Here is a 111119-nt window from a genome sequence, read left to right as displayed (position 1 = left end):
TGAACGACGGGCGCTTTTCGTCGGCGACCTCGGCGCTGAGCGACGCGATGGAATTGGGCGCGAAGGACGGCAACACCGTCATCGCGCTGACTCTCGCCTATATCGCGCAGGGCAAGAATGATCAGGCAAACGACCTGCTGAAGCGCAATTTCAACGTCGTTCCGGCGTCGGACATGGGGCTCGCGCTCGCGCTGACCGGCGACACCAATTCGGCGATCTACATGCTGACCGAAGCCGCGCGGGCGCCCGACGCCACCGCGCGGACGCGGCAGAATCTGGCGCTCGCGTTCGCGCTGTCGGGCCGCTGGGCACAGGCGCGCATCCTCGCCGCGCAGGATCTGTCGCTCGACAAGGTCGAGGCGCGGATGCTCGAATGGTCGAAACTCGCCGAACAGCCCGATGCCGGGATGCGTGTCGCCAGCCTGCTCGGCACCGCGGCGCGGGCCGATGCCGGGATGCCGGTGCGCCTGGCGCTGAGCAACTACAGCGGTACCGAAATGGCCGCCGCCGATGCGCCCGTCCAACTGGCAAGCGCCGACCCGGCGCCTGTCGCGGCCTTTGCGCCGCCGCCGCCCGTCGAGGCCGCACCGGTTCTGGCCTCGGCCGCGCCGGGCCCGATCCGCACCGTCGAACTGCCGATGCCGGCGCGCGACGAAAACGGCGTGGTGCCGGTCACCGAACTGCCGCAGCCGAAGCCGGCCGAGATCATCCTGGCCGACGCCAAGCCCTATCGCGCCGCGCCGCGCGTCGCGGGCGACCATGTCGAGGCGATCCGCCCGGCGCAAAGGCAAGCGCTCGAACTGGCGACGAAGATCCTGCCGCGGGCGATGGCTTTCGACGCCAAAAAGCCTTCGGGCTGGGCGGTGCAACTCGGCGCCTATGACAGCCTGGGCATCGCCAAGGAGAAATGGGGCGTGCTGAAGCAGCGGAGCGCGATGCTCGGCAATTATCCGGCGTCGAGCCACGCCGCGGTGGTGAACGGCCGCACCTTCTATCGCCTGACCGTCAACGGCCTTGCGACCCGCGCCGATGCGTCGAAGCTATGCGGCGAACTCAAGGCCAAGGGGCAGGTGTGTTTCATCCGCCAGATGGGCGGCAGCGAAAGCATCCAGTGGGCGGCGGCGGCAAAGCCGGTGCGCATGGCGGCTCGCTGACCGAATTTGGGGGCCTCGCGCAAGCGAGGACAGGGGAGGGGCGCAGCTGCGGGGCTGCGCCCTTTTTCTTTTGGCGGTTAACGACCGATTGCAGCCCCCTACTTTGTCATCCCCGCGAAAGCGGGGACCCAGAGCGTGCGCGGGCTGACCCCACACTGGGTTCCCGCTTTCGCGGGAATGACAAAGGTTGGGAATGGCTCCAATCCACCCCAACGCCGCCTTTAGCCCTGTGAGCTTCCCGGCAGCCGCGCGAGGGTTGCGACGAGTTGGGCCTGGCTGGTCGCGCCGGTCTTGCGGAAGATGCCCTTGAGCAGGAAGCGCGCGGCGTTGAGGCTGACGGCGCGGAGCGCGGCATAGTCCTGGAGCGTCTGCCCCGCCGCCAGCGCGACCGCGAGGCGCGCTTCGGCGGGGGTCAGGGCGAACCATTGCGCGACGCGGTCGATCTCGACCACCGGCGTCTCGCCCGGCGAACTGCCGAGCGTGACGACGAGCGCGGCGCCGAGTTGAACCCCGCCGATCTGCTGAGCCGACTGGCGGGTGATGCGCGCGGCAAGAACCGGACATTCGGCGCCCGCCTCGTCCACCGCCTGAAAGGCGAGGCCCGCGGGCGCCGGACCGGCGGCGAGGTCGAGCAGCTTCTTCTGGCTCGCGCCGTGCGTGAAGGCGAAGCGGTCGTTCGCGAGGCGGATGAAGCCCGCCTCGGCATAGCGCGCGGCGCGGCTGTTGGCGGCGAGGATATTGAGCTGCTCGTCGAGGCTGAAGATCGCGAAGGGTGCGGCGTCGGCGGCGGCGCGCGCGGCGCCCGCCGCGAGTTCGAGCGAGGCGATGCGGTCGCTGATCCGCATCGCGCGCTGGATATGCGGGGCGAGGATGCGCAGGCCGCGTTTCAATTTCTCGGCATCGCGGTCGCCGGGGCCGGGAAGCATCAATCCCAGCCGCTCGCCGCCGCGCCGGTCGAGCAGCACCCCGATCAGCCGGTCGATGCCATAGGGTTTCAGGAAATTGCGGAAGAATTCGGATTCGTAGAATTCCTCACGGGTCATGATGTCATAGCTGTCGACGACGCTGCCGTTCGCATAGCGCGGGAATTTGCGCGACCAGGGGTGGTTGCCGGCATAGACTGCGGTGTAGATTTCCTGGATGCCCGCGGCGAGCCCGGTTGCGGCAACGAAACGCGCGCGCGGCGGGCTGGTGCTTTCCCATATGACGAACGCGGCCTCCCAGCTCAGCGGGCAGAGCGCCCCGGTGATGCGCGCAAGCGTGTCGTTCCAGCGTTCGGGGTGGAGCACCGAATCATAGATGCGGCCGATCAGCTCGTTCAGCACCTCCCATTCGGCGGCGGTGTCGGCATCTGGCGAAGACTTCGGAACGGAATCGATCGGCACTGTCGTCCCCGGCTGAAAGAGCGGCGGCGGGATTCGTCGAGGACGGCCCTTGGGCACCAAACAATGCGGCGGAAAAAAATGCAATGCTACCCGATCGGGTAGCGAAATTGTCTTCGCGATCGGCCAATCATCCCGGGCGACCCAAGCACGGGATGATCCACCATAATCGTTCCGTTTATCTTGAAGCCCGCCGGTTCACCGACGGGCTTCTTTTTTGCCTATCGCGGCGCAGTCGCCGAACACCAGGTGAAGATGCGCTGATATTCCTTGCCGGGCTCGGCGACGAAGCTGCGCGGTCCTGTGACCTGCACGACGTCGGCCGCGTCGCCCAGCTTGTATCTGCCGCCGCCGAGAGACTTCACCGGCTTGATGGCATAATCACCGTCGATGTCCTGCCAATAAGCCGGCGTGATCACGATGCCGTCGTTCGCCGTCGCGCCCGCGCACTTCGTTCCGATGACGTAAAAGCCGAGCGGGACGGGGAGGCCCGCGACCATCTTCGGCTGGCCCCCGGGCGCCGCAGGGGCGGGGGCCGTTGCGGCCTGTTCCTCCCGGTCGCGTTGCTCCGGGCTCTTGCAGGGCTTGCCGTCGTCGAACCAGCCGCCATCGGCCGAATAATCCTTGCCCGACCAGCGCACGCGGTGGAAGCAGAAGCCGGGACCGCCGATCTCGATATCGGGCCACGGCGAGCCCTTGCGCGGGACGAACATCGGAATGCCCGAGCTGTTGATCAGTTGCTTCCAACTGCTGCCCGTCCAGCTCACGATCGCAAATCCCCGCTCCGTGTTACCATAGCAATAAAGGCCGGAGTCGCTGACGACGACTTCGGGATTGCCGTCGCCGTTGAGGTCGCGGATCGACGGTTCGCTTGCAAACTGGCTGTCGTCGATTCCGGCGCTGCAGCCTTCCTTTGCCGAATCCGCATCGGCCGCCCAGACCTTGCCGAACTTCTTGAAGCCGGCCGTCTTCATGATCGCGTCATAGTCGCTTGCGGCAAGGCTGCTGGCCCGCATCGGCAGCGTCCAACCGGCGGGACCGCTCGCCGGTTTCGCCGCGACCGTGGCCGGAGCGCCGGGGGCGCCGTCGGTTGTCGCGGCATCGGCAGAAGCCGCTCCCTGATCGCCCGGTCCCGAACAGGCCGCGAGCGCCGCCGCAAGCATGCCGCTCAGGACGAGGCCGGAGAAATGGGTCGAAAAGCGCATGAGATTTCCCCTCGAATATCCAACGGCGCCGATTTAGGCGGTCGGGGCGGGGCGTGTCTTCATGGAGTTCTCAAGAACTTCTAAAGCGTGGGATTTCGGCATACGCCTTGTTCCCCCGCGAAGGCGGGGGCCCATCTCCGGGCGTATCACGCTCAACGCACTCTGCCCGATAACGGAACGGCAGAAGATGGACCCCCGCCTTCGCGGGGGAACAAGATGGTCGAATTTCCCGGATATCATCCCAGTTCAGCGGATGCGCTGACCGCCCTTCCACAGCATCGTCGCGCGGCCCTGCACCGGCATGCCGTCGAAGGGGGTGTTGCCGGCGTAGGCCGCCATCTTCTTGGCATCGACCTGCCACGGGGTGCCCTCGTCGATCAGGATCAGGTCGGCTTCCAGCCCCGTCTCGAGGCGGCCGGCGTCGAGGCCGAGCAGTTTCGCCGGGTTGGCGGCGAGAAGGTCGAAGAGGCGGGCGGGGGTGACATGGCCGTCGCGGACGAGTTGGAGGCCCATCGCGAGCAGGGTCTCGGCCCCCGCCATGCCGGGCGCGGCCTCGGCGAAGGGGAGGCGCTTGTCCTCGGGCCCGCGCGGGTCGTGGCCCGAGGCGAGGACGTCGATCGTGCCGTCGGCGACGGCGGCGAGGCAGGCGTGGCGGTCGTCCTCGCTGCGCAGCGGCGGCGACAGGCGCGCGAAGGTGCGGAAATCGCCGATCGCGGTGTCGGAGAGGAAGAGATGCGCGGGGGTGATGCCGCAGGTGACGGCAAGGCCGCGCGCCTTGGCGTCGCGGACAAGCGCGAGCCCGCGCGCGGTGGTGACCTGGCGGAAATGAATCGCGGCGCCGGTCTCCTCGGCGAGCATCAGGTCGCGCGCGATCGCCATCGCTTCGGCGATCGCGGGCGCGGAGGCGAGGCCGAGCCGCGTCGCCATCTCGCCATCGGTCGCGACTGCGCCCGCGGTGAGCCCTTCGTCCTCGGCATGGGCGATGACGGTGAGGCCAAGCGAAGCGGCATAGGCAAGGATGCGGCGCATCACGCCCGCGTCGGCGATGCGCGCGCGGCCGGTGGCGACGGCGCGCGCACCCGCCTGTTTCATCAGCCCGATCTCGGCGAGCTCCTTGCCCGCGAGGCCCTTGGTTGCGGCGGCGAGGGGGTGGACCCAGAGATCGGGCTTGCCGCCCTTCGCGGCGCGCTCGACCAGCCCCATATTATCGAGCGGCCCGCTGTCGGGCATCAGCGCGGCGCGGGTGATGCCGCCGAAATGAAAGGCGGGCTTGTCGGTCGCGAAGACGCCGAGGTCGATGATGCCGGGGGCGAGCCACTGGCCCTTCGCATCGACCTTCTCGCAGCCTTCGGGCGTTTCGGCCGGGTTCAGCGCGGCGATGCGCCCGTCCACGACGAGCAGGCTCGCGCTCTCGCCGCCGAGCAGGCGCGCGTTCGCGATCAGGAGCGGCTTCAGTTCCATCCCGGCACTCCCCGCTTGCGGCGCGTCAGGATATCGAGGCAGGCCATGCGCACCGCGACCCCCATTTCGACCTGTTCGGTGATCGTCGAGCGGGTGGGATCGTCGGCGACGCTGCTGTCGATCTCCACCCCGCGGTTCATCGGACCGGGGTGCATGACGATCGCGTCGGGCTTCGCGCGTTCGAGGCGTTTCGGGGTCAGGCCGAAGAGCGCGTGATATTCGCGCGGGCTGGGGAGGTAGGCGCCGTCCATGCGCTCGTTCTGGAGGCGGAGCATCATCACGACGTCGGCATCCTTCAGCCCTTCGTCCATGTCGGTGAAGGGGAGGACGTGCATCCGTTCGATCGCGGGCGGGATCAGCGTCGGCGGCGCGACGACGCGGACCTCGTTGCCGAGCAAGGTGAGCGCGAGGATGTTCGAGCGCGCGACGCGGCTGTGCAGCACGTCGCCGCAGATCGCGACGGTTAGCCCCTCGACCCGTCCCTTGCGGCGGCGGATCGTCAGCGCGTCGAGCAAAGCCTGCGTCGGATGCTCGTGGCGGCCGTCGCCGGCGTTGAGCACCGGGCAGTCGACCTTGTCGGCGATGAGCTGCACCGCGCCCGAGCTCGCATGGCGGATGACGATCGCGTCGGCGCGCATCGCGTTGAGCGTCATCGCGGTGTCGATCAGCGTCTCGCCCTTCTTCACGCTCGACTGCGCGGCGTGCATGTTGACGACATCGGCGCCGAGCCGCTTGCCCGCGATCTCGAAGGAGAGAAGCGTGCGGGTCGAATTTTCGAAAAAGGCGTTGATGATCGTGAGCCCGGCAAGCCGGTCGTCGTGCTTGGCGGCGCCGCTGCGGTTCATCTCGACCCATTGTTCGGCGGCGTCGAGGACGTAGGAGATTTCCCACGGGGTGAGCTGGGCGATGCCGGTGAGGTGGCGATGGCGAAAGGCATCGCCGCCGGGCGGATAATCGCTGGCGGGGCGGGTTGTCGTGGCGCTTGTCATTAAAGCCGAGCGTCTAGGCGGCTGCGGCGATTTTCGCAAGCGCCGAGACGAGCAGCGGCTCCAATATTCCAAGTGCCCACAGGACGAGTAGGATGATGTCGACCCAGAGCCAGATCAGCATCCAGGTCGCGAACGGCTGCTTGCGCGTCTTGTGACGCGCGAAGCGGGCGGCGCAAACCGTTCCGAGCGCGCCGCCGAGAAAGGCCCAGAGGAGCAACCGGGATTCGGGCGTGCGGCGCATCCCCGCCTCGGCATAGCGTTTATCGCAAACCATCTCGACGAAGGCGATCAGGTTCACCGCGATCAGCCAGCCGAGGACATAGACGATCATGCATGTTTCCCCTTTTTAGCGCGTCATCGCGTCGATTGCGCCTTGCAGGATGAAGGCGGCGGCGGCGCTGTCGACGCGTTCGGCGCGCTTGGCGCGGCTGACGTCGGCGGCGATCATCGCGCGTTCGACGGCAGCGGTCGACCAGCGTTCGTCCCAGAGAAGGACGGGCAGGGCGAGTGGGGCGAGGTTGCGCGCGAAGGCGCGGGTGCTCTGGGTGCGCGGGCTGTCGGTGCCGTCCATGCTGAGCGGCAGGCCGACGACGAGGCCGACGACCGATTGGGCGGCGATGACGGCCCTCAACGCTTCGAGGTCGACCGAGAATTTCTTGCGGAGGATCGTCTTGTCGGGGCTCGCGAAGCTCCACCCGGCGTCGCAGAGCGCGACGCCGATGGTCTTGGTTCCGACGTCGAGCCCCGCGAGGCGGCCGCCGTTCGGCAGCGCGGCGGCGAAATCGGGGGCGAGGGTGGTGATCATCCTCGCCCCTTAGCCGTCATTGCGAGCGAAGCGAAGCAATCTCCAGCGGGCAACGAAGCGCGAGGACGATGGCTGGAGATTGCCGCGTCGCTTCGCTCCTCGCAATAACGACGTCAGGATTTGGAAGCGGCCTGCGAGGTGGGCGCCGCCGCCGCAACCGGCGCTGCCGGGGGCGGCACCGGCGAGGGTTTGCCCTCGAAGGTCGCCAGCCGCCGCAGCGCGTCGGCGCGGACGTTCGCCCAGAACAGGGTGATGTCGTAGACGTGGTAATTGTTGCCCGGCAGCACATAGCCCGCGACGACGTAATTCTTCGCCGCGTCGGCGTCGCCGATCAACAGAAAGCCGCGATCGGCGTCGCACTGGGCGCCGACCTTGCCCGCGATCAGCGTCCCCGCCTTGAAACCCGCGCTCGGCTTCAGCGTGCCGATATTGGCGTCGGGGCCGGCGGTGGTGTCGGGAATGCCGGTGAGCGGGTTGGTGCAGAGCATCCGCGTTCCCGCGCGCGGGCGGCCGTCGAAGCCGATCGTGCCGTCATAGGCGCCGATGACCATCGCCGTGTCGGCGGGCTCGGCAAAAGTCGCCCAGCTCAGGATGCAGCCCTTCTGCTCGGGCGTCTGACAGGCGGGAAGGCCGAGCGCCTCCATGTCGGTGTCGAGGCTGATCGGCCAGCCGATGACATAGGCCGCGACGATCCGCTTCGCGAGCGGGGTGCCCGCGATCCGGTTCTTGATCAGCATTTCGATATGCAGCGCGCCCTGGCTGTGGCCCGCGAGGATGATCGGCCTGTTCTTCGGGATCGAAGCGACGAAGACGTCGAATGCCTGTTCGACGTCGCGATAGGCGGCGTCGATCGCCTTGCCCGCGGTGACGCGATCCTCGGCCAGGAAAGCGCCGAGCGTCGCCTGGCGGTAGCGCGGTGCCCACACCTGCCCCGCGTCGCCGAACGCGCTCGCCATGCCCTGCATGAACAGCTTCGCGCGGTAGTTGGCGTCGGCGTCGTCGAGCGGGGCGTTCCAGCTCGCCTTGCTGTAATAGCTCGTCGGGTGGACGAAGAAGACCGCGGCGTCGCCCTTGGGAAAGGCTGCTTCGGCGGCGTCGGCGGGGGCCGCGGCCTTGGCGGGCGGGATCAGTTTGCCGGAAGCGTCCTTTGCCGACGCGGTTTCGTCGGTCGCGGGCGGGCGCCAGTCCGACGGGTCGGCGTCGAGACCGGGGCGCGCGAACCACATTTTGGGGTCGTCATAGGTATTCGGCGCGGCAACGGTCTGCTCGACGAATTTGGTGCTCGGCACGAAGGCGACGCGGCCGAACCAGCCCGGATTGAGCTGATAGGCGATGCCGACCCCGAGGATGAGGAGAATGATCGCGGCGACGAGATAGAGGAATTTGCGGGCCAAGGGGGGCTCCATGGGAGAGGATTTGAGCGCTATCTAGCTATTCGCGACCGCGCCTTCAAATGTCTCGTCATATTGACCTCGCTTCCAAGGCGATGGGGCGTTTTTTCGGAGATCGCGATACTTCGTCACCCCGGATCAAGTCCGGGGTGACGCGGGAGGCGAGATTGCACTCTATGGAGTGTGGGGATTCAGCTTTCAGCTGTCCGATTATGGAAAACCGTGTTCCCCCGCGAAGGCGGGGGTCCAGAGCAGCGCAACGCCAGCCCGCTCTGGACCCCCGCCTTCGCGGGGGAACATGATGAATCCTCATATCAGTTCATATGTGAATCCCGACAATCCCAACTCTTCAAACTGCGTCGCTGTCCCGAAACGAGTTCAGCACGGCGTGTTTTGAGGTTAGACGTTGCGCATGACCGATGCGCCCGCCAACCCGCCCGCCCCTGAGTCGCCCCGTCTTTCGGCAAGGCTCGACGACAGCGACCCGCCCTGGCCGCTGCGGCCGTGGATCATGGCGCTGGCCGGAACGATCGCGGGGCTGATCTTTCATCTGCTGATCGACCGTTCTCAGAACGCGCCGGGCCGCGACGCGCTCGCGGCGTTCGTCGCCGTCGCGACCGTGGTGTTCCTGCTCGGGGTCGAGCGGCGGCGCTGGCACTGGGCGGCGGGCTTCGCGCTGGCGTGGGGCGCCGTCATCGGCCTGATCGCCTGGCATTCGGCGGGCTATAATGTCGGCGGATCGCCGTTCGAATGGCCGTTCTGGTCGGGGATGCTCGCGGTGCTCGTCGCGACGCCCTTGTTCCAGACGCGGCGCGACGTCGCGCCCGACTGGCGCTTCTGGAAATTGTGGCAGATGCCCTATGCGCGGCTGCACAGCCACGCCTGGGCCGATGCGGTGATCGGCGCGGCGGGACTGGCGTTCGTCGGCGTGACTTTTTTGCTGATCGTGCTGATCGGGCAGATGTTCAAGCTGATCGGGATTAACCTGATCGAACGGCTGCTCAACGACGAATGGTTCGGCTGGATGCTGGCGGGGGCGGCGTTCGGTGGCGCCGTTGGCCTGCTGCGCGAGCGCGACGGGCTGGTCGCGACCTTGCAGCGGCTGGTGATGATCGTGCTCGCGGTGCTGGCGCCGGTGCTCGCCGCCGCCCTCGTGCTGTTCCTGTTGTCGTTGATCGGAACCGGGCTGACGTCGCTGTGGGAATCGGGCTTTTCGACCGCTGCGCTGATGATGGCGGCGGCGGCTTTCGCGGTGCTGCTCGCCAATGCAGCGGTGGGCAGCGGGCGCGACGAGCGCGCGGGCAATCGCCTGCTGCACGTCGCGGCAGCGGCGCTGGTCGCCGCGGTGCTGCCGCTGGCGGCGATCGCCTTTTATTCGATGTATCTGCGCGTGGGGCAATATGGCTGGACCCCCGAGCGTTTGTGGGGCGTGATCGCGGCGGCGATCGCGCTCGCCTATGGCGTCGCCGGGCTGTGGTCGGTCATGCGGGGGCAGCAGGATTTCGACGACCTCTTGCGGCCGTTGCAGCAGAAACTGGCGATCGGCCTGATGCTGCTGGCGCTGATCCTGGCGCTGCCGGTCGTGGATTTCGGTGCGATTTCGACGCGCGACCAGCTTGCCCGGTTGAAGTCGGGGACGGTCAAGGCCGAACAATTCGACTGGGCGGCGATGGCGTTCGATTTCGGACCCGCCGGGCGCCGCGCGATGGCGAAGCTGGCGAAATCGCCCGACACGACGCGCGCGAACCTTGCGGGATGGGCGCTCAAGGCGAAGAATCGCTGGGATCTGGTCGGCTATAACGAGACCGTAAATCCGCGCGACGCCGCCTTCGGGGCGAAGGCGATCGCCGAGAAGGTCCGCGTGCTGCCCGCCGGACGACCGCTGCCGCCCGAAGTCTATACGCTGCTCGACACGCGCAGCTTTTGCGGCACGGCGCCGTGCATCGCGCAGTGGATCGGGCCCGAGCGGATCGCGGTCGTCGTGCACCCGAACAACCTGGTCCGCTTCGCGCGCGATCCCAAGACGCAGAAATGGAAGCAGGCTTACGGGCTCGACGAGACGGTCGAAGCCACCCAGGCCGAGTTGACGATGGAGCAGTTGGAAAAGGGCGTGCTGGAGGTGCGGACGGTGACGCGGCGGCAGATCTTCGTCGATGGCAAGCCCGTGGGCGAGGATTTCGAGTGAGAATTTCGCGCCTGCCTTGAAGCGCGCCGGACACAATGCTAGCGGCCCAGCTTCTCCCGATAAGGCGATAATGATGGCAATCGATCAGGCAACAGTCAGGAAGATAGCGTCGCTGGCGCGCATCGCGATCAGCGATGCCGAAGCCGCGGCGATGGAAGGCGAATTGAACGGCATCCTCGGCTGGGTCGAGCAACTCGGCGAGGTCGATGTGACCGGGGTCGAGCCGATGACGGCGGTGATCCCGAACACGCTCAGGCTGCGCGACGATGTCGTCGACGCCGACCCGCTGACCGGTGGCAACCGCCGCGACGATATTCTCGCGAACGCGCCTGCGCCGCAGCACGGCTTTTTCGGCGTTCCCAAGGTGATCGAATAATGACCGAGCTTACCAACCTGACCGTCGCGCAGATTCGCGACGGGCACCGCGCGGGCGATTTCAGCGCCGTCGAGGTCGCGGAGGCGTTCAATGCCAATGTCGCGGGCGCGAAGGCGCTCAATGCGTTCATCGTCGAGACGCCCGAGCTTGCGCTGGCGGCGGCGAAGACGGCCGACGCCGACCGCGCCGCAGGGACGTTGAAACCGCTATCGGGCGTGCCGATCGGCATGAAGGACCTGTTCGCGACCAACGGCGTCCAGACCACCGCCGCGAGCCATATGCTCGAAGGTTTCGTGCCGCGCTACGAGTCCACGGTGTCGCAGAAATTGTGGGATGCGGGCGCGGGGATGCTCGGGAAGCTGAACCTCGACCAGTTCGCGATGGGATCGTCGAACGAGACGAGCTATTTCGGCAACGTCATCAGTCCGTGGCGGCGCAAGGACGGCGGCAATGCCGCGCTCGCGCCGGGCGGCTCGTCGGGCGGCAGCTCGTCGGCGATCGCGGCGCGGCTGTGCCCCGCGGCGACCGGGACCGACACTGGCGGCTCGATCCGCCAGCCTGCGGCTTTCACCGGCATTTCGGGGATCAAGCCGACCTATGGCCGCTGCTCGCGCTGGGGCATCGTCGCCTTTGCGAGCTCGCTCGACCAGGCGGGGCCGATGGCGCGCGATGTGCGCGACTGCGCGATCATGCTCGAAAATATGGCGGGCTTCGATCCCAAGGACGCGACGAGCCTCGATTTGCCAGTGCCGAATTGGGAAGCGGCTTTGTCGAGTGATCTCAAGGGCAAGGCGGTCGGTATTCCCAAGGAGTATCGGCTGGAGGGCATCGACCCCGACATCGACGCGATGTGGGATGCCGGGATCGCGATGCTGAAGGATGCGGGGGCCGACGTCGTCGAGATCAGCCTGCCGCACACCAAATATGCGCTTCCCGCCTATTATATCATCGCGCCCGCCGAGGCGTCGTCGAACCTCGCGCGCTATGACGGCGTGCGCTACGGTCTGCGCGATCTGCCCGAAAAGGCAGGGTTGCAGGACATGTACGCCGCGACGCGCGCCGACGGCTTCGGGCCCGAGGTCAAGCGCCGGATCATGATCGGCACCTATGTGCTGTCGGCGGGCTTCTACGACGCTTATTACACGCAGGCGCAGAAGGTGCGGACGCTGATCGCGCGCGATTTCGAACAGGCATTTGCAAGCTGCGACGTGATCCTCGCGCCGACCGCGCCGTCGGCGGCGTTCGGGCTCGGCGAAAAGACTGCCGATCCGCTGGCGATGTACCTCAACGACGTGTTCGCGGTGCCCGCGAGCCTCGCGGGGCTGCCCGCGATGTCGGTCCCCGCGGCGCTGAACCGCGAAGGGCTGCCCTTGGGCTTGCAGATCATCGGCAGGGCGTTCGACGAGCAGGGCGTGCTGAACGCGGGGTTGGCGATCGAGGAGCGCGCGGGCTTTACCGCGCGCGCAGAGAAGTGGTGGTGAGTTTGCACCTGTCCGTTAAGCCCATCTACGGCTGGGGTTGGACGGACGGGATTGGCACGATCGAACCGCCACGCGAGTTTACAGCCGTTGTCGAGGACGGCAGCGAACAGTTGGTTGGCGTTGTCGGATCGGGTGAATTTTCCGGTTGGAGCGTCGCAATGTCGAAAAGACATGCCGGTCCCTTTGACGGATTGGTGAATGTGACGATCCTAAACAATGGCGCGGATAAAATATTCTCCGGATCAGCGGAGATATCGAAGGACTTGATGGAATAATGAGCGACTATCGCATCAAGGGCGAAACCGGCGAGTGGGAGGTCGTGATCGGCCTCGAGGTCCATGCGCAGGTCACCTCCAACGCCAAGCTGTTTTCGGGCGCCGCGACGGCGTTCGGAGCCGAGCCGAACACGCAGGTGTCGCTGGTCGATGCCGCGATGCCGGGGATGCTGCCGGTGCCGAACCGCGAGTGCATCCGTCAGGCGGTGCGCACGGGGATGGCGATCGAGGCCGAGATCAACACATGGTCGCGCTTCGACCGCAAGAATTATTTCTATGCCGATCTGCCGCAGGGTTACCAGATTTCGCAGCTTTATCACCCGCTTGTCGGCGAAGGCTCGCTGACGATCGAGGCCGATGAAAAGGCGGGTCTGCCTGAGGCCAAGCGCATCGGGATCGAGCGTATCCATGTCGAGCAGGACGCCGGCAAGCTGATGCACGACCAGCATCCGACGATGTCCTATGTCGACCTCAACCGATCGGGCGTCGCGCTGATGGAGATCGTCTCGCGCCCCGACATGCGCTCGCCCGCGGAAGCCGGGGCCTATGTCCGCAAGCTGCGCTCGATCCTGCGCTACGTCGGCTCGTGCGACGGCAATATGGAAGAAGGCTCGATGCGCGCCGACGTCAACGTGTCGGTTCGCAAGCCCGGCGACGAATTCGGGACGCGCACCGAGACGAAGAACGTCAATTCGGTGCGTTTCGTGATGGCGGTGATCGAGGGCGAGGCGAAGCGCCAGGTCGAGTTGATCGAAAGCGGCGGCACGGTGGTGCAGGAAACGCGCCTTTACGATCCCGACCGGAACGAGACGCGGTCGATGCGGTCGAAGGAAGATGCGCATGATTATCGCTATTTCCCCGATCCCGACTTGCTGCCGCTGATCCTCGACGACGCGTTTCTGGCGGAGTGCCGCGAAAGCCTGCCCGAACTGCCCGACGCCAAGCGCGCGCGTTATCTGAGCGAAGGCATTTCGGCCTATAACGCCGACGTGCTGACCGCCGAGGTCGAGGCGGCGCGCTGGTTCGACGCGCTGCTCGAAGCGGGCGCGAAGCCGGTCGCGGCGGCGAACTGGGTGACGAGCGAGTTGTTCGGTGCGCTCAATCGGCTCGGCAAGGACATTTCGGAATCGCCGGTCAGCCCGGCGCAGGCCGCCGAACTGCTCGGCCTTGTCGCCGACGGCACCATTTCGGGGACGATCGCGAAGCAGGTGTTCGAGAAGATGCTCGAAAGCGGGAACGGCGCCGCGGCGATCGTCGATCGCGAAGGCCTCAAGCAGACGAGCGACACCGGCGCGATCGAGGCCGAGATCGCCAAGGTGCTCGCTGCCAACGCCGACAAGGTCGAGCAGTATAAGGGCGGCAAGGAAGCCTTGTTCGGCTTCTTCGTCGGGCAGACGATGAAGGCGATGCAGGGCAAGGCGAACCCGCAGGTCGTCAACGAACTGCTGAAGAAAGCGCTCGGCTGACCGGCCGGGCTTCGTCAGCCCTCTTCGTTCGCCGGGGGCAAGGTCTGCACATGGACGAGGCCCTTCGACCAGAGGAGCATTCCGCCGTCCGGATCGCGCGCGATCAGCGGGCCATAGAAGCCGGCACCGAAAGCTTTTTCGCGATCCTTGCCGGTCAGGCGCTGTAATTCGGCCTCGGTCAGGTTCAGCGCGTAGGGAATCGATCGTTGGAGGCTGCCGAAAGCCTTGTCCAGCGCGACCCTGGCCCGGCGCCCGTCATCCGCGGCCCATGCGGCGACATTGTCTTCCGGCGCATAGGATCGCCGATCCAGTTGCACGACGCTGGTGATCGTCTGCCGATAATAGGGCGCGGGCGCGGCGCCGTGTGCTTTGTCCTTTGCCTGATGGACCAGGGAAATTTCGGCCACGGCGCGGATTTGCGTGAAGTCGGGCGACAGGCCGTAGCTGTAGGCGATGAACGCGATTTGCGGCGTATCGGCGGACGCGGCGAAGGCGCGGCGGCCATCGGCGGAGGCGTCCTTGCTCAGCGCGATGTCGCGGGCGCGGAACCAGCCGATTTGCCCGAGCGCCGCGCCGGTCGTTGCGAGCGCTAGCGCATCGGCGTCGAAATCGCCCAGCACCTGGCGTAGCGGCGCGACGGTCGCTTCGGCTTTTTGGGCGGCGGCGTCGCGCATCCGTCTGCCTTTGTCGTCCATCGACTCGATGAGGATCGCGCCGATCAGGCCGCCGCCGCCCGCCGAGCTGGCCACGCGCCCGACGTCGACGCTCGTCTCGATCCATTTTTGGGCGAGGACGATCTGGACCGCGCGGCCGTCGGCGGCGCGGTCGCGTTCGGCGACGATGGCCGAGGGCTTGGCGGGCGCAGGCGCCGCCATCGCGGCGGGCGCGACGACGGCGGCAAGGCAGAGGCCGATCAGCAGGCGCAAGGCGGGCTTCCTGTGACGAACGGGATACAGGGCGCCACCGCCGGAAGCGGCGGCTACCCCGCATCTCAAATCATTTGGCGGGCGCGTAACCCTTGGCGAATTCGAGGAAATTCTTCACGAAGACCTCGCGCAGTTCCTGGTTGGCGGCGGCCTCTTCCTCACCGGTCTTGGGCGGGAAAATCGAAAGGCCGTTGCCGCCGCGCCCCTTGACCATCGCCGTCTCCTTCTTCCCGGTACGGAAATCCTTGACGATGAAACGGTTGTTGAGCGAGCGGCCGTAGATCGCCCGTTTGGTATAGAAATTCTGGGTGATGATCAGTTCGACGTAGCAGGCGGCCGCCGACGGGCTGAGCCGGGTCGTCGCCTTGGTGCTGATCTTGCGGTCGGCGATCGGCGTTTCATAGATGATCTGCGACGGCGGCAATTTGAGCGCTGCAAGGAGGTCGATCGATTGCAGCGCGTCGATCTGCATCTGCGGCCCCAGGGCTTCCTTCAGATATTCGGCTTCGCTGATATTGCGGTTCTTGTTCGACGCGGCATCGGCGACCGCGCCCACGATGCCGAAGCCGGACAGCCAGCCGGTGGTCATCGCCTGCCCCTCGATGGTCGGGAAGACATGAAGCTCGCAGTCCGGGACCGGCGCCGCTTCGACCGGTGGTGCCGCGGCATCGAGCGGCGCGACGGGGGCGGCGGCTTCCTCCGCCGCGACCGCGGTCGTTTCGGCCGGGGTATCGGATGCCGGCTGCGCGGCCGCCGCCATGATCGGAACGCAGGCTGCGGCGATCGTCGCGATAACGGCCCTGGTTCGCATAATATTCGTCATTGTCGACCCCCTGTTCCCAAACAGGGGCGACATTCGAGCGGAATCGCCGCGCTTCCTTGCAGACGCGCGATCGAATGAGCGGCATTCGACGACGCGCGGCAAGCCGCAGGTCCGGTTTGATGTAGCAACCCCCGTGACCGGACCGAATGGCCGGACGATCCCGTTGCTAATTTGCGCCGGAATCTTTGCAAGGGCTTTTCGCGCCATTCCGGAAATATGCCGCCGCCCCAAAAGCATTGACGTCCGCCGCCGGTGATCGCTAACACACTGGAATTGCAATCGGAACGAGGTAGCGAAGAGATGATGCGAAACAGGTTTTCGGCCGGCGCGCTGCTGGTTCTTGCGACCATGGGCGGAGCCGCTGCCGCAGCGGGCGGAGAGGCGCCTGCGGTGACCGACGGCTACGACTGGACGATGCGCGTCGATGACGAGGAGCGCGCGCAGAGCGCGGTTCTGGCCTATGAAGTCGCCGATACCGACGACCAGCCGCTGGCGTTCGCTTGCGAAGAGGGCGGAAACCGCATCTTTGCGAGTATCACCGGCGGCGATCCCGAACTGAGCGCGATCGAACTGACCTCGGGCGACGCCCGCCTGCAGCTCAAGGGCACCACCGACGCCGAGGAAATGCCCTATTTCTCGTCCGAGGAGATTGCGGGCGGCTCGCCCCTGATCCGCGCGTTCGCCGCCAACGGCTGGCTACGCCTGACCGCGTCGGGCGAAACGACCGACATGGCGGCGACGGCAAAGGGCAGGGACGCGATCGCGCGGTTCGTGCGCTTCTGCACCGAATAGAGCGGGCCTTTCGCGGGGGCGGTCAGTCGGCGCGTTTCCAGACCGTCTGTCCTTCCTTGACCGTCTCCAGCACCTTGATGTCGCGGATCGCGTCGACCGGCGTGGTCAGCGGATTTTTGTCGAGGATGACGAAGTCGGCGAGCAGCCCGGCCTTGATCCGGCCTTTGCGATTTTCCTCGAACGCCTGCCACGCGGGGCCGGTGGTGAGCGCTTGCAGGCCTTCGTAGGCGCCCAGCCGCTCGTCAGGGCCGCTGACCACGCCGGTCGGCGAGACGCGCGCCATCGAGGTCCAGAGCATGAAGCGCGTGTCGAGCGGCGTGACGCTATAGTCGCTGTGGTTCGACGGGATCAGACCCGCCGCGCGTGCTGACTTCAGCGGGCTGATGAAATCGACGACCTCCGTGGGGAAGTTGGTGCGGTGGACGTCGGCCCAAAACCAGGCGTGGTTCGAGAAATAGGAGGGGCCGACCCCGATGCGCTTGTAATCGGCAAGCTGGTCGCGGCGCTGGAATTGCGAGTGGATGACGATCGGGCGGCGGTCGTCGGCGGCCTTGATCCCGGCGGCGTCGAAGCCCTTGATCGCCATGTCGATCGCCGCGTCGCCGTTGGCGTGGACGAAGATCTGCCAGCCGCGATCGGTGACCTTTTTGGCGAGGTCGTCGAACGCCGCCTGATCCATCGCCGGAGCGCCGTGCCACGGGTGGCTGCCGTCGGGGGCGCCGCGGGCATAGTCGCGGGTGAAATAGCCGGTGCGTGCCTGCACCGACCCGTCGAGGATGACCTTGATCCCCTGCAATTTCACATGGCCGTTATATTGGCCGAAGCGGATGTCGGGCCGCGCGAGCAGCGCGTCGAGCCCGGTGTAGAGCGGCAGCAGCGCGAGGTCGATCTTGAGGTGCTGGCGCGCGGCGGGGCCGGTGAAGAAGGCGAGGTCGGCGGGCATCGTCGCGCCGTCCTGCGCATGGGTATAGCCTTCCGCGAAATAGCGCTGCTGCGCCGCGTCGAGCCGCGCGAGCTTTTGTTCGGGCGAGAGCTGGGGCATCGCGGCGAGCATCAGGAAGGTCGACTTTTCGAGCAGAACGCCGTTCAGATGCCCGTCGGCATCGCGCAGCATCATCCCGCCCGGCGGCGGCTGGCTGGCGTCGGTCAGCTTCGCGGCGGCGAGCGCGGCGCTGTTCGCGACGAGCGCGTGGAGCGACTGGTGGAGCACGACGATCTTGCGGTCCGCCGCCACCGCGTCGAGCTCGGCGCGGGTGATGTGGCGCTTTTCGGCGAGCTTTTCATGATCATATTGCCAGACGATCACCCAGCCGTCCTTCGGGATCGCCTTGCGCGCGATATAATCGCGGATGACGCTTTGCAGCGAAGGGATGTCGGTGACGGGCGGCAGGGTCTTGTCCCAGAGGTCGAGCCCGTCGGCCATCTGCATCGCGACCGCGAAGTGCGAATGGGCATCGACGAAACCGGGAAGCATCGTCGCGCCCTTCAGGTCGTGGATCGCCGCGTCCTTGCCCGCGGCGGTGCGCGCGGCCTTTTCGTCGCCCGCGAAGGCGATCCGGCCGTCCTTCGCGACGACCGCCTCGACCATGTGCGGCGAATCGCCGTCCATCGTGATGATCGTCCCGCCGCGATAGAGCGTCGCCTCCTCGGCGGCGGCGGGCGCGGCGATCAGCAGCAGCGCCGCGAGCGTGGCGATGGATTTCATATGTCTCTCCCTCGCCGAAACCGTGGCGGGGAAGGGGGGAGGAGGTCAAGTCTCTCTTTGCTACCTAATCTTCGTCATTCCCGCGAAAGCGGGAACCCAGCGTGGGGTCAGCCGACGCACGCTCTGGGTTCCCGCTTTCGCGGGAATGACGAAGGAAGGGACTCAAACCTGCTGCGGCGGCACTTCGCTGGGTCCGCGGCCGGGTTGATCGGTGTCGCCGCCGCCCGGACCTCCGGGGATTTCCTGCGGCTGGCCGGCGGGGTCTTCGAGCGGGGTCGGCTGGACCGGCTTTTCGGGCGGCGACTGCGGTTCGATCGTGTCGGGTTTGGGTTTCGGAAGCGGGTCGGGGGTGGCGGTCATGGCGATTCTCCTTGGCCTAACCAACGAACCGGCGCGGCGCATGTTCCGGCCCGCGGACATAGCGCAAGGTCCGCCCTTGCCCTTGGCCGCGCGTCTGCTATAGCCCCGCGCGGCCCGCACGGGCGTGCGCGGCAGCGCGCGATTTCGTGCATCCGGCCGAAAGCTCTCAGCGGGCGTGGCGGAATTGGTAGACGCGCTGGTTTTAGGTACCAGTATCGCAAGATGTGGGGGTTCGAGTCCCTTCGCCCGCACCACGCTCCGCGAGCTTTGACCGGACATAGGGGAACGCCGCCTTTCGGGCGGGGTTCATCGATACGAGATTTTGAGCAAGGATAAGACCAAGGCAATGAAGACCGTCGAAACGCTGAACGAAGGCCTGAAGCGCGAATATCGCCTGACCATCACCGCGAAGGATATCGACGCGCGCGTCGATGACGAAGTGAAGGCGATCGCGCCGACCGTGCGGATGCCCGGCTTCCGCCCCGGCAAGGTGCCGCCGAACCTGATCCGCAAGATGCACGGCGAGGCGCTGAACGCCGACGCGCTCAACAAGGCGATCGACCAGGGCGTCAAGGACCTGATGGCGAAGGAAAAGCTGCGCCCCGCGCTGCAGCCCGGCGTGACGCTCGCCGACGGCTATGAGCGCGGCAAGGATGCCGAGCTGACCGTCGCGCTCGAAGTGCTGCCCGATATCGCGACCCCGTCGATCGAGGGGCTGAAGCTCGAGCGGCTGACCGTTCCCGCCGACGACAAGGCGGTGATGGCGAAGATCGAGGAATTCGCCGCGCAGATGAAGCGTTTCGAGGAAGCGCCGAAGACGAAGAAGGCGGCCCAGGGCGACCAGGTCATCATCGACTTCGCGGGCAGCGTCGACGGCGTCGCCTTCGACGGCGGCACGGGCGAGGACATGGCGGTCGAGATCGGCTCGGGCCAGCTCATTCCCGGCTTCGAAGACCAGCTCGTCGGCGTCAAGACCGGCGACGAAAAGGTGCTGAAGGTGACCTTCCCGGACGAATATCCGGTCGAAAACCTGAAGGGCAAGCCCGCCGAATTCGCCGTGACGGTGAAGGAAGTGAAGGTTCCGGCCGCGTCGAAGATCGACGACGAGTTCGCGAAATCGCTCGGCCTCGAGAGTCTCGACAAGCTCAAGGAACTGATGAAGGATCAGGTCGAGCAGGAACTGAACGGCCTGACCCGCACCTATATGAAGCGCAAGCTGCTCGACCAGCTCGCCGCGAGCCACGACTTCGACGTGCCGCCGACGATGGTCGAGGCCGAGTTCGGCCAGATCTGGCAGCAGCTCGAGCATGAAGCGAGCCACGAGGAAGATCCCGAGGCGGCCAAGGCCGAGCTCGAAAAGGATCGCGACGAATATCATGCGATCGCGGTGCGCCGCGTCCGCCTGGGCCTGCTCCTGTCGGAAATCGGCCAGGCGCACGGCGTGCAGGTGTCGAACCAGGAAATGCAGCGGCTGATCATGCAGGCGGCGCAGCAGTATCGCCCCGAGGATCGCCAGCGCTTCGTCGAATATGTCCAGCAGGACGCGCTCGCCGCTGCGCAGCTCCGCGCCCCGCTGTATGAGGACAAGGTCGTCGACTTCCTGTTCGAGAAGGCCGAGATCAGCGACCGCGAAGTGACGCGCGAGGAGATCGAGGCGGCGATCGAGGCCGACGACGACGGTCACGTCCACGGCCCCGGCTGCGGTCACGACCATGACCACGACCACAAGCCCGCCAAGAAGGCGGCGGCGAAGAAGCCCGCCGCCAAGAAGGACGCGGTGAAGGAAGAGGCCAAGGCCGAGAAGGCCTCGGCGAAGAAGGCTGCACCGGCCAAAGCTGCGGACGAGAAGCCGGCCGCGAAGAAGGCTCCGGCCAAGAAGGCGGCGGCGAAGAAATAAGCCTCTTCGCTTTGCGAGAGATCAAAGGCCGGGTGGAGGATGCTCCGCCCGGCCTTTTTCTGTGCGGCTGGTGCGTACCCGACTTTCGTCAGCCCTTGCTTCCCTTCCTTCGTCATTCCCGCGAAAGCGGGAACCCAGTTCGGCCTATCGGTTCGAACCCCAAGTCCTCGGCCAGATCGCGCCAGTCCGGGTTGCCAGTCTCGATTAGTTCCAGCTTCCACGCGCGGTTCCATTTCTTGATGCGCTTTTCGCGCTGGATCGCGGATTCCATCGTCGCGTGTTGCTCGAACCACATGAGGAGTTTTACTTCATATTCGCGGGTGAAACCGGGGATCAGCCCCTCACGATGCTGGTGAATGCGTTGGAGCAGGTTGGAGGTCACGCCGGTGTAGAGCGTGCCGTTGCGGCGCGACGCGAGCAGGTAGACGGTCGGGCCGAAGTCCTGCGGCATTGAGGGCGCTACTGGGTTCCCGCTTTCGCGGGAATGACGAGGATGGGAAGGGGCATTCCCGTATCCCTCAGATCACGTCCATATTGTAGCAATGCCAGCTGAAGATCGCCGCCGAGCCGCGATGCGGGCGCCAGGGTTCGGCCAGTTCGCGCGCCTGTTTCTCGCTCGGCCGGGCGCCGAGGCCGAGGATGCGGCCGACTGCTTCCTGAACCGCAAGGTCGCCCGCGGGCCAGATGTCGGGACGCCCCTCGGCGAACAGCAGGTAGATTTCGGCCGACCAGCGGCCGATACCCTTGACTTGGGTGAGCAAGGCGATCGCTTCCTCGTCGTCGGCGGGGAGGGCGTCGAAATCGAGCGCGCCGTCGAGCACGAGCTGCGCGAGACTCTTGCTATAGCCCTGCTTCTGCCCTGACAGGCCGCAGGCGCGCAGCGCGTCGAACTCGGCGGCGGCCATCACCTCTGCGGGGCAACCCTCGCCGAATGCGGTTTCCAGCTTGTTCCAGATCGAATTGGCGGCGGCGACGCTCACCTGCTGGCCGACGATGGTGCGGAGCAGGGTGGTATAGCCGCGCTCGCGGATGCGCGGCGGCGGATAGCCGGCATTGCCGAGCGCGCGTGCGAAATTGGCGTCGATCGCGGCGATGGCGTCGATTCCCGCATTCAACTGCTCCTGGCCGAAGCTCATCGCGATATTCTCCTTTTGTTCGCATCGCTTCCGTAGCAGCGCTTGATTTGGCGCGCAACGCGCGACATAGGCCATCCGAATCAAACCATATGGGGACGAGCATGGCCAAGCTGATTGTGGTGACGCGCGACGGAAGCGAACATGAGATCGAAGGCGACACCAGCCTGACCGTGATGGAGAATATCCGCGACGCGGGCTTCGACGAGTTGCTCGCACTATGCGGCGGCTGCTGCTCGTGCGCGACCTGCCATGTCCATGTCGAGGACGGCAACAAGGATGCGATGCCGGCGATGAGCGAGGATGAGAACGACCTGCTCGATTCGACCACCGACCGCGACGAAAATTCGCGCCTGTCCTGCCAGATCCCGTTCAGCGACGCGCTCGACGGGCTGCGCGTGCGGATCGCGGCGGAAGATTGAGTTTGATCGTCACCCCAGCGAAAGCTGGGGTCTCCGGCGTTCCGCACGGACGATAGCGGTCAGTTAAGGGTTGGACATGCCCCGCATGTCCAAGGGTTGTCCGGGGACAACCCGACCCTTCACTCTTTCGCTGGGACGACGATCAAGCCGTCGCGACCGCGTAGAGCGCGATCGCCGCGGCGTTCGAGATATTGAGGCTCTCCATCCGCGGCGAGATCGGCAGCTTCGCCAGCACGTCGCAATGCTCCATGACATTGTGGCGCATTCCGTCGCCCTCCGACCCGAGCACCAGCGCGACCTTGCTGCCGTCGAGCGTCGAGGCGAGGGTGGTGTCGGTGTCGCCCATCAGCCCGATGCGCCAATATTGCGCTTCGGCGATCTCCTCCAGCGCGCGCGACAGGTTGACGACACGCACCCACGGCACGCTTTCGAGCGCGCCCGAGGCCGAGCGCGCGATGACGCCGCTTTCGGGCGGGCTGTGACGATCCTGGGTGATGATCGCGGCGGCGTCGAAGGCGGCCGCCGAACGCAGCACCGCGCCGATATTGTGCGGGTCGGTGACCTGATCGAGGATCAGCAGCGGCCGCGTGCTGCCCGCGTCGCTTTCCGCCTGCAGCAGATCGCCGAGATAGACCTCCTCGAGCGGATCGACTTCGATCACCAGCCCCTGATGCGGCGCGTCGCGCGCGACGAGCCGCGCAAGGTCGGCGACGTCGGCATAGCTGATCGGCAGCACCGGCGGCAGGTCGAGCTGCCCCAGCGCCTCGCGGGTGCCCCAGATGCGCTTGACGCGGCGTTCGGGGTTGGCGAGCGCGGCCAGAACGGCGTGGCGGCCCCAGAAGCGAATGGCCTGTCCGCGCTGGCTTTGGCCGGCGGGACGACGATGGCGAGAAAATTGACGCATGATGGGGCGCCTTTCCCATGACTGCCATTGACAGGCAAGTCTCGTTTCGCCATTGGACCGCTTCCCAAAGCGGGCCCCATGGACAGGTGGCCGAGTGGTTAAAGGCAGCAGACTGTAAATCTGCCCGGGTTTCCGTACGCTGGTTCGAATCCAGCCCTGTCCACCATCTCCTTTTCGCCGATCGGCACCCAATACCCTACTGGTCGATGATCATCGTCCCCGGGTGATGCTTGTCGAGGTGCTTGCGGATGATCCGCAGGTTGCGGCTGTTCGACCGGAAGAGAAAGTCGAAGGCGTCGCCCGCGATCGGGATTGCGCCCAGCGCGGTGTCGACGCCGAGGTTGCTGATCATCCGCCAGATCTTCCACTTCGACATGCCTAGGTTGCGCGCCTCCCAGATGATATAGGCGCCCATCGTCGCGGTGATGACATCGCCGACGATGGGGACGAGGCCGACGATCGCATCGAGCCCCACCGGGCGATTGATGCCGGGGATGACGAAGCTGCGTTCGAGCAGATATTCGAGCGTCTCGATCCGCTTGCGAAGCGCGGCGGGGTCGCGGCGGTTCGACACCAGCGCGTCGAAAATCGCGTCGGGATTGGGGGTGGAAGGGGCCATGCGGGTCCTTTCAGAGGGCGCCGGGGGTGCGCGCCGCTGTATTACTTAGGTAAGGCAATCAGGTGATTCAATGGGTGCGCGGCGCGGGCGTTGGCGCGCATCCCGGTCAGCCGCTGCGACGCGATCGACCAGCGCAGCGGGGTCGCGAGCGGAATGAAGGGGGCATAGCGCGCGAGCATCGCTTCGGCCTCGCCGACCTGGCGCGCGCGCTGACCCGCATCGATATTGGCCATGGTCGCGTCGATGCGCTGCTGCGCGTCGCGATTGCAGAGCGTGTCGGGCTGGCACGACAGGCGGCGCAGCGCCCACAGCGCATCGTCGTTCGGCGCGACCTCGTCGATCAGGCGGAGGTCCGACGCGGCGTTCATGCCGACGCGTTTGCTTTCGAGCCCGATCGCCGCGAAATCGGCGGCGACATAGGCGAAGAGGATGCGCCCACCCGGTGTGTCGGGAACCGCGATGCGCAGCGGGTCGATCGTGCGGCCGGCATGGCGCCAGGCATCGACGGCGCGTTTCGCCTGGATCTGGCGCGAGGCCTCGTCATAGGCGGTCCAGGCGGGCAGCAGCGGCTCCGGTCCGCCGTCGCGGCGATAGACCGAGGGCCGGAGCGCCTCCTGCGGCTGCCATTCGGTGAGCCCGAAGGCATCGACGAGCCGCTGGCGCCGGATCGCGCGCGACAGCGCATCGCGATTGACGTCGGTCGCAAGGAAGCCCTCGGCGCGAGAGAAGGCGAGGCCGAAGAGGCCGGGCGCGGGATCGACGATCAGCCGCGAGCGGCCGATATTCGTCGCGGCGAAATAGGGGAGGGTCGAAAAGCGCCCGCCGACGACGCCGTCGGCATAGCCGTTTTTGAAGCGCGCGACCGCGCCCTGCGGCGAGGTGCCGATCAGCTCGATCGACGCCGCAGGATCGTTGGCGGCGGCTTCGGCCGCCTCCGGATCTTCCGCCAGCGGGTCGGGGGCGGGCGAGAGCAGGACCGCACGGCCGACTTTGTGCACCCGCATCGGGCCCCAGCCCATGCCCTTGTAAACGATCGCCATCGACGGCTGCGCGAGCAGGTCGAGCATGTTCGGCTGCGGCACCGACAGGCGAATCTCGATGACGCTGTCGGTCATCGCCTTGATCGTGTCGATCTCCGGGAAGTCGGACTTGAGCAGGTGGCGGCTCGCCGGCGCGAGATAGGCGCGCAGCACCGCGGTGACATCGTTGGCGGTCACTTTGCGCCCGTTGGTCCATTTGGCCTCGCGGATGCGGAAGATATAGCTGCGCCCGTCGGCGGTGACGGTCCAGCGTTCGGCGAGGCCCGTGTCGATCTGTCCTTCGCCGTCGAAGCTGACCAAGCCCTGCGCCGAGGCGTCGAGCAGCGCCGCATTGGCGGCCGACAATTCGCCGTTCAGCGGGTTGGCGGCGGTATTCAGCGGCCCGATCGCGGCGATTTTGACCGGACCACCGCTGCCGAACAGTCCGCACCCGGCGAGCGCGAGGGTCGCGGACGCGGTGAGCAGGACGGCGGCGGCAGGGCGAAGGAAGCGCATCGCGTCACCCTAAGCCGACATGGCAGGAATTGGAATCGTCATTGCGAGCGAAGCAATCCAGAGTGGCGTAACCCGCCCTGGATTGCTTCGCTTCGCTCGCAAGGACGAAGATCGATACCCGCGCTCAACCTCCGGCCGGACGCGTCATTGCCGCGTCGCCATACTGATCCGCGAGCTTGCCGCCCCGCGCGAAATCGATGAGCAGGCGGAAATAGCCGGGGGTGTAGCGGGTTGACAGGCGGCTGCCGTCGGGCGCCGTCTCGAACTCGGTCATCCCGTGCTCGGCCTTGGGAAAGAGGGCGAGGGTGATCGGCTGGCCGGCGGCGATCAGCGTCTTCAGCCGCCGCGCGGTCTCGGCCGACGGAGCGTCGATGTCCATCCCGCCGAGCGCCCAGAGCTGCGGCGCCTTCACCGCGCGGAGCGTCGGCATCGGATCGTAGCGGAAGGGGGTGTGAAAGCGGAACTGCGCGCCCTTGCTCCGGATATCTTCCGCGCTCATGCCGAGGATGATGTGCGTGTAATTGCCGTAGACGTCCTTGTACCACGGCTCGCTGCGATAGCGCGCGCGCACCGCGTCGAGTTCGGCAATCCCGTCGGTCATCCCGCTCTCGAACACGCGGGTCGCGGCGTCGCCGATCTCCTGCGCCTTCGCGATGACGTCGGGGCCATAGCCCTTGAGGTCCATCTGAAAAGCAATCGCCTCGCGATCCTCGTCGACCACCGACACCGCGAGCCCGAAGCTGACGATGACGAAATCGACATCGGTGCGCGTCGCGGCGAGCGGCGCGACCCAGCCGCCCTGGCTCGGCCCCTGAAAGCCGAAGCGCGCGCCGCGTTTCCCCGCGAGGCGCCGTGCCTCGGCGAGTGCGGCGGCGGCATCGTCGGCGAGCAGCGAATAATCCTGCGTATAGGCATCGCCCGACGCGCCGGTGCCGCGCTTGTCATAGACGAAGGCGCCGATCCCGGCGGCGGGAAGCAGGCGCTGCAGGCTGTTGCCGTCGCGCGCCGAATCGAACTCGGCGCCGTGCAGCAGGACGACGATCGGCACCGGGCTCTTGCCGGGCGGCAGGACGAGGCGGCCGACGAGCCGCGTGCCGTGGCTGGTGAAGGTCGTTTCCTGCGTGACGAGGGGGATGCGCGTTGCGGGGCTGCCGTCGAACGCGATCCGGCCCGCGGCGCAGTCCGCCAGGCTCACCCGGTGTCCATCGGGCCGGCCGGTCCAGCCGAACTGGCTGACCCAGTCGCCGTCCGCCGCGACGAGCTTGCCGGATGCGCCGTCGAGGTCGCGCCAGCGCAGCGTGCCGGGGTCGGACGCCGCAAGGTCGATCACGCCGCCGCCGGGCAGGCGGTAGGTCGCGGGGGCGCAGGCGCTCGCGTCGGCGGCGGGCGCCGCCGCGAGGGCGGGCGCCCCGGCGGCGGCAAGCAGGAAGACGGCGGCGGAACGAAGGAAGCGCATCGCCGCGCATCCTAGGACGGGGGTGCGCGCAAGGCCACCCCTTCGCCCGGCAACCGGATATTCACCACTCGCAGGGTAGAAGCCGTGCATGGGCTGGTTTGCGAACAGTATCGCCATGTGGGCGGCGTTGATCCCCTTCGCTGCCTTCTTTTGCGCGCTGGCGCTGCTCGCCAAGGGGCGGGGGCGGGCGATTGCCGACGCGCGGGGCGCGGTCGGCGAATGGCGCACGAACCTGCTGATCTTCCTGTTCGATATGCTGCTGGTCCTGCCCTATGTCGCGCTGCCGGCGGCGTGGATCATCGCATGGGTCGGCCCCTCGGCGGGCCTTGCGCATGTCTGGACGGCGATTCCGGCGGCGGTGACGGGCCTGGCGGCGGTCGTCCTTGGCGACTATGTCGGCTATTGGCGCCACCGGGTCGAACATTGTCCGCTGCTGTGGCGCTTTCACGCGACCCATCATTCGGATCGCGCGATGAGCTGGTTCTCGCTGAACCGGATGCACCCGGTCAACCGGCTCACGACGACCACGATCGATTCGGCTGCCCTTGCGCTCGCGGGCTTTCCGCTCTGGGCGGTGGCGCTCAACGGGATCGTCCGCAACGCCTGGGGCTATTTCATCCACGCCGACTTGCGCTGGACGCTGGGGCCGCTGGGCGCCCTGTTGATCTCGCCTTCGGCGCACCGCTGGCATCATGTCCGCGACGAAGCGATGGCCGGCACCAATTTCGCGACGATCTTCACGCTGTGGGACCGGCTGCACGGCACGTTCCAGCCATCGCGCGAGCCGTGTCGCGAGCCGACGGGAGTCGAAGGCCATAGCGGAGGCTTTCTGTACGAAATGCTCGAGCCCTTCGGGCTCTGGCCGCGGCAAAGGGCGGCGAAGGGCTCGGCCGCCGTCCAGCAATTGATGGAAGCCTGAAAAAGCTGGTGCGGACGGCGGGACTTGAACCCGCATATCCAGAGGATGGCAGATTTTAAGTCTGCTGCGTCTACCGATTTCGCCACGTCCGCACGCGCAGCCGGTCAAGCGGATGGACCCGAAGAGGTCAAGCGCTGTTTGGTGCGTCACGTTTGGAGCTTCACCGCGGCGGGCCGCTCGGCTATTCGCGGTCGAATGACTCCAGTCCTCGAAATTTCCGGTCTCTCCAAGACATATAAGAGCGGCCATCGGGCGCTCGCCGCCGTCGATCTTTCCATCAGCAAGGGCGAGATTTTCGCGCTGCTCGGGCCGAACGGCGCGGGCAAGACGACGCTGATCAGCATCGTCTGCGGCATCGTCACGCCAAGCGGCGGGACGGTGACCGTCGGCGGGCACGATCATGCCCGCGATTACCGCGCCGCGCGGTCGATGATCGGGCTGGTGCCGCAGGAACTGCACACCGATTCGTTCGAGAAGGTGATCACGACGGTCAGCTTCTCGCGCGGACTGTTCGGCAAGCCCAAGGATCCGGCCTTCATCGAGCAGTTGCTGAAAGACCTGTCGCTGTGGGACAAGAGGAACAGCAAGATCATGGAGCTGTCGGGGGGCATGAAACGCCGCGTGATGATCGCGAAGGCGCTCAGCCACGAGCCCGAAATCCTGTTCCTCGACGAACCGACCGCCGGGGTCGACGTCGAGTTGCGCCGCGACATGTGGAACATGGTGCGCAGCTTGCGCGAGCGCGGGGTGACGATCATCCTCACCACCCATTATATCGAAGAAGCCGAGGAGATGGCCGACCGGGTGGGGGTGATCAGCAAGGGCAAGCTGATCCTGGTCGAGGAAAAACAGGCGCTGATCAAGAAGCTGGGGCGCAAGACGCTGACGCTCAACCTGGCCGAGCCGCTGGACGCCGTGCCCGCGGAGCTGGGCGACTGGACGCTCGAACTGGCGGGCGAGGGGCACGAGCTCGTCTATGAATTCGACAGCCAGGCCGAGGCGACGGGCGTGCCCTCGCTCCTGCGGCGGATGAGCGACCTCGGCATCGCGTTCAAGGACCTTCATACCCGGCAAAGCTCGCTCGAGGATATTTTCGTCGGGCTCGTCCATGAAACGAAAGCGGAGCAGGCCGCATGATCCAGAATCTCCGCGGTATCCGCTCGATCTATCTGTTCGAGATGGCGCGCTTCGGGCGTACCTTCTGGACCAGCCTGATGCTGCCCGTCATTACCACGACGCTCTATTTCGTCGTTTTCGGATCGGCGATCGGCAGCCGGATGAGCGATGTCAGTACGGTGCCCTATGGCGCGTTCATCGTGCCGGGGCTGATGATGCTGACGATGTTCACCGAAAGCATCAGCAACGCGAGCTTCGGCATCTATATGCCGAAATGGACGGGCACGATCTATGAGATGCTGTCGTCGCCGATGTCGCCCCTGGAACTGCTGATCGCCTATGTCGGCGCGGCGGCGACCAAGTCGGTGATCATCGGGGCGATCATCTTTGCCACCGCGCATCTGTTCGTCGATGTCCAGATCGCGCATCCGGTGCTGATGGTCGCCTTCATGATCCTGATGGCCGTGACCTTCTGCCTGTTCGGCTTCATCATCGGCATCTGGGCGCAGAGCTTCGAGCAGTTGCAGGTGATCCCGCTGCTCGTCGTCTACCCGCTGACCTTTCTGGGCGGCGCTTTCTATTCGCTCGACATGCTGCCCGCGGCGTGGCGCACGGTGACGCTGTTCAACCCGGTCGTCTATCTGATCAGCGGCTTCCGCTGGACCTTCTTCGGGCAGGGCGACGTCGGCATCGGGGTCAGCATGGGCGCGGTCGCGCTGTTCCTGACTTTGTGCCTGGCGGTGATCTTCTGGATGTTCCGGACGGGCTATCGGCTTAAGAATTGAGGCCGATTTCGTCATTGCGAGCGCAGCGAAGCAATCTCCAGTCCGATGGCTGGAGATTGCTTCGCTGCGCTCGCAATGACGAGGCGTGAATCCTCAGTCGTTCAGCCGCTCGCGCATTTCCTTGCCGGGCTTGAAATAGGGCACGTTCTTGGCGTTCACCGCGACCGGGGCGCCGGTGCGCGGGTTGCGGCCGGTGCGCGATTCGCGCGATCGCGTCGAGAAGGCGCCGAAACCGCGCAACTCGACCCGCCCGCCGCCTGCGAGCTGGTCCACGATGGAATCAAAAAAGGCATCGACGATGCGTTCCACCTCTTCAAGGCGCAGATCGCTGTTCTCGCTCGCGATCTTCTGCACCAGTTCCGACCGGATCATGTGCTTCCCCTAATATAGTCACGCGCGCCCCGCGGGCGCAGGTCATCCGGTCGTTGCCGGCTCCATGTGCGTGAGGACCCCTCCCAACGCGGGCGGGAGAGTATCATGAATCACTGTTCGGTCAAAATATATCACCGAAAGAAAAAGGCCCGCGGAGGGACACTCCGCGGGCCTTTTCTGTTGCCTGACGGCAAGGACGTGAAATTATCAGTCCTTCTTACCGGCCTTCAGCGCTTCGCCGAGGATGTCGCCGAGCGACGCACCCGAGTCCGACGAACCGTACTGCGCGACGGCCTGCTTCTCTTCGGCGATCTGCAGCGCCTTGACCGAGAAGCTGGGCTTCTTCGAACGGTCGAAGCCGGTGACCATCGCGTCGAACTTCTGTCCGACCTGATAGCGTTCGGCGCGCTGTTCGTCGCGGTCGCGGCCAAGATCGGCGCGCTTGATGAAGCCGGTGGCGCCATCGTCGCCGGCCTGCACTTCGAGGCCGTTGTCGCGGACTTCGAGGACGGTGACGGTGACGATCTCGTTCTTCTTCAGCGAGCCCGAAGCGGCCGCGCCGCCGCCAACGGCCGGGGCGCCCTTTTCAAGCTGCTTGATGCCGAGGCTGATGCGTTCCTTCTCGACATCGACGTCGAGAACGACGACCTGCACCTGCTCGCCCTTGCGGTGGAGATGCAGCGCTTCCTCGCCCGAAATGCCCCACGCGATGTCCGACATGTGAACCATGCCGTCGACGTCGCCGGGCAGGCCGACGAACAGGCCGAACTCGGTGGCATTCTTGACTTCGCCTTCGACGACCGAACCCACCGGGTGGGTTTCGGCGAACGCGCCCCAGGGGTTCGACTGGGCCTGCTTGAGGCCGAGCGAGATGCGGCGCTTGTCGCTGTCGACTTCGAGGACGATGACGTCGACTTCCTGGCTGGTCGAGACGATCTTGCCGGGGTGGACGTTCTTCTTGACCCACGACATTTCGCTGACGTGGACCAGGCCTTCGATGCCGGGTTCGAGCTCGACGAACGCACCGTAATCGGTGATGTTCGTGACGGTGCCCTTGAGCTTCGCACCCACCGGATACTTGGCGGCGACGCCTTCCCACGGATCGCTTTCGAGCTGCTTCATGCCCAGGCTGATGCGCTGCGTGTCACGGTTGATGCGGATGATCTGGACGCGGACGGTGTCACCGATGTTGATGACTTCGCTCGGGTGGTTGACGCGCTTGTAGCTCATGTCGGTGACATGGAGCAGGCCGTCGATGCCGCCGAGGTCGACGAACGCACCATAATCGGTGATGTTCTTGACCGCGCCTTCGATGATCTGACCCTCTTCGAGGTTCTGGATCAGGCCCGAACGCTGTTCGGCGCGCGTTTCCTCGAGGATGGCGCGGCGCGACACGACGATGTTGCCGCGGCGGCGATCCATCTTGAGGATCTGGAACGGCTGCGGCAGGTCCATGAGCGGGCCGACGTCGCGCACCGGGCGGATGTCGACCTGCGAACCGGGAAGGAACGCCACGGCGCCGCCGAGGTCGACGGTGAAGCCGCCCTTGACGCGGCCGAAGATGACGCCTTCGACGCGGGCTTCCTTGTTGAATTCTTCTTCGAGGCGGTCCCAGGCGGCTTCGCGGCGAGCGCGGTCGCGCGAGAGCATGGTTTCGCCATTGGCGTTTTCGACGCGGTCGACATAGACTTCGACTTCGTCACCGACCTTGAGGTCGGCCTTCTGGCCGGGCATCGCGAATTCGCGAAGCGGCACGCGGCCTTCGCTCTTCAGGCCGATGTCGATCACTGCCAGGTCGTTTTCGATCGCGGTCACGGTGCCCTTGACGACGCGGCCTTCAAAGCCGCCGTCGGCACCACCAAGCGATTCGTCGAGCATCGCGGCGAAATCGTCGCGCGTCGGGAAAGCCGTAGTGGCCATGGATGATATCCTTACTTCATTGTTCCGGCCAAGCGGTTGGGTCCGCTGGTCTTGTGGCCGATCCGTCCTGCCCGCCGGATGCGAGGCAAGACATCCTCGAGGCATATCGCGGACGAAACACGGACAAAGCAAAAAGGGCGCGACGAGGTCACCCCATCACGCCCGACGCTCCGGTAAGAGCGGCGGTTCATCCGTGCCTCGACCGGCAAAACGCCCGTCGGACGGCGGGCATATAGGCGCGGGTGGGGCTTTCGGCAAGGAAAAAGGCCGATCTGCGTGACCGTGTCATCGACGGCAGAGCAAATGGGATTCGCGCAGAGACCGCAGAGGGAGAGAGGAAAGGGATTCACGCGGAGACGCGGAGGCGCGGAGAGATGGCGCCCGCCGCGAAGCGGCTTTCTCCTGTAACCTGTCTGGAACCGCGACGGGGCGGAGCATGAAGGGGCCTATCGGCCCGAGCCATAATCTCCGCGCTTCCGCGTCTCCGCGTGAACTAAAATCCTCTGCGATCTCTGCGCGAAGCCTTCTTTCAGCTGCGCGTCCCGGCCTTGCCCTCGACAAAGGCGATCGCCGCCGCGATCGCTGCGTTGCGGTCGAGTGCTGTATTGTCGAGCAGCAGCGCGTCCCCGGCGCGGATCAGCGGCGCGTCGGCGCGGCCGGTGTCGCGGGCGTCGCGGGCGTGGATGTCGGCGAGCACCGTGTCATAGGTGATATCGACCCCGCGCCCCAGCATCTCGGCATGGCGGCGGCGCGCGCGCTCCTCGGGCGAGGCGGTGACGAACAGCTTGGCATCGGCGTGCGGCGCGATCACCGTACCGATGTCGCGTCCGTCGAGCACCGCGCCGCCCGGCTGGTTTGCGAAATCGACCTGGCGCTGGAACAGCGCCTTGCGAACCGCGGGATGCACCGACACGCGGCTCGCGAGGCCGCCCGTACTTTCATAGCGGAGCGCCGGATCGTCCAGCAGGCTGTCGGCAAAGCTGCATGCGGCGATCGCGTCGGCGCTATTATCGGGATCGCCGTGGTTGAGCTGCGTCTGATAGCCGACCGCGCGATAGAGCAATCCCGTGTCGAGCACCGGCAGTCCGAAATGCGCCGCGAGCGCGCGCGCGATCGTGCCCTTGCCCGACGCGGTGGGCCCGTCGACGGCGATGATCATGATTGCAGGCTCGCGAGCAGCGCCTCGAAATTGGGAAAGCTCGTCGCGACCGGCGCCATATCGTCGATCGTCACTGGCGCCTTGCTGACAAGCCCGGCGATGGCGAAGCTCATGCAGATGCGATGGTCGAGATGCCCTGCGATCGTCGCGCCGCCGGGCAGTGGATCACTGCCGGTGCCGTCGATGATCAGGCCGTCGGGGCCTTCCTCGACCCGCGCGCCGATCGCGGCGAGGCCTGCCGCCATGACGGCCAAGCGGTCGCTTTCCTTGACGCGCAGCTCGTCGAGCCCCGTCGTCACGGTACGGCCCTCCGCCAGCGCCGCAGCGACGAAGAGGATCGGATATTCGTCGATCATGCTCGGCGCGACCGCCGGATCGACCGCGATGCCCCGAAGGCTGCTGTGGCGGACGCGAAGGTCGGCGACCGGCTCGCCGCCGACTTCGCGGGCGTTCTGAAGCTCGATGCTGCCGCCCATCGCCAGCAGCACTTCGACGAGTCCGGCCCGCGTCGGGTTGAGGCCGACATTGGCGATGACGACGTCCGATCCGGGGACGATCAACGCTGCGACGATGAAGAAGGCGGCCGAGGAGGGGTCGCCGGGAACGACGATGGTCTGCGGCTTGAATTCTGCCTCGCCGCGGAGGCGGATATGGCGTGTGCCGTCGGCATCGGTTTCGACGCTGAGGTCGGCACCGAAGCCGCGCAGCATCCGTTCGCTATGGTCGCGGGTTGGCACCGGCTCGATCACCTCGGTGATGCCGGGCGTGTTGAGCCCCGCGAGCAGCACCGCGCTCTTCACCTGCGCCGACGCCATCGGCAGGCGGTAGGCGAGGGGGATCGCGGGGGCGAGGCCGCGCACCATCAGCGGCAGGCGGCCACCCGGCGAGGCGGTGATGTCGGCGCCCATCTGGCTCAGCGGATCGATCACGCGCCCCATCGGGCGTCCCGACAGGCTGGCGTCGCCGGTGAAGGTCACGGTGATCGGGTGGCTGGCGACGAGGCCCATCAAGAGGCGCGTCGAGGTGCCGCTGTTCCCCATGTCGACGGCTTCGCGTGGCTGGAGCAGCCCGCCGACCCCGACGCCGTCGATTACCCATTCGCCGTCGCCGGTGCGTTCGATGCTCGCCCCCATCGCCCGCATCGCCGCCGCCGTCGCGAGCACGTCATGCCCCTCGAGCAGGCCGGTGACGCGGCTCGTCCCGACCGCGAGTGCCGACAGCATCAGCGCGCGATGCGAAATGCTCTTGTCGCCGGGAATCGCGATCCTGCCCTGGAGCGGACCGGAGGCGGAAAAGGCGCGCGGACTAGGGCGCGGGTTGGGGTTGGGGTCTGTCATCGCGAGCGGCTTTTGACAGCGGGCAAACAATCTGGCAAGGCGCACGCCGATTTGACGGGTGGCCGTTTCGGCGCCGCCCTTTCTCCGAAATTTATCTCACACCTTCAAAGGTTTAAGAGGAACATATGATAAAGGCTGAATGGGGCGCGAAGCGTAGCTGCCCGAAATGCGCCACCCGATTCTATGATCTGACCAAGGATGATCCGGTCACCTGCATCAATTGCGGCTATGCGTGGATCCCGGAATCGGTGCTGAAATCGAAGCAGCCGATGCCGTTCGAGCAGGCCGAGAAGCCCGGCAAGACGCCCAAGGAAGAAGGCGTCGACGAGGATCTGGATCTGGACGTCGATGTCGACGACGATAATGATTCGCCCGATAACGACGTCGACCTCGGCGGCGACGACGATCTGGGCGTCGATACCGGCGACGACGGCAACGACGAAAGCTGACGTCGCATTTGATGACAAGGGGTCAAAAAAGCATCGCTCGATGCATTTGGCCCCTTGCATAACGGGCGCGCGCTGGTAAAGGCGGCGTCCCGGTCGCACCACCCAGGGCGACCCGCAAAATGGCACGGGGCCTTAGCTCAGCTGGGAGAGCGCTACAATGGCATTGTAGAGGTCAGCGGTTCGATCCCGCTAGGCTCCACCATTTTCCATATCGGCGCGGTCGAGCTCTCCTCATGGCATATTAGAATCAACGGTTGGCCCCCCAGGCGCTACAATTTTCATGAGAAGGCCTGCGGAAGCGGGCCTTTTTTATTTTGCGATTACCCTGGAGCGCAAGGTCGAGAATATCGTTGCCAGTCGACGACAGACCGGGCGGCCGATCACCGGCGTTTCGCCGGGCCGGACGTGATCGACCAACCATTGGTCGATCCCTCGCGCCTGCCGCGCGAAAGCGGCCGATGTCACGGTTCTCCATCACCCTTCGGTCCGCGGCCCGCAAGCGCCGCCTTGTCGCCGGTAAGGCGCGCCCGTTCGATCGCGACGCAAGCGATATAGGAAGCATGCGGCGGCAGCGGGGGAAGGGGGGGGGGCATCGATCCGTCCAGCCGCCGCTGAATATCCAGATTCACCGATATGAAGCCGTCGCGACCCGCGTCGTTCAAGAGGGGTTGATTTGTCATAATCAGATAGATAATTTATAGAAATTAGATGATCGATGAATCGTTCCAGGGAGTAGGTATGAATCCGAGTGACCCGCAGCGCAGCGTCGGTGACGCGCTGATCGAATGCCTGGAATCGATTGGCGCAAAGGTTTGCTTCGGCGTCCCCGGCGGCCAGACGATCCCGCTTTATGCGGCGGCCCGCCGCACCGGTTTTCGCCATGTGCTGATGCGCGACGAACGCAATGCCGCCTGCGCGGCAGATGCCTATGCCCGCGTCTCGGGGCGTATCGGAGTCTGCGACGCGACGGTCGGCCCCGGGGCAACCAATCTCGTCTCCGGCCTGGCGGAAGCCTATGCGTCGGCGATCCCGGTTCTGGCGATCGTCGCGGACGTCAAGACCGAGCGCGAGCATCTGCGCGTTCGCGGCGTGGCCTCGCAGGCGATGGAGCAGCAAGCGATGCTGCAGAGCGTCACCAAGCGGGTCAGCCGGGTCCATACGCCCACGGGGTTGCGCGCGGTCTTTTCGGAGGCCGTACGCACTGCCGTGACGGGCCGCGCCGGCCCCGTGGCGCTCGAAATACCGGAGGATATCTTCTTCGCACCGGCGGCAGCGCAGCCGCCGGTCGCAGCAGATCCTGACGGCGGGCGCTGGCCGCGATACGGCGCCGACCCCGGATCAGAAGACATTGCCAGCGCCGCGCAAATGCTCGCCGAGGCGGAGCGCCCGCTGATCCTGGCAGGCGGCGGCGCTTTGAGCAGCCGCGAGGCGGCCGAGGTCGTCGCATTGGCGGAGCGTCATTCGATTCCGGTGGTCACATCGATCAACGGCAAAGGCGTCATCGACGAACATCACCCGCTCGCACGCGGTGTCGTGGGCGTTTTCGGCGCCGTCGAAGCGAGCGTTGCGCTTCGGCAGGCCGATGTCGTGTTGGTGCTGGGGTCCAAGTTCGCGCAATTCAACTCCTTTCTGTGGCGGCTGCCGTCGGCGGCGCAGCGTCTGATCCATGTCGACAGCGATGGCGGTGAGTTGGGGCGGGCGATTCCCGCGTCCTTGGCAATCTGCGCCGATGCGGGGCGGACGGCGCGCCGCTTGCGCGAGGCGCTCGACGACCGTGCGCCGCGCCCCGCATGGCGGATCGATCCTGCCGACTGTCCCGGGCAGCCCGGCACGCCCGACACCGACCCGCGGGTTGCGCCGGAACAAGTGGTCGCCGCCCTGTCCGAACGTGCCGACGAGGGAACCATCCTCGTGTCCGATGCCAGTCTGGCATCGGGTTGGACCGCATCGCGCTATCGTGTGCGGGGGAGCGGCCGCCTCTTTCTGGCGCCGCGCGGCCTGGCAGGCATCGGCTGGGCCGGCGGCGCCGCGATCGGCGCTGCGTTTGCCCAGCGCGAACGCCCCGGTGGGCGCATCGTCGCGGTGTCGGGCGACGGCGCGACTTCCTATTGGATCGGCGAGGTCGAAACTGCGGTTCGCCACCAATTGCCGATCATCTTCGTCATCCTCAACAATGCCGGATTCGGCTGGATCATGCAGGGCGAAAAGATGCTCGATATCCACCCCCGGTCGACCTTTGGCCCGGTCGATTTCGCGGCCATGGGACGGGCGATGGGCGCACGCGGCTATCGGGCCGAAACAATCGACGAGGCGATCGAGGCCATCGACGAAGCCTGGACGGAGCAAGGGCCCGTCGTGATCGACATCCTGACGTCGGAAGACGCGTCGCCCAGCGTCGATTGGGGCAGTATCGATCCGTCGGCGGTATCGGCCTTCGGCGCCTATGGGATGGGATGACGGTCGATGGAGAATTTTCGACCCGTACATCTTCACTGGGCCCCTGGCCCACAAAACGGCGGCACCCTGATCCGGGACGAGCATCGCGCATTGTCGTCCGATGAGTTTGCCGCCGAGGTCGCCGGTCTGGCCTTCATGTTCGTGCAGCAAGGCATCGGTCGCGGCGACGTCGTGGCGACGATGCTGCCCAACCGTCTCGACATCGTCGTGGCGATGTTCGCGGCATGGCGGCTCGGCGCCGCCTTCATGCCGATCAACCCCGATCTGACGCGCAACGAAGCCCTGTATCAGATCGAGGATTCCGGCAGTCGTCTGGTCCTTGTCGACGCGAGAGCCGCCAATCATATCGCGGGGACGAAGGCTGCGCTCCTGTCGGTCGATGCCTGCCTCGTGCCCTCCGGCGCCGTCCTGCCTGACCCCGGCGTCGCCGCTCATGAAACCGCCCTGCTGATCTATACCAGCGGCACCACCGGGCGACCCAAGGGTGTCATGCTGAGCCACGGCAATATCGACGCGATGACCAGGTCGATCCACGCCGCGCTGGCCATGCGCGACGAGCTGTCTTTGCTCGTGCTGCCGCTGTTTCACGTCAACGCTCTGCTGGTCAGCATCCTTGCGCCTCTGGCAGCGGGCGGGCGGGCGCATATCCTGAAAGGATTCGACCGGCACAGTTTCTGGCAGAGCATATGCCGCAGCGGCGCCACCTATTTTTCGGGGGTGCCCGCCATGTATCTGCTGCTGTCGGGCGAGCAGGGAGAGGTGGCGCGCGCGCCCCGGCTCCGCTTCGCCATTTGCGGCGCGGCCCCGATGCCGGCCGGCGCGATCGCGGCGTTCGAGGGGCGATACGGGGTTCCGGTCATCGAAGGATATGGGCTCACCGAATCGACTGTCGGTGCGGCGCTGAACCCGCTTGAAGGCCCGCGCCGTCCGGGCAGCGTAGGGAAAGCCATGCCGGGGATCGAAATCGCCATCATGGGAACCGGAAACCGTCGCTGTCCGCCGGGCCGCGTGGGCGAAATATGGGTTCGAGGCCCCAATGTCATGACGGGCTATCTGCAACGGCCGGAGGAAACGGCCGAGGTGCTGACCGATGGTTGGCTGCGAACCGGGGATCTCGGCCGCCTCGATTTCGAAGGGTGGCTGACGATCGCCGGGCGCAAGAAGGACCTGATCATCCGCGGCGGAGAGAATATCTATCCTTCCGAACTCGAGCAGGTGATCGCAGCGACCGATCTTGTCGCCGAAGTCGCCGTGATCGGCAGAAGCGACGATGTGATGGGTGAGGTGCCCGTTGCCTTCGTCGCTGCCGCAAATGGCGCCGCGGCGGACGATGTCCGGCGCCGCCTCGAAGCGGATGTCGAGCGGCACCTCGCCCGGTTCAAACGTCCGGTCGCCTATCATTTCCTGGACAGCCTGCCCCGAAACGCGATCGGCAAGGTGGACAAGCTGGCGCTGAAACGGCGGCTGGAAGGGTCACAGACCGCCGACGCGATCACCATCATGCGACCCAACCGAGGGAGATCATCATGAAGTTCGGACTTTTTGGTGGGGCCGCCCGCGGCGCCGACCAGACCGGCGACAGCCAGTCCTATCGCAGCTTTATCGACTATGTCGTGAAGGCCGAGGAACTGGGGTTCGAATCCCTGTTCCTCGTCGAACATCATTTTACCGGCGCGGGACAATTGAGCGCCTCGATGACCCTGCTGTCCTATCTGGCCGGTCTGACGAGCCGAATGCGTCTCGGCACGGGCGTGACCGTGCTGCCTTGGCACAACCCGGTGCTGATGGCGGAGCAGGCCGCGACCGTCGATGTCGTATCGAACGGCCGGCTCGATTTCGGTATCGGCCGCGGGTATCGGCCGAACGAATTCCATGGCTTCATTGTCGATCCCGCGACGGCTCCGGCGCGCTTCGACGAGGCCATCGATCTGATCCTGAAAAGCTGGACGACACGCGATCGCTGGTCGCATCAGGGGCAATATTGGCGTTATCGCGACATCATCGTCGAGCCGCAGCCGGTGCAGCAGCCGCATCCGCCGATCTGGGTCGCGGCGCAGAGCGAAGCCTCGATTCGCCAGGCTGCGGCGCGCGGGCAGTCGCTGCTTCTCGATCAGTTCAGCGACACGCAAGCCATCGGTCAGCGCATCGCCTGGTATCGCGACGAGCAGGTGATTCGCGGCGTAGAGGCGCGGTCGCACCAGATTGCGGTGACGCGCGGACTGCTGCTGGTCGATGATGACGCAAAGCGGAACGCGGAAGTGGATCGCAGGCTGAAGGCGATCGCGATGCTGGCGGCGACCGCCCGTGTGCCGAACGAAGAAGGGGAAGCCCCCGTGGTCGGATCGCAGATGCTGGATTCGTCGCAGGGCGCAACCGAAGCATCGACGGTGATCGGCACGCCGGAGGCCTGCATCGCCCGGCTGAAAGAGCTGGAAGCCGTCGGCGTCGACTATGTGCTGTTCAACGATCCTTGGGGCGGAGTCGAGCGGCTGCGTTTTTTCGCTCGCGAGGTGTTGGGCGAGTTTTCCGGGCAGCCGGTCGAGGAAAGCGCGGTAGCCTGAATGAAAGGCCCCGGCCTAGCGGCCGGGGCGGATCACCGCGCGGAGGATTTCTCCCCGCGATAGCGCGTCGAGTCCCGCATTGACCTCGTCGAGCGAGAGGGTGCGGCTGATGAAGCCCGCAAGATCGAGCCTTCCCGTTTCGGCAAGCCGCACGAAGGCCGGGAAATCACGGCGGATTTGCGACGAGCCGAACAGGGCGCTCGAAAGCCGCTGCTCGGAAAGGAAAAAGGGCAAAGCAGCGAGTTCGAAGCGGCCGTCGGCGGGCGGCATGCCGACGACGACGATCTCTCCCGCCCTGCGCGTGATCGCCTGGGCCTGCGCTACGGTAGCGGGAGCGCCCACCGCATCGATGGTCGCATCGACCCCCAGCCCCCCGGTGGCCGCGCGGACCGTCTCCACGAGATCGCCTTCGGCCGAATCGAGAGCGTGGGTGGCGCCCCGTCGCCGCGCGTCGTCGCGGCGCGCCGGATTGGGGTCGATGGCGATGATGGTGGCGGCACCCTTCAGTCCGCCGCCCAATATCGCGGCGAGCCCCACCGTCCCGCAGCCGATGACCGCGAGCGTCCCGCCGTGCGACAATTGCGTGCGGTTGAGAACGGTCGACAGGCCGGTAGTGACACCGCATCCGATCAGGGCCAGTGATTCGGGCGGCTGCTCAGTGTCGATAGCGACCAGCGACGCCTGATCGACGGTCATCTCCTCCGCGAAAGTGCCTAGCCCGAAAAGCGCCGTCGCAACCGACCCGTCCGCGCGCCGCGCGCGCGGCACCGACCGCAGGCTGGACGACAGGATGCAGATATGCGGACGACCGGCGGCGCAGTGGTGGCAGCGCCCACATGAGGGAGCCGACGAGCTGATCACGGTATCGCCGACCCGAAGGCCCGAGACATGGCTGCCGACAGCCAGAACCGTTCCGCTTGCCTCGTGCCCCATGAGCACCGGGGATCCATAATGATGATCGCCGCGCCGAACCGCCGCGTCGGTCTGGCACAGCGCGGTCGCGTCGATGCGGACGTGCACGTCGGTGGGGCCCGGCGGCAGGCTCTCCACCTCTTCCAATCGCAGGTCTTCACCCGCTGCGACGAAGATCGCGGCCTTCATCCCCACCTCGCCGGCACGCCGGTCGGCATGCGATACATGAGGCCGGTGATTTGCGGTCGGGGCCGGCTATCGTCGAAGCGCAGTTTCGGCAGATGGTCGAGCAGCGCGTTGACAGCGGCGGTCAGCTCCATCCGGGCAACTTGCGATCCGGCGCAATAATGAACCCCGGTCGAAAAGGCGAGGGTCACGCGTGGGTTCCGATCGGGCATGAACATGTCGGGATTTTCGAAACGCTCCGGATCGCGATTGGCGGCACCGATCGCGGCCTCGACGATCGATCCCGCCGGGATATCGACCCCGTCGATCACGCAGTCGCGCGTGGCGAGGCGAGGCGGCGCGAAAAGAACCGGCCCGTTCCATCGCAGCACTTCCTCGACGATCCGGGGAATCCGTTCGCGTTCGACATAGAGGCGCTCGAGCAACTCGGGCCGTTCCAGGAGCGTCACGAGCAGAATGCCCAACGAGCGGAAGGTCGTGCCGGCTCCCGCGGGCAGAAGATTGTTGATGAGACCCAGCAGATGTCGTTCACCGATTTTCTCGCGAACGCCGTCCAGTTCGATCTCGCGCTCCAGAAGCATGCTGATGATGTCATCGCGCGGCCTCTTTCGCCTGTCCTCGATAATCCGGCGCATATAATCCTCGACGGCGAGGCGGGCGCTGCGCGCCTCGTCGGGGGGGGCAGCCGCGATCTGCAGCATCGCGGTCCATTCGTGGAAGCATTCGAGATCTTCCTTCTTCACGCCAAGCACCATCGCGATCACATAGACGGGAAACTCGGCGCAATATTCGAAATAGAGGTCGGCCGATCCTCTGGCCTTGAACCCCGCGATCAACTGATCGAGGCGCGGCCTGACGAAGCCGCTCCATATCTCGAGACCGTGCCGCGTGAAGGCGGGCTGGACGAGCGCCCGGAATTTGCGATGTTCGGGATCGTCCGACCCCATCAACGATATTTCGCCAAAGACATATTCGGTCATCTTGCGGATGCCCGCGTTGGAGAAGCCGATATTGTCCTGCAATATCTGTTCGGTGACGTCATAGCCGACCGAAATGAAACGCTGGGCTTCCGGCCAGACTTCCGCCATCGGGTCCGGCACGCCGAAGAGTTCGAACGTCGATCCGCGGTGGATCGGTCCCCGGCCGCGCAACTCGGCGAGCTTCGGATAGGGGTCGGACACCAGTCCGGCACCGGTGCGCTTCGTCGTGCGCCTTTCCCAATCTTCCCGGCCAACGCCGGCCGTCGTGTCAACGCTTGTTTCGGTCATCGGATCTTTCATTCGTGCTAGCGAGAGTCAAAAGGCAAGGCCGCCGCCGCCATCGACGACGAGGGTCTGACCGTTGATGAACGAGGCGGCCGGGCTGAGGAGGAAGAGGATCGCGCGCGCCGCATCCGCTGCTTCCCCCAGCCGTCCCAATGGCGTGCGGGCGAGGACGTCGCGGCCGTAGGCGCCATCGACAATGTCGTGAAGCCGCGGGGTTCGGGTGATGCCCGGCGCCACGGCGTTGGCCCGATAGCGGCCGGCCGCGGACACGGCATGCCAGCGCGTCAAGCCGGCAATGGCCGCCTTGCCCGCCGGGTACCAGCCATTGTCGGCGGAGCCGCCGCGCCCGGTCACGAGCGAGGGCGGCGGCCCACCGGCCACGGCGCCCGCCACCGAGGCGACATTGACCAGACTGGCGTGAACGGAGTCCGCAGGCAGGCTCGCCATCCATGCGGCGGTAACGCGCTGGACGCTGCCCGCGGTCTGCGCCAGCCCCTCTTCGATGCTCAGGGGCAGGGAGGACGGCGGTCCCGCGTTGTTCACCAGATGTGCGATCGGGCCGTGGCGGGCCGCAATCCTGCCGATATGGTCGCCAACCTCGTCGGGCTGGCCGGTGTCGAGAACATAGGGGTGGAAGGTCGGGCCGAGGCCCAGGGAATGAAGGCGATCGGCGTCGATATCGATGCCGATCACCGTCACATCGGCGGCGCAGAGCATCTGTGCCGTCGCGGCGCCGATTCCGCTGGCGGCGCCCGTGACGATCGCCGCGCTGCCGACCGGGAAGGAGAGGAAATCGAGCGACATCAGCATACTCCTCGCCCGCGGAACATGCCGGCGACCGCCGCCGCGAAAGACTCCGGCTGGTCGATCGACACGAAATGTCCGGCCCCCGGGATCACTCCGCAACCGGCATGGGGGGTGCACTGCCGCGCGGCCTCGATGCAGTCGGCTGCCGGACCTTTTTCTCCGAACAGGAAATGCGTCGGGACGGTCAGCGCGCTCAGCGTTGCCGCCGCATCATGATCGCGAATGGCTTCCATGGCGGCGATCATCGATTCCGCGCCGGCTTGCTCGCGATCGGCGTTCCACCGTCCGAGAAGAGCGTCGTCGAGCGGTGAACAAAGCCGGGCCTGAACCGCATCGAAATCCTGTCGGGGAACGCCGAACATCCGGTTCACCAACGGCCATGCTGCATCCCACCAGGCCCGATCGCGCACCTGCATTTCGACCAGGAGCAGCGCCGCGACCTGGTTCGGTCTTTGAACGGCGAGCGCGGCGGCAATGAAAGCGCCGATCGAGGTGCCGACCAGAACGGCCGGTTCCTGCGTTCGCCCGGCCAGCATGTCGCCGAGCAGCGCCGCCCGCTCGTCGATCGAAAGGTTGGAGCGCGCGGCGTTCGACGCCCCATGACCCGGCATATCCCAGCCGAGCAGCTTATATTGGTCGGCCAGCAGCGGGACGATGCGATCGAATTCATGGATCGAATGGCCGTTGCCATGCAGCAGAACCAACGGGCGGGTGCCCGCGCCGCCGCTGTAAAGGGCGACCGGGCCGGCCGACGTTTCCTCGATGGTCATGGTCATGTCCCGAAGCATCACGCGGCCTCCTGCGCCGCATGTCGCGCGGCCTGCATTCCGAACAGCATTCCCGGCGCGATCGAGGCTCCGGCTCCCGGGTAGCAGGGGCCGAAAATCCCGCTTGCGGTGTTGCCTGCGGCATAAAGGCCGGCGATCGGCCGGAGGTTCGAATCCAGCACGCGCCCATGGGCATCGGTGCGGACCCCGCCCGCTGTCCCGACGTCGCCGGGATAGAGGCGCACGGCATAGAAAGGCGGTTGCTCGACCGGCCCCAGATTGGGGTTGGGTTTGACCCGCCAATCCCCATAATAGCGGCTGATCGCCTTCGTTCCCCGGCCGTATCGATCGTCGCGGCCTGCTCTGGCACCGCGGTTGAAATGATCGAGAGTGGCGCGAAGCCGATCGGGCTCGACGTCCATTTGCCCGGCAAGTTCCTCGATCGACCCGGCGCGGATCAGAAATCCGCTTTCGATCCATCCCGCCGGTGTGATCATCGGCGGGGCCATGCCGAAAGAATATCGGTTGCGGTGCCGGCTCTCGAGGATCAGCCAGCTATGATCGGTATCGAGCTTGGCGTGGCGGGCGATCATCTGTTGGCCGACCTCCATATAGGGGCCGGCCTCATCCATGTAGCGTTCGCCCTGGGTGTCCACGACGAGCGAATGGGGAAAGCAGCGATCCCAGACATGAACCATGGGGCCCGTCGGGGTTTTCGTGCCGGGGACCCACCACGCCTCCTCCATCATCGACAGGGTTGCGCCGGCATCCCGAGCGGCGCGAATCCCGTCGCCGGTGTCCCCGCCGGGAGCCATGGTGGCGTCGATTCCGACGGGTGCCTGATAGCGCGCGCGCAACAGCGCATCCCGGGCGAATCCCCCGGTGGCAAGCAATATTCCCTTGCGCGCGACCACCCGGATCCGTGTTCCGTCGCGGTCCAGTACGGCCCCGACCGCACGCTCGTTCTCGACAAGCAGTTCGACGAGACGCGCGCCGCACCAGAGGTCCACGCCGCTTCGTCGCACCGCCCGCAGCATCCGGCCGATGAGCGCTTTTCCGCGCGTGGCGAGCCGTGCGCCGGTCGCCTTGGCCCGGACTGACCGCGCGGCGACCCGAAGGGCTATGCGCGCCGCTTCGAACGAGCGCACGCCGAGCGCCATCTTCGACACCTCGATTGAATGCGCCGCGGAGAACAGGGCGCCGGGGGCCAGCAAGGCTTCGTCCGCGCCGAGTTCGCGCAAGTCGAACGTGTCGCAATATAATGTGCGCCCGATGTCGAGGCCGCCGGGCAGTTCGGCATAATAGTCGGACCAGCCGCGGGCATGACGAAGCGCCAGTCCCTGTTCGTCGAGGAAAGCGGCGAATGCCGGCGCCTCCCGAACGAATGCCGTCACGCGATCGCGATCGATGGCATCCTGATCTGGGCCGATCAGCGCATCAAGATAGCGCAGGCCATCCTCGCGCGAATCCGCGATGCCAATTTGCGCGAGAATATGGCTGCCGGGGAGCCATATGGTCCCGCCCGACAGCGCCGTTGCGCCCCCCACCCATGCTTCCTTTTCGGCGAGCAGCACATCCAGCCCCGCAAGGCGCGCAGCGAGCGCGCCGGTCAATCCGGCAGCACCGCCGCCGAGCACCAGGAAGTCGCAGAAATGTTCGCTCTTGCGCAAAGTCTTTCCTCTTCTCTATTAATATCTAAATTATAGCACTGATTTTGAAAAGCGGAATTTTGACCTTTCCAACACGCATCCGAAAAAATGCGGCGGCGTCGCGAGGCTTGCGTGGATGTCCCATCAAGGAGAAAATTTTTGGCGACTGACAATCTGACGGAACAGGGCGCGATCGAGGCCCGTGCGGTGGCCGAAGCTTTGAAGCTGGGACTACGCCGTTTGGCGAAGGCCGTCGTGATCGTGACGGCGCATCGCGGCGACAGGCGCGCCGCAATGACGGCAACCGCCGTTTCGGAACTGTCGATGGATCCGCCGTCCTTGCTGATTTGCGCCAATCGGTCGGCATCGATGTTTTCGCTTCTCGAGGAAGGAGGCGACTTCTGCGTCAACATATTGGATGTTTCGCAGCGCGATATCGCCGAACGTTGCGCCGGGGGCGCTTCGGGCGAGGCCCGTTTTTCCGATGCTGGGTGGCAAAGGGCCGCCAATGGCGGCTGGATACTCGAAGGCGCTCAGGCAAGCTTCGCCTGCCGGTATGAGCAGGCGCTCTTTTATGGAACGCACGGCGTCTTCGTCGGGCGGGTGATCGATGTTCGCATTGCCGGGGATGTCAGTCCGTTGATCTATGTCGATGGAGCGTTCCGGTGCTGACGTGACGCGCGGTCGGCCCTGGCGACAAGAGAGGAGGCAAGGGGATATCGGCCGCGAGCCGCACAGGCGCGGCGACGGCCGATCAGGACCCAGGCAAGTTCAGCAGGCGCTTGGCAATGATGCCCAATTGGATCTCGCTTGTTCCTCCTTCGATCGAATTGCCCTTCGTTCGCAACCATTCGCGTGCCGGCAGACCGAAGGCGGTTGCGTCGCTTTCCCATTCCAGCGACTGCGATCCGCCGAGCGCCATGCGGAGTTCGTGGCGCCGCTTGTGGAGTTCGGTCGCGGCATATTTCATCACCGAGGATCCCGCGGGCAGCGCGCGGCCATCTCGCAATTCGTCGATGAATCGTTCGCTCATCGCCCGAAAGGCCAGAGCGTCGACGTCGAATTCCGCCACTGCGGCGCGCAACAGCGGATCGCCGGACAGTCGTTCGGCGAATTCCTGTCCCAGCGCCTCATCCGAGCCGAGCAAGCCCAGCCCCGAAATCATCTCGCGTTCGTGCGACAGAAGATATTTCGCAACATCCCACCCCCTGTCGACCTCGCCGACGATCTGATCCTTGGGCACGCGCACATCGTCGAAAAAAGTCTCGCAGAAAGGCGAGTAGCCGGAGATCAGGCGGATGGGCCGCGTCGTCACGCCAGGGCTGGCCATGTCAAACAGGAGGAAACTGATCCCCTGATGTTTCGGGGCGGCCGTGTTGGTGCGCACGAGGCAGAATATCCAGTCGGACTTGTCCGCGTGGCTGGTCCATATCTTCTGCCCGTTGACCCGCCAGTGATCGCCCCTGTCCTCCGCCCGCGTCCGCAGCGCCGCGAGGTCCGATCCGGCATCCGGTTCGGAATATCCCTGGCACCAGCGGATCTCTCCGCGCGCGATCTCGGGCAGGAACCGCCTCTTCTGAGCCTCCGTTCCATATTTGAGCAGCGCGGGCCCCAGCATGGAGATTCCGAAACTGAACAGCGGATTGCGCGCTTCGATGCGGTCCATCTCCTGCCGCAATATGCCGCATTGGTCGGGCGACAGGCCGCCGCCGCCATATTCGACGGGCCAATCGGGCGCGGTCCAGCCGCGGTCCGCCATCGCCTCCATCCAGTTCTTCTGGGCGGCGCTGCTGAAATCCGGGTCGCGGCCGCCCCAGCAATGATCTTCCTCGCCATGGCCGGGGCCGCGCATTTCCGGCGGACAATGGGTTTCCAGCCACGCCCGCGTTTCCCGACGAAAGTGATGCGACTGGCTTTTCAACTGGTTTTTCATTTTATCTAAATTATATTACTAATTATGAGAATCAACCAGTTTTGATGACTTGGCGCGCGCGCAAGGCTAGGGGAGGAAGGCGGCAGGTGGAAATGACAGGCCGAACAGGCGGCTTTATCGGTAAAGGACCAATTTAATGATGGATCGAATGTCGCCAGTGCGAATTCCGAAGGCGGCGGAGATCATCGCCCAGGCCATCCGACGCCGCATCGTGCTCGGTGAGCTGGTCGAAGGAAGCGCCTTGCCGATCGAAGCGGACATGATGGCGCAGTTCGACGTATCGCGCCCGACGCTACGCGAAGCGATCCGCCTGCTGGAGGCCGAGGGACTTGTCCGCGTCCTGCGCGGCGCCAAGGGGGGCGTGCGCATTTGCACGCCGCAAGAGGAATCCACGGCGCAAACCCTGGGGTTCCTGCTGCAGTTTCGAGGCGCGACGCTTGCCGAGGTGCTCGAGGCGCGCGCCTTTCTCGAACCTCGCCTGGCTGCCCGCCTGGCGGGAGCGGCCACTGCGGAGGATATTCAGGCGCTGCGCGATCATGTGGCGCATGAAGCCGCCGTCATCGAGGATTTCGACCGGTTCGGCCGGGCGACCGCCGAATTTCACCGGCTGCTTGTCCAGCGGGCGGGCAATGTCGCGCTGGCGGTCATCGTCAGCATGCTCGATGATATATTCGTGCGGCATGTCGAACGGTTTCTGAGCCGGTCCCGCCCGGATCAACTCGCGCTCAATCAGAAAGCGCTGGCCAATCATGGCTCGTTGGTCGACGCGATCGCCGCCCGCAAACCCAAACGCGCCGAAACCATATGGCAGGATCATATGGACCAGCTGCGGGAAATTATCGGCAGCGAGCTCGGCCAGACGACGGTCCTCGACTTGTATTGAGGCGCGGCGATCGGCCTAGGCCGCCTGCAAGACCTCCACCATCGCGCCGCGAACAGCGGCTTCAGCCGGGGCGGCAGCGGCGTCGCACGCCCGGGCCTGCCACCATGAAATCCGTGGCAAAATCCTGACGGGCGCCGGCGAACATTCGCGTCTTCCACATTGCCATCTCCAAAAAAAGCTATATCATTATACTAATAATAGGGAGAGACATTCATGGCCGAGAAGAGCGATTCGGAGCGGCTGTCCGGTCCGCTAACCGATGTCAAAGTATTGGAAATTGGTCACTATATAGCCGCCCCGCATTGCGCGATGATGTTGGCGGACCAAGGTGCGGATGTCATCAAGCTCGAACCGCTTGGCGGTGAGCCGGGCCGGCACTCGCCGCCGCTCGCGGATGACGGCGAGAGCCTGGCTTTTGCTTGCCACAATCGCGGGAAGCGAAGCGCGGCGCTCGACCTGCGTAGCCCGGCGAGCGGTCCGGCGCTCGATGCGCTCCTCCGCTGGGCCGATGTCGTCGTCACCAATTACGCGCTCGGCATACCGGAAAAATTGGGCTTCGGTTTCGAACGGCTGCAAACCATCAATCCACGCGCCTCAATGGTCCATATCACCGGCTATGGCGTCGACGATCCGCGGCGCGACTATCTGGCTTTCGATCCGGCCATTCAGGCGATGAGTGGCTATGCCTCGCTCAATGGTCCGGCGGGTGGGGATCCGCTGATCAGCCCCTTCTTCATGGCCGATCATTCGGTCGCCATGAATGCCGCCTATGCGGTGATGTGCGCGCTGTGGGAGCAGCGCCGTACCGGCACCGGTCGCTTCGTATCGGTTTCGATGCTCGAATCGATGACCTCGCAGCTCAGCTATCATGTCCCCGCCGCGGGCGTGAAGGGCGAGACGCCGGGGCGCGGATCCAGCCGCGGAATGCTCGAAATGTTCGCGACGCGGGATGCGCCGATGTTCATACTGCCGGGCACACCCGGCATGTGGGAAGCATTATGCGGTCTGCTGGGGCATCCCGAATGGGTTCCCGAAGCCGGCAAGAAGCTCGACCTCGCTGCCGATCCGGCCCTGGCGGTGACGGTGATCAAGGCGACACGGTCGTGGTTCGCCGAGCGCGGCTCGAAGGAGGCTTTCGCCGAATTGCAGCGCGCCGGAATCGCGTGCGGTGTCGCGCGCAGCGTCGCGCAGCTTTACGAGGAAGAGGTCGCGGACGCGACGACGGCGATCGCCTTCGTCGAACTGGCGGGCGGCGGGTCGCCCGTGCCGGTGCCTGGCGCGGCCTTCCGCATGGCCCGGGACGGCGCCTTGCCCCGCCGCGTGGCGGGGCTCGGCGCGGACACGCGGGCGATCCTTGCCGGGCTGGGGGTCGACGAGCAACAAGTCGAGGCGATGCTGCCGCCGGCGCAGGCGATGTCCGCCTGACGGCGCGGCGCTCGCCGTCCCCGTCATCAACGCACACCGGCGCCGCTGGCCTGTCCGCTGCATAGGCCGACCGCCTTCGGTCGCCTTCGGTCGGTTCGATCATGTTCCGCCACGTCATCCTTGCCGCTGGAAAAGCGGCGCTAGCGCAGGGCGGGGTGCGCGCCTTTTTGTGAGCATGCGCTCAAAGAAGACGGGCCGGCGCATGGAAGCGCCGGCCCGACAAGTGGGCCTTGGTGAGAGGACTCAGGCCGCCGTCAGATGTTTCGGATAGCGCAGGTCCGGAGCCAGCCCGTCGCCCATCATGTCGATGAAATTCTCGCGCAGGAATGCATCGACCGATGATCGGGGCAGGTTGGCCGCCGCGATCGAGGCCCGAAAATGCTTCATCGGATCGCGTCCGCCTTCCGGGTGCGGATAGTCGGAGGAATACATGCAGATTTCGGGCGCCGAATTGGCAATGATCCAACCGGTGTCGTCGGTCGGATAGGGAGTCACGCGAACCTGGCGGCGAACGATTTCGCTGGGTTTTGCGGTCAGCTTGCGCAGGCGCTCTTCGTGCCGCGCGAACGCCATGACGCTCGAGTCGAGCAGCTTCATGAAGCTCGGCAGCCATGATGCGCCCAGTTCGATGACGCCGAATTTCAGCTTGGGGAATTTGCACATCACGCCATCGAACATGAGCGCGGCGAGCGTCAGCAGGATGGGATGCGGAATCGCGATCAGGCCAAGCGAATTATGATCGCCGTCACCGCCGCTGACCGTATCATTCACATTGGCACGGCCGGTGAATTTGTAACCGCGGGGAAACTGCGTGCCGGCGATGTGAAAGACGATCGGCAGGCCCGCCTCCTGGGCGATCGCCCAAAGCGGCTCGAGATCGACATGGGCATGCGAATGGGTTTCGGGGGGATGGGCCGGGATCATCAGCGCCTTGGCGCCGAGCTCGATGGCATATTTGGCTTCAGCGGGGGTGCGTGCCATATCAGCGATCGGAATATAGGCCACGGGCAAAAGCCGGCGATCGACCGAGCAATAATCGGTCATCATCCGATTGTGCGCGCGGGCGGACGCATAGGCCAGATCCATGTTCGTGCCGGCGTCGAAGTCGAAATTGCGCAGGCAGAGCGAGGTAAAGATCAGCTGGCTGGCATAGCCCTGCAGATCGAGGACGCGGGGCCGATCATCGGCGCGAAAGGCGCCTGCGGCCTCGTACATCTTGCGGTTATGGACATTCTCGTCCGCGCCGGCGCGGAATTCGGGATCGTCATGCTTTGCCGCGAACTGCTCGAACACGCCCTTTTCGATCAGCGGGGCCATGCGGGCGCGGAATTCGCGTTCCTGATTGCGGGCCTCCCGATAGGTTTCCAGCATCCCCGGATCGAAATAGGGATCGAGGCAATCGGGCAATTCGACGATATGCGCGTCGGCGTCATGGACGATTTCATTTTGGACATAGGACATGGAATCTCTCCTATTTGGCAGCGGCCGATCGGCTTCGATCGGCCATGCACGTGGCGGATCAGAAGGATTTCGAGACGCGGATGCCAAAGAGGCGCGGCGCGCCGACATAGCCGACATAGCCGCCCGAACCGAAGGGTAGCCCATAAGCGTAGAGCAGGTAGTTTTTGTCGAGCAGATTCTTCGCGAAAACCTCGACAGAGAAGCCGTCCGCGCTGTTGACGCCGATCCGCCCGTTGAGCACGCCATAAGCCGGCATCCGCGTGAACGGGTTGAGATCCTGCGCGACATAGATATCGCTCTTCCAGGCATAGTCCAGGCGAAGATAGCCATCGAGGCCATCGGTGATCGGCGCGGTATAGCTTGCAGCCGCATTGACGTTCCATTTGGCCGAGCCGTTCAGGCGCTTGCCCGAAAGGTCGCAGGGCCCGGTCACCCCGCTGCATTGACCGTTCTTGAAGTCGGTATAGTGCGCGTCGACATAGCTGGCACCGAACGAAAGCGAAAAGCGCCGGGAAGGCGCCCAATGGCCTTCGAGTTCCACGCCTTTGGTGATGAACTCCTCGGCATTGGCGGTGATGTAGCGCGTGCCGTCGAACGCGGTCGTCTGGAAATTATTATATGTCGTATAGAATGCGGCCGCATTGACCGTAAGCGTGCGATCGAGAAAGACGCCTTTCAATCCGAGTTCGTAATTGAGGTTCCTTTCTTCCTCGAACATCAGGCCCGACAGGCTCGACACGCGCGTCATCGTCATCCCGCCCGGCTTGAAGCCGCGCGCGAGGCTGGCATAGGTCGTCAGTTCCGGCGTCCACGCATAGCGAAGATCGACTTTCCACGTGAGAGCCTTGTCGGTCCGGTCGCGGTAAATCTGCCCGAAGTTCGGATAGATATATATCTGGGATTTCTGATCGAAGCTGAATTTCTGCGGTTCCCAAGTGTAGCGGGCACCGGCTGCGAGAGTCAGCTTGTCGGTCAGCTTATATTCCATATGCCCAAAGACGGCATAGCTGCGGTCCTTGACGATCGAGTCGGTGATCGCTGCCTGTCCTTCGACCAACACCGGCGGGCGGTCGTCGGGGCCGATGTGCAGATCCTCATAGTCGCGCGAACGGCGGTCGTAGAAGAATAGACCCGCGACATAGGTGAGATTCTGCTCCGCGGGCGAGGTAAGGCGGAGCTCCTGGCTGAATTGCTTGTGGGCCTGATAGATGAGGAACCCGTTCAGGAAATTCCAATCCACCGAATCGGGATCGTTGACCGATCGGACCGTCCACCGGCGCCAGCCGGTGAGCGATGTCAGCTTGTGGTCGCCGATATCGACGTTGACCTCCATGCTGACGCCGCCGCCGCTGTTGGGATTGGTGCTGAGCCCATCCTGGATCGTGATCCGGCTGAACGGATAGCCCGGGGGAGGGGTGACGGGATAGAATCCGCTGGCGGTCGTCGGCGTGCCGGTCACTTTGGTGAATACCGCGCTGCAGCAGATCGAGGTCTCCTTGTGATAATCTCCCGAAATCAGCACATCGAATTTGTCGGCGGTGTAAAAAAGCTTGCCGCGCACGCTGAACTTGTTCTCGTCATCCACCCGGCGATCGAGAACCGAATTATAGAGTAAGCCGCCGCGCGTGCTTTTCGCCATGGAAACGCTGGCGCCGAGCTTGCCCTCGACGATCGGTCCGGACAGATAGCCGCGTGCTTCCAAGGTGTCATATTCGCCCACGACAACCTCGGCGCGGCCGGACACATCGGACACGCTGGGTTTGCGGGTGATGATATGGACCAATCCCCCGGCTGTATTCATCCCGAACAGCGTCCCTTGCGGGCCGCGCAGAACCTCGATGCGTTCGATGTCCAGAAAATCCTGAGACGATGCCATCCCCGTCCGCGCCATGAAAATGCCGTCGACGAAGACGCCCAGCGACGAGTGGCGCCCCGGATTGCCCTGGACCGAACTGACGCCGCGCATGTTCATGGTCGAGGCCCGGGCATCGCCGAGTTGCAGCGATTTGAAGCTGGGAGCGATGCGTTCGATATCGTGAAAGCTGGTGATCTGATTGTCTTCGATCCGCTTCCCGCCAATGACGGTCATCGCGATCGGGACATCCTTCACATTCTGCGCCCGCTTTTGTGCGGTGACGACGATCTCGTCATCGATATCGCTGACGCGGTCGGCCGGCGGTGTCGCAACCGGTGCGGCGGTCTGAGCGTGCGCGGCGGAAAATGGCACGGCGCAAGCGGCTGTGGCGAGCAAGGATGCCCGCAGGATATAAGCGTTGTAACGCATTCGTGCCTCTCCCCAGAGACTTTGTTGTTCGATGCTCAGGCCGCTCCTGCCTCGGTGGCAGAGGGCGGCCCGGCGTCGCCATCATAAATCGGATAAATAGTGCACTCAATACCCTAAATATAATTTTTTAGCTGTTTGTTGCTCGGGTAGCCCCCAAAATTCCGGTTTCCTGGGGTGCTTTGGCATCCAATTCATCGAGTTGACGACGAATTTCCGCATGGGCCCGGGCGTCGAGTCGATAGCCGCGGATGATCCAGGCGGTGAAAAGGCCGGTCGATGCCGGCAGGAGCGCATAGAGGAACGCGAGAACATGAAGGCTGCTCGCGCTGTTGTCCGGGCCGAGTTTGATGTCGAAGTCGACGAGGCTGAGGATGTAGAGCGCCGCCCCGGTCATGACCGCCGATCCGATCTTGCCGATCGATGAGAGGAGCGAAAGCAGAAGCGACATCCGGTCGACTCCGGTCGAGAGCCGCACTTCATCCGCGACGTCCGCCATCATCGAGCGAATGAGGATGGGGCCCGCGTTGCTGGGCAGCCCCGCGATGGCCATCACGATCAACGATAGCGCGACCTGCTTTGGCGGCACGAGGAGGATCGCGGATTGCACGACGGCATAGGTGAGCCCCGACCACATCAGTGCGCGATGTTTGCCTCTGCCCTTTGCGATGCGGATCCAGAGCGGCGCTCCGACCATCCCGCCTATGAAATAGGCGAGCAGCGCCAGACCGGCGATATCGCGATCGATCAGCTTGAGGCTGTCGAAAAAGGTAAAGAGCAGCGTTGCCGCAACGGCGGGACCAATGCCCCATACGATATCCGCGCCGAGCAGGCGGACGACGAGGCCGTGCCGAAGCAGAGCGAAGAGTTCGCGCGCCGACGGATGGGCCAGCGCCGGTCGGGCCGGCGGTTCGCCAACGGCGGCGAGCGCCAGGATCGCGGTCAGCGGCAGCGAAACGATCATCAGCCAGCCCATCGCCTGAACGCCGTGCGGCCGCGTCCAGCCGAGCGTGAGACTGAGCACCGGCGGCAGCGCCATGATGAGGAACATGCCAAGCACCGAGAAAACCATCAGCCAACCAAATACGCTGGAACGGTGATCATAGGTCCTGGCGGACGATGCGGCCCATGACGTATGCGCCAGATAGCTGATCGATTGCCCCACATTGGCGATTGCGAGCCAGAGGAACAGATAGACTCCCGTCACGCCGACGGGGGCGTTGTAGAGCATGTAGATTGCGGCCATCGCCAGCGGGACGCCGGTCACGAACCAGGAGCGGTAACGCCCGATGCGCGACCGGCTCCGGTCCATCATCAGCCCCAGAACGGGGTCGAATGCAATATCGGCGCTGCGCACCGTGAACAGGACGAAGGCAATGGTCGCGAGGCCGAGTCCGAGCTCGTGCGCATAATAATCGGGCAGATACATGAGCACCGGCAACAGCATCGCGGTGAGGGCGAAGGACGGACTTGCAAAAGCGATCGTTCGCCAACCGGTCAATTCGGCGATGCGCGCGGGCCTCTCCTCGGGGCCAAGCCCCGCCATCTGCGCTTCCAGGGTCACGTCGCCTCCCGCTCGTTGATCGGTGTTTTTTCAACCATGTGCGAAACCGTCGACCTTCGCAAGAAAAGAGTGCACCAATTATTCTTTCGACGAACCGTCCCGGGGACATGCGCTGAGAAACATCGCCAAACAGAAGGAAATTGCAGGCCTTTTGCCCGCGGCCAGACGCGAGAATCCGACCATGCTCGGCGGTCGCGGCATCATCTCAAATAATCTTACAACTGAATGGCCTATTTAGGTGGCCGATGATACAGCGCGATCTGGAACAGCTTGGGAAAGGAGCGATCGTTGGTCAGCAGAGTGAAGATGCGGGGGGCGGTTGCAGGGGGCGGGGGCGCTTCGCAATCGATCCGGGTGCCCAAGGCGGCCGAGCTCATCTCGGAAAAATTGAGGCGGCGCATCGTGTTGGGCGAACTGAAGGCCGGCGACGCCCTGCCGTCCGAGGCGGACATGATGAGCGAGTTCAACGTATCGCGTTCCTCGCTGCGCGAAGCCTTCCGGGTTCTCGAGGCCGAGTCGCTGATCGAGGTAAAACGCGGCGCGCATGGCGGTGCGCGGATCAGGCTGCCCAGCGACGAGATCGCCGCCAAGTCAATCGGATCGCTCCTGCAGATCCGCGGCGCCACGCTCAAGGAAGTGCTCGAAGCTCGGCTCATTATAGAGCCGCCCCTGATGCGCGCGCTCGCTGAATCTCGCACCGAGGATGACCTCGAAGCCTTGCGGGCGCACCTCGATCGCGAACGCGAGAATATCGAGAATTTCAACGTGTTCGCGCTTGCGACGGCCGAATTGCATCGCATTCTCATGCAGCAGGCGGGCAACACCGTGCTGACGTTGATGACCGGAATGCTAGACGAAATATTCCGGCGACACGCCACGCATTTCGTGGCGCGAGCCCGCGAAGATCAGCTCGAACTCAATCGGACGGCGCTCGCCAACCACACGATGCTCATCGAAATGATCAACGCGCGCAATGCGGAGGCTGCCGAAGCCGTATGGCGACAGCATATGCAGCGATTGAAGGATATCGTGCTGGGCGAACTGGGCGAGGCCTCGATCCTCGATCTATATGGCTCGGGTTGACACGGGAAAAATAGTAATATAATTGCACCATATTAGCCGATGCCTGTCGAAACGCGCGGCCTTTCCGTTTGCGGAGAGGTTTGGGCTGGGGGGCCTTGGCGATCGAAGCCCGTCGGCCCATGGGGCTGTGCGGTCAGCAAGCGAGTGTGGGCGATGTCGGAACATTTTGTCTATGCGACCCGTGACTGGCGTGCGGCGATGCACGGAATTCTGACGAACCTGGTCGCCGAGCATGGCGCCTCCTTTCCGGAAGCCGATTTCAGCATGTGCGAAGTGATCACGGATGTTCCCCCGGACGGCGAGACGGTCGTGCTTGCTGCCCGAATCACCGGGCAAGGCGTCGAGTTTTTCGAGGATGAGATCGCGGCCGATGTCGTCATCCGCGGCGACCATGCGGCGATGCTTCCGGCAGCTCGACTGCACCGCGGGCGGGCGACGCCCGAAGATATTGCGGCGCAGGCGGCGCATAGCGCGGCAATGGCGAAGGCTGGCCGCGTCTCGATGCATGGCGATATGCGCAAGGCGCCAAAAACTCTGCTCCATGTGCTTGGCAAAATGCACGATCATATGGCCGACATAACGCTATGACGATGGCCGCCCTTGTTGGAGAGGTCGGTCGATGAAGACGCAATCTCGTTTGTCTGCGGGACAGATTGCGGCGGATGAGGCAGGCGAACATAGGACCGGCCTCTGACATCGGCGCGACTGGCTTCGCCGGGGTTACGAGAAGGTGGGGCGGGGTTTCGGTCTGGCCCCCGATCACACGCTAAAGGGCTGACGCTTGCCGGATCGCCGCCACGCGCGAGGCGAGGCGGAGCAGCGGCACGGTCAGTGTCGTCGACACGAGCGCCAGCGTAACAAGCACCGCGAAGACCGTCGGCGTGATCAGTCCCGCCTGGACCAGGATCGTTGCCGCGACGATCTCCATCAGCCCTTTGCACTGGAGCAGCAGGCCGAGCCGCATGCGTTCGCGCGGCGGCATGCCGCCCGCGGGTGGAACCAGATGCATCGCGGCGAGCTTGGCCGTGCCGGCAAAGAGCAGGAGAAGCAGCGAGATGCCCAGCGCCGCGGGCGTGACCACTGCTCCGTCGATGCTGAGCCCGCGATGCGCGAAGAAGAGCGGCGACAGACCGAACAGCGCCACCTTGCCGAGACGTTCGGGCATCAGCCGCTCGGCGAGGCGCCGCGGCGCCATCGCGCCCGCGAAATAGGCGCCGAGCAGTTCGTGCAGGCCGAGCACCGTCGTCGCCCAGGCTCCGGCTGCCAGATAGAAGAGACCGATCGCCGCCGTCGCCGCGAGATGGTCGGGGAGGAAGCGATCGATCCGGCCGCGCAGCAGCGGCATCGACGCGAGCAGGCCGAGCGCCGCGAGGCAGGCCCGCCCGTCCAGGGCCATTGCGCGGCTCTCACCGTTGTGAAGGAAAAGCAGCAGCGCAAGCCCGCTCCACAGCACCGCATCGTCGAGCGCAGCGATCCGCAGCGCGAGATTGCCGAGCGGCCGGTCGATCATTGGCAACTCGCGCACGATGCCGACCAGAACGGGAAGTGCGCTGACCGCGAGGCATAGCGCGATGGCGCCCGCCGACAGCAGCGGCGATACGCCCGCGGGCCGCAGCAGGACGAGATCGAGCAACCCCGACAGCGCCACCACGAAACCGATAGCGAAGGGCAGGGCGAGCGCGCCGAGCGCCGAGCCGACCGCCTGTTTCCCAAGCGGGGGAAGCTGGTCCGCCGCGGTGCGTGTTTCGAGCCCGGCGCTGAAGGCGAGCGCGAGCACGCCGCACCATCCGACCGCCTCGCCGAGCGGCGAGGGACCGAGCGCGGCTTTGTCGAAACCGAAGCGATCGGCGGCGATGGCGATCGCGAGGCCGGTCAGAATCGGGAGGACCGCCATCGGCACCGCGCCGCGAACGAGGCGCCAGCAGAGGACGGGCACGACGAGGAAGCAGAGGAGGTCGACCGCAAAGCCCATATCGAATGGCTATCGCGTCGCCACCGATGCGGCAAGCCATTTTTGAGAACGTTCTCTTTTCGATGAAACGGCGTTATTCGGCTGCTTCGTCCTTCTCGAACAAAGGCTCCAGCACGATCGGGTCGGCCAGCGTGATGCGGTCGAGGATCGAGGCGGTGTCGTCGCGCACCTTCAGCATCAGGCTGCGCAGCCGGCAATCGGATTCGGGCAGGCAATTCTTGCAATGCTCGTGCGCGTTGCGCGCGGCGCAGGGGACGAGCGCAAGCGATCCGCGCGTCAGGCGGACGAGGTCGCCATAGCTGATGTCGATCGGGGGCAATGCCAGTTGATAGCCGCCGTCGCGGCCGCGCTGCGAAATGAGCAGCCCCTCGCGCGCCATCTCGGACAGGATCACGGTCAGGAATTTGGGGGGGATATTCTGTGCATCGGCAATGTCCGCAAGCTGCACCTGCCCCTTGCCCCAATGGTCGGCAAGATGCTGGAAGGCACGGATCGTATAGCGGGTCTTTTGCGACAGCATGGCAGGGTTAGTGTGACATATTCAGCCTTAATTCAACCTGTCTGGATGAGATTATCTTGCGCTGTTGATGAAAATCACAGCGGGTGGCATGAACCGATGCCAATGGGATCGCATGATGGCCCGTAAACGGGTGCGATGAGGGTTGATCGATGATGCGTAAAATCTGGGGTATTCCAGCGGTTCTGGCGGCTTGCATGCTGGCGGCGGCGCCCGCCGAGGCGCAGTTCGGCAGCCTGCTCCGCAAGGTGACGGCGCCGAGCCCGAGCAGCGACGACAATGGCGGCTGTCCGAAAGGCAAGAAGGGCAGCAGCGTCGGGCGCGGCATATTGGGCGGGGTGATCCGCGACGCGGTCGGCGACGCGGCGAGCAAGGCCGGCGTCTATTCCTATGTGCCGATCGCCGAGGTGAGCGGAACGCTGACCGACGCGATCGCGTGCAAGCTGGACCCGGCCGAGCAGGTCCAGGCGGCCAAGGCGACCGAAGAGATCACCCGCGGCGAAGAGGTCGGCGCGACCGCGAACTGGACCAGCGAAACGCGCGAGAATGTCAGCGGATCGTCGACGATCGCGTCGATCAATCAGGAGGGCGGCGGGCGCAAGTGCATGACCGTCAACGACTTCATCATCGTCGACGGTGAAGAGACGCAGGTGAGCAAGCGCATGTGCAAGGGGCCGGGCGATGCACGCTATACGCTCGCGGCCTAAGCTTGCGCGCCTGTTGGCGGGCGTCCTCGCGCTCGCTACCCTCGGCGCGGCGACCGATATGGACCCGATCAATCCGACCTGTCCGCTCAATCCGAACTGGTCGACCAATCCGACGATGAAGCTGACGGTCGAAAAGCGCGGCGGCATGAAGGTGATGCTAGGAGAGGGGCGGGTCGACGCCGGGCTTCCCGATCGTCTGGCGGCCGCGCTGAAAGCCAACCCCGACGTCAGCGAGATATGGCTTCGCTCGCCGGGAGGCGATGCGCGCGCGGGCAATGCGGCGGGCCGTGTGATCCGGTCCTTTCCTGGCCTCGGAACCCGTATTCCGGCGGGCTGGGCCTGTTTCAGCGCCTGCAATTTCGTCTTCATGGGCGGTCAGCCGCGGGTGATCGAACCGGGCGGCCAATTCATCGTTCATATGTTCACCAGTACCGGCGACCGCGCCGCCATCGACGAAAGTGTCGCCCTCGGGACCGATGCGACCACCGAATTGATCGGCGACGTCGAACAGGACAGCGCGCTGCTCGCGAGCGAGGACAACGCCTTTCTGATCAAGATGGGCGTGTCGCGCAAACTGCTGACCGATGTCATGTATCGGCAAAAGGCGGTAAAAGGCAGCGGTCCCGACAAGTCGACGCGCCGTTGCCTGACGCTCGACGAGGCGCTGAAATATGGCGTGACCTATGCGGTCGAATAGGCGTTTCCCGCTATAAAGTTGCAAATCGGAACCGATGGCATAAGCTGCTCCCGATAAGGGAGAGGCTGCCATGAACGACAGGACGCACGAACATGCGACCTTCCGGTCGATGATCGACGGGACGCAGGAAGACTGGGACATCATCGCGCGCGAGCAGAAAGAATTCGCGCCGAACAACGGCGCGCGCATCCTCGACCATCTGAAACTGCTCGGCGGCGATTATGGCGGCTTTCCGGTCGACCGGCTCGAACATTGCCTGCAGACCGCGACGCGCGCGCACCGCGACGGACGCGACGAGGAATATGTCGTGATGGCGCTCCTCCACGACATCGGCGACACGCTCGGCGCCTTCAACCACCCCGATGTCGCGGCAGCGATCCTGAAGCCCTTCCTGTCGGAAGAAAATCTCTGGATCGTGCAGCATCACGGCATTTTCCAGGGCCATTATTTCTTCCACTACCTCGGCCTCGATCGCGACATGCGCGACCAGTTCGCGGATCATCCCTATGCGGCCGCCTGCGCCGAGTTCTGCGAGAAATATGACGCGCCGGCCTTCGACCCCGACTATGAGTCGCTGCCGCTCGAATTTTTCGAGCCGATGGTGAAGCGCCTCTGCGCCTATCCGCGCAACAGCATCTACAAGAAGGCGATGGTCGAGGAAGCTGCCGAATAACGAAGCGAATATTGAGAACAAGAGATGTGGCGCCGCTTCAAAGTGATGAAGAGCTTCAACAAGTTCTTTCTGTTCGTGATTCTCTGTGTCTTGGGCATTGTGATTTTGGAAATCGTGTCGAAAATTCGCGACGGCGTTGAAATTAGCGGCGAGGATTATTGGAACTATGTGCTCTTCCTGTCGGCATTCCTCGCTGGAGCAATTTTTGTAAACGGCATTGATTTCTTCGTGACCGGAATGAGGGGGGATCGCTCCCGCCGGTGAGGTTCTGAAGGAAAAAGCGACCCCGACTTCCATCGGGGCCGTAATGTAGTGGGCTCTTACTTGCCCTTGAACGCGGTTTTGCGCTTCTGCTGGAACGCAAGAATACCCTCCATCGCATCGGCACTGTTGCCGGCGATGAACTGGCCTTTCGCTTCGGCATCGAGCGTGTCGGCATAGCTTTGTGACAGGCCTTCGCGCAAAATCCTGCGCATCGTGCCGAGTGCGACCGTCGGTCCGTTCGCGAGCCGCGCCGCCAGCGCCTTGGCCTCGGTCAGCAACTCGGCGTCCTCGACGCATTTATAGATGAGACCCCAGTCGGCGGCCTGTTCCGCGCCGATCTTTTCGCCGAGCATCATCATCTGCGTCGCGCGCGACAGACCGACGAGGCGCGGCAGGATCCACGACGAGCCACCGTCGGGGACGAGGCCGATGTTGACGAAGGCCTGGAGGAAATAGGCGCTCTTGCCCGCGATGGTGAAATCGCCCGACAGGCCAAAGCTGCACCCGACGCCCGCCGCGGGGCCGTTGACCGCGACGACGACCGGAATGTCGAGATTGGCAAGCGCGAGCAGCATCGGGTTATAATGGTTGCGCAGCGCCTTGCGGCTGTTCGCGCCGCCGCCGACCGCCGAGCCGCTGCGGTCGCCCGCAAGGTCCGCGCCCGAGCAGAAACCGCGCCCTTCGCCGGTGATCAACAATGCCCGCGCGCCGAGCACCGGCAGATAATCGAGCGCGGTACGGATATCGTCGGCCATCGCCGGCGGCATCGAGTTGAGCCGCTCGGGCCGGTTGAGCGTGATCGTCGCGACATGGTCGGCGACGTCGAACTTGATCGTGTCGAAAGTCGGGGTGTCGGTCATGGGGAAATATCCTCTCGCGGGGGCTTTACCTTTACGTTCACGTAAAGTTTTGGCGCATTTGGAGAGGGAGCGCAAGGGGGGAGGGCGAGTGAAGGTGCGTGGCCGATTTCGACCGAGAGCGGACCTATCTTGCATCGTCATCCCGGACTTGATCCGGGATCCATTTTCTCAGCGCCGGATGAATGGATCCCGGATCAAGTCCGGGATGACGAGAATCTGAAAGTCGCGCTCAGCATCTCTTATCTTCGTCATTCCCGCGAAAGCGGGAACCCAGTGTGGGGTCAGCCGACGCACGCTCTGGGTTCCCGCTTTCGCGGGAATGACGAAAGTTGGGAAGAGGCCGCTCCCCACCCCAAAGCGGCCTTGGCCCCGAATATTAATCCTTCCCCAGTCGCACGAACCGCATCTTTCCCTCTGCGCGGTGCAGCGTCAGGCCGCGTTCGGTCCTTTCGGCGCAGGCGCCTTCGAAATCGGCCACGCCGATATCGTTCGGCTCGATGATCACATGCAGCTTGCCGCCATCGGCGTCGGTCAGCACGAAGCGCGGCGCGGTGATGTCGTAGACCGGTTCGCGCACCTCGACCCAGCGCGGGATACGCGTGTCGTCGTCGGGCATGGTCCAGCCGTCATATTGGGTATAGCCGTCGATCGGATCGCCGCTGTCGAAGCCAATGGTGAAATCGACCCCCGCGATGGTCCGCCCGTTCGGCCAGGTGACGAGGATGGTCGGCACCGCGCCGTCGATCTCGCCGGGCGTGCCCTTCGACATCGCCGGCGGCACCGGCTTCGGCTCGGTGGTCAGGCAGATCGTGTCGCCGCGGGCCTCCCAGCGCCCCTCGGCACGTTCGTCGAGCGCTCCCGCGGCAAACACATATTGAAAGCGGCCGTCGTTGCGGATGAGCAGGCCGCCGCCGACATCGGGGCCTTCGGCAAGGTCATATTCGCCGACGAAGGGTGAATCCTGCGCGGCGGCGGGGGAGGCGAGCAGCGCAAAGGCGATGAGCAAGGTTCGCATCGTCCGACCATGCGTCCGGCGCGGCGCCGATGCCAGCCCCTTTCCACAATTGCCGCCACCTGCTAGGCGCCCGCGCCATGTCTCAGAACCACCCCGACCGCCGCACCTTTGCCATCATCTCGCACCCCGACGCGGGCAAGACGACGCTGACTGAAAAGCTGCTCGTCGCGGGTGGCGCGATCCATATGGCGGGCGAGGTGAAGGCGCGCGGCGCCGCGCGGCGCGCGCGCTCCGACTGGATGAAGATCGAGCAGCAGCGCGGAATTTCGGTCACCTCGTCGGTGATGACCTTCGAGCATCAGGGGCTCGTCTTCAACCTGCTCGACACGCCGGGGCACGAGGATTTCAGCGAGGACACCTATCGCACGCTGACCGCGGTCGACAGCGCGGTGATGGTGATCGACGCCGCCAAGGGCATCGAGCCGCAGACCTTGAAACTGTTCGAGGTCTGCCGCCTGCGCTCGGTGCCGATCATCACCTTCGTCAACAAGGTCGACCGCGAAGGCCTGCCGCCCTTCGAACTGCTCGACGAGGTCGCCGACCGCCTTGCGCTCGACGTCTGCCCGATGAACTGGCCCGCGGGGATGGGTGGGCAGTTCGAGGGTATCTACGACCTCGTCGATCCCGCGATCATGAAGCCCGGCGGCGATGCCTCACGCATGTACGAGGGGAAGCGCGTCGCGGTGTCGGGGCTGGACGATGCGGCGCTGGCGGCCGAACTCAGCGCCGACGCGCTTGCGCACCTCAAGGAGGAAACCGAGCTTGCGTCGGCCTGCTACGCCCCCTTCGACGTCGCGGCCTACCGGGACGGTGATCTGACGCCGGTCTATTTCGGCTCCGCGCTCAAGGAATTCGGGGTCGTCGATCTGCTGAACGCGCTGGCGGCGCATGCGCCCGGCCCGCAGCCACAGCCCGCCGAGCCCGCGCCGGTGCAGCCGGGCGACGAGGCCGTCACCGGCTTCGTCTTCAAGGTGCAGGCGAACATGAACCCCGCACACCGCGACCGCATCGCCTTCATGCGGCTCTGCTCGGGCAAGTTCGAGCGCGGCATGCGGCTGATGCAGGGCGGGACGGGCAAGGCGATCGCGATCAGCCGCCCGATGCTGTTCCTCGCGCAGGACCGCGAGATGGCCGAAGAAGCCTTTCCCGGCGACATCATCGGCATCCCGAACCACGGCACCCTGCGCGTCGGCGATACTTTGTCGGAACGCACCGACATCACGATCACCGGGCTGCCGAACTTCGCCCCCGAACTGCTGCGCCGCGTCGCGCTCGTCGATCCCACCAAGACCAAACAGCTCCGCAAGGCGCTCGACGACATGGCGGAGGAGGGGATCATCCAGGTCTTCTATCCCGAGATCGGCGCGAACATGATCGTCGGCGTGGTCGGCCAGCTCCAGCTCGAGGTGCTGATCAGCCGCCTCGACGCCGAATATAAGGTCGAGGCGAAGCTCGAGGCGTCGCCGTGGGACACTGCCCGCTGGATCGCGAGCGACGATCCCGCGGCGCTGAAGGCCTTCCAGGCCGACCATCGCGGCGCCAGCGCCACCGACCGCGACGGCGCGCCGGTGTTCATGGCGAAGGATGCGTGGGAGGTCGGCTATGTGACGCAGCGCCATCCGGCGATCCGCTTCACCGCGACCAAGGAACGGCGGTTCGCCGACGCGGGCTGATAGGGACTCGCACGAAGCCACGAAGCCACAAAGAGCTTCCCCCTCTTCCGTTTGTGCTGAGCTTGTCGAAGCACCGTCCTTCCTTCGACGCCCGAAGAAAAGAACGGCCCTTCGACAGGCTCAGGGCGAATGGATCGGAGAGTATCTTTGTGGCTTCGTGGCTTCGTGCGAGTCAAATCAAACTCAGCAGGTCTGCCGGCCCCGCCGCGTCTTCCTCATCTTCCTCGCCCTCGAACTTGCTCAGCGTCACGCCCAGCAACCGTATCCCCTGCTCGACCGGCAGCAGCGGCGCGAGGATCGTTTCGCCGACCGCGAGCAGGCCCGCGCCATCGGCGATCGCGAACGGCACCGATTTCGCCCGCGTGATCGTCTTGAAGTCCGCGTAGCGCAGCTTCAGCGTCACCGTCCGCCCGCGCGCGCCGCGCTTCGCTGCGCGATCCCAGACGACGGTGCAGACATGCGCGAGCGCTTCGCGGACTTCGGTGTCGGCGATCAGGTCGTTGAAGAAGGTGCGCTCGCCGCCCAGCGATTTGAGCGGCCGGTTCGACCGCACGCGCCGATGGTCGATCCCGCGCGCCAGATTGTGCAGCCATTCGGCACTGTTGCCGAAATGCGCGGCGAGCCATTCCATCTCCTTCGCGGCGAGGTCGGCGCCCGAAAAGACGCCGAGCCCTTCCATCTTCGCCGCCGTAACGGGGCCGATGCCGTGAAAACGCCGGATCGACAGCGTCTGGACGAACGCCGCGCCCTTGCCCGGCGGGACGATCGTGATGCCATCTGGCTTGTTCTGGTCCGACGCTAGCTTGGCGATGAACTTGTTGTAGGAAACGCCTGCCGAAGCGGTGAGGCCGGTTTCGCGGCGGATGCGCTCGCGGATCAACTTTGCGGCGGCGGTCGCGCTGCCGAGCCCGGCCTTGTCGTGGCTGACGTCGAGATAGGCTTCGTCGAGCGACAGTGGCTCGACCTCGTCGGCATAGTCGCGGAAGATCGCGCGGATCTGGTGCGAGATGTCGCGATAGGCGTCGAAGCGTGGCGGCACGAAGATCAGGTCGGGACACTGGCGCTTCGCGGTGACGCTCGGCATCGCCGAACGCACGCCGAACTTGCGCGCCTCGTAGGAGGCGGCGGCGACCACCCCGCGCCGCGACGAACCCCCGACCGCGACGGGCTTGCCGCGCAGGGCCGGATTGTCGCGCTGTTCGACCGACGCGTAAAAGGCGTCCATGTCGACATGGATGATCTTGCGGACCGGCGGGTCCGTGCCGTCTCCCGGCGCAGGGTCTGCGGCGTCTTCCACGCGCGCGAATTAGCATGTTTCCTTAATGTTCTCAACGCCTCGTGCGATGACTGCGCGCGCCGCGAGCGGGCCCCGGCTTCATCTCCGGTCGACAGAAATGAGATAACATCACGAAATTGAACGATATTTTTGGCCGCGTGCTTCGTGCTTTCGCTTTGCAAGGCGAATCAACAATGCTACGAGCGGGCTCGATGAGACGGGTGCTTCTGCTCTTGCTGTCCCTTCTCCTCGCATCGGGCACGGTTGCGGGTTCGATCGCTCACGCCGCGGAAGACTGCGCGCAGCCGACCCCGGTCTCCGCGACCCCCGTCACGGCGAATGAGATGCGCGATTGGGACGGGTGCGTTCAGATCGTCGTCAAGGCATCGCAGGATTCGCCGTCGGAGGATCAGCAATCGCCGGTCACGGTACATGGCTGTCATGGTCATTATTCGGGCGTGCCCGCCGCTATCGCCGTGCTGCCGATCGCGGTGGTTCATGCCGTGACGCATGGCCGCGCTCCGTCGGCGGTCGTTCCGCCCGCCGCCTTCACCGGGACGTTCCGCCCCCCCATCGCCTGACAATCCAGGTTTGCGCGCGCCCTTGGGGCCGCGCTTTTCCCTGTCATTGTCAGGAGTCTTTCCTTCATGAACCCTATAGTTGCCGCCGCGACGGTCGCGGCGCTAATGGCTGCGGGAAGCAGCGCGAGTGCGGCCGCCCAAGCGCCGGGCCCCGCGCTTGCCGGCCCGCTCCCTCCCGCCGGGCCGACTGTCCGCGCCGGTCCGCTCCCTGCCCGACTGGCGCTGGCGCAGGCCATGGAAGAAGCCGACGCGCGCTCGCCGCGCGTTCTCGCCGCTGCTGCCGAGGTGGAGGCCGCGCGCGGCCGCCAGCGCCAGGCCAGCTATCGCTTCAACCCCACCCTCAACATCGATATCGAAAATTTCGCCGGCACCGGACCCTATTCGGGGTTCGCCGGCCTCGAAACGACGGTGTCGATCAACCAGCGGCTCGACCTCGGCGGCCGACGGCGCGCGCGCATGACGCTTGCCGATGCCGAGTTCGTGGCGGCGCAATACCGGCTCGAAATCGCGCGCGCCGATCTCGCCTTCGAGGTTCGCGGCCGGTTCGCGGCCGCCGTCGCCGCCCGCGATGATCTGGCGCTTGCGCGCGAGAATGAGGCGAGGGCCCGCGAACTCGTCCGTGTCGCGCAGGCGATGGTCGACACCGGCAACGAGCCGCCGCTCCGCGCTTTTCGCGCCAACGCCGCGCTGGTTCAGGCGAGTGCCGAGCTTCGCTCGGCCGAAGGGGGGGAGGCGACCGCGCGCCGGTCGCTCGCGGCGCTGCTCGGTGTGGCGACGCCGCCCGCCGAATTGATCGACGGCGAAATCGCGACGCAATCGACCGAGGTGGATGCGCTTGCGACGCTCGATGTCAGGCTGGCCGAGACCGAACAATTGATCGCCGAGGCGCGGCTCCGCGGGCAGCGGGTCGAAGCGCGCGTCGATCCGAGCGTTGGTGTCGGCGTTCGCCAGCTTCGCGAAACCGGCGACCGGGCGCTCATCGCCAACCTGTCGATGCCGCTTCCGATCTTCGACCGCAACCAGGGCAATGTCGCGGCGGCGCGCTCGGACGTCGCGGCGGCCGCCGCCCGGCGCGAGAATGCGGTGGTGACGGCCGCGGCCGCAATCGCCAATGCCCGCGCCGATCTCGATTCGGCCGAAGCGCGTCTTGCCGCGCTCGAAGGCGCCGGGATCGAGCAGGCGCGCGAAGGGGTGCGGCTTGCCGAGCTATCCTATCGCGCCGGCAAATCGTCGCTCGTCGAATATATCGACGCGCAGCAGGCCTATGCCGCGATGCGGACCGAACTCATCGCGGCGCGCCGGGCGCGTGCCGAGGCACAGGCGACCCTCGCGCGGCAGGCCGCCGAGGGCGACGCGGATCATCAGCCATGATCGCGCCGCCTGTACCGGACGGTCGCGTTTCGCACCGCGGCCCCCGCCATCCATTCCCCTGCGCGCAAGCGGCTCCGCCCTGCGCCCTCCCTTTTCGCGGAGACATTCGATGATCACCAAGGACAAGCGCCTTTTGGGCACCCTTGCGGGCGCCATGGCTCTCGCCGCCGCTACAGGTTTCGGCGTCGCCCGCTGTACCGCCGGCCCCGTCGCGGCTCCCGTTGCGGACGGTGAGGGCGAAACCGAAAACGAGACCGCACCCGACCGCCTCGCCATCACGCCCGCCGCGATCGAGGCAGCCGAGATCGGCGTCGAGACGATCAGCGCCGGTGGTCTCGGCTCCGAAATCATCGCGCAGGCGACGGTCACGGCGGCGCCGAGCGGCGAGGCGGTCGTCACCGCGCGGGCGGGCGGCGCGGTCACCCGCGTCTTCAAACAGCTCGGCGATCCGGTGAGGGCGGGCGAACCGCTGGCGATCGTGCAAAGCCGCGACGCAGCGCAGATCGCCGCCGAACGCACGGCGGCGGAGGCGCGGGCGGCGCTTGCGCAGAAGACTCTCCACCGCGAAAGAACCCTCTTCGAACAGAAGGTTTCGGCGCGTGTCGATTATGAGCAGGCGCAGGCTGAAGCCGCGGTGGCGGCGGCCGAGGCTCAGCGCGCCCGCGCTGCGGCTCGCGCCGCACAAGTGACGCGCGATGGGGGCAGCGTCGTGGTCGCGAGTCCGATCACGGGCCGCGTCACCGCGGAGAACGTCAGCCTCGGCGCGTTCGTTCAGCCTGAAGTCGAATTGTTCCGGGTCGCCGACCCTTCCAAGGTTCAGATCGAAGCCGCCGTTGGCCCGACCGATGCGCAGCGGCTCAGCTCCGGCGATCGCGCGATCGTCGAATTGCCCGATGGGCGCGCGCTCGACGCGCGCGTGCGCGCGGTCACCCCGAGCCTGGCGGGCGACACGCGGTCGGCGACCGCGGTGCTCGACGTATCCGGTGCCCTCCAGCCTGGGCTCGCCGTGCGCGTGCGCTTGCTTCCGAGCCGCGGCGCCGATGCCGGCGCCAGCCGGATCGTCGTCGCCGAGGAGGCGCTTCAGACTCTCGAGGGCCGCGATGTCGTGTTCGTGCGAACGAAGGACGGATTCGCGGCCCGCAGGGTTACGGTCGGCCAGCGCAGCGCCGGCCGGGTCGAAATTCTCGCGGGGCTGAGGGCCGGCGAGACGATCGCAACGAAGAACGCTTTCCTGCTCAAGGCCGAGTTCGGCAAGGGCGCGGGCGAGGAGCATTAAGCCATGATCGCGAAACTGATGGCGCTTTCCGTCCGCGCGCGCTGGGCGGTGCTTTTCCTCTTTCTCATCGTCGCCGGACTCGGCGTGTGGCAGCTCACCAGGCTGCCGATCGACGCGGTTCCCGACATCACCAACAACCAGGTCCAGATCAACACGGTCGACCCGCGTCTGTCGCCGGTCGAGATCGAGAAGCTCGTCACCTATCCGATCGAAATCTCGCTCGCCGGGATTCCGGGGCTGGAGACGACGCGCTCGATCTCGCGCAACGGGTTCAGCCAGGTCACCGCCATCTTTTCGGATTCGACCGATCTTTATTTCGCGCGACAACAGGTGGGCGAGCGGCTCCGCCAAGCCGCGGAAAATCTGCCCGACGGGACGCAGCCGCAAGTCGGGCCGGTCACGACGGGGCTCGGCGAAGTCGTCATGTATACCGTCGGTTATGCCAAACCCGACGGCAAGGGGGCGAAGACGGTCGCGGGCCAGCCCGGCTGGCAGCCTGACGGCGCCTATCTGACGCCCGAGGGCGAGAGGCTCACCGACGATGTCGCGAAGGCCGGCTATCTGCGCACGGTGCAGGACTGGATCGTCAGCCCGCAGCTCAAGGCGGTGCCGGGCGTCGCCGGGGTCGATTCGATCGGCGGCTATGCCAAGACTTTCGTCGTCGAACCCGATCCCACCAGACTCACCAGCTTCGGCATCTCCTACAGCGAACTCGGCGAAGCACTCGAACGCGCCAATCTCGCGGTCGGCGCCAATTACTACAACCGCGGCGGCGAAGCCTATCTGGTGCGCGTCGATGCCCGCGTGCGTTCGGTCGACGAGATACGGGGGACCGTCGTCGCGACGCGCGGCCGCGTGCCGGTCACCGTCGCCCAACTCGCCGAGGTGAAGATCGGCGGCGACCTGCGCACCGGCGCCGGCAGCATGAACGGCAAGGAGGCGGTGATCGGCACAGTGCTCATGCTGATCGGTGAAAACAGCCGTACCGTCGCCGAGGATGTGTCGGCGAAGATCGATCAGATCGCGAAGACATTGCCTCCCGGCATCGAGGTCAAGATCGTCCTCGACCGTGCCAGGTTGGTTAACGCCACCGTCGGAACGGTCGAGAAGAACCTGACCGAGGGCGCGCTGCTCGTCGCTGCCGCGCTCTTCCTGCTGCTCGGCAACGGGCGTGCGGCGATCATCGCGGTGCTCGTCATTCCCTTTTCCTTCCTGATGATGGCGATGGGAATGAACGCCTTTCGCGTGCCCGGCAATCTGATGAGCCTCGGCGCGCTCGATTTCGGCCTGATCGTCGACGGCGCCGTCATCATCATCGAGAATTGCCTTGCACGCCTGGCGCACCGGCAGGAGCATGAGGGCCGGTTGCTGTTGCTCCGCGAACGCCTCGAAGAAACGATGCGCGCGTCGCAGGAGATGATCAAACCGACCGTTTTCGGCCAGGCCATCATCCTGCTCGCCTTTGCGCCGTTGCTGATGTTCACCGGCGTCGAGGGCAAGACCTTCTCGCCGATGGCGATCACTATAATGCTGGCGCTGGTCGCGGCCTTCATTCTGGCGATCACTCTCGTCCCGGCGCTCGTCGCGCTGATGATCAGCGGCAAGGTCGCCGAGAAGGAAGTCTGGGTCATCCGCAAGACCAAGGAGCGCTACCTGCCCCTGCTCGACAAGGCGATCGCGAAACCCTGGGGCTTCATCGCGGGCGGCCTTGCCTTCTTCCTCCTCGCGATTCCCGTTTTCGGCCTGCTGGGATCGGAATTCATCCCCAAGCTCGACGAGAAGAATATGGCGCTTGCCTCGACGCGCGTTCCTTCGGTCAGTCTCGAGCAGTCGCTCGCGATGCAGCGCAAGGTTGAAGCCGCGATCACCAGCCTTCCCGAAGTCGAACTGATGTTCTCGAAGACCGGCACCGCCGAGGTGGCGACCGATCCGATGCCGCCCAACGTCTCCGACGGTTTCGTCATTCTGAAGCCCAAGGCGGAATGGCCCGCGGGCGTGACGGCAAAGGATCAGGTGATCGCGCGCGTCGAAAAGGCGGCGAGCGGCGTTCTCGGCCAACTCTATGAGGTGTCGCAGCCGATCGAATTGCGCTTCAACGAACTGATCGCGGGCGTCCGCGGCGATGTCGCCATCAAGCTCTATGGCGATGATCTCGACAAGATGTCGCTCGCCGCGAACGAGATGGTGCGCGTGCTGCAGGCGATCCCGGGCGCGGGCAGCGTCAAGGCCGATCAGGTCGGCGGTGCGCCGACCCTCGACGTCAGGCTCGATCGCAATGGCATAGCGCGATACGGCCTCACGGTGCAGGAGGTCGCCGACACCATCGCGGCGGCGCTCGGCGGGCGTGAATCGGGCCTCCTCTATGAAGGCGACCGGCGCTTCGATATCATGGTCCGCGTTCCCGACGCGACCCGCGTCAATCTCGATGACATCCGTGCGCTGCCGATCCTGCTTCCGCAGGCGGGCGCGGCGCGAGGGCAGATCCCGCTCTCGCAAGTCGCCCAGATCCGGCTCACCGAAGGGCTCAACCAGATCAGCCGCGAGAATGGCAAGCGGCGCGTCGTCGTCCAGGTGAACCTCGAAGGGCGCGACGCCGGCTCCTTCGTCGCCGAAGCGCAGGAAAAGATCGCAAAGGTGAAGTTGCCCGCGGGATATTATCTCGAATGGGGCGGCCAGTTCGAAAGCCTTCAGGCCGCGTCGGACCGCCTTTCGATCGTGGTCCCGCTCTGTTTCGCGGCGATCTTCGCGCTGCTCTATCTGGCGCTCGGCGGGTTCGGCCGGGCCGCGGCGGTGTTCCTTGCGGTGCCCTTGGGCCTCGCGGGCGGGGTGTTCACGCTGGCGCTGACCGGGATCAATTTCTCGGTGTCGGCGGCGGTGGGCTTCATCTGCCTGGCAGGGGTTGCGGTGCTCAACGGCCTCGTCGTCATGACCGCGATCCGCGACCGGCTCGAGAAGGGCATTGCGCTCGCGGACGCGATCCGCGACGGCATGAGCGAAAAGATGCGCGCGGTGATCATGACCGGTTTCGTGCCCGCAATCGGCTTTGTGCCGATGGCGATCGCAACCGGAACCGGCGCCGAGGTGCAGAAGCCGCTTGCGACGACGGTGATCGGCGGCCTGATCGCGGCAACGATCCTGACGCTGCTCGTGCTGCCCGCCATCGCAAAGGTCGTGCTCGGCTCCGAAGGACGTCCGCGCTTCGGCAGATGGCGCTGGGCTTCACCCGATCAGCCGGCCAGGGAATAAGGAGAGATTCGATGGGACATCAGCATGACCATGGCGAAGGTGGCGGGGGTCATGCGCACGACCATGCGGCCGGTGCGAACGCCCGCAGCCTTTCGATCGCGCTTGCCCTTACCGGCAGCTTCCTGATCGCCGAACTGGCGGGGGCGTGGCTGTTCAACAGCCTCGCTCTCCTGTCCGATGCGGCGCATATGTTCACTGATGCCGCGGCGCTGGCGATTGCGCTGGCGGCAATCCGGATCGGGCAGCGGCCGGCCGACAAGAAGCGCACCTATGGCTATCGACGGTTCGAGATTCTCGCCGCGTCGTTCAATGCGCTGCTACTCTTCGCCATCGCGGGCTATGTTCTCTATGAAGGCGTCCAGCGCTTCCTCGATCCGCAGCCGGTCGGCTCGGTCGGTATGCTGGTCGTCGCCTTCTTCGGGCTCGTGGTCAATCTGATCGCGATGCGCGTGCTCGCCGGCGGGCGCGACCGGAGCCTGAATGTGAAGGGCGCCTATCTGGAAGTCTGGGCGGACATGCTCGGTTCGGTCGGCGTTCTGCTGGCCGCGGCGCTCATCTGGCTGACCGGCTGGACCTGGGTCGATCCGGCCGTCGCCATCGCCATTGGCCTGTGGGTGCTGCCGCGCACCTGGATATTGCTGCGCGATACGACGAACATCCTGCTTCAGGGTGTTCCGCGCGGCATCGATCTCGACGCGGTGCGCGCGGCCATCGCCGATGTCGCGGGCGTCGCGAGCGTCCACGACCTGCACCTCTGGTCGGTCGCCGGCGACGACCGGAGCTTGACCGCCCATGTGGTCGTCGACGCGTCGGAAGACGAGCAGCAGGTTCGGCGGCGCGTGGCCGACCAATTGCACGACCGGTTCGAGATCGAACATGCGACGCTTCAGATCGAACGCGGCGATGCCGCGTGCGAGAAGGGCGATCATGCGTAGGCGGATATGGGGGAATGGAGGGTAGCGGGAGCCACACCATCCACCTAATGGCATGTTAATATTGAATATTCTCTCCGATCGGACAGGACATACCCTCACTCATACCCTCACGCGACCACAAAGAAAAAATGGGAATCGAAAAGAGGGATGAAACGCGAAAAAAGGGAATCGAACACGCCGGTGGTGGGGCTTACTTGTCCTTCATCCTGCATTTGGCGAAAACGCGAAATTGCAGGATAAATTGCCTATGGACAGGCGCGAGCGATCTTGCCTGTCGTTCCTGCGGCTCGCTCATGGCACCTAACTTTTCTCGAACAGGCGCTTGAGACTGGCGTATCGGACGAAGGTTGATCGACCGACCTTTACCGTTTCAAGCTCGCCGGCCTTGATGAGTTCGTAGAGCGTCGATCGACCTATGCCGGTGAGTTTCACCGCGGCGGCTATGCGGACGCATACCCGAGCGCGTCGGGGCGAAGGCCATGACATGCTCCGGCCCGTCGTGGCGAAGATAGCGCCACCGCTTGCGGCCGAGAAAGACGCTGCTGTCGCTGAGCAGGCCGGCGCGGTCGATCTCGCCGTTTGTAGCCCAGCGCGCGGAGCCGTATGTGGTGACATGCCGCGACTGGCGCGCGCGCCATAGCGACCCGGCGATGGCGGACGCGCAGCCGAGAAAGCCGCTCGCTCCGGCGATCATCCCGGCCTTGTCGAAAACCTCGGGCGCGTAGGCTTCGTAGTGATACCACCACGGAAATATCGCCCACGGCCGATAGACCGGCGTGTCGAACAGGACAAACCATGCCGGTCCAAGCTGCGGCTGATAACCTAGCTGTGCCGCACACCATTGCGTGGCGATCCAGACGCCTGCGATTACCATCGCGAAAACGACGAAAATCTGTCCGACAAGGAGTTTGGTAGGCGTTAAGACATTTTCCCGGCGACGCAGGGATCGCGTCGGCGTCCCAAAAATCAGCCGGGTCGGTGAAATCTCATATGACGGTTATGGCGCGTGATGACGCGCCGCGACGCAGTGCGAAGGGCTATCAGATTTCGCTATAGGTATCGGCGTGACTGCATCGCGCCTGATGTCGGCCGTTCCACCTCTGATGAGCCCGAGCCGAAATGCGGGCACCGCCGTCCTTTTCGCTCTCCGCCAGCGGCCGGTCGAGCACGATGCCGCACGCCGTACGGTATTACTCGACATGCTTGGGCATTTGGCCGAGCACAGTTAGTGCTAGGAGACCGCGCCGCGGAGCGCGGAATAGGAAATTGATCGACGAGGCCGCGACTTTCGAAGGTTCCTCAACACTTTCAGCGTTTTGGGCGAATAGCGTTCCGACAGAGCGGCTGGCCGCCGGAGCATCCTACCTTTTGCGGATACCGTGATCGACCGAAGGGCGCTTATAGCCATCCCGTATCCGGTATTTGAAAGCCGATAGATTCGGGTTAGGTTTCGTGGACAAAGCTTGACTGGGTGGCTCGGGATTGATTCAAGGCTGCTTTTTGGGAGGCAGACTTGGGCGAGCGGATCGGTGTTTCGGATGAGGAATGGGCACTGATCGGACCGCTTTTGCCATCAGAGCGAGGACGCGGCTGCCGACCTGCGGGCGATAATCGACCCTATTTTGAAGGGATGATGTGGATCGCGCGGACCGGATCGCAATGGCGTCACCTGCCCGATGAATATGGGAAGTGGAACAGCGTCTTCCGGCGCTACCGGCGCTGGGTGGAGACCGGGGTGTTCGACGCGATGCTGGAGACCTTGGCCGAGATGGCCGGTCGGGATCGCACCGCCGACATGATCGACAGCACAGTCGTCCGGGCGCACCATTGTGCGGTCGGCATAAAAAGGGGACTCAGCAAACCGAGGCGCTTGGCCGATCGCGCGGCGGCTTCACCACCAAGCTCCATGCCCGATGCGATGCGAAAGGCCGTCCGCTCGGCTTCGTTCTGACACCGGGGCAGGCGCATGATGTGCAGGGCTTCGGCCCGCTGTTCCGCATGATCGCTGACCGGGTCCATGCCCTGCTCGCTGATCGCGGTTACGACGCCGACGCCATCCGCGCCGAGATCGCCATCGCGGGCACTCAGGCCGTGATCCCGGCGAAGAAGGGCGGGCGCGCACCAGCCCTCCATGATCGCCGGAAATATCGCCTGCGCAATCAGATCGAGCGTCTGTTCAACAAGCTCAAGAACTGGCGCCGCGTCGCTACCCGGTACGACAAGAGCAAAAGCTCCTACCTCGGCTTCGTCAGCCTCGCCTCAGCATTGCTGTGGCTCCCCTTTGTCCACGAAACCTAGTCCCTCCCAGCTACAAGTAGCTCCCTCTGACCTTCATTTACGCTACCGACATAATTCAGGATTCCGGCGACTTGTTCGTCCGAACCGCCTTGAATATTTTCGAGAAATTCGACCATCCGATCAGCAGCAATTTCCATACGCCTGCTACCGATATGGATGTTGAAAGCGGTGATCTCTGCTGCGGGCCCATCGGACTTGGCATCATTTATAACGAAGCCGGATGCATCGGCGGCAGCGCGTATTTCGCTCAAAGCATGATCAACCGTCGCAACATCGTGCGAGGACACGATGATGTCGTCTACATATATCGACACTGGCCAGACTGCGTTGTTGACGCAAGCGATCGCCGCGCCGAGAGCCGAATGGTCAAGCACGACAGACGCTAACAATGGCGATTGAATTAAACCGAACCGCAGGCTGAAGTTCCGTTGCCCCCTTAACCGTCGCTATTATCGCAGATGGCCGCCGTGGTTTCGCAAGCCTCTTGGAACGGCGCTTATTGCAGAAGACATAGGAAGCTATGCATTGTGCGGCTCTGGAAGGTGGTTATTCCGCCCGGCACGGACATAGATACATCCAGCCAATCCCGCCGCGTTGGCGACGTCCCAATCAATAGCTCATGCAGAGCACACGACGCTTATATCGGCACCAGAGCTGACATCGACGCGCATCGCGCAGATCCGCCAGCAGGTCGAGAAGGCGACGAGAGGCCGCGACCGTAAGAAGCTGCGATTGAATAATTCCAGTCCTCAAAGAGAAAAACAGGAAACACCGCCCTCGCCATTTAATGAAAATCCAGGCAGAAACTTGACTTTTCGAAAAGGATGGCCCATATCACAGTTGCTAACGTCGCCTGCGACGGAATTTTGATACCCCGCTCCGGGGCGATTCTTCCCTTCTCACGCTTCCAGCTCTGTCGGTGCTTTTGCCGGCGGATATCCTGTTTTCGTGAAAGGAAACACTCATGCCGATCGGCAAAGTCAAATTCTTCAACAGCGACAAGGGCTATGGCTTCATCTCGAATGAAGACGGCTCGGGCGACAGCTTCGTCCATGTGACTGCCGTCGAGCGCGCCGGAATGGCGTCGCTGGGCAAGGACCAGCGCGTCTCGTACGAACTGGAAACCGGCCGCGACGGCAAGATCTCCGCGGTCAATCTCGAAGCGGCCTGACCCGGCCCTTCGGCAATGGCCAAGGAAGATGTCCTCAGCTTCGAGGGCTCGATCGAGGAAATCCTGCCCGACGGGCGGTTCCGCGTCATCCTTGAAAATGGCCATCGGCTGATCGCCTATACCGCCGGACGGATGCGACGCTTTCGTATCCGTTCGGTGGTCGGCGACGCCGTCCGCGTCGAAATGACGCCCTATGACCTGACCAAGGGCCGCATCGTCTACCGCGATCGCGGCCCCGGCGGTCCAGCCGGCGGCGCGCGCAAGCGCCGCTGACACCTGAGAATCAAGAAGACCAATATGTTTCAGACCAACACCATTCTACCCGCGCTCGCCGGCCTCCCGCTGGCAGGCAATCCGATCGTGATAGGCCGCACGCCGCGCCGTTCGCCAACGCTCTCGCGCCGCGAACTGAAGCGGCTGATCGCCGACATGATCGATTGAACGAAAGGAAAGCGCCGTGGCAGCAACCAGCGACAATTATCGCGAACAGGCCGAGCGATGCGAGGCCGCCGCCGCCGCGGCGGACCTGACACTGGTTCGCGAGCGCAATCTCCGTTCGGCCGCCGCGTGGCACGCGCTGGCCAACCGCCAGTTCAAATCCGAACAGGCCCGCGCTGACAGGGATCGGCTCGCCGAAGCGGTCCGTGCCCAATGTCTCGCCTGAATCCGCGAGCGCGAACCTGAATCACCGGCACGGCGGCCGTCAGCATGACGAAAGGCCCCACCAGGACACCATCATGGATATGAACCAGCTCTTCTATCATCATCAAATGGCCGTGATCGCTGCCGACCGGGCACACCGCGCCGGCGAAGCACCCGCCGGTTTCGATCTCCCGAACCATTATGCCCGGCGGATCAACCGGTTTCGCGAAAAACGCGGTCTCGAACCTGATTTTGTCGGATATAGCAGCGCGCATGCGCGGCGGCCCGTCGCGGTGATAAAGACCGGCTCGGGCGCGATCGCGCTCGACATCGCCTAGCATCGGCCTATTGTCGTATGACAAAGGCTTTCCTCGCGACCCGGGAAGGCCAATGGGGCTTCCTTTGGTCACGAGCGCAGAGGATGAAAGGGCTTCGCATGCAGATGCGAGGCCCTTTTGCGATGGAGATTTGCCCGATCGTCCGAAGTCTCTTCGCGATGGCCCGCACGATTTCCGGTGCAGCAGAAAGTCCAAATCCCGCGCGCTATCAAACGCGCGGGAGCGACAGCAAAGCAGCCGGCGGGAAACCGCCACCGTCGACGGTGAGATAAAAACGCCGCGACGAGCCGTGCTGTAGCGCCACGATATCGATCCTCTCTTCCTGGAACCATATCCAGAAGCGATGAACCTCGTCCTTCGTCCAGTCGATGATCTGATCGACGAGGAACAGGCTTTCGCCGACTTTTACCGCCTCGATATGATGCGTCCGTCCGTCCATCCCGCCTTGCCGGATGCCGGTGATTTCATAATCGGCCATGCCGGATGCTCCATCCCTGTGTCATGGCCACTAGTAGCGAACGGGCACGATGCGAATGCGATCGATCGCGCCGGGCGACGCCCGCGACCGGGCGATCGCTTCCGTACGCAGCATGTCGAGAGTAAGCGCGTCATAGTCCTGCTCGTCGGGCTGCATGGCCAGATCGGTTTCGACGACAAGAATGACTTTGCGTGCCAGCCCGTCGATTTCCCACTCGAACCATGTGCGCGTGATATGCCGCGCGGCTTCCCGATCACCTGACATGGCGCTCACCGGTCTCGGCCGCGCGCGAGCGGATTTCCCGCTCGACGAGAGCGTAGCCCGTATCGCTCAGGGTGGCGATTGCGATCGGGCGGCCGCGCAATTCGGCGCTTTCGCCATTCAGGAAGGTCAGCGCGGGATCGCGCCCGCCGAGCAACTGGAAAGCGAGCGCGCTGATCGCGCCCTGACGCTTCGCTTCTTGCGGCGGAAGCGGTGCGAAGGGCCGGCGCCGCCTGAACGGATTGGTCCGCGCGCGCGCCGCCGGCATCTCCTTGCGGTCAGGCATCATTGGCTTGCCTCCCGGAATTCGCAGCGCTCTCGCGCTGACGACGCAGCGCGGCGCGGGCATCCTCGATATTGGTATAGCGAAAGCTTCCCACGCTGAACTGGTCAACATAGCTATGGACGATGCCCTCGTCCGACTGCGGGCGGAAAGGCCGCAGATGCACGGCCTGCCGTTCGTGGGGGGGGGCGGAGGCAGGTCGGCAGCCAGCTTCGCGAGTTTTTCCTCGTCGAGATCGAGGGCCTGGTAGATATCGTGTCCGATGACCCACAGCTCTTCGTGGAGATCGGTCAAGCGCTCGGCTATGCCGCCCAGCGCGCATGCCGCGCGCTCGGCCTCGGTCATGGCCAGCGCCTTGTTGACGAGAAGTTCGGCAACCAGCGTGTCGCCAAGAAAAACCGGATAGTCGTCGCCCTGTGCCGAGGTCGGAGGATCCGCGCGCGGGCCGCCGTCTCGATCGGCCATGAGGGCCGGACCGACGCCGAGGCCGCGCCGCGCGCGATACTCGCCGATCCGCTTCGCATAATAGCGCGGAAGATCGAAATTGGCGTGGGGCCGCCCATCGCGGTGGGCGCGGTTCGCTGCGATCAGCGCCATCTGGTGATGATAAAGGAGTTGATTGAGATCCACGTCCACCTCCCGTTCAGCGGGAGCGCGATGGTCTCTCAGTCCCCGGCAAGCGAAAGGACGCCGACGATCTCATGGAGATGGGGTAGCGGCTTCTCATTTACAAGAGAGGGGGTTCGGCCCCGTGCTTGCCGGCTCGCAATGCTGCGGATCGACAGCGGCTTGCAGCCGACAACCGAGCGGCGCCGAAATTCAGCCTGGGTGCTTTGATAGCCGATATTGAACCCGTCGAAGAGAAAGGGTCGAGCTAATCACTCTGAAACTGATCGACTGAGTTCAATTGCACGCGTTCCGCGGGTGTATCCGGCGAGGCCGAATTGCATGGCGTGTGTGCACTTTGGCGCTGGCCGCGCGGCCCGTCCATATTGACGGCGCAAGCGCCCGGCAGGCGGATCGCATGCAGATCGGTCAGGCATCCGGCGACCTGCGACCAGAATTCCGCGTCCTCGATTTCACCAGCATCGCGCAGCCGGTCGATACGCCGTGCGAGAACCTCGGGCCCACGATCGCCAAACTGATTTTCGATGGCGAGGGCTTGGCCCCACAGGTCGCGAGTGGCCTTCGTTCCCATAGGTGCGACTCCAATTATCTCCCGAATATATCGCCGGCCTTGCGGGAATCCAAAATCCGGCGCGCTTCGAACGGCTGACCAAATGTTTGGCCGGTGGCACCCCGTCGCTTCACAGCCAAGACCACAGCCGACGAGCCAGACGATTTTCGGCGATTTTCCGGGAGAGGGTCCTATGATTCAGATCTTGGGGGGCTTGGGTGGAACCGATTCATCCGGTACCGCTCCGGGCTGCGCTGATCCTGATTCCGTTCCACACGACCGAGTCGCGGATCGCACGCAGTGACATCTGGAATGCCGTCGCGCCGCGGTTGTTCGGCTTTGGCTAAGCTCGGCCGTCTCGGCAGGCATAAGTTGAACCGCCGTCGCGGCAGCCTTCTCGATCATGTGCGGCATTTGCGTCGCGCCGGGACGGCGCGAAGCCTTTCATCGACCTAAAGCTTGCGGGTACCGAGCCACCTCACCTTCGCCGGGTCGCGGTGATCGAAGAAGCTGCTGGCCTTCCGATCGAGGGTCGCGATCCTGGCGAGATCCTCGTCGTCGAGCTGGAAGTCGAGGATCGCGAAATTCTCGACCATGCGTTCCTGGCGCACAGACTTGGGGATCGCAACGATACCGCGGTGGTTCGCTGCGAAACGGGTCAGCGCGACCATCTGGCCTTGTAAAGAGCGGTTGTTCGCACCACCTACGGGGGTATCGTCAGCCTCATTTTTGCATGTTGGCGACCGAGAGACTTTCGCGCTCCCGCACGCGGGAGACGGAATATGGATTTCGATCAACTTCTCTATCATCATCAGATGGCCTTGATTGCCGTAAGCCGGGCGCGGCGCGACGGACATCCTCCGTCCAGCTTCGATCTGTCCGACTCTTATGCCAGGCGGATCGCCGAATATCGCGACCGGCGCGGTCTCGACGACGGGCCTGCCGACAAAAGGCGGCCCGGTTCCGCCCGCCTCAAAGCCGACCCGACAACCTCGGAGCAGGCTGCCGGATATGCGGATTTCCTCGGCGACACATTCATTGCCGAGCTTCTCATTCATAAGGCGCTCAGCATGACGCCCCAAGAACGCAGCGCCTCCGCACTCGAAGATATAGTCGATCGACTGGCCGAGATAGAAGAAGCGCGCTGGGTCATCGGCCGCGATATCTATCGGTCGCTCGGATACGATGAAATGGCGCTCGCAGCGCTTGCCGACAATATATCGATGGACGACGGTGGGAGCAGCAGCGCCGTCAATCCCGGCTCTGCATGGCCATCGACGGACAAGGACATCGCGCGCGGCCATACCGGGCAATTGCCCTTGGAGACTTGGCGAAACGTCAACATCCATGATGAACGCGCCGAACTCCTCCGCCAGCGGATTCGGGAGCGCAGCTTGAGCGAACAAGCCGATGCGCCTGATCGCGAACAGGTCATTTCAAGGGCGATGCTCGACGCGGAATATCGCTACGGCAATGCTTCGGAACAATTTGCCGTCGACGAGGAAGCCGGGGCGGTTCGCCTTGGCGATCGCGGGGCCGCCCATATCTGGCAAATCGTCGGCGAGCGCCTTCATACGCTCCATGACATAGGCAGGCCGCCCAGGCAGGACTAATGAATTGATCGCGCGCGGCGCAACGCTGCGGAAACGACAAGCCAATAGCGAACGGGCTCGATACGAATGCGGTCGATTGCCCCCGGCGAGGCGTGCGGCCGTCTGCGTTCGCAACCCCGCGCAAATCCTCCAAAATCAACAGATCATAGCCATTGCCGTCAGGTTGGTGTCGCTCTGCCCGGGAAGTGTTGGCCGCAATGATAAACATATAGGCATTCGAATTGCCCCGAATTCGTGGGGTGGTTTGCGCGATCCGTGGTATAAGGCCCTCATCACCTGAATTTTGAACAAGCTCCATGTGACAGAGGGACAAAAATTGTGCTCTCGCTTGATGCAGGAGCACGCACCATGTGCCTCAATCAGCTACTCGAAGACGAACAGATCGCGCTGATGCGCTATTCCGCCGCGACCAAACCCTCGGAGGTCATGCGATATCGGCGCAAGATCGAAAGCCTCGGTCAGTGCTTCAAATCCTTCCCCTACCGTCACCGTCCCTATCTTTCTCCGAATGTCCGGAGCGGAGCGATCGCTTCGGCCCGCCCGCGGCGTTCGGACGAATTCTCGTATCGGATGATCGAACGGAAGGACGTCTGACATGGCAAAATCGCAAAAGCGCAGCAATCGCGAGATCCGCAAGCCCAAGGCAGCAAAACCCAAAGCACTCACTGCCCTTGCCGCCCAAGAGGCGTCTGCGGTGAAAATGACCGCCAAACCGAAAGGCAAGCACTGAGATGGCCTGCACACGCCGGCGCTGCGGATCGCGTTCGTCGGCAATGCCCTCCCGCGCCGCTGCGGCATAGCCACCTTCACGACCGACCTCGAACTCGCGGTCGGCGCGCTCGGCGAGGTTGCGGATACGGCCATTGTCGCGATGATCGAGCCGGGCGGCGACCACGAATTTCCGCCAGCCGTCCGCAAGACAATCCGGCAGGGCCAGGTGGCCGACTATCGCGCCGCCGCCGATTTCATCAATCGCGAGGCGTTCGATCTCGTCTGCCTCCAGCATGAGTTCGGCATCTTCGGCGGCGAGGCAGGCGCGCTGATTCTCGGCCTCGTAGCGAGGCTCGATGCGCCGCTCGTCACCACCTTGCACACGGTTCTCGATCGGCCGACCACGGCGCAGCGCCGCGTCATGAAGGATATCGTTACCGCATCGGCGCGGGTGGTCGTCATGGCCGACAAGGCCCGCGACATGCTGATCAATGTCTATGGCGCCGATCCGGGGAAGATTGACGTTATCGCCCACGGCATTCCCGATGTTCCGCTCGCCTCGACGCGCGCGGCCAAGGAGCGGCTGGGGTTTACCGACCGCAAGATCATCCTGACGTTCGGGCTGATGAGCCCGAACAAGGGCATCGAGACGATGATAGAGGCCATGCCCGAAATCGTCCGGCGCACCCCCGACGTCCTCTATATCGTGATGGGCGCCACCCACCCCGCCTTGCAGGCCCGTGAGGGCGAGCGTTATCGCGACACGCTGACGGCGCGGGTACGCGAGCTTGGCCTCGATGACCATGTCGCGTTCATCAACCGTTTCGTCGACCGCCCCGAACTGCTCGACCATATCGCGATGTGCGATGTCTATGCGACGCCCTATCTGGCGGCGGCGCAAATGACGTCGGGAACGCTCGCCTATTCGCATGGTCTGGGGCGTCCGGTCGTTTCCACGCCCTATTGGCACGCCGCCGAGTTGCTCGCCGACGGGTCGGGCGTCCTGATCCCGTTCGACAATCCGGCAGGCTTCGGCCCGGCGATTTCCGATCTGCTGGGCAACGACACCGAACGTCTGGCGATGGGGCGCAAGGCCTATGCGGCGAGCCGCCCCATGATCTGGGCCAATTCGGCGCGGCGCTATGCCGCGAGCTTTCGCAAGGCTTGCCGTGAGCGCAGGCTCGCGTCCGGCCGCCAGGCGGGGATGCCCGAACCCGGGCCAGTCCGCCTGCGGACGAACGTCCAACCCGACCTCCCACCGATCTCGCTCGACCATCTCGCCGCGATGTCCGACGACACGGGGATATTCCAGCATGCCGTTCACGCAATCGCCGACCGCAGTCATGGATATTGCATCGACGACAATGCACGGGCGCTGCTCCTGTGCTGCGGTCTCGCCGGCGGCCCCGATGCGCCGCTGGCGCGCCGGCTGTCATCCACATTCGCGGCCTTCATCCAGCACGGCTGGAATCCGGGCAATCGGCGTTTTCGCAATTTCATGGGCTTCGACCGGCGATGGCTGGAAGATGCGGGCTCGGAGGACAGTCACGGGCGGACGCTCTGGGCGCTGGGCGCCTATAGTGCGCGTGCCTGCTCCCTTGGCCATGCGCGCTGGGCAAAAGAGCTGTTCAGCGAGGCGCTGGCCGACGTCGAGGCCTTCACCTCGCCGCGGTCCTGGGCGTTCACCTTGCTCGGCCTCGCATCCTATTGCGCGGTTTATGCCGAAGATCATGCCGCCGCGCGCCTGCGTGCCGAACTCGCCGGCCGCCTCGAAAGGTTGCTGGGCGAACAGGAAGGTCCCGAATGGACATGGTTCGAAAATGGCCTCAGCTATGACAACGCCCGGCTGCCGCAAGCGCTGATCGTCACGGGCGCCGCAGCGCTCTCGGCGACCATGGTCGAAGCGGGATTGCGAAGTCTGCGCTGGTTGGTGGCGATGCAGACGGCGCCCGAAGGTCATTTCCGGCCCGTCGGCTCGCATGGCTTCCTGATGACCTCGCGCAATAGTCCCGAACCGTTCGATCAACAGCCGCTGGAGGCTTGCGCGACGATCGCGGCCTGTATCGCGGCGAAAGGCGTCGATCCAGACTCTTCGTGGCGTGCGGAAGCCGAGCGCGCCTTCGCATGGTTTCTTGGCGCGAACGATCTCGGCATCAAGCTGGCTGACCTCGCGACGGGCAGTTGCCGCGACGGCCTCCACCCGGACCGCGCGAACGAGAACCGGGGGGCGGAATCGGTGCTATCCTTCCTGCTCGCGCTGGCCGATATGCAGCGCCTGAGAGCGGCGGACCGGCGGGCGCCGTCACAGCCGAGCCCATCCACACACGAAGCCATCAATGCCTGACGGGGCTCCGCCATCCGCGCCCTTCTTCAACCGGCAGGCGCTTCACTTGCGGCCCGACCCGTCGCGCGTCGTCGTCCGGCCGTTCCGGCCGGCGGTCGAACCCCGAGACCTGCATCCCGTCGACAAGACCCGCGCCAATCACATCGTCGACCGCGTCCTCGCAATGACCGCGGACGAGACCGACGCGCTGCTTGCCGAAACGCTGCGAAACTTCGACGACCGGCACCGCAACCTCCCCGCAATATTCGAACGGCGCGCCGCGGAAATGGAGGATGCCTTCACAGCTCACAAGAGCTTCTCGCAGGCGCAGCGTCAGCTCGTCGGCGCCTACTTTCTTCATGAGTACAGCTTCGAAGCAGCCGCGCTGTTCAATCCCAGCATCGTGCCGCACCCCGACCAGTCGGGAGTCGCCGCAGGATGCCGCCGCTTCATCCTTAGCCTGCGCGCGGTCGGCGAAGGCCACATCTCTTCCCTGACGTTCCGGTCGGGAATATTGGCCGCCGACGGAACCGTTACCATCGACCCGCCCGCGCGGCTCGCCGCGACGCCCGTCGTGACCGCCCGTGTCGGCGATCGTCTGGAACTCGGCTTCGATCCCGCCAGCGACATCGCGGAGCGGGTGATCTTCCCCGTCACCGAGAGGCAGGCGAACGGGATCGAGGATGCCCGCTTCGTCGCCTTCCACGACGAAGGCCAGACCATCTATTATGCGACCTTCACCGCCTACAGCGGAAGCGGCATAAGGTCGGAGCTGATCGAAACCCGGGACTTCGTGACATTCCATCTGGCACCGCTCAAGGGCGCTGCGGCGCACAACAAGGGGATGGCGCTTTTTCCGCGAAAGATCGGCGGGCGCTATGCGATGATCGCGCGCCACGACAATGAGAGCCTGCACCTCATCCTGTCGGACGACCTCCACGAATGGAGCCTCGGCGAGGTGATCGTGAAGCCCAAATATCCTTGGGAGTTCGTCCAAATCGGCAATTGCGGCTCGCCCATCGAACTCGACGAAGGCTGGCTGCTCTTCACCCATGGCGTCGGCCCCGTACGCCATTATTCGATCGGCGCGGTTCTGCTCGATAAGGACGATCCCTCGCGCGTGCTCGGGCGCTCGCGCGTACCGCTCGTCCAGCCCGCGACCGCGGAGCGCCATGGCTATGTCCCGAACGTCGTCTATTCGTGCGGCGCCATCAAGGTCGGAGAGCGCATCCTGCTTCCCTATGCCATATCGGACGCCTTTTCGACCGTCGCCACGATCAGGATCACGACACTTCTCGACCAGCTCAAGGATTGAAAGGCTTCGACATGGACAAGACCCCGTCCGGCAACGACCGGTCATGCAAATGCGGCGGTATCGACGCCGCCGAGCGTGAAACACTCGATCGATACGGCATTACCCGCGTGCCCGCCGCGACCTATCTCCTAGACGGCTATCGCTATGCCAGCCTTGCCGACGCGGTTGCACAGGCATGCCGTTCCCGCATGTGAAGGGAAATCGGATACTGTCGGCGAGCGGGAATGACTTGAAGCGCGGCAGGACACTTCCAAAACGAAACCGGGCCACGTATCGACACGCAGCCCGGCCTGGGGACGATCGGTTAGCTCGGACTAGCTGCTCTGCTTGCCCGGCTTTTCCGCTTCTCCACCCTGCTGAGGCCGCTTGTCGCGGTCCGGCTGGCCGGGCTGACGGCGGCCGCCGTCCTCCTGCTGGGGCTGGCGCTCGCCTTCCGACTTGCGGCCCGGCTGGCTGCCGGTCTGGTTCTGGTCGGGGTTGACCATGACCATTCTCCTCTCTTCAATTGCCCGGTAGTGGGCATGGAGAAGACGCGCGGGATAGGGCATTGTTCCTGTTTATCATGCCGGGTCGCTAATAGAGCGATTCCGTCCGGTCGAGCGGCAGAGCCGATCGTCTCAGCCCCGCCGTCCGCTCGCCTGCCATACCAAGCCGGGTAGTTTGACCATCTCGCAACCGCAAACGGTGCAATGGCTGACGAAGCGCCCCCGATCCCAGTGGCTCGCCTTGAAATCGACGAGGTGACGGCCGAAGAGATTGTGCAGTATCATGATCGCGTTCCTTTCGCTGGTTGTGCTCCGCCCTCATTGTCCCATTGCTCAAGGGCATGCTGGACAGAAGACGACGACACGACTTGAGGATGGGCTGTTTGCGGCACCCCCGAGCAGGCGTCGTTTTCGCGCTCCCAGCTTTCGATTGCGCGCTCGAGGTCGTGTCGCCGGCGCCGCGACTGGTGAAACGCGTTTCCCATCGTTTGCGGAACATGTTCCAGCCCGTGATGGAGAAGCCGGTTCCACAACCGAATGATCCGGCCGAAAGATCGCGAGGGTTCGTGGATGGAAATCATCGAATTGACTCCCGCTGGGCAAGCGGGAGCTCGAGGTCTCTCAGTCACGGGAAGCTTGCGATCGAAATCGGGTGATGACACATCCTATCACAGACGGACATGATGCGGGCATCAATTCGCCACGCAGAATGGGCCTGCGCACCGGATCAGCCTGCATCCTCGTCATCCCCCCGGCGCTGGCGCAGTTCTGGCGCTTCGCGAGGCGGTATGTCGGGCCGGCGCTCGAACGCGCCGCCTTCCCCGGATATGCGCTCCTTCTGAACGATGGCCGCTACGCGCTTCTTCGAAATGCCGAGGCTGCGCAGCGCATAGCCGGCGAGGCCGAACGACAGCTCGCGCGCGCCCATGATCGCGAGGCCGACGCCCTGACCTTCGAGATGGGCGACCTCGGCTTCGCTGTGGGTCCGGATCGCGGTGTCGATTTCGGGATTGAGCTCGCGCGCGATCTCGATGATGCGCCGTGTCTGAAAGCCATCCGGCGTCGCGATCACGAGCAGCCGCGCCTGGGCGATATCCGCCGCCTCGAGAATACCCGGGGTCGATGCTTCGCCATAGATGGCCGTAATGCCGCGCTCGCGCAGCGCCTCGACGCGGCGTCGATCCTTGTCGACGAGGATAACGGGAAGACCTTCGCTCTTGAGCATCCTACCGACCACGCGCCCGACCCGGCCGTAGCCGACAACGACCGCGTGATGGCGAAAGCTGCTGTGCTTCGCGTCGGGCAGACGGGAAAGGCTCTCATCGCTTCCCCGCTCCAGCAATGCCAACAGCCGCGGTCGTCGTCGCAGCCATCTCTCGAAGCCGTCGAAAGCGATGAAGACGAGCGGATTGAGCGTAATCGACAGCAGCGCGCCGGCGAGGACCAAGTCCCTCGCTTCCGCCTCGACCAGCCCCAAGGTGACGCCCAGGCCGATCAGGATGAACGAGAACTCGCCGATCTGCGCCAGGCTCGCCGAGACGGTCAGCGCCGTCCGCGCCGGATAGCCGAAGGCCAGCACGATCCCAAACGCCGCAACCGACTTGCCGGCCAGAATGATCGCCAGCACTGCCAGAACGGCGGACGGTTCACGGACCAGGATGCCCGGATCGAACAGCATCCCGACCGAGACGAAGAACAGGACGGCAAAAGCATCCTGCAACGGCAGCGAGTCCGCGGCCGCCCGATGACTGAAATCGCTTTCGCTGAGGATCACGCCAGCAAAGAAGGCGCCGAGTGCGAAGGACACGCCGAACAGGGCGGCCGAGCCGAAAGCGATACCGAGCGCGGTCGCGAGAACCGACAGAGTGAACAATTCGCGCGAGCCCGTTCGGGCGACACGTTCCAATATCCAGGGCGCGGCGCGCGTTCCGACGATCAGGACAAGCGCAAGGAACAGCGCAACCTTTCCGAGCGTGACAAGCAAGACGAGCGCGATATCGCCCGCGCCGCCCGAAGCTCCTTCCTCTCCCAGCGCGCGCCCTAACGCCGGCAGCAACACAAGGGCCAGCACCATGACGAGATCCTCGACGATCAGCCAACCCACGGCGATCCGGCCGTTGATCGAATCGAGCGTATTGCGCTGCTCGAGCGCGCGCAGCAGCACGACGGTCGACGCGACCGACAGGGCAAGACCGAAAACCAGGCCCGCCCCGGTGGTCCAGCCCCAGAGATGCGCCAGGCCCGCCCCGAGCAGGGCCGCAACCACGATCTGGACGAGCGCGCCGGGGATGGCGATCCTGCGGACAGCGACCAAATCCTTGATCGAGAAATGCAGCCCGACACCGAACATCAGCAGGATCACGCCGATCTCCGCGAGCTGGTTCGCCAGCGCAGCATCGCCGACGAAGCCGGGAGTGAAGGGGCCGACCGCCACGCCTGCGAGCAGATAGCCGACGAGCGGCGGCAGCTTCAGCCTGCTGGCAATGAATCCGCCGATGAAAGCGAGGACCAGTCCCATAACGAGCATGGCGAGAAGGCTGGTGTCATGGGGCAATAGCGATCCTTTCGGAAAGAGCCGCCATGCCGGCGGCACTCGGTATGATGGAGCGCCGATGGGTAAAGCGGCCGCGCTATCGGTGGCGGTGAAGGATCGACCCTACACCAGCGACGGCGCCAAGACCATGCTGCTCATCGGAAGCAGGAAAAGACACTGACAGGTGCGATGGCGCGACTGCGTTGCGCGGACCCGCCTAGAATTTTCGATGGAAGCTGACGAGGTCCGCGTCGGGATCGCCATAGCCGCAGATCAGCCCGCGCAGCATCTGCGCAGCCATCATCGAGAAGGTGATGCCATTCCCGCCATAACCCATGGCTGCATAGCAGTTGGGCATGCGCGGGATGCGGCCGATCGTCGGGGTGCCGACAGGGCTGTCGCCGAAGCTGCCGGCCCAGCCATGGACCGGAGTCGCGTCGATTCCCGGCAGCAGGGCAGCGAGCTTGCGCGACAGGGTTCTGATCTTGCCGGGAAGCTTCGCGTCGCGTTCGCCCGCGTCCGCGATTTCCTCATCCTCGCCGCCGCATATGACCTCGCCGCGCGGGGTGGTGCGGATGTAGAGATAGGGGTCGGCGGCTTCCCAGATCATCGCGGCCGTCGGCCAGATGGCGCGGGGCTGAGGGCGGGTCGCGATCGACCAGCTCGATATGATCCTGTTTCCCTTGCGCGGGATGCCCTTCATCATCTCGTAGCCCGTCGCCATGACCACATGGCGCGCACGGATCTCGGGACCGCGCGCGCTGTGAAGCGTCACGCCGTCTTCGCGCGCGTCGATGTCGCAGATATCGACCGGCGAATAGAGCCGGGCGCCGCGCGCGATGGCGGCGTTCAGATAGCCAAGGGTCATCCGGCGCGGGTCGGCGGAATAATTGCCGAAACCGATCAGCGCATGGCGTCCCTTGATCCCGTAGCGCTCCAACACCGCGGCGGGTTTGAGAAGCTCGACCTCGAAACCCGCGCGCCGGCGGGCGTCGGCTTCGCGCGCCAGGCCGTCGGCGTCGAGGACATTGCCGTCGAGATAGATGGAACCGCGCGTCGCGCCGACGACGGCGAGGCCCAGTCGCTCGGTTCGCTCGCGCAGCACATCGACCGCCTGGCGCGAGCGGCGCCAGATGCGCTCGGCCTTCTCGCGCCCGATCCGCTCCGCCATCAGCGAGAGCGGCGTGTCGAGTTCATATTGCAGCATCGCCGTCGATGCCGCAGTCGACCCTTCGGCGGGGCCGCGACGATCGACGATGACGGTCGTGAGCCCTGCTTCTGACAGCGCCTCCGCGATCAACGCGCCCGATACGCCGGCACCGACGACGATTGCATCGCACGCGATATCGCGCGTCAAAGGCCTTGACGAGATCGCCGGACGACGCCGCGCCGACCAGATCGACCGGCCGGTGCGGAGATCGCGGTGATGGGTCGCGGACGCGGCCGCCATCAACGTAGGCGATCAGGCAAGATCGCGCACCTTGGCTTCACGCGCCCAATGACGCCGCGTGCCGACATCGGCGAAGGCGTCGATCGCAACGACGCCGCCGTCCTTTTCGACGCCCGCCTTGTCGAGCAATATCTGGGTCGCGTCGTCATGCGCGATGGTCTTGCAATGGCCATAGGCGTCCATGAACCACTGCACCGCCGCACCCTGCACCGAAAGCGCCTTGGCCTGTTCTTCTGTCAGGATCGAGGCGACCGCGTCGAACAGCACCGAAGGCGATCCGGCGAGTTGGCCATCGGCCTTGAGCGTGCCGCCCTTGACCTTGATCCCGCCGACCTTGGGCGCGACCAAGAACGGGGTACCGCCGGTGCCTTCGATATCGGCTTTCAGCTTGTCAATCGCCATCTTGTCCGACCCTTCGGCAAAGAGGATCGCGACCTTGCGGCCCTCCATTGTGTCATCGGCATTCTTCTGAATCGACAGCGCATCGGAGGTTTTGAGATCGACCGGCGCTCGCGCAGCCCTTTCCTTGGGCGGCAGGTCGATCGCGAGGCCCGCGGCAACGCGCTTCGCCAGATCCTCGTCGATGTTGCGAAGCTGGCCGACGACACGCGCGCGGACGTGATCGAGCGTGACCTTTGACAGTTCGAAGACCAGCGCCGAGGCGATATGCGCCTGCTCATTCGCGGTCTGCGACAGGTAGAAGAGCCGCGCCTGGCTGAAATGATCCGCGAATAGCTCGGCACGGATACGGAGCTTTTGCGCGGGATCGTTGCGCTCGTCGTTGGCGCTGAAGGTCGTGAAGCCCGCCTCCGCACTCTCCCGCGGACCGCCATTCTCACCCGCTTCGGCGAGGCTGTTGGGTTCGTAATTGGCGCGCCCGGTCGGCACGAGCGTCTGCATCATCCCGTCGCGCTGGAAATTGTGGAAGGGGCATTTGGGCGCATTGATAGGAATCTGGTGGAAATTGGTCGTTCCTAGCCGCGACTTCTGCGTGTCGAGATAGGAGAAGAGCCGGCCCTGCAGCAGCGGGTCGTTGCTGAAATCGATGCCGGGGATGATGTTCGACGGCAGGAAGGCGGCTTGCTCGGTTTCGGCGAAGAAATTGTCGACGTTGCGGTTGAGCGTCATGCGGCCGACGATCTCGACGGGGATATCCTCCTCGGGGATCAGCTTGGTGGCGTCGAGCACGTCATAGGGCTGCTTTGCCGCGAACGCCTCGTCGAAGACCTGCACGCCGAGATTCCACGCCGGGAAGTCGCCGGCATCGATCGCCTCGAACAGGTCGCGGCGCAGGAAATCGGGATCGGCACCGGCGATCTTGACCGCCTCGTCCCATGTCGTCGACTGGATGCCGAGCACGGGCTTCCAGTGGAATTTGACGAATTTGCCCGCACCCTCATCGTTGACGAAGCGGAAGGTATGAACGCCGAAGCCTTCGATCATGCGGAAGCTGCGGGGGATCGCGCGGTCGGACATCGCCCACATGATCATATGCATCGATTCGGGTATCAGGCCGATGAAGTCCCAGAAGGTGTCGTGTGCGCTCGCCGCCTGCGGATAACCGCGGTCGGCCTCCATCTTCACGCTGTGGACGAGATCTGGGAACTTCATCGCGTCCTGGATGAAGAAGACCGGGATATTGTTGCCGACCAGATCCCAATTACCGGTTTCGGTGTAGAGCTTGACCGCAAAGCCGCGCACGTCACGCGGCGTGTCGACCGATCCGGCGCCGCCGGCGACGGTCGAGAAGCGAACGAAGACCGGACAACTCGCCCCTTCCTTCTGGAAGATCGACGCCTTGGTCAGTTCGGGAATCGCCCTGGTGCATTCGAACACGCCGTGCGCGCCCGACCCGCGCGCATGGACGATGCGTTCGGGAATGCGCTCATGGTCGAAATGGAAGATTTTCTCGCGGAGGGCGAAATCCTCGAGCAAGGTCGGCCCGCGTGCGCCGGCGCGAAGCGAATTCTGATTGTCGGAGATACGGTGACCGAAATTATCGGTGAGATAAGCCGCCGCATCGGCGACTCCATCTCCGACTTGCTGATGCAGTTCATCGCCATCGCCTCTGCTGTCAATCGGCGCCGGCTGGCCCTCTCCCGGTTGGTGGTCACGAAGTGCATGGTCTGCGGCGGGTGACGGCACGGGCTTCTTCGCCATGATCGGATCCTTCGGTCAGCGGGGATAAGGTCTCAACCCGCGGCTTCCCCCTAAGTTTCGTCGCGCCCGCTTTCTTCTGATCGAGCTAGGCCGCCTCCGGCGCCATTGCATGCCATCAACCGGTCGGGGATGGCCTATAGAAGCGGAATCGATCGACCGCGCCTTCGATCAGGTGGCCAGCGAGTCTGAGGCGGATTTCGTCGGCGCCGCTACTGGTCGTGCAGACCAAGCGCGTGCCGCCTGACGGCAACCGCTCGATCGCACTGATAGCCACTCCCGACGCACGGCAGATTTCCCTGACATCGGCCTCAGGCAACGCGAGGTTGATCGCGCGGCTCACGTCGATTCCGGCACGGAAGCACCAGAGCGGATGATCTCCGCGACCTGCACATAGCCCTCCGGGCTGGCGGTTGCGATGGCGAGCGGCCTTCCGCCAAGCACGACATTTTCTCCATTGAGAAAGGCGATGGCAGGGTCGCGTCCGCCCATCACCAGATAGGCAAGCTGGCTGATGTCACCCTGACGCCGGGCATGATCGAGGGAGAGCGGGCTTCGATATTTGTGGAAATGGCGCACGGGGCGAGACGATGCGACGGTTCTTTCGGCGGTGTCGGGGCGATTCATGGCGTGGCTCCTCTGCGTAAGCGGGAGCACAGGCTCTCAGCCGCGGCGGCTTACAAAAAGGAGGGCCGCGATAGATGCTATATGGGTTTGTACACACGGATTGTAAGGACGAAAATCCAAGGGCCGCGGTCCGCGACATTTCGCCCCTAGCCGTGCCTGTCCTTCGTCGAAGCAGGGAGCCGCATCACCTTCCTAAGATGATGTTTATAATGAATATTATTTCCAATCGGCCGAGACATACCCTCGCTGACACCCTCACGCGACTATAACGAAAAATGGGAATCGAATAGAGGGTCGAACTTCGCGAAAATGGGAATCGAAAAAGTTCGGTGGCGGGCCTGCCGGTCCATTACCCTGCATCTGACGAAAAACGGAGAATTGCAGGGTAAATTGCCTATAGACAGGCGCAAGGGATTTTGCCGGCCATCCCCTGCGGCTCGCTCGCGGCGCCCTAGATTTTCTCGAACAGGCGCTTGAGGCTGGCGTATCGAATGAAGGTCGATCGACCGACTTTTACAGTTTCTAGCTCTCCGGCCTTGATGAGTTCGTAGAGCGTCGACCGTCCAATGCCAGTGAGTTTAACCGCGGCGGATATGCGGACGCTGATCGGTTCGATATGGTGGCGGTCCTCGGACGCAACTTGCGGCCCTTGCCTGCTCTGCATCTTGCTCATGGCTTCCGCCTCCCTCGGTGAAAGCGGCGATCGGTTTCGATGAAAGCCGTAAGCATTGCAGGAATAAGGTCCGGCACGGATTCACGCCTGCCGTATGCCGCTTCGTAAGCGTCGGCATAAGCGTTCAATGCCTCGAACAAACCCGGCATGGCGTTGAACGTGATTCTCTTCGGCGTTCGCTCCGGCAGCTTCGGCAATTTCAGGTCAGCCATTTCCGCCTCCCCACGGCCGCCCGACGACAATATCCTTGTGGACGATGACACGCAGCGGCCAGCCGGGCCGGACGCGCATAGTCGGCTGGATATTGAGATTGCGGGTGACGAGCTGGTCGCCGGCTCGCGCGCCGCCCTGCTGCGCGGCTTCACGGATCGCTCGAACAAGGTCGCTCTCGCTGCTGCCAAAACTCAATTCCGAGCCGACACCAAGCAGCGTCGAGAGCGCGACGCCCTTCAATAGCTGCCATGTGTGCCGGTCGATCTTGTCGGCGAGGCCCGCATAGCCCTGCGTGTCGGTCGCGGGAACATTGTCGATGCGGATTGACGAACCATCGGGAAGGATGATGCGCTGCCAGACCACCAGCGCGCGGCTTTGGCCGAACGCGACGTGACCGGCCCCCACCGAGTGGTCCGCTGGGATTGTTAGTGCATTGACGCGTCCATCGCCAGTGTTGGCCGCAGGTGGAGCGAAGCGGAACCGGCGGGCGACACTGGCGATGGAACGGCCTCCGGCGCCGGTGGTCGATATCCCAGCGAGCTGTGCGGCCGGACGGTGTTGTAATGCCGCCGCCAAGCCTCGATCAGGATCCGGGCCTCCGCGAGCGAGTAGAAGATCTCGCCGTTGAGCAGCTCATCGCGCAGGGATCCGTTGAAGCTTTCACAATAGCCATTCTCCCATGGCGATCCGGGCGTGATATACAGCGTCTTCACGCCGATCTGGGCGAGCCATTGCTGCACCGCCGTCGCGATAAACTCCGGGCCGTTGTCCGACCGGATATGCGCCGGCGGCCCACGCGTGACGAACAGCTCGGCCAGTGCCGCGAGCACGTCGTCGCTCTTGAGCTTACGCGCCACCGGCAACGCCAGGCACTCCCGGCTCGCCTCGTCGATGATCGACAGGATCCGGTATTTGCGACCATCGTGCGTCCGGCCCTCGACGAAGTCGTAGGACCAGACATGGCCGGGATATTCTGGCCGCAGCCGGATGCACGATCCGTCGTTCAGCCACAGACGCCCGCGCTTCGGCTGCCTTTGTGGCACCTTCAGCCCTTCGCGGCGCCAGATACGCTCAACCCGCTTGCGGTTCACATGCCACCCCGCATCGCGTAGCAACGCCGTCACCCGGCGATAGCCATAACGACCATATTGCCGGGCCAGTGCGATGATATCCTCAGTGAGGGCCGCTTCGTCATCCGCCCCGCGTGGCGCCTTGCGCTGCGTCGATCGGTGCTGCCCGAGCACGCGGCACAGCCGCCGCTCGGACACCGGCATCATCATTCTGATGTGGTCGATACAGCGCCTGCGGCGTGCGGGGCTCAGAAGTTTCCCCGGGCAGCCTCCTGCAGGATCAGCTTGTCCAGCGTCAGGTCCGAGATCGCACGACGAAGCCGCGCATTCTCCTTCTCCAGATCCTTCATCCGACGCGCCTGATCGGTCTTCAGGCCGCCATATTCCTTGCGCCACCGATAATAGGTCTGCTCGCTGATCGCGATCCGACGACACGCCTCGGCGGTCGTAGCGCCCTGCGCAAGCACAACCTCCGCCTCACGTAGCTTGCCGATAATCTCTTCCGGGCGATGCTTCTTGCTCGGCATTCTATATCTCCTTCGTCGTCCAAAATATCATCAATTTTGGACCACTCAGAAGGGGGCAGATCACGCATCAACAGGGACGGTTATAGCAGAAAAGTGGGAGAAATCAGCCGTTTTTTGGACGTTGCCGGACGTTCTCGGAAGGGGGTCTGGAGCGGGTAGCGGGAATCGAACCCGCCTAGCTAGCTTGGAAGGCTAGAGCATTACCACTATGCTATACCCGCGTGTCCAAGGCTGGCGCGATTGCCATTTTGGCTGCCTGTCGTCAAGCGCTACGCCACACCGTCCGTCGCCGGGCCTTCAGTTGCGCGGTCCATCGCTTCGCGGTGTGCCTCGGGCGGGTCGCACGGGGCAGGGGGCTCGCCTTCGGCCAAGGTAAAGCGCGACCCCTGTTCGAGCGTGCGGTGGACGGGGCAGCGCTCCGCGATTTCCATCATTCGGGTGCGTTGATCGGCGTCGAGCGCGCCTTCGATCGCGATCCGGCAGTTGAAGAGATCAGGACGTGCTTCGCCCGGCTGCCTTTCGTGGCCGACCGCGGTGCGGATCCGCGTCACCGGCCAGCCCTTGCCGTCGGCATAGAGGCGCAGCGTCATCGTCGTGCAGGCGGCGAGCGCGGCGGAGAGCAGATCGAACGGGCTCGGCCCTGACCCCAGCCCGCCGACGCCGACCGGCTCGTCGGCGAGGAAAACGTGATCGCCGGCGCTGATCACGACCTGGAATTTTCCCTCGCGCGTCTCCTCGGCTTCGGCGTCGACCTGCGCTGCGGGCGGATCGGCCGGCGGTGTGAGATAGGGCGCGGTCCACGCCGCGATCATGAAGGCGACGCGCTCTGCGTCCTGCGGCCGGCTGAGCAGATGGTCGGCGTCGTCGAGCGAGACGAAGCTCTTGGGATGGCGCGCGGCGACATAGATTTTGGTCGCATTCTCGATCCCGACGGTGTCGTCGCGCGGTGCATGCATCACGAGGAACGGGCGGCGCAATGCTGCGATGCGCGCACCCTGATCCTGCGCCCGCAGATCGTCGATGAGCCCGCGTCCGACGCGAAAGCGCCGCCCGGCGAGCAGCACGTCGGCGGCGCCCTGCGCGTCGATCGCGGCGAGCGCGGCGGGATCGAACTGGTGGAGCGTATGTGCGACGTCGAAGGGCGCGTTGATCGTCGCGACGGCGCGGATCGCGGGAAGGTTGACCGCTGCCGCGATCGCCGCCGCGCCGCCCAGGCTGTGTCCGATCAGCAGCGACGGCGGCTTGCCCTCGGCCACCAGCGCCTTCGCCGCGGCCTGAAGGTCGCGCACGTCCCACGAAAAGCGGCTGTCGGCGAAATCGCCCTCGCTGTCGCCGAGCCCCGCGAAGTCGAAGCGGAGGACGCCGATCCCTTGCCGCGCAAGCAGCCTCGCGATGCGCGTCGCGGCACGATTGTCCTTTCCGCAGGTGAAGCAATGCGCGAAGATTGCCCAGCCGCGCACGCGCCCGCCGGGCATTTCCAGCCGCCCCGAAAGCTGCTTTCCGGTCGATCCCGAAAAGCGAAACGGGCGCGTGACCATGGCGTTTTCTCCCAATCGGGCGCCGACTCCGGCGCTGCCATGCGATGGTCAGGCCTGATACGTCGATTGTCCAACAGGAACTTTCGGCCGCGGTCACCGTTTAACCAGCGCACTCGATAGATAGAAAACAAGGCGCGACAGCGGGTCGTCCTCCCAAACGGCATATGCCGGTTCGGGATGCTGCCCCGTGCGTCCGCCGGACAAGGAGAATTCGGATGTTCAAATGGGCTCTGATCTTTGCCGTGATCGCGTTGCTTGCGGCGGTGCTCGGTTTTGGCGGCATCGCGGGGGCCGCGGCCGGTATCGCGAAAATCCTGTTCTTCGTCGGCCTGGCGCTGGTCGTCCTGTTCCTCGTTCTCGGCGCGGCGGCGGCGAAGAAGATCACCTGAGCCGCCGGGCGTCCTTCCCGGCCCTATTTTCACCGCGCGGGGAACCATCGGGCAGGGCAGGCGTTTCATTGATCTACTTGATCGAAAGAATGAGTAGGATTTGGCTCGCATCTTCGGATGGAGCCTAGGGAAGCCCCGCCGCAGAGATGCGACGGGGCTTACTCGTTTCCGGCGGTTGTCCGCTTGCGGCTCCATGAACGGCGCGACGATTTTGCGACAATTTGCGACAATTTTTCGTCCATCCGGCAAGGGCGTGGGACAAACCGCGCCTAGAACCGTCTCATCGGGACGCATCGCCGTCCCCTCTGATGAGGAGTTCGTTACGTGAAGAAGAAGCTCAGTTTCCTGACCCTGGGCGCGGCGCTGATCGCCGTTCCCGTGCTCGCGGCGCCGGGCGGCGCCAAGGGCGATGCCAACGCCACGCTGACCCGCGCCGAGGCGCAGGCGCATGCCGCCGAGCGGTTCGCGAAGATGGATGCCAACAAGGACGGCAAGCTCGACGCGAGCGACCGCGCCGCGCGCCGCGCCGCGATGCAGACCAAGATGTTCGAGCGGCTCGACGCGAACAAGGACGGCAGCATCAGCAAGGCCGAGTGGGACCAGCACAGCGCCGATCGCGCCGCCAAGCGCGGCGAGAAGCGCGCCGAGGCCGGTGCGACCGAAGGCAAGCGCGGCATGCGCGGCCATCACGGGATGCGCGGCGGACGCCATGGCATGCGTGGCGGCATGATGATGGGCAAGGCCGATACGAACGGCGACAAGGCGATCAGCCAAGCCGAGTTCGAGACCGCTGCGCTCGCCCGCTTCGATGCGGCCGACGCGAACAAGGATGGTCAGGTGACCGCCGAGGAACGCGCCGCGCAGCGTGAGGCATGGAAAGCGAAGGCGGCCGAGTGGCGCGCCAAGCGCGCCTCCGCCCCGGCCGCTCCCGCCAGCGAATAAGCCATTTGGCAGGGGCGGCGGCAGGACAGCCATCCCCCTCCCGGCATTGCCTTTGCGTGCCGTCCCTGCCAGCTATCGCCCACCGGCCTCCCGCGGGCCGGTGGGCGAACTATATTTGATGGACGACGCATGACCGATATGCCGCGCATCCTGTTGATCGACGACGAACCCTCGATCCGCGAACCCCTGTCCGAATATCTGGAGGCGCAGGGTTTTGCCGTGTCCGACGCGGCGAGCGCCGCCGAGGCGCGGTCGGTGTTGCGTGCGCAGAGCGTCGATCTGGTGGTCAGCGACATCATGATGCCGGGCGAGGACGGGCTGTCGCTCACCCGCCACCTGCGCGAGACGAGCAGCATCCCCGTCATCCTGCTCACCGCGCGCGCCGAGGACACCGAACGCATCATCGGGCTGGAGATCGGCGCCGACGATTATGTCGTCAAACCCTTCAACCCGCGCGAACTGGTCGCGCGAATCCGCACCGTGCTGCGCCGGACGCAGGCGAACGGCCGCGCGCTCGACCCCGGCGGGACGAGCTATGCCTTCGGCCCCTGGGTGCTGCGCGAGGTCGAGCGCGTGCTCGTCGACGAGGCGGGTGCGGAGGTCGCGCTGTCGTCGGGCGAATATCATCTGCTCCATGCGCTCGTCCGCCATCCGCGCCAGGTGATGAGCCGCGACCGGCTGCTCGACCTCGTGCGCGGGCGCGAGGCTGACATCTTCGACCGTGCGATCGACAATCTGGTCAGCCGCCTGCGCAAGAAGATCGAGGTCGATCCCGCGCACCCGCAACTCGTCAAGACCGTGTGGGGCGGGGGCTATACGCTCGCCTGCGAGGTCCGGCGGATGGGCCCGGCGGCGTGACCCTGCGCCTGTGGCCCCGCAGCCTTGTCGGCCAGCTTGTCTTCGCGGTCGCGGTGATGCTGTTCATCGCGCAGGCGGTCAATTTCGTGCTGCTGTCGCGTGGGCAGCGGCAGCAGAGCTTCGCGCACGGCGGCGGCATGGCGGTGGCGCGGATCATCGATGCGATCGAGCGCGACCGGCGCGGTGACACGCGGCGTCCTCAGGACACACGCGCCCAGGATTCGCGTGAGGCGCGCGAGCGCAACCAGCGGCTCGTCATCTCGGACCTGCCGCCCCCCGTGCCGCCGGGCGCGGCGCATCTCCCCGACCTCGCCGCCTATGTCGCGGGTCTGCTCGACGAGGCGGAAATCCCCGCTCAGGAGGTCGATGCCTGGGTGCTCCCGCAGCGCCAACGCACGGCGCGCGCCGACATGCCGCGGCCGGTCTTCGTCAGCGCTAAAGTCGGCGACCGCTATTTCGCCGTGCGCACGCGTATCGGCCCAGGCAGCAACCGGATTCAGGGCTTTCTGATCTGGCAGACGCTGTCGCTCTATCTATTATTGCTGATTCCGATCATGGTCATCGCCTGGCGTGCCGCAGCGCCGCTGCGCGGGCTGACCCGCGCAGCGCGGACCAATCCGGCGCTGCGCGACGCGATCCCGCTGGCCGAGAAGGGGCCATCGGACGTTCGCGACCTGATCGCCGCCTTCAACGGCTATCGCGCGCGGATCGCGACGATGCTGTCGGACAAGGACCGGATGCTCGGCGCGGTCGGGCACGACCTGCGCACCCCGCTCGCCAGCCTGCGCGTGCGCGTCGAGCAGGTCGAGGATGCGACATTGCGCGACAAGATGATCGCTTCGATCGAGGAAATGACCGCGATGCTCGCCGACATTTTGGCGCTCGCCCGCTCAGGCGCGGGGACCGAAGCGCAGGAGCGCATCGACCTCGGCGCGCTGGTCGACGAGATGGCGGGCGATTATCACGAACAGGGCAAGGATGTGAGCCTGGGCGACGTCGCTCCGGCGATGGTGCGGGCGCGCCCGATGCTGCTCCGTCGTGCGCTGCGCAACCTGATCGACAATGCGCTGGCCTATGGTATCCGCGCCCGGCTGTCGGTGGCGGTTGACGGCGGGATGGCGCGGATCGTCGTGTCCGACGATGGGCCCGGCCTGACCCCCGAACAGATCGCTACGCTGATCGAACCCTTCGCGCGCGGCGAGCAGTCGCGCAACCGCGCGACCGGCGGCGCGGGACTGGGCCTGTCGATCGCGCGCGACATTGCCGAGGGGGAGGGCAGTTCGCTGACCCTCGCGGCGCGGGCGGAAGGCGGACTCGACGCGATCATCGAACTGCCGGTCCAAGCGTAAGGCGGCGTTGGGTTGAGAGCTGCCCCTTCCTAACTTTCGTCATTCCCGCTTTCCCGGAGACACCAGTATTATAATTCGCTGGAAGTGGCTATTTGAACGTTGGGGCGATTTGCCCGAGTCTACCGGAGGCGAGCGGCTCCGCTTTGGCGCACGCCTCGGCAAGTATTGCCTACAGGCTAAGAAGAAGGCCGATTGATCGGTGGTAGAATGCGCCCAAAGCGCTCCGTGAGGTTGTCCGCTATCACCCTGTTGGACCAATCTGCTTGCTTGATGCTGCGCCGGCCTCAATTTCGCGATTCCACTGTTTCATGAATCGGTTACGGGTCAGCTTGTCCTGCGCGATGAGCAGTTCAGGACCTACGCGTATTGCTCGCATCGGTGCCGTGGTGCCGCGCAGTTCCATCGGCCGCTCCACGTCGCTGCGCACCGAGGGCATCGCATGGCGGGTAAGCAGCACCTGGCCCTTGGCGGACAACAGAAAGTCCAGAAACAACCGCGCGGCGTTGGGATGGCCGGACGTGGTCGGGATCATGGCGATCCGCGACATGACCAGCGTGTAGTCGGCGGGGAACACGACCCCCAGCTCGGGATTGCGAGCCGCCTCGTCCAAGGCATAGGATCCGAGGACATTATAGCCGATCACCGACCGTCCGCTCGAAACATCCTTGATCACCTCTTCGCTAGTCGAAAAAAAACGGGCCCGGTTGGCGCCAAGGCCATGAGCCATCTGCCAGACGTGACCGCTGGTGGCATTGTCCTGCGACAGACAGAGATAGCCGACCGACGATGAAGCGGGATCATAGGTCGCGATACGTCCCTGCAATTCCGTGTCGCGCTGTTCGAGCAACCGGACGAAGTCCATATGGTTGCGCGGGACACGCTCGGGCGACAGCAGCGCCTTGTTGTAGACCATGACAACCGGTTCGGCGGTAACGCCCCAGGCTTGATTCTTCCAGTTCGCCCAATCGGGCAGATTTCCCTTTTCGGGCGAGTCATAGGACTGGGCATAGCCGTCGTTCACGAGCTTGATCTGCATGTCCATCGACGACGAAAGGAGGAGGTCGGGATTTCCGCGCCCGGCCTTTTCTTCGTCCAGAAACCGGTCGCGGACATCGCGGGCGGACAGATCGTGATAGTCGGTCGTTATCCCGGGATAGGCGCGTTCGAATGCAGACAGGAGATCGCGCATGACCTTCCGGTCGGTCGTCGACCAGATGACAAGCCGGCCTTCCTTCGTGCCGTCCTCGACAAGGTTCGCGTAAGAAACGTCGTAGCCCGCGGGAACCCGCGCGGCATAGTCGGTGTCCGGGGAACAGCCACCCGAAAGCCCAAAAATTCCGACCCAGAGCCCGAGGCAACGGACGATGCCGCGTGATTTCATCGGGGCTTTCCCCTTCGCACGTCACTCTCCCTTTAAATCTCCTGTGGACCAATATGCCGAGTTTCGCCAGATTGAAGCGATGGCGAGGATATTGCTTGTCGAAGATGATCCGCCCCTCGCGCGCGGTGTTTCCGCACTGCTGAGGAGCGCGGGGCATTCGGTCGATGTTGCCGAGGACGGCGAAACCGCGATGATGGTCGTCCGCGAGGAACCCTATGCGCTGGTGGTGCTCGACATCGGACTGCCGGACATTTCCGGCCTCGACGTCCTGAATGCGATCCGGCGCGGCGAATCCAAGGTTCCCGTACTGGTCCTGACCGCGCGCGATGCGATCGAGGACCGCATCGCGGGGCTGGACCATGGCGCCGACGATTATTTGCTGAAGCCCTTCGATGCGGGCGAACTCGAGGCTCGCGTTCGCGCGCTGCTGCGCCGCGCGGCGGGCGAGGCGTCGCCGCTGACGACGATCGGCCGGCTGACCATCGATCCTGCTCGTCGTATCGCGGCGGTCGACGGACGGACGCTCGATTTGCGGCGCCGCGAATGGGCCGTCCTCGAACGCCTCTCGGCGCAGACGGGCAAGGTCGTGCCAAAGGAAAGGTTGAGCGCGGAGGTGTTCGGTTACGATGAACCCGTGTCACCGAACGCGATCGAGGTTTATGTCGCGCGCCTTCGCCGCAAGCTCGAGCCCGATGGTCCTGCAATCCGGACAATCCGTGGCCTCGGCTATGTGATCGAACCGCGTTGAAGTCAGCCCGGCCGCGGGAAGGGTCGTTGACGGGCCGGATGCTCGGATGGCTGGTCCTGCCGGTTGCGATGCTGGCGCTGGTCCTCGGGGTCGCCGGTTCTTTTGCGATTACCCGCACGGTCGGCGCCGTTAACGACCGGATATTGAGCGCGGCATCACGCGGCATAGCCGACTCGCTGGGCAGCGACGATGGCGAAATCACCCTCGATCTTTCACCTGCCGTATTCGGAATGCTGGAGAATAACGCGCGCGACAATGTCTATTACAGCGTCCGGCGGGGGCGCGAAATCCTGACCGGCTATACGGACCTGCCCCAGATCCGGATCGACCCGGCGCGGCAGGAGGAGTTTACTTTCGCCGAAAGTCGATACCTGGGACATGAAGTCCGTATCGTGGCGGTTACCCGGATCGTGCCGCAGGTCAGCGAGCCGATCGTCGTTCAGGTCGCCGAAACGCTCGATGCGCGCAAGCGTATGGCGCGTGGACTGCTGGTCGGGCTCGCGGTGCTGGAGCTCGCGCTCATTGCTACCGCAGCCATGCTGATGCCGATCGCCGTGCGTCGCGGCCTTGCTCCGCTGAAGCGTTTGCAGGCCGAAATGGATCGACGCGGTGCGGAGGACCTGACCCCGCTTTCGGCTGCCGGCGTTCCGGGCGAACTCGGCGATCTGGTCAGTGCATTCAACACCATGCTCGCCCGGCTCGACAGCGGATTTGCGGGCATTCGCCGGTTTACCGCCGATGCATCGCACCAGATGCGTACACCGCTGTCGGTCCTGCGCACCCATGTCGCGGTCCTCAAGCGGGCGAAGCCGGGAAGCGCCGAAGCGAAAGGGTCGATCGAAGATATCGACGATGCAGGAGCCCGGCTCAGCCATTTGCTGAACCAGCTGCTGTCACTGGCGCGCGTTGATAGCGGACATCCCGAACGGGTGATCCTTGAGCCGGCCGATCTTCGCCGGTTAGCGGCCGATGTCGTGAGCGGGCAGGAGGCCGTCGCGAGCGCAAGGCAGATTCGACTGCATCTCGGCGCGCCGCAGCGCGCGGTCGAGGTCCGGACCAACACGGCGCTGGCGACGGAAATGCTCGTCAACATCGTCGACAATGCCATTCGCTATAACCGGCCGGGCGGGCAGGTCAGCGTGATTGTCGATGAGCGACCCGCCGCGATCCGGGTTGAGGACGACGGGCCCGGCATTCCGCCCGAAGATCGCGAAAAGGTCTTTGAACGCTTCATTCGGCTGAACCCGCACGCCGGGAACGATGGCAGCGGATTGGGATTGTCGATCGCCCACTCGATCGCCGAGACTCTCGGCCTTGACCTCGGGCTCGACGGCGGTCCGGGTGATCGCGGTTTGCGGCTTACGATTATTTTCCCGCCAGACGCTGACAGCTTGGTGAAAGGTCCCTGAGCTAGTTGGTGTGCAAGGTTCCGGAACAGGAACAGCAATGAGGGAGGATTTGTGGCTATCCATCAAGGCGCGGACATGCCGGCATCTTTGCCGGCCCGCCGAAGCGCGGGGGGCCTTGTCCGGCCTCCGGCTGCGGCACCACTCGGCTGATCAGGACCATGTTGTCTCTCTACGCCTTCGCGATGGTCAGCGTCTTCATGACGCTGATCATGACCAAGCGTCTTTCCGCCATTGTCGCGCTGATTGTCGTGCCGGTTTCTTTCGCGCTGGTCGGATTTCTGTTGTTCGGGGCCTATCAGACCGACCTCGGCACGATGATGATGAACGGCGTGAAGCAACTCGCCCCGACCGGTGTCATGCTGGTCTTTGCGATCCTTTATTTCGGGCTGATGATCGATGTCGGCGTCTTCGACCCGTTAATCCGTGCGATCGTCCGCATCGTACACGGCGACCCCGTCCGCATCATGATCGGTTCCGCGCTGCTTGCGCTGGGCAAGGCGCCGCCGAGGTCGGCGACACGCAGGGCACCATCGGCTTTGGCGGCGGCCAGTCCTACAGCGACCTGCGCGGGCTCGGCCCGAACCGCTCGCTCGTTTTGCTCGATGGTCGCCGGCTCATGCCGTCGAGCCCCGATGGCGCCATCGATCTCAACACCATTCCATCGTCGCTGATCGGGTCGGTCGAGGTGATCACCGGCGGCGCGTCGGCGACCTATGGATCGGATGCGGTCGCCGGGGTTACCAATTTCAAGCTGCGCACAAATCTGGACGGCCTCGAACTGTCCGCGAAAAAGGGGATTATTGTCAGCGCATTTCGCGCGATCCTCTGACCGGGCAGATTGCGTTGGGCCAGCAGGGGCTCTTCAACTTCGCCACCTACACGGTCGCAGGCATCGATACCCAGTTCACTTGGGGTTTCGGGCTCGAAGCGCTCGGGATGTCGCCGTCGGCGGGCGCGCTCGAATTCAGCACGACCGCATCCTACCTGCGCCAGTACAAGGTGGCGGGCCTTCTGGGATCACCCACGCTCAACTATGCCGGAAGCGCCGGGTTCGGCGGTGTCGGCGGCGGGATTTCGCATCCCGAGTGGAAGATCAACACCCGCATCACCTATTCAAACGATGATTTCAGCCTGTCACTTCTGTGGCGGCATATCTCGGCGATGGTCCATTCGGACGTAGTTGCCAATCCGGCCTCGGCGACCCCCGGGGTTCCGGCTTACAATTATCTCGATCTCAACGCGGACTTCGATATCGACAAGCGCTTCTCCTTCGGATTGGGTGTGACGAATCTGACCGACAAGGCGCCGCCGTTCATCAGCGCTTCGCCGCTGACGACCGATGCTGCGACTTACGACGTGATCGGGCGCTCCTTCTACGCATCGATCAAGGCGAAATTCTAGCTATGGGGCCGATCATGATGTCGGCGCTCTCGCAGACCTGTTCATCCTGACTCGAGCTGGCTTCGCCGAAGCCAGCTCTTTTTTGGGGTGCTTCCGGCCGGATAGCGGACGCGTATAGGGCTACTTGGCCCTAAATGGTGACACGCCTCGAAGAGGAGACCCGGATCAGCAAGGGCGGGACCCTGGCGGCACAGCTATCGCGGCTCGACCTGGTGGTGCTCGATGAGCTTGGATATCTGCCCTTTGCGCGCTCGGGAGGACAGTTGCTGTTCCACCTCATCAGCAAGCTTTATGAGCGTACCAGCGTCATCATCACTACGAACCTCGCCTTCGGCGAATGGCCTACCGTGTTCGGCCACCCCAAAATGACCACGGCCCTGCTCGACCGCGTCACCCACCATTGCGATATCGTCGAGACCGGCAACGACAGCTGGCGCTTCAAAAACCGCAAATTGCCGCCCGGTTCGGCCGCTTTAAAATCTATCTTGCGCTGCGCGCGTCTCCGGTCGGGCTACGCCCGCCCTCCGCCGCACGCAGCGCTAGGCTCACCTCAACAAACCAACATCATATCCGAAAAGGGGCTCCCTCTTCGACGCCGATCGGGGGTCCCGTTTGAACGCCGTTTGACACACTTGGGTTTTCCGTAGGGGTCACCAGTCAAGCGGTTTATCGCGTTGATTTTACGTGAAAACTTCAAAATTGCCCAAACCTGACACCACAGGCGTTCCCACATTTCCCGTGGGCCGAAATGATATGATTCGGAACGCAACGGGACGGAAACAGCGCTGCTTCAAATCTTATTTTAGGCCACTGGCCGTTCGGATAGCGAATGATGCTCAACTATTTGGCTCACGTCTCACCGGAAATGGTAAAATCTGGACTGTCGAATTATCGCCAATCGCAGACCAAGGCAGCCAAATTGCCGAATTTAGCTAAGCGACTTTTGCAACGCCGGGCGGGCGAATAATCTGTCAACATACTCAAGCGTTTTGGGATGCGCATCGGTGAGCAGTTGAAGCCACTTCGCGGACCCCAGTGTAAAGCCCATCATGATGTCAGCAGCCGAAAAATCGTTTCCGGTAATATATGGCTGGGTAGCGAGGGCTGCTTCAATCTTGTTAAACACCGTGTTTGCGCTGTCACGCACCGCGCTGATGATTTCCTGATGTCGATCCGCATCATCCCGGTAGACTGTCAACCAAACGGTCGTATTGATGGCATTGGCGGCTGTGCCTTCTGCAAAATGCAGCCAGTAGAGATAGGCGGCACGATCCTTTGATCCGATAGGCGGCTCGAGCTGCCCATTTCCATACCGCTCCAAGAGATATTGGACGATCGCCCCCGACTCTGAAAGAGCGACATCGCCGTCTTCAATGTATGGGTATTGGCCTGACGGGGTATTCTGGGCGAATCCCCTGCTACCGTCTCGATTATACTCTGAACGTAATAACTCGTATTCGAGCCCCAACTCTTCCAAGAACCATCTGATTCTGACGGAGCGAGTAAGGGGAGCAAAGTGCAGTTTTAGCATCCACCGATGCTGTCACGAACAGCAGCTTTTGCGCAACGAGATTTTGTTGTCGGAAAGCCGTTATCGGTCGTTTGCTGACAGCAGGCTTCGTCGGGCTGCCCCGCGCGATATGCTCAAAGTTGCCGGTTCCTCACTCTAATCGTGCACCGCACCGGCTGCCTGACCTTGGTGGCCCGCTGCAAGCAAGCGTCGATCACCTCGCGGTTGTCACGGCGCATGTCGGCGGCCTCGGCGATGGCCTGCCACGCCGCCGGACTATCAGCGTGCATGATCCGAGTCCCCGCTTCCCATAGGGTCGGCTCACGAACGGTGCGCGCGGCGATGCGTTCCGGCAGGTGCCAGCTTGTCGGAAGGGTGCGCGCGACAAATCCGGGAAGCACCGACCACAGGAGGCACCCGGCGAGCAAGCCGCCGCCGACATACCACCAACGAAGTCTTTTTTGCTCGTAGATGGAGTTGGCCGTGCCGATGATCGCCCGCAGATCGCGGATTGCCTCGCCACGCTCCCGCTTCGCAGCCACAATCAAGACCTCGTCGTCGCGTCGCGCTCGTGCCGCCGCCGCCGTCATCCGCGCCTCGAAGTCTTCCGGAGTCATCTGCATGGCGGGCTGGCGCTCGATGGAGACAAGCCGGTTCCTTGCGGCACAGCTCGGCGATGCTGTCTTCGCCGCGCAGCCCCTCCAGCACGATCCTGATTTTGTCCTCTGCAGAGAAGTGCCGGCGCGTCGCACGCCGTATGTCCTTCACCACCCGCTCAGCTGGGGCCTTCGGCGCCGATTTTTTCAAGGAGGATTTGGGCTTCATCTTCGTTCCTTCGTCACTACGACGAAGCCCAAATCCTCCTTAAATCACAACCTCAAATATGCGCCATTGGTGCTGACGGCGGACAGACGAGTATCACTACTTCAGCAGAAACGAGTCCATGACGCTGCAGGGAATTTTCCGCAGTCGTGCCGGGCAATCGGGGAAATGGCCGCTCCTGATGGCCTACGATCTAAAGCAAAGTACATCGGACGCTTCGCTCGGGGGAGGCGTTGAGCGTTCGCGAGAATGACGAAGATAAGAGATGCTGCGCGCGACTTTCAGTCTCTCGTCATCCCGGACTTGATCCGGGATCCATTCTCTCGGCGCCGGATGAATGGATCCCGGATCAAGTCCGGGATGACGATGCAAGATGGGCCGGCTTCCGGTCGTTATCAGGCGTAGATCGCGATTCCCTGGCTGCCGCTCAGCACCGGCTCGCCGGCACGGTTCCAGATCATCATGTCCTGCACCGAAAAGCCGCCGCGGGCATAAGCGGTCTTCGCCGACAGCAGCCACCAGCCGTCGTCGGTCGCGGGCGTGCCGTTCAGCATGTTGACCGTCCAGTTCATCGAACTGATCGGGCCGAATTCGCTGAACAGCGCCATCGCCGCGGGCGGCAGCGCGTCGCCGAGGGCGAGCAGCGCGACCGCCGGGTGGCACGCGGGCTGTTCGGTGAAGCGCACCCAGGTCAGATATTCGCCGCTCTCCTGCTTCCAGCCGAAGCGCGGGCCGGTGGTCGGCCGCATGTCGAAATGCCTGGCGAAGGCCGGGCGCACCTTGTGCTCGGGCACGGGTTGCAGGCTCTCCGGGGCGGGCGCGTTGGGCATGGTCAGACGGTTGTGGTCGAGATGGCTCGCGCGGTCGCCCGAAAAGGCAAAGACCGCGGCGGTGCCGAATCCTTGCTCGCTCGACACGCCGGCGTCGACGAACAGGCTCGATTTCGACTGGCGCAGCACGCGCGTCTCGACCCTGCAATCACCGCCGACCGGGCCGACGAAACTGATCTGGGCATAGCGCAGCGGGGTTTCGGTCGGATGCAGCAGCATCGTTCCGGCGAGCGCGACCGCCGAACTGATCCCGCCATAGGCGGTGCGGCCCTGCATCCAGCCTTCGCCGATATGCGCGGTCGCGGCATCGCCGTCGACGCGCAAGGTGGAGAGCAGCGCATCGAGTGCGCTGGGAGAGGTCGTCATCGCTTTCCTATTCTTCGATCTGGAAGGTCAGCCCCGCATTCGCGGTCAGCCGGTCGATCAGCGCCTGCCCGAGCAGCGCGCCGGGTGTCCAGACGCCGCCGTCACCCTTGTTTTCGAGAAGCGCCATGCCGGTCTCCGCGAGCATCTTCGACGTCGAGCCATAGCCCGGGTCGCGGTCGCCCTGAACGCTGGCGCGGATCGTCGTGCCGTCCGGATATTCGCCGACGAACAGGATGTCGTAGAAGCCGTTCTCGCGCTCTTCCTTGCTCGGCCCCTCGCCGGGTTGCAGCTTGGCGTCGCCGAAGGGGTTCGCCTTCGCCATCGCTTCGGCCATCGCCTTGCCTGCGTCGCCGATCGTCGTCATCACCATCTCATCATAGACGAGATCCGCGCCCCACCGATGTCCGAGTAGATAATTGGTGCGGTGGATATTCTTGGTGTTGATCGGCGCCATCACGAAGGGCGCGGTCCAGGTGCCGGTCGCGCCGTCATATTCGGGGATCAGACCCGTCGGCTGCGACGGCCCCTCGAAGCCCGGCGTCAGCGCGAAGCTCGATTTGAGCAGCAGCGCAAGCGACGGCTTCTTCGCCACCGCTTTCAGCGTTTCGGTCAGGCTGGCGATCGTGCCGCCCGAGGCGCCGCCGGCCATCTTGCGGACGCGGCCCTTGACGCGCGGCGCGGGCTTGCCATGGCGCTTCACCGCCTCGGCCTGCAGGAACAGCACGCCGAGATCGAACGGGATCGAATCGAAGCCGCAGGAAAAGGTGATCCGCGCGCCCGAGGCCTTCGCCGCGTCCTGATGCGCGTCGATCATCTCGCGCATCCAGCCGGGCTCGCCGCAGAGGTCGGCATAGGCGGTGCCGGCCCGGACGCAGGCGGCGACGAGCGCGTCGCCGTAAAGCTGATACGGGCCAACGGTGGTGAGCACGACCTTCGTGCGGGCGGCCATCGCGTCGAGGCTCGCGGGATCGCTCGCGTCGGCGACGATCAGCGGGGTTTCTTCGTCGGCGCCGATCAGGTCGCGCACCTCGGCGAGCTTGGCGAGGCTGCGCCCCGCCATCGCCCATTTTGGGGCGTCCTTGCGGCTCTTGTAGTGGTGCGCGAGATATTCGGCGACGAGGCGGCCGGTAAAGCCCGTCGCGCCATAGACGATGATGTCGAGATCGCGGGATGCCATGGAAAACCCTCCCTTTACGTAAACGTTAAGTGAAGGCTAGCGCAGGCGGGCTGCGATGCCAAGCGCGAAGCGTCAGAAGCGCCACCAGGGGCGCTTGACGACGACCGGCGCGCCCGCGGCTTCGGCCTGACCTTCGGCGCGCGCGGCGCGGAGTTCGGCATTGTGTGCCTCGATCTCGTCGCGGCGCCTGCGGCGGAGCGCGTCATAGCTCCAACGCGTGTGCCCATAGCCGAAGAGGCAGAGCAGACCACCCGCGATCGCCAGATTCTTCATCGCGGCCATCGCCTGCATGGGATCGGTGAAGTCGCGGTGGAAGAAGAGGATCGTCAGCAGCACGAAGCCCGCGAGCAGCAGCGAGAAAGCCCGCGCATAGATGCCGAGCGCGATGCAGACGCCCGCGACCAGCTCGAATAATCCGGTAGGAACGGCCAGCCAGCCGGGCAGGCCGGCGGCGGAGATCATCGCATTGGTATCGGTGACGTGGATCAGCTTGTTGATCCCCGACACGATAAAGATCAGCGCGATGAACAGGCGGCCGATGAAGACGGCGATCATGGACATAGGGCATCCTCCAACATGCGCCCCGTCCGCTTGTGCGGAAAGGACGCGCGAGAGGGCGCGGCGGTTCCGCGGATTTACAGCTTGGGCAGCGTGACGCCCTTCTGCCCCATATATTTGCCCGCGCGGTCGGCGTAGCTCGTCTCGCATGGCTCGTTGCCCTGCAGGAACAGGAACTGGCACGCGCCTTCATTGGCATAGATTTTCGCGGGCAGGGGGGTGGTGTTCGAAAACTCGAGCGTCACATGGCCTTCCCAGCCCGGTTCGAGGGGGGTGACGTTGACGATGATGCCGCAGCGCGCATAGGTCGACTTGCCGAGGCAGATGACGAGCACGTCGCGCGGAATGCGGAAATATTCGACCGTGCGCGCGAGCGCGAAGCTGTTCGGCGGGATGATGC

The 111119-nt window shown here is 64.7% G+C and carries 113 protein-coding genes, 5 tRNA genes and 4 pseudogenes (2 of these 122 running past the window's edge); 55 read left to right on the top strand and 67 right to left on the bottom strand.

The genetic code is table 11. The annotated features are described in order from the left end of the window. Positions 1-1154 carry the 3' portion of an SPOR domain-containing protein gene (locus NP825_RS10630; RefSeq protein ID WP_257543173.1) on the top strand. Its footprint begins 259 nt before the window's first position, so only the last 1154 of its 1413 coding nucleotides appear in the window; the start codon falls outside the window, past its left edge; its stop codon occupies positions 1152-1154. Positions 1155-1375: 221 nt separating this feature from the next. Here the strand turns inward: NP825_RS10630 and NP825_RS10625 are convergent, their stop codons facing one another. The 7 genes from NP825_RS10625 to NP825_RS10595 all read right to left on the bottom strand — a co-directional run bounded on the left by NP825_RS10625 (position 1376) and on the right by NP825_RS10595 (position 8390). Then, the gene (locus NP825_RS10625) at positions 1376-2539 is read right to left on the bottom strand and encodes a helix-turn-helix transcriptional regulator (RefSeq protein ID WP_257543171.1); all 1164 of its coding nucleotides are present in this window, start codon (positions 2537-2539) and stop codon (positions 1376-1378) included. A gap of 218 nt (positions 2540-2757) precedes the next feature. Then, positions 2758-3741 carry a hypothetical protein gene (locus tag NP825_RS10620; protein ID WP_257543169.1) on the bottom strand — a complete coding sequence of 328 codons (984 nt, stop codon included), beginning with the start codon at positions 3739-3741 and terminating at the stop codon, positions 2758-2760. 246 nt (positions 3742-3987) lie between these two features. After that, the gene (locus NP825_RS10615; RefSeq protein WP_257543167.1) at positions 3988-5202 is read right to left on the bottom strand and encodes a dihydroorotase family protein; all 1215 of its coding nucleotides are present in this window, start codon (positions 5200-5202) and stop codon (positions 3988-3990) included. Next, complete coding sequence (locus NP825_RS10610; protein ID WP_257543165.1) at positions 5193-6191, bottom strand: aspartate carbamoyltransferase catalytic subunit; 999 nt, start codon at positions 6189-6191, stop codon at positions 5193-5195. The genes NP825_RS10615 and NP825_RS10610 overlap by 10 nt, the downstream gene beginning before the upstream one ends. Positions 6192-6204: 13 nt before the next feature. Then, complete coding sequence (locus NP825_RS10605) at positions 6205-6522, bottom strand: DUF1294 domain-containing protein (protein ID WP_257543162.1); 318 nt, start codon at positions 6520-6522, stop codon at positions 6205-6207. A gap of 15 nt (positions 6523-6537) precedes the next feature. Further along, positions 6538-6996: a Holliday junction resolvase RuvX gene (gene ruvX / locus NP825_RS10600; RefSeq protein ID WP_257543160.1), complete on the bottom strand. Its 459-nt coding sequence runs from the start codon at positions 6994-6996 to the stop codon at positions 6538-6540. A 113-nt stretch (positions 6997-7109) separates the two neighbouring features. Further along, positions 7110-8390, bottom strand: a complete 1281-nt coding sequence (locus NP825_RS10595) for a DUF3089 domain-containing protein (protein ID WP_257543158.1) — start codon at positions 8388-8390, stop codon at positions 7110-7112. A gap of 409 nt (positions 8391-8799) precedes the next feature. On the opposite strand from NP825_RS10595, the gene NP825_RS10590 reads away from it, so the two are divergent. The 5 genes from NP825_RS10590 (at position 8800) to gatB (ending at position 14170) form a co-directional block, all read left to right on the top strand. Further along, positions 8800-10572, top strand: a complete 1773-nt coding sequence (locus NP825_RS10590) for a DUF4153 domain-containing protein (protein WP_257543155.1) — start codon at positions 8800-8802, stop codon at positions 10570-10572. A gap of 73 nt (positions 10573-10645) precedes the next feature. After that, a complete protein-coding gene (gatC, locus tag NP825_RS10585; protein ID WP_166939344.1) occupies positions 10646-10948 on the top strand; it encodes an Asp-tRNA(Asn)/Glu-tRNA(Gln) amidotransferase subunit GatC in 303 nt (100 codons plus the stop codon). After that, positions 10948-12429 (top strand): Asp-tRNA(Asn)/Glu-tRNA(Gln) amidotransferase subunit GatA, encoded by a 1482-nt coding sequence (gene gatA, locus NP825_RS10580; protein ID WP_257543149.1) that lies wholly within the window; start codon positions 10948-10950, stop codon positions 12427-12429. The genes gatC and gatA overlap by 1 nt, the downstream gene beginning before the upstream one ends. Next, positions 12426-12704 carry a hypothetical protein gene (locus tag NP825_RS10575; RefSeq protein WP_257543147.1) on the top strand — a complete coding sequence of 93 codons (279 nt, stop codon included), beginning with the start codon at positions 12426-12428 and terminating at the stop codon, positions 12702-12704. Before gatA ends, NP825_RS10575 begins: the two co-directional genes overlap by 4 nt. Continuing rightward, entirely contained in the window at positions 12704-14170 is a 1467-nt protein-coding gene (gene gatB, locus NP825_RS10570) for an Asp-tRNA(Asn)/Glu-tRNA(Gln) amidotransferase subunit GatB (RefSeq protein WP_257543145.1), read from the top strand. Before NP825_RS10575 ends, gatB begins: the two co-directional genes overlap by 1 nt. A gap of 14 nt (positions 14171-14184) precedes the next feature. Here the strand turns inward: gatB and NP825_RS10565 are convergent, their stop codons facing one another. After that, positions 14185-15096: a hypothetical protein gene (locus NP825_RS10565; protein ID WP_257543143.1), complete on the bottom strand. Its 912-nt coding sequence runs from the start codon at positions 15094-15096 to the stop codon at positions 14185-14187. A gap of 70 nt (positions 15097-15166) precedes the next feature. After that, complete coding sequence (locus NP825_RS10560) at positions 15167-15919, bottom strand: hypothetical protein (protein ID WP_257543141.1); 753 nt, start codon at positions 15917-15919, stop codon at positions 15167-15169. Positions 15920-16222: 303 nt separating this feature from the next. On the opposite strand from NP825_RS10560, the gene NP825_RS10555 reads away from it, so the two are divergent. After that, the gene (locus tag NP825_RS10555) at positions 16223-16711 is read left to right on the top strand and encodes a hypothetical protein (protein WP_257543139.1); all 489 of its coding nucleotides are present in this window, start codon (positions 16223-16225) and stop codon (positions 16709-16711) included. Positions 16712-16733: 22 nt separating this feature from the next. On the opposite strand, the gene NP825_RS10550 is transcribed toward NP825_RS10555, so the two are convergent. Beyond that, the gene (locus NP825_RS10550; RefSeq protein WP_257543137.1) at positions 16734-18416 is read right to left on the bottom strand and encodes an amidohydrolase; all 1683 of its coding nucleotides are present in this window, start codon (positions 18414-18416) and stop codon (positions 16734-16736) included. 162 nt (positions 18417-18578) lie between these two features. Beyond that, complete coding sequence (locus NP825_RS10545) at positions 18579-18776, bottom strand: hypothetical protein (RefSeq protein ID WP_257543135.1); 198 nt, start codon at positions 18774-18776, stop codon at positions 18579-18581. A gap of 169 nt (positions 18777-18945) precedes the next feature. Here NP825_RS10545 and NP825_RS10540 point away from each other — a divergent pair. After that, a tRNA-Leu gene (locus NP825_RS10540) sits at positions 18946-19030 on the top strand. A gap of 92 nt (positions 19031-19122) precedes the next feature. Continuing rightward, a complete protein-coding gene (gene tig / locus NP825_RS10535; RefSeq protein ID WP_257543133.1) occupies positions 19123-20673 on the top strand; it encodes a trigger factor in 1551 nt (516 codons plus the stop codon). Between the two features lie 112 nt (positions 20674-20785). Here tig and NP825_RS10530 read toward each other — a convergent pair whose 3' ends face one another. Next, positions 20786-21124 (bottom strand): GIY-YIG nuclease family protein, encoded by a 339-nt coding sequence (locus NP825_RS10530; protein ID WP_257543131.1) that lies wholly within the window; start codon positions 21122-21124, stop codon positions 20786-20788. 67 nt (positions 21125-21191) lie between these two features. Next, the gene (locus NP825_RS10525) at positions 21192-21809 is read right to left on the bottom strand and encodes a DNA-3-methyladenine glycosylase (RefSeq protein WP_257543129.1); all 618 of its coding nucleotides are present in this window, start codon (positions 21807-21809) and stop codon (positions 21192-21194) included. 101 nt (positions 21810-21910) lie between these two features. On the opposite strand from NP825_RS10525, the gene NP825_RS10520 reads away from it, so the two are divergent. After that, on the top strand, positions 21911-22228 hold the full coding sequence (locus tag NP825_RS10520; protein WP_257543127.1) for a 2Fe-2S iron-sulfur cluster-binding protein: 318 nt from the start codon (positions 21911-21913) through the stop codon (positions 22226-22228). Between the two features lie 142 nt (positions 22229-22370). On the opposite strand, the gene rlmB is transcribed toward NP825_RS10520, so the two are convergent. Further along, positions 22371-23132, bottom strand: coding sequence for a 23S rRNA (guanosine(2251)-2'-O)-methyltransferase RlmB (gene rlmB, locus NP825_RS10515; RefSeq protein WP_257543125.1), 762 nt, complete (start codon positions 23130-23132; stop codon positions 22371-22373). Positions 23133-23212: 80 nt separating this feature from the next. On the opposite strand from rlmB, the gene NP825_RS10510 reads away from it, so the two are divergent. Beyond that, positions 23213-23298: transfer RNA gene (locus NP825_RS10510), tRNA-Tyr, on the top strand. Between the two features lie 30 nt (positions 23299-23328). Here NP825_RS10510 and NP825_RS10505 read toward each other — a convergent pair. From NP825_RS10505 to NP825_RS10495, 3 genes are all read right to left on the bottom strand, one after another. Beyond that, the gene (locus NP825_RS10505; RefSeq protein ID WP_257543123.1) at positions 23329-23751 is read right to left on the bottom strand and encodes a DUF4112 domain-containing protein; all 423 of its coding nucleotides are present in this window, start codon (positions 23749-23751) and stop codon (positions 23329-23331) included. Positions 23752-23792: 41 nt separating this feature from the next. Then, positions 23793-25286, bottom strand: a complete 1494-nt coding sequence (locus tag NP825_RS10500) for an ABC transporter substrate-binding protein (protein ID WP_257543121.1) — start codon at positions 25284-25286, stop codon at positions 23793-23795. A gap of 124 nt (positions 25287-25410) precedes the next feature. Further along, entirely contained in the window at positions 25411-26742 is a 1332-nt protein-coding gene (locus tag NP825_RS10495; RefSeq protein WP_257543119.1) for a S9 family peptidase, read from the bottom strand. An 88-nt stretch (positions 26743-26830) separates the two neighbouring features. Between NP825_RS10495 and NP825_RS10490 the strand changes: the two genes are divergently transcribed. Further along, positions 26831-27661 carry a sterol desaturase family protein gene (locus tag NP825_RS10490; RefSeq protein WP_257543117.1) on the top strand — a complete coding sequence of 277 codons (831 nt, stop codon included), beginning with the start codon at positions 26831-26833 and terminating at the stop codon, positions 27659-27661. A gap of 6 nt (positions 27662-27667) precedes the next feature. Here the strand turns inward: NP825_RS10490 and NP825_RS10485 are convergent. Further along, positions 27668-27753, bottom strand: a tRNA-Leu gene (locus NP825_RS10485). 103 nt (positions 27754-27856) lie between these two features. Here NP825_RS10485 and NP825_RS10480 point away from each other — a divergent pair. Together NP825_RS10480 and NP825_RS10475 are read left to right on the top strand one after the other, a co-directional pair. Continuing rightward, a complete protein-coding gene (locus NP825_RS10480) occupies positions 27857-28798 on the top strand; it encodes an ABC transporter ATP-binding protein (protein WP_257543115.1) in 942 nt (313 codons plus the stop codon). Continuing rightward, entirely contained in the window at positions 28795-29562 is a 768-nt protein-coding gene (locus NP825_RS10475; RefSeq protein ID WP_257543113.1) for an ABC transporter permease, read from the top strand. Before NP825_RS10480 ends, NP825_RS10475 begins: the two co-directional genes overlap by 4 nt. A 93-nt stretch (positions 29563-29655) precedes the next feature. Here NP825_RS10475 and NP825_RS10470 read toward each other — a convergent pair whose 3' ends face one another. The 4 genes from NP825_RS10470 to aroA form a co-directional block, all read right to left on the bottom strand. Continuing rightward, positions 29656-29934, bottom strand: a complete 279-nt coding sequence (locus NP825_RS10470) for an integration host factor subunit beta (protein WP_257543111.1) — start codon at positions 29932-29934, stop codon at positions 29656-29658. A gap of 207 nt (positions 29935-30141) precedes the next feature. Continuing rightward, a complete protein-coding gene (gene rpsA, locus NP825_RS10465) occupies positions 30142-31854 on the bottom strand; it encodes a 30S ribosomal protein S1 (RefSeq protein ID WP_257543109.1) in 1713 nt (570 codons plus the stop codon). Between the two features lie 529 nt (positions 31855-32383). Next, positions 32384-33013: a (d)CMP kinase gene (cmk, locus tag NP825_RS10460; RefSeq protein ID WP_257543107.1), complete on the bottom strand. Its 630-nt coding sequence runs from the start codon at positions 33011-33013 to the stop codon at positions 32384-32386. Then, the gene (gene aroA / locus NP825_RS10455) at positions 33010-34350 is read right to left on the bottom strand and encodes a 3-phosphoshikimate 1-carboxyvinyltransferase (RefSeq protein WP_257543105.1); all 1341 of its coding nucleotides are present in this window, start codon (positions 34348-34350) and stop codon (positions 33010-33012) included. Before aroA ends, cmk begins: the two co-directional genes overlap by 4 nt. A gap of 125 nt (positions 34351-34475) precedes the next feature. On the opposite strand from aroA, the gene NP825_RS10450 reads away from it, so the two are divergent. The 5 genes from NP825_RS10450 to NP825_RS10430 all read left to right on the top strand — a co-directional run bounded on the left by NP825_RS10450 (position 34476) and on the right by NP825_RS10430 (position 39817). Further along, on the top strand, positions 34476-34799 hold the full coding sequence (locus NP825_RS10450) for a TIGR02300 family protein (RefSeq protein WP_257543103.1): 324 nt from the start codon (positions 34476-34478) through the stop codon (positions 34797-34799). A 126-nt stretch (positions 34800-34925) separates the two neighbouring features. Further along, a tRNA-Ala gene (locus tag NP825_RS10445) sits at positions 34926-35001 on the top strand. Between the two features lie 536 nt (positions 35002-35537). After that, positions 35538-37256 carry a thiamine pyrophosphate-binding protein gene (locus NP825_RS10440; RefSeq protein WP_257543101.1) on the top strand — a complete coding sequence of 573 codons (1719 nt, stop codon included), beginning with the start codon at positions 35538-35540 and terminating at the stop codon, positions 37254-37256. Between the two features lie 6 nt (positions 37257-37262). Then, the gene (locus tag NP825_RS10435) at positions 37263-38786 is read left to right on the top strand and encodes a class I adenylate-forming enzyme family protein (RefSeq protein ID WP_257543099.1); all 1524 of its coding nucleotides are present in this window, start codon (positions 37263-37265) and stop codon (positions 38784-38786) included. Then, positions 38783-39817 (top strand): LLM class flavin-dependent oxidoreductase, encoded by a 1035-nt coding sequence (locus tag NP825_RS10430; protein ID WP_257543097.1) that lies wholly within the window; start codon positions 38783-38785, stop codon positions 39815-39817. Before NP825_RS10435 ends, NP825_RS10430 begins: the two co-directional genes overlap by 4 nt. A 15-nt stretch (positions 39818-39832) precedes the next feature. Here NP825_RS10430 and NP825_RS10425 read toward each other — a convergent pair whose 3' ends face one another. Genes NP825_RS10425 through NP825_RS10405 form a run of 5 tightly spaced genes read right to left on the bottom strand, consistent with a single transcriptional unit; the run spans position 39833 to position 45424 of the window. Continuing rightward, positions 39833-40918 carry a zinc-binding dehydrogenase gene (locus NP825_RS10425; RefSeq protein WP_257543095.1) on the bottom strand — a complete coding sequence of 362 codons (1086 nt, stop codon included), beginning with the start codon at positions 40916-40918 and terminating at the stop codon, positions 39833-39835. Continuing rightward, on the bottom strand, positions 40915-42183 hold the full coding sequence (locus NP825_RS10420) for a cytochrome P450 (RefSeq protein ID WP_257543093.1): 1269 nt from the start codon (positions 42181-42183) through the stop codon (positions 40915-40917). The genes NP825_RS10425 and NP825_RS10420 overlap by 4 nt, the downstream gene beginning before the upstream one ends. 27 nt (positions 42184-42210) lie before the next feature. Then, positions 42211-42984: an SDR family NAD(P)-dependent oxidoreductase gene (locus NP825_RS10415; RefSeq protein WP_257543091.1), complete on the bottom strand. Its 774-nt coding sequence runs from the start codon at positions 42982-42984 to the stop codon at positions 42211-42213. Next, positions 42984-43775 carry an alpha/beta fold hydrolase gene (locus tag NP825_RS10410; RefSeq protein ID WP_257543089.1) on the bottom strand — a complete coding sequence of 264 codons (792 nt, stop codon included), beginning with the start codon at positions 43773-43775 and terminating at the stop codon, positions 42984-42986. The genes NP825_RS10415 and NP825_RS10410 overlap by 1 nt, the downstream gene beginning before the upstream one ends. Continuing rightward, positions 43775-45424 (bottom strand): FAD-binding protein, encoded by a 1650-nt coding sequence (locus NP825_RS10405; RefSeq protein ID WP_257543087.1) that lies wholly within the window; start codon positions 45422-45424, stop codon positions 43775-43777. The genes NP825_RS10410 and NP825_RS10405 overlap by 1 nt, the downstream gene beginning before the upstream one ends. A 138-nt stretch (positions 45425-45562) precedes the next feature. Between NP825_RS10405 and NP825_RS10400 the strand changes: the two genes are divergently transcribed. Continuing rightward, positions 45563-46075 carry a flavin reductase family protein gene (locus NP825_RS10400; protein WP_257543085.1) on the top strand — a complete coding sequence of 171 codons (513 nt, stop codon included), beginning with the start codon at positions 45563-45565 and terminating at the stop codon, positions 46073-46075. Between the two features lie 82 nt (positions 46076-46157). Here the strand turns inward: NP825_RS10400 and NP825_RS10395 are convergent, their stop codons facing one another. Beyond that, on the bottom strand, positions 46158-47336 hold the full coding sequence (locus tag NP825_RS10395; RefSeq protein ID WP_257551226.1) for an acyl-CoA dehydrogenase family protein: 1179 nt from the start codon (positions 47334-47336) through the stop codon (positions 46158-46160). Positions 47337-47484: 148 nt separating this feature from the next. Between NP825_RS10395 and NP825_RS10390 the strand changes: the two genes are divergently transcribed. Further along, on the top strand, positions 47485-48219 hold the full coding sequence (locus tag NP825_RS10390) for a FadR/GntR family transcriptional regulator (RefSeq protein WP_257551216.1): 735 nt from the start codon (positions 47485-47487) through the stop codon (positions 48217-48219). Between the two features lie 213 nt (positions 48220-48432). Continuing rightward, positions 48433-49644, top strand: coding sequence for a CaiB/BaiF CoA-transferase family protein (locus NP825_RS10385; RefSeq protein ID WP_257551214.1), 1212 nt, complete (start codon positions 48433-48435; stop codon positions 49642-49644). A 243-nt stretch (positions 49645-49887) separates the two neighbouring features. Here NP825_RS10385 and NP825_RS10380 read toward each other — a convergent pair whose 3' ends face one another. The 4 genes from NP825_RS10380 to NP825_RS10365 form a co-directional block, all read right to left on the bottom strand. Continuing rightward, on the bottom strand, positions 49888-51105 hold the full coding sequence (locus NP825_RS10380) for an amidohydrolase family protein (RefSeq protein ID WP_257551212.1): 1218 nt from the start codon (positions 51103-51105) through the stop codon (positions 49888-49890). Positions 51106-51163: 58 nt separating this feature from the next. After that, on the bottom strand, positions 51164-53389 hold the full coding sequence (locus NP825_RS10375) for a TonB-dependent receptor (RefSeq protein ID WP_257551210.1): 2226 nt from the start codon (positions 53387-53389) through the stop codon (positions 51164-51166). Positions 53390-53516: 127 nt separating this feature from the next. Beyond that, the gene (locus NP825_RS10370) at positions 53517-54950 is read right to left on the bottom strand and encodes an MFS transporter (RefSeq protein ID WP_257551208.1); all 1434 of its coding nucleotides are present in this window, start codon (positions 54948-54950) and stop codon (positions 53517-53519) included. A 230-nt stretch (positions 54951-55180) separates the two neighbouring features. Then, positions 55181-55351, bottom strand: a complete 171-nt coding sequence (locus tag NP825_RS10365; RefSeq protein ID WP_257551206.1) for a hypothetical protein — start codon at positions 55349-55351, stop codon at positions 55181-55183. Position 55352: 1 nt separating this feature from the next. On the opposite strand from NP825_RS10365, the gene NP825_RS10360 reads away from it, so the two are divergent. Together NP825_RS10360 and NP825_RS10355 are read left to right on the top strand one after the other, a co-directional pair. Beyond that, positions 55353-56033 carry a FadR/GntR family transcriptional regulator gene (locus NP825_RS10360; RefSeq protein WP_257551204.1) on the top strand — a complete coding sequence of 227 codons (681 nt, stop codon included), beginning with the start codon at positions 55353-55355 and terminating at the stop codon, positions 56031-56033. A gap of 153 nt (positions 56034-56186) precedes the next feature. Then, a complete protein-coding gene (locus tag NP825_RS10355; protein WP_257551202.1) occupies positions 56187-56621 on the top strand; it encodes a hypothetical protein in 435 nt (144 codons plus the stop codon). Positions 56622-56799: 178 nt separating this feature from the next. On the opposite strand, the gene NP825_RS10350 is transcribed toward NP825_RS10355, so the two are convergent. Beyond that, positions 56800-58005 carry a cation:proton antiporter gene (locus NP825_RS10350; protein ID WP_257551200.1) on the bottom strand — a complete coding sequence of 402 codons (1206 nt, stop codon included), beginning with the start codon at positions 58003-58005 and terminating at the stop codon, positions 56800-56802. Positions 58006-58078: 73 nt separating this feature from the next. Then, complete coding sequence (locus NP825_RS10345; protein WP_257551198.1) at positions 58079-58525, bottom strand: Rrf2 family transcriptional regulator; 447 nt, start codon at positions 58523-58525, stop codon at positions 58079-58081. Between the two features lie 152 nt (positions 58526-58677). Between NP825_RS10345 and NP825_RS10340 the strand changes: the two genes are divergently transcribed. The 4 genes from NP825_RS10340 (at position 58678) to NP825_RS10325 (ending at position 60863) form a co-directional block, all read left to right on the top strand. Continuing rightward, a complete protein-coding gene (locus NP825_RS10340) occupies positions 58678-59229 on the top strand; it encodes a hypothetical protein (protein WP_257551196.1) in 552 nt (183 codons plus the stop codon). Beyond that, positions 59204-59926, top strand: a complete 723-nt coding sequence (locus NP825_RS10335) for a hypothetical protein (protein ID WP_257551193.1) — start codon at positions 59204-59206, stop codon at positions 59924-59926. Before NP825_RS10340 ends, NP825_RS10335 begins: the two co-directional genes overlap by 26 nt. A 70-nt stretch (positions 59927-59996) precedes the next feature. Further along, positions 59997-60599 carry an HD domain-containing protein gene (locus NP825_RS10330; protein ID WP_257551191.1) on the top strand — a complete coding sequence of 201 codons (603 nt, stop codon included), beginning with the start codon at positions 59997-59999 and terminating at the stop codon, positions 60597-60599. Positions 60600-60623: 24 nt separating this feature from the next. Next, positions 60624-60863 carry a hypothetical protein gene (locus tag NP825_RS10325; RefSeq protein WP_257551189.1) on the top strand — a complete coding sequence of 80 codons (240 nt, stop codon included), beginning with the start codon at positions 60624-60626 and terminating at the stop codon, positions 60861-60863. A 56-nt stretch (positions 60864-60919) separates the two neighbouring features. Here the strand turns inward: NP825_RS10325 and NP825_RS10320 are convergent, their stop codons facing one another. Together NP825_RS10320 and NP825_RS10315 are read right to left on the bottom strand one after the other, a co-directional pair. Beyond that, positions 60920-61723, bottom strand: coding sequence for an enoyl-CoA hydratase-related protein (locus NP825_RS10320; RefSeq protein ID WP_257551187.1), 804 nt, complete (start codon positions 61721-61723; stop codon positions 60920-60922). Positions 61724-62099: 376 nt separating this feature from the next. Then, the gene (locus NP825_RS10315) at positions 62100-62738 is read right to left on the bottom strand and encodes a hypothetical protein (protein ID WP_257551185.1); all 639 of its coding nucleotides are present in this window, start codon (positions 62736-62738) and stop codon (positions 62100-62102) included. Between the two features lie 77 nt (positions 62739-62815). Here NP825_RS10315 and NP825_RS10310 point away from each other — a divergent pair, with 77 nt between their 5' ends. Then, a complete protein-coding gene (locus tag NP825_RS10310) occupies positions 62816-64411 on the top strand; it encodes a peptide chain release factor 3 (protein WP_257551183.1) in 1596 nt (531 codons plus the stop codon). Positions 64412-64583: 172 nt separating this feature from the next. Here the strand turns inward: NP825_RS10310 and dinB are convergent, their stop codons facing one another. Next, positions 64584-65708, bottom strand: coding sequence for a DNA polymerase IV (dinB, locus tag NP825_RS10305; protein ID WP_257551181.1), 1125 nt, complete (start codon positions 65706-65708; stop codon positions 64584-64586). A gap of 191 nt (positions 65709-65899) precedes the next feature. On the opposite strand from dinB, the gene NP825_RS10300 reads away from it, so the two are divergent. The 5 genes from NP825_RS10300 (at position 65900) to NP825_RS10280 (ending at position 73096) form a co-directional block, all read left to right on the top strand. Then, positions 65900-66268 carry a hypothetical protein gene (locus NP825_RS10300; protein WP_257551170.1) on the top strand — a complete coding sequence of 123 codons (369 nt, stop codon included), beginning with the start codon at positions 65900-65902 and terminating at the stop codon, positions 66266-66268. 66 nt (positions 66269-66334) lie between these two features. Next, complete coding sequence (locus NP825_RS10295) at positions 66335-67639, top strand: TolC family protein (protein WP_257551168.1); 1305 nt, start codon at positions 66335-66337, stop codon at positions 67637-67639. A gap of 109 nt (positions 67640-67748) precedes the next feature. Beyond that, a complete protein-coding gene (locus tag NP825_RS10290) occupies positions 67749-68915 on the top strand; it encodes an efflux RND transporter periplasmic adaptor subunit (protein ID WP_257551165.1) in 1167 nt (388 codons plus the stop codon). Between the two features lie 3 nt (positions 68916-68918). After that, complete coding sequence (locus NP825_RS10285; protein WP_257551163.1) at positions 68919-72161, top strand: efflux RND transporter permease subunit; 3243 nt, start codon at positions 68919-68921, stop codon at positions 72159-72161. Positions 72162-72172: 11 nt separating this feature from the next. Beyond that, the gene (locus NP825_RS10280) at positions 72173-73096 is read left to right on the top strand and encodes a cation diffusion facilitator family transporter (RefSeq protein WP_257551160.1); all 924 of its coding nucleotides are present in this window, start codon (positions 72173-72175) and stop codon (positions 73094-73096) included. A 300-nt stretch (positions 73097-73396) separates the two neighbouring features. Here the strand turns inward: NP825_RS10280 and NP825_RS10275 are convergent, their stop codons facing one another. Together NP825_RS10275 and NP825_RS10270 are read right to left on the bottom strand one after the other, a co-directional pair. After that, a complete protein-coding gene (locus tag NP825_RS10275) occupies positions 73397-73582 on the bottom strand; it encodes a helix-turn-helix domain-containing protein (protein ID WP_082737236.1) in 186 nt (61 codons plus the stop codon). After that, positions 73551-73970, bottom strand: a pseudogene (locus tag NP825_RS10270) (conjugal transfer protein TraG); the annotation flags it as partial. The pseudogene NP825_RS10270 and the gene NP825_RS10275, both read right to left, overlap by 32 nt. Positions 73971-74609: 639 nt before the next feature. Here NP825_RS10270 and NP825_RS23645 point away from each other — a divergent pair. After that, positions 74610-75394, top strand: a pseudogene (locus NP825_RS23645) (IS5 family transposase). On the opposite strand, the gene NP825_RS10255 reads toward NP825_RS23645, so the two are convergent. Then, the gene (locus NP825_RS10255) at positions 75391-75768 is read right to left on the bottom strand and encodes a hypothetical protein (RefSeq protein ID WP_169799620.1); all 378 of its coding nucleotides are present in this window, start codon (positions 75766-75768) and stop codon (positions 75391-75393) included. The pseudogene NP825_RS23645 and the gene NP825_RS10255 overlap by 4 nt on opposite strands. Before the next feature lie 590 nt (positions 75769-76358). Here NP825_RS10255 and NP825_RS10250 point away from each other — a divergent pair. The 5 genes from NP825_RS10250 to NP825_RS10230 all read left to right on the top strand — a co-directional run bounded on the left by NP825_RS10250 (position 76359) and on the right by NP825_RS10230 (position 77545). Beyond that, positions 76359-76565, top strand: a complete 207-nt coding sequence (locus tag NP825_RS10250; RefSeq protein WP_067105477.1) for a cold-shock protein — start codon at positions 76359-76361, stop codon at positions 76563-76565. A gap of 15 nt (positions 76566-76580) precedes the next feature. After that, the gene (gene infA, locus NP825_RS10245; RefSeq protein WP_067105478.1) at positions 76581-76838 is read left to right on the top strand and encodes a translation initiation factor IF-1; all 258 of its coding nucleotides are present in this window, start codon (positions 76581-76583) and stop codon (positions 76836-76838) included. Positions 76839-76862: 24 nt separating this feature from the next. Beyond that, positions 76863-77006 (top strand): hypothetical protein, encoded by a 144-nt coding sequence (locus NP825_RS10240; protein WP_212597296.1) that lies wholly within the window; start codon positions 76863-76865, stop codon positions 77004-77006. A 16-nt stretch (positions 77007-77022) separates the two neighbouring features. Continuing rightward, positions 77023-77229 carry a hypothetical protein gene (locus NP825_RS10235; RefSeq protein WP_212597297.1) on the top strand — a complete coding sequence of 69 codons (207 nt, stop codon included), beginning with the start codon at positions 77023-77025 and terminating at the stop codon, positions 77227-77229. Between the two features lie 79 nt (positions 77230-77308). Next, positions 77309-77545: a hypothetical protein gene (locus NP825_RS10230; protein WP_257551146.1), complete on the top strand. Its 237-nt coding sequence runs from the start codon at positions 77309-77311 to the stop codon at positions 77543-77545. A gap of 208 nt (positions 77546-77753) precedes the next feature. Here NP825_RS10230 and NP825_RS10225 read toward each other — a convergent pair whose 3' ends face one another. From NP825_RS10225 to NP825_RS10200, 6 genes are all read right to left on the bottom strand, one after another. Then, positions 77754-78023 (bottom strand): hypothetical protein, encoded by a 270-nt coding sequence (locus NP825_RS10225; protein ID WP_067105481.1) that lies wholly within the window; start codon positions 78021-78023, stop codon positions 77754-77756. 30 nt (positions 78024-78053) lie between these two features. Continuing rightward, positions 78054-78287: a hypothetical protein gene (locus NP825_RS10220; protein ID WP_067105482.1), complete on the bottom strand. Its 234-nt coding sequence runs from the start codon at positions 78285-78287 to the stop codon at positions 78054-78056. Further along, on the bottom strand, positions 78277-79032 hold the full coding sequence (locus tag NP825_RS10215) for a hypothetical protein (protein WP_257551143.1): 756 nt from the start codon (positions 79030-79032) through the stop codon (positions 78277-78279). The genes NP825_RS10220 and NP825_RS10215 overlap by 11 nt, the downstream gene beginning before the upstream one ends. A gap of 409 nt (positions 79033-79441) precedes the next feature. Continuing rightward, entirely contained in the window at positions 79442-79765 is a 324-nt protein-coding gene (locus NP825_RS10210) for a hypothetical protein (RefSeq protein ID WP_067105485.1), read from the bottom strand. A 431-nt stretch (positions 79766-80196) separates the two neighbouring features. Beyond that, the gene (locus tag NP825_RS10205; protein WP_257551138.1) at positions 80197-81150 is read right to left on the bottom strand and encodes a hypothetical protein; all 954 of its coding nucleotides are present in this window, start codon (positions 81148-81150) and stop codon (positions 80197-80199) included. A 30-nt stretch (positions 81151-81180) separates the two neighbouring features. Further along, positions 81181-81327, bottom strand: coding sequence for a hypothetical protein (locus NP825_RS10200; protein WP_257551136.1), 147 nt, complete (start codon positions 81325-81327; stop codon positions 81181-81183). A gap of 378 nt (positions 81328-81705) precedes the next feature. Here NP825_RS10200 and NP825_RS10195 point away from each other — a divergent pair, with 378 nt between their 5' ends. The 5 genes from NP825_RS10195 to NP825_RS10175 all read left to right on the top strand — a co-directional run bounded on the left by NP825_RS10195 (position 81706) and on the right by NP825_RS10175 (position 85900). Then, positions 81706-81951 carry a hypothetical protein gene (locus NP825_RS10195; RefSeq protein WP_067105488.1) on the top strand — a complete coding sequence of 82 codons (246 nt, stop codon included), beginning with the start codon at positions 81706-81708 and terminating at the stop codon, positions 81949-81951. A 1-nt stretch (position 81952) separates the two neighbouring features. Then, a complete protein-coding gene (locus tag NP825_RS10190) occupies positions 81953-82087 on the top strand; it encodes a hypothetical protein (protein ID WP_255211373.1) in 135 nt (44 codons plus the stop codon). Positions 82088-82228: 141 nt separating this feature from the next. Continuing rightward, positions 82229-84412: a glycosyltransferase family 4 protein gene (locus NP825_RS10185; protein ID WP_257551128.1), complete on the top strand. Its 2184-nt coding sequence runs from the start codon at positions 82229-82231 to the stop codon at positions 84410-84412. Beyond that, positions 84405-85706, top strand: a complete 1302-nt coding sequence (locus tag NP825_RS10180) for a glycoside hydrolase family 130 protein (RefSeq protein ID WP_067184126.1) — start codon at positions 84405-84407, stop codon at positions 85704-85706. Before NP825_RS10185 ends, NP825_RS10180 begins: the two co-directional genes overlap by 8 nt. An 11-nt stretch (positions 85707-85717) precedes the next feature. Continuing rightward, positions 85718-85900, top strand: coding sequence for a hypothetical protein (locus NP825_RS10175; protein WP_067184129.1), 183 nt, complete (start codon positions 85718-85720; stop codon positions 85898-85900). Between the two features lie 120 nt (positions 85901-86020). Here NP825_RS10175 and NP825_RS10170 read toward each other — a convergent pair whose 3' ends face one another. The 13 genes from NP825_RS10170 to NP825_RS10110 all read right to left on the bottom strand — a co-directional run bounded on the left by NP825_RS10170 (position 86021) and on the right by NP825_RS10110 (position 96979). Continuing rightward, a complete protein-coding gene (locus NP825_RS10170) occupies positions 86021-86191 on the bottom strand; it encodes a hypothetical protein (RefSeq protein ID WP_184097106.1) in 171 nt (56 codons plus the stop codon). Between the two features lie 132 nt (positions 86192-86323). Further along, a complete protein-coding gene (locus tag NP825_RS10165; protein WP_156482940.1) occupies positions 86324-86476 on the bottom strand; it encodes a hypothetical protein in 153 nt (50 codons plus the stop codon). Between the two features lie 442 nt (positions 86477-86918). Then, complete coding sequence (ybaL, locus tag NP825_RS10160; RefSeq protein WP_374046556.1) at positions 86919-88784, bottom strand: YbaL family putative K(+) efflux transporter; 1866 nt, start codon at positions 88782-88784, stop codon at positions 86919-86921. Positions 88785-88941: 157 nt separating this feature from the next. Beyond that, a complete protein-coding gene (locus tag NP825_RS10155; protein WP_257551117.1) occupies positions 88942-90174 on the bottom strand; it encodes an FAD-binding oxidoreductase in 1233 nt (410 codons plus the stop codon). 12 nt (positions 90175-90186) lie between these two features. Beyond that, complete coding sequence (locus NP825_RS10150; protein WP_257551115.1) at positions 90187-92334, bottom strand: catalase; 2148 nt, start codon at positions 92332-92334, stop codon at positions 90187-90189. A 115-nt stretch (positions 92335-92449) separates the two neighbouring features. Continuing rightward, complete coding sequence (locus NP825_RS10145) at positions 92450-92674, bottom strand: hypothetical protein (RefSeq protein ID WP_067105493.1); 225 nt, start codon at positions 92672-92674, stop codon at positions 92450-92452. Continuing rightward, a complete protein-coding gene (locus NP825_RS10140; RefSeq protein WP_067184137.1) occupies positions 92671-92958 on the bottom strand; it encodes a hypothetical protein in 288 nt (95 codons plus the stop codon). Before NP825_RS10140 ends, NP825_RS10145 begins: the two co-directional genes overlap by 4 nt. Positions 92959-93409: 451 nt before the next feature. Beyond that, on the bottom strand, positions 93410-93631 hold the full coding sequence (locus tag NP825_RS10135) for a helix-turn-helix domain-containing protein (RefSeq protein WP_257551108.1): 222 nt from the start codon (positions 93629-93631) through the stop codon (positions 93410-93412). Next, positions 93628-93843: a DUF2274 domain-containing protein gene (locus tag NP825_RS10130; protein ID WP_067105495.1), complete on the bottom strand. Its 216-nt coding sequence runs from the start codon at positions 93841-93843 to the stop codon at positions 93628-93630. Before NP825_RS10130 ends, NP825_RS10135 begins: the two co-directional genes overlap by 4 nt. Beyond that, a complete protein-coding gene (locus tag NP825_RS10125) occupies positions 93836-94345 on the bottom strand; it encodes a TrbI/VirB10 family protein (protein WP_374046563.1) in 510 nt (169 codons plus the stop codon). The genes NP825_RS10130 and NP825_RS10125 overlap by 8 nt, the downstream gene beginning before the upstream one ends. Continuing rightward, positions 94270-95441 (bottom strand): IS3 family transposase gene (locus NP825_RS10120; protein WP_095387322.1). Its coding sequence is split into 2 segments (ribosomal slippage): positions 94270-95177 and positions 95177-95441, totalling 1173 coding nucleotides; the frame shifts between segments, so codons are not numbered across the junction. Before NP825_RS10120 ends, NP825_RS10125 begins: the two co-directional genes overlap by 76 nt. A gap of 147 nt (positions 95442-95588) precedes the next feature. After that, a tRNA-Gly gene (locus NP825_RS10115) sits at positions 95589-95662 on the bottom strand. Between the two features lie 48 nt (positions 95663-95710). Then, positions 95711-96979, bottom strand: a complete 1269-nt coding sequence (locus NP825_RS10110) for an alpha/beta fold hydrolase (protein ID WP_257551102.1) — start codon at positions 96977-96979, stop codon at positions 95711-95713. A 215-nt stretch (positions 96980-97194) separates the two neighbouring features. Here NP825_RS10110 and NP825_RS10105 point away from each other — a divergent pair, with 215 nt between their 5' ends. From NP825_RS10105 to NP825_RS10090, 4 genes are all read left to right on the top strand, one after another. Next, on the top strand, positions 97195-97368 hold the full coding sequence (locus NP825_RS10105) for a DUF1328 family protein (protein WP_257551100.1): 174 nt from the start codon (positions 97195-97197) through the stop codon (positions 97366-97368). Between the two features lie 324 nt (positions 97369-97692). Next, positions 97693-98310 (top strand): EF-hand domain-containing protein, encoded by a 618-nt coding sequence (locus tag NP825_RS10100; RefSeq protein ID WP_257551098.1) that lies wholly within the window; start codon positions 97693-97695, stop codon positions 98308-98310. Positions 98311-98439: 129 nt separating this feature from the next. Then, positions 98440-99168, top strand: coding sequence for a response regulator (locus tag NP825_RS10095; RefSeq protein ID WP_257551096.1), 729 nt, complete (start codon positions 98440-98442; stop codon positions 99166-99168). Next, positions 99165-100517, top strand: a complete 1353-nt coding sequence (locus NP825_RS10090) for a HAMP domain-containing sensor histidine kinase (protein WP_257551094.1) — start codon at positions 99165-99167, stop codon at positions 100515-100517. The genes NP825_RS10095 and NP825_RS10090 overlap by 4 nt, the downstream gene beginning before the upstream one ends. 241 nt (positions 100518-100758) lie before the next feature. Here NP825_RS10090 and NP825_RS10085 read toward each other — a convergent pair whose 3' ends face one another. Next, positions 100759-101898 carry an ABC transporter substrate-binding protein gene (locus tag NP825_RS10085; protein WP_058815468.1) on the bottom strand — a complete coding sequence of 380 codons (1140 nt, stop codon included), beginning with the start codon at positions 101896-101898 and terminating at the stop codon, positions 100759-100761. 79 nt (positions 101899-101977) lie between these two features. On the opposite strand from NP825_RS10085, the gene NP825_RS10080 reads away from it, so the two are divergent. The 6 genes and pseudogenes from NP825_RS10080 to NP825_RS10055 form a co-directional block, all read left to right on the top strand. After that, complete coding sequence (locus NP825_RS10080; RefSeq protein WP_058815843.1) at positions 101978-102646, top strand: response regulator transcription factor; 669 nt, start codon at positions 101978-101980, stop codon at positions 102644-102646. A gap of 38 nt (positions 102647-102684) precedes the next feature. Beyond that, positions 102685-104055: a sensor histidine kinase gene (locus NP825_RS10075; protein ID WP_058815467.1), complete on the top strand. Its 1371-nt coding sequence runs from the start codon at positions 102685-102687 to the stop codon at positions 104053-104055. 197 nt (positions 104056-104252) lie between these two features. Continuing rightward, on the top strand, positions 104253-104726 hold the full coding sequence (locus NP825_RS23560; protein WP_306998931.1) for an SLC13 family permease: 474 nt from the start codon (positions 104253-104255) through the stop codon (positions 104724-104726). Beyond that, on the top strand, positions 104618-104884 hold the full coding sequence (locus NP825_RS10065) for a TonB-dependent receptor plug domain-containing protein (RefSeq protein ID WP_306998984.1): 267 nt from the start codon (positions 104618-104620) through the stop codon (positions 104882-104884). The genes NP825_RS23560 and NP825_RS10065 overlap by 109 nt, the downstream gene beginning before the upstream one ends. A gap of 14 nt (positions 104885-104898) precedes the next feature. Next, complete coding sequence (locus NP825_RS10060; protein WP_257551086.1) at positions 104899-105456, top strand: TonB-dependent receptor domain-containing protein; 558 nt, start codon at positions 104899-104901, stop codon at positions 105454-105456. Between the two features lie 134 nt (positions 105457-105590). Beyond that, positions 105591-105905, top strand: a pseudogene (locus NP825_RS10055) (ATP-binding protein); the annotation flags it as partial. Between the two features lie 479 nt (positions 105906-106384). Here NP825_RS10055 and NP825_RS10050 read toward each other — a convergent pair. The 7 genes and pseudogenes from NP825_RS10050 to dcd all read right to left on the bottom strand — a co-directional run. Further along, entirely contained in the window at positions 106385-106987 is a 603-nt protein-coding gene (locus NP825_RS10050; protein WP_137889384.1) for a glutathione S-transferase family protein, read from the bottom strand. A 113-nt stretch (positions 106988-107100) separates the two neighbouring features. After that, positions 107101-107589, bottom strand: coding sequence for a DUF6118 family protein (locus NP825_RS10045; protein ID WP_257551080.1), 489 nt, complete (start codon positions 107587-107589; stop codon positions 107101-107103). A gap of 31 nt (positions 107590-107620) precedes the next feature. Next, positions 107621-107791, bottom strand: a pseudogene (locus tag NP825_RS10040) (IS3 family transposase); the annotation flags it as partial. A gap of 392 nt (positions 107792-108183) precedes the next feature. Further along, positions 108184-108984, bottom strand: a complete 801-nt coding sequence (locus tag NP825_RS10035) for an acyl-CoA thioesterase II (protein WP_257551078.1) — start codon at positions 108982-108984, stop codon at positions 108184-108186. A 7-nt stretch (positions 108985-108991) separates the two neighbouring features. Further along, complete coding sequence (locus NP825_RS10030; RefSeq protein ID WP_257551076.1) at positions 108992-110161, bottom strand: trans-acting enoyl reductase family protein; 1170 nt, start codon at positions 110159-110161, stop codon at positions 108992-108994. Between the two features lie 72 nt (positions 110162-110233). After that, the gene (locus NP825_RS10025; protein ID WP_257551074.1) at positions 110234-110722 is read right to left on the bottom strand and encodes a DoxX family protein; all 489 of its coding nucleotides are present in this window, start codon (positions 110720-110722) and stop codon (positions 110234-110236) included. Between the two features lie 74 nt (positions 110723-110796). Continuing rightward, on the bottom strand, positions 110797-111119 hold the 3' portion of the coding sequence (gene dcd, locus NP825_RS10020; protein ID WP_257551071.1) for a dCTP deaminase. It continues 232 nt past the right edge of the window; only the last 323 of its 555 coding nucleotides appear in the window; the start codon falls outside the window, past its right edge; the stop codon is at positions 110797-110799.

The sequence above is a fragment of the Sphingopyxis sp. DBS4 genome, from assembly GCF_024628865.1.
Lineage (GTDB): Bacteria > Pseudomonadota > Alphaproteobacteria > Sphingomonadales > Sphingomonadaceae > Sphingopyxis.
The sequence above is the reverse complement of the archived record's forward strand: the minus strand, read 5'-3'. Positions and strand labels throughout refer to the sequence as shown.

Coding starts and splice junctions, on each gene's coding strand:
- NP825_RS10620 (WP_257543169.1), bottom strand. CDS start 3,741: ATGCGCTTTTCGACCCATTTCTCCGGCCTCGTCCTGAGCGGCATGCTT.
- NP825_RS10615 (WP_257543167.1), bottom strand. CDS start 5,202: ATGGAACTGAAGCCGCTCCTGATCGCGAACGCGCGCCTGCTCGGCGGC.
- NP825_RS10610 (WP_257543165.1), bottom strand. CDS start 6,191: ATGACAAGCGCCACGACAACCCGCCCCGCCAGCGATTATCCGCCCGGC.
- NP825_RS10605 (WP_257543162.1), bottom strand. CDS start 6,522: ATGATCGTCTATGTCCTCGGCTGGCTGATCGCGGTGAACCTGATCGCC.
- ruvX (WP_257543160.1), bottom strand. CDS start 6,996: ATGATCACCACCCTCGCCCCCGATTTCGCCGCCGCGCTGCCGAACGGC.
- NP825_RS10590 (WP_257543155.1), top strand. CDS start 8,800: ATGACCGATGCGCCCGCCAACCCGCCCGCCCCTGAGTCGCCCCGTCTT.
- gatC (WP_166939344.1), top strand. CDS start 10,646: ATGGCAATCGATCAGGCAACAGTCAGGAAGATAGCGTCGCTGGCGCGC.
- gatA (WP_257543149.1), top strand. CDS start 10,948: ATGACCGAGCTTACCAACCTGACCGTCGCGCAGATTCGCGACGGGCAC.
- gatB (WP_257543145.1), top strand. CDS start 12,704: ATGAGCGACTATCGCATCAAGGGCGAAACCGGCGAGTGGGAGGTCGTG.
- NP825_RS10560 (WP_257543141.1), bottom strand. CDS start 15,919: ATGACGAATATTATGCGAACCAGGGCCGTTATCGCGACGATCGCCGCA.
- NP825_RS10555 (WP_257543139.1), top strand. CDS start 16,223: ATGCGAAACAGGTTTTCGGCCGGCGCGCTGCTGGTTCTTGCGACCATG.
- NP825_RS10550 (WP_257543137.1), bottom strand. CDS start 18,416: ATGAAATCCATCGCCACGCTCGCGGCGCTGCTGCTGATCGCCGCGCCC.
- NP825_RS10545 (WP_257543135.1), bottom strand. CDS start 18,776: ATGACCGCCACCCCCGACCCGCTTCCGAAACCCAAACCCGACACGATC.
- tig (WP_257543133.1), top strand. CDS start 19,123: ATGAAGACCGTCGAAACGCTGAACGAAGGCCTGAAGCGCGAATATCGC.
- NP825_RS10530 (WP_257543131.1), bottom strand. CDS start 21,124: ATGCCGCAGGACTTCGGCCCGACCGTCTACCTGCTCGCGTCGCGCCGC.
- NP825_RS10525 (WP_257543129.1), bottom strand. CDS start 21,809: ATGAGCTTCGGCCAGGAGCAGTTGAATGCGGGAATCGACGCCATCGCC.
- NP825_RS10520 (WP_257543127.1), top strand. CDS start 21,911: ATGGCCAAGCTGATTGTGGTGACGCGCGACGGAAGCGAACATGAGATC.
- rlmB (WP_257543125.1), bottom strand. CDS start 23,132: ATGCGTCAATTTTCTCGCCATCGTCGTCCCGCCGGCCAAAGCCAGCGC.
- NP825_RS10505 (WP_257543123.1), bottom strand. CDS start 23,751: ATGGCCCCTTCCACCCCCAATCCCGACGCGATTTTCGACGCGCTGGTG.
- NP825_RS10500 (WP_257543121.1), bottom strand. CDS start 25,286: ATGCGCTTCCTTCGCCCTGCCGCCGCCGTCCTGCTCACCGCGTCCGCG.
- NP825_RS10495 (WP_257543119.1), bottom strand. CDS start 26,742: ATGCGCTTCCTTCGTTCCGCCGCCGTCTTCCTGCTTGCCGCCGCCGGG.
- NP825_RS10490 (WP_257543117.1), top strand. CDS start 26,831: ATGGGCTGGTTTGCGAACAGTATCGCCATGTGGGCGGCGTTGATCCCC.
- NP825_RS10480 (WP_257543115.1), top strand. CDS start 27,857: ATGACTCCAGTCCTCGAAATTTCCGGTCTCTCCAAGACATATAAGAGC.
- NP825_RS10475 (WP_257543113.1), top strand. CDS start 28,795: ATGATCCAGAATCTCCGCGGTATCCGCTCGATCTATCTGTTCGAGATG.
- NP825_RS10470 (WP_257543111.1), bottom strand. CDS start 29,934: ATGATCCGGTCGGAACTGGTGCAGAAGATCGCGAGCGAGAACAGCGAT.
- rpsA (WP_257543109.1), bottom strand. CDS start 31,854: ATGGCCACTACGGCTTTCCCGACGCGCGACGATTTCGCCGCGATGCTC.
- cmk (WP_257543107.1), bottom strand. CDS start 33,013: ATGATCATCGCCGTCGACGGGCCCACCGCGTCGGGCAAGGGCACGATC.
- aroA (WP_257543105.1), bottom strand. CDS start 34,350: ATGACAGACCCCAACCCCAACCCGCGCCCTAGTCCGCGCGCCTTTTCC.
- NP825_RS10450 (WP_257543103.1), top strand. CDS start 34,476: ATGATAAAGGCTGAATGGGGCGCGAAGCGTAGCTGCCCGAAATGCGCC.
- NP825_RS10440 (WP_257543101.1), top strand. CDS start 35,538: ATGAATCCGAGTGACCCGCAGCGCAGCGTCGGTGACGCGCTGATCGAA.
- NP825_RS10435 (WP_257543099.1), top strand. CDS start 37,263: ATGGAGAATTTTCGACCCGTACATCTTCACTGGGCCCCTGGCCCACAA.
- NP825_RS10430 (WP_257543097.1), top strand. CDS start 38,783: ATGAAGTTCGGACTTTTTGGTGGGGCCGCCCGCGGCGCCGACCAGACC.
- NP825_RS10425 (WP_257543095.1), bottom strand. CDS start 40,918: ATGAAGGCCGCGATCTTCGTCGCAGCGGGTGAAGACCTGCGATTGGAA.
- NP825_RS10420 (WP_257543093.1), bottom strand. CDS start 42,183: ATGACCGAAACAAGCGTTGACACGACGGCCGGCGTTGGCCGGGAAGAT.
- NP825_RS10415 (WP_257543091.1), bottom strand. CDS start 42,984: ATGTCGCTCGATTTCCTCTCCTTCCCGGTCGGCAGCGCGGCGATCGTC.
- NP825_RS10410 (WP_257543089.1), bottom strand. CDS start 43,775: ATGCTTCGGGACATGACCATGACCATCGAGGAAACGTCGGCCGGCCCG.
- NP825_RS10395 (WP_257551226.1), bottom strand. CDS start 47,336: ATGAAAAACCAGTTGAAAAGCCAGTCGCATCACTTTCGTCGGGAAACG.
- NP825_RS10390 (WP_257551216.1), top strand. CDS start 47,485: ATGTCGCCAGTGCGAATTCCGAAGGCGGCGGAGATCATCGCCCAGGCC.
- NP825_RS10385 (WP_257551214.1), top strand. CDS start 48,433: ATGGCCGAGAAGAGCGATTCGGAGCGGCTGTCCGGTCCGCTAACCGAT.
- NP825_RS10380 (WP_257551212.1), bottom strand. CDS start 51,105: ATGTCCTATGTCCAAAATGAAATCGTCCATGACGCCGACGCGCATATC.
- NP825_RS10375 (WP_257551210.1), bottom strand. CDS start 53,389: ATGCGTTACAACGCTTATATCCTGCGGGCATCCTTGCTCGCCACAGCC.
- NP825_RS10365 (WP_257551206.1), bottom strand. CDS start 55,351: ATGCGCCGCCTCAATTTTTCCGAGATGAGCTCGGCCGCCTTGGGCACC.
- NP825_RS10355 (WP_257551202.1), top strand. CDS start 56,187: ATGTCGGAACATTTTGTCTATGCGACCCGTGACTGGCGTGCGGCGATG.
- NP825_RS10350 (WP_257551200.1), bottom strand. CDS start 58,005: ATGGGCTTTGCGGTCGACCTCCTCTGCTTCCTCGTCGTGCCCGTCCTC.
- NP825_RS10345 (WP_257551198.1), bottom strand. CDS start 58,525: ATGCTGTCGCAAAAGACCCGCTATACGATCCGTGCCTTCCAGCATCTT.
- NP825_RS10340 (WP_257551196.1), top strand. CDS start 58,678: ATGCGTAAAATCTGGGGTATTCCAGCGGTTCTGGCGGCTTGCATGCTG.
- NP825_RS10335 (WP_257551193.1), top strand. CDS start 59,204: ATGCACGCTATACGCTCGCGGCCTAAGCTTGCGCGCCTGTTGGCGGGC.
- NP825_RS10330 (WP_257551191.1), top strand. CDS start 59,997: ATGAACGACAGGACGCACGAACATGCGACCTTCCGGTCGATGATCGAC.
- NP825_RS10325 (WP_257551189.1), top strand. CDS start 60,624: ATGTGGCGCCGCTTCAAAGTGATGAAGAGCTTCAACAAGTTCTTTCTG.
- NP825_RS10320 (WP_257551187.1), bottom strand. CDS start 61,723: ATGACCGACACCCCGACTTTCGACACGATCAAGTTCGACGTCGCCGAC.
- NP825_RS10315 (WP_257551185.1), bottom strand. CDS start 62,738: ATGCGAACCTTGCTCATCGCCTTTGCGCTGCTCGCCTCCCCCGCCGCC.
- NP825_RS10310 (WP_257551183.1), top strand. CDS start 62,816: ATGTCTCAGAACCACCCCGACCGCCGCACCTTTGCCATCATCTCGCAC.
- NP825_RS10300 (WP_257551170.1), top strand. CDS start 65,900: ATGAGACGGGTGCTTCTGCTCTTGCTGTCCCTTCTCCTCGCATCGGGC.
- NP825_RS10295 (WP_257551168.1), top strand. CDS start 66,335: ATGAACCCTATAGTTGCCGCCGCGACGGTCGCGGCGCTAATGGCTGCG.
- NP825_RS10290 (WP_257551165.1), top strand. CDS start 67,749: ATGATCACCAAGGACAAGCGCCTTTTGGGCACCCTTGCGGGCGCCATG.
- NP825_RS10285 (WP_257551163.1), top strand. CDS start 68,919: ATGATCGCGAAACTGATGGCGCTTTCCGTCCGCGCGCGCTGGGCGGTG.
- NP825_RS10280 (WP_257551160.1), top strand. CDS start 72,173: ATGGGACATCAGCATGACCATGGCGAAGGTGGCGGGGGTCATGCGCAC.
- NP825_RS10275 (WP_082737236.1), bottom strand. CDS start 73,582: ATGTCATGGCCTTCGCCCCGACGCGCTCGGGTATGCGTCCGCATAGCC.
- NP825_RS10250 (WP_067105477.1), top strand. CDS start 76,359: ATGCCGATCGGCAAAGTCAAATTCTTCAACAGCGACAAGGGCTATGGC.
- infA (WP_067105478.1), top strand. CDS start 76,581: ATGGCCAAGGAAGATGTCCTCAGCTTCGAGGGCTCGATCGAGGAAATC.
- NP825_RS10240 (WP_212597296.1), top strand. CDS start 76,863: ATGTTTCAGACCAACACCATTCTACCCGCGCTCGCCGGCCTCCCGCTG.
- NP825_RS10230 (WP_257551146.1), top strand. CDS start 77,309: ATGAACCAGCTCTTCTATCATCATCAAATGGCCGTGATCGCTGCCGAC.
- NP825_RS10225 (WP_067105481.1), bottom strand. CDS start 78,023: ATGGCCGATTATGAAATCACCGGCATCCGGCAAGGCGGGATGGACGGA.
- NP825_RS10220 (WP_067105482.1), bottom strand. CDS start 78,287: ATGTCAGGTGATCGGGAAGCCGCGCGGCATATCACGCGCACATGGTTC.
- NP825_RS10215 (WP_257551143.1), bottom strand. CDS start 79,032: ATGGCCGATCGAGACGGCGGCCCGCGCGCGGATCCTCCGACCTCGGCA.
- NP825_RS10210 (WP_067105485.1), bottom strand. CDS start 79,765: ATGGGAACGAAGGCCACTCGCGACCTGTGGGGCCAAGCCCTCGCCATC.
- NP825_RS10200 (WP_257551136.1), bottom strand. CDS start 81,327: ATGGAGCGTATGAAGGCGCTCGCCGACGATTTGCCAGATATGGGCGGC.
- NP825_RS10195 (WP_067105488.1), top strand. CDS start 81,706: ATGTGCCTCAATCAGCTACTCGAAGACGAACAGATCGCGCTGATGCGC.
- NP825_RS10190 (WP_255211373.1), top strand. CDS start 81,953: ATGGCAAAATCGCAAAAGCGCAGCAATCGCGAGATCCGCAAGCCCAAG.
- NP825_RS10185 (WP_257551128.1), top strand. CDS start 82,229: ATGATCGAGCCGGGCGGCGACCACGAATTTCCGCCAGCCGTCCGCAAG.
- NP825_RS10180 (WP_067184126.1), top strand. CDS start 84,405: ATGCCTGACGGGGCTCCGCCATCCGCGCCCTTCTTCAACCGGCAGGCG.
- NP825_RS10175 (WP_067184129.1), top strand. CDS start 85,718: ATGGACAAGACCCCGTCCGGCAACGACCGGTCATGCAAATGCGGCGGT.
- NP825_RS10170 (WP_184097106.1), bottom strand. CDS start 86,191: ATGGTCAACCCCGACCAGAACCAGACCGGCAGCCAGCCGGGCCGCAAG.
- NP825_RS10165 (WP_156482940.1), bottom strand. CDS start 86,476: ATGATACTGCACAATCTCTTCGGCCGTCACCTCGTCGATTTCAAGGCG.
- NP825_RS10155 (WP_257551117.1), bottom strand. CDS start 90,174: ATGGCGGCCGCGTCCGCGACCCATCACCGCGATCTCCGCACCGGCCGG.
- NP825_RS10150 (WP_257551115.1), bottom strand. CDS start 92,334: ATGGCGAAGAAGCCCGTGCCGTCACCCGCCGCAGACCATGCACTTCGT.
- NP825_RS10140 (WP_067184137.1), bottom strand. CDS start 92,958: ATGAATCGCCCCGACACCGCCGAAAGAACCGTCGCATCGTCTCGCCCC.
- NP825_RS10135 (WP_257551108.1), bottom strand. CDS start 93,631: ATGAGCAAGATGCAGAGCAGGCAAGGGCCGCAAGTTGCGTCCGAGGAC.
- NP825_RS10130 (WP_067105495.1), bottom strand. CDS start 93,843: ATGGCTGACCTGAAATTGCCGAAGCTGCCGGAGCGAACGCCGAAGAGA.
- NP825_RS10110 (WP_257551102.1), bottom strand. CDS start 96,979: ATGGTCACGCGCCCGTTTCGCTTTTCGGGATCGACCGGAAAGCAGCTT.
- NP825_RS10105 (WP_257551100.1), top strand. CDS start 97,195: ATGTTCAAATGGGCTCTGATCTTTGCCGTGATCGCGTTGCTTGCGGCG.
- NP825_RS10095 (WP_257551096.1), top strand. CDS start 98,440: ATGACCGATATGCCGCGCATCCTGTTGATCGACGACGAACCCTCGATC.
- NP825_RS10085 (WP_058815468.1), bottom strand. CDS start 101,898: ATGAAATCACGCGGCATCGTCCGTTGCCTCGGGCTCTGGGTCGGAATT.
- NP825_RS10080 (WP_058815843.1), top strand. CDS start 101,978: ATGGCGAGGATATTGCTTGTCGAAGATGATCCGCCCCTCGCGCGCGGT.
- NP825_RS10075 (WP_058815467.1), top strand. CDS start 102,685: ATGCTCGGATGGCTGGTCCTGCCGGTTGCGATGCTGGCGCTGGTCCTC.
- NP825_RS23560 (WP_306998931.1), top strand. CDS start 104,253: ATGACGCTGATCATGACCAAGCGTCTTTCCGCCATTGTCGCGCTGATT.
- NP825_RS10050 (WP_137889384.1), bottom strand. CDS start 106,987: ATGCTAAAACTGCACTTTGCTCCCCTTACTCGCTCCGTCAGAATCAGA.
- NP825_RS10045 (WP_257551080.1), bottom strand. CDS start 107,589: ATGCAGATGACTCCGGAAGACTTCGAGGCGCGGATGACGGCGGCGGCG.
- NP825_RS10035 (WP_257551078.1), bottom strand. CDS start 108,984: ATGACGACCTCTCCCAGCGCACTCGATGCGCTGCTCTCCACCTTGCGC.
- NP825_RS10030 (WP_257551076.1), bottom strand. CDS start 110,161: ATGGCATCCCGCGATCTCGACATCATCGTCTATGGCGCGACGGGCTTT.
- NP825_RS10025 (WP_257551074.1), bottom strand. CDS start 110,722: ATGTCCATGATCGCCGTCTTCATCGGCCGCCTGTTCATCGCGCTGATC.